Genomic DNA, 111,245 nt, shown 5'->3' with positions numbered 1-111,245 from the left:
TCCTGACCGAGCACTGCGCGCCCGGGCAGTGGGACTACGCCCGGCGCCCCAACTCCAAGGAACTGGCGGCCACTTCACTGCTCGCGCTCTCCCTCGACGAGGCGTCCGTGAAGACGGCTTCGGGCCCGCCCGAGGACGCGGACGGGCCCGACGGCGAACTCGGCCTGTGGGCCGGGGTGGTGCCGCTGCACACCTGCTTCGGCGCGCCCGAAGCCGACCCGGCGCTGCCGGCCGGCATCCCGGTGCCCGGTCACGTGGCGGCGATGCGGCGGCCCTGCGGAACCACCGGTCCCGGCGCTTCGTCGTAGCTCCCGGCAATCGATCACACGGGGGTACGCGGACATGCGGGTCGGTCAAAGGCGGTGGCGGCGGGCGCTGCTCGTGGCGCTCGCACTGGTGGCGCTGCAACTGGGCTCGCTGGTGGCCCCGGCGTACGCGTGCGGCTGCGGGGCGATGGTGCCGCAGAGCGGGCGGCAGTTGAGCGTGCGCCAGGAGACGTCCGTGGTGCGCTGGGACGGCCACGGCGAGCAGATCGTGATGCGGCTCACCGTCGACGGGAACGCGCCACGGGCCGCGTGGATCATGCCGGTGCCGAGCCGGGCCACCGTGAAGCTCGGCGACCGCGCCCTGTTCGACCAGGTGGCCGAGCTCTCCGAGCCGGTGCACCGCACCCGCTCGTACTTCTGGCCCCGGGACGGCGACTGGCCGTTCGCCAAGAACCGCGCCGTGGGTGACGGCGCACCCAGGGCCGGGGCGAAGCCTCCGGTGGAGGTGGTCGGCCGCGAGCGGCTCGGCCCCTTCGACGTGGCCCGCCTCACCGCCTCCGACCCGACGGCGCTGCGCGACTGGCTGGCCCGCAACGGCTTCCAGCTCCCTCCCGCGCTCGCCACCGAACTGCGGCCCTACGTCGAGCGGAAGTGGGAGTACGTGGCGATCCGGCTGGCCCCCGACCGGGCGGGCCAGACGTTGGGCGGCCCGCTCGACCCGCTGAGCCTGAGCTTCGCGAGCGACCGCCCGGTCTACCCGATGCGCCTGTCCCGCCTGGCGAAGACGCCCCAGACCCTGAACCTGTACGTCCTGTCGGGCCACCGCATGGAGACGGCGTCCACGATCGGGGGCGCCCCGCCCCAGACCCTGTTCGCGGGCCGGATCGACCACCCCTCGGGCGCGCTCGCCGACCTGACGGGCCGGGCCGCGCCGGTGTATCTGACCGCCCTGACCCAGACCTTCCCGCAGCCCTCCCGCATCACCGGCGACCACGAACTGAAGGCGTCCGCCGATGACGCGCCCTTCCAACGGGCCTGGTACACCGACGAGTTGATGACGCTGGGCGGGGTCCCGGCGTGGCTGCTCACGGCGTCCCTGACGGCGGTACTGGCGACCGCCGCCGCCTTCGCGATCCGCCGTGGCCGCACCCCGCCGCAGGGTTCAGGTGCCGCCCCTCCTGGGGCTCCGCCCCACCCGAGCCGGGCCGAATAATTGGGTGGCCAAGACCGCACCCAGCGGGATAGGCAGGCCCCATGAGTTGGATCATGGCGACCGAGCGGCCCGACACCCCCGACGCGGCCCTGCTGCGGCGCGACTACTACGACGAGGTGGCGAGCCGCTGGCACGGCAGACCCGCCACCGAGACGGAGATCGAGCGGGGGCTGACGGACGACGGCGCGGATCAACTGCGGCCCCCCACGGGGGACTTCGTGGTCGGCCGGCACGAGGGGCGGCCGGCCGCGTGCGGCGGGGTGCTGCTGTGCGCCGAGGCACCGGTGATCGACGGCACGGCTCCCGCGACGGCCGAGCTCACCCGCGTCTACGTCCGCCCCTTCGCGCGCGGGACCGGCGGCGGCGGGGCGCTGCTCATGGCCCTTGAGGACGCGGCCCGGCGCCTGGGCGCCCGGCGGCTCGCCCTGGACACCCGGCACGATCTGGTCGAGGCGCGCGGCCTCTACACGAAGCACGGCTATCGCGAAGTGGCGCCGTACAGCCAAGGCCCTTACAGCGAACGCTGGTTCGCCAAGGAGCTGTGAGCGGGGCCGCCCGCCCGGGGCCGGGATTCAGGCCGCCCGGGGACGCCCGCCCGGGGACGGGGCTCAGTCCGCCCGGGTCCGGGGTTCAGGCCGCGTGGTCGCGGCGGGTCGCCGGGCCCGAGGGCCGTTCCGGGTCGGAGCCGGACAGCTCCGAGGTCAGTTCCGCGATCAGCTTCACCAGGTCGCGGGGCCGGTCGGGCCCCCACCAGTCGCCGAGCAGCTCGGCCAGGGACTCCTCGCGGGCCGCGTACAGGCGCACCGCGACCTCGCCGCCCCGCTCGGTCAGCACCATCGGCAGGCCGTCGCGCCGGGCGAGCCCGCGCTCCTCGATCTGGCGGGCCGCCTCGGTGATGACGTGCAGCGGCACGGGAGCGCGTTCGGAGAGCATCGCGGGGTCGGTGGACCCGTACTTCTTGATGCGCAGGAGCAGCCAGCTCGCCGCTGGGAGCAGGTCCAGGTCCGCCTTCTCGGTGATCGTCCGGTAGATCTCCCGGCGCCCCTCGCGCGTCCCCAGCACCGAAAGGGCCCGTGCGCACTCGTCGTACGAGGAGCGCTCGACGGGGTTGGAGGCGAGGGTCTGGCTGGTGTCGGGCGCGGTGACCGCGCCGCGCAGCTTGTCCTCCTTGAGGAACCACGCCGTCACGAAGGCGAGGAACACGACCGGGGCCGCGTACAGGAAGACGTCGGTGATGGACGAGGCGTAGGCGTGCAGCACCGGTGGGCGCGCCGCGGGCGGGAGTTGGGCGATGGCGTGCGGGTCGGCGGAGATGGTGGAGGGGCCGACGCCGGGCGGAAGCGGCTGTCCGGCCAGGGCGTCGGAGAGCTTTCCGGTGAGCCGGTTGGTGAAGATCGTGCCGAAGATGGCGACGCCGAACGAGGCGCCGATGGAGCGGAAGAAGGTGGCTCCCGAGGTCGCCACGCCCAGGTCGGCGTAGTCGACCGCGTTCTGCACGACCAGGACGAGGACCTGCATGACCAGGCCGAGACCGGCGCCGAAGACGAAGAAGCAGAGGCTCATGTCCCAGGTGGAGCTCGTCTCGGTGAGCCGGTGCAGGAACAGCAGGCCGAGCGTGGTGACCGCCGTGCCGGCGATGGGGAAGACCTTCCAGCGCCCGGTGCGGGACACGATCTGGCCGGACGCCGTCGAGGTCAGCAGCATGCCGAGGACCATCGGCAGCATGTGCACGCCGGACATCGTCGGCGAGATGCCCTGGACGACCTGGAGGAACGTGGGCAGGTACGTCATCGCGCCGAACATCGCGAAGCCCACGATGAAGCTGATGACGGCGACGAGGGTGAACGTGCGGATGCGGAACAGCTTCAGCGGAAGCACCGGCTCGACGGCCCTGCGCTCCACCGCGACGAACACCACGAGCAGCACCAGGCCGAGCACCGCGAGCCCGATGATCTGCGCCGAGGCCCAGGGCCACGTCGTACCGCCGAGGGACGCGACCAGGACCAGGCAGGTCGCCACGGAGGCGATGAGGAAGGTGCCCAGGTAGTCGATGGTGTGCCGGGTGCCGCGCACCGGGATGTGCAGTACGGCGGCGATGACGAGGAGCGCGATCACGCCGATGGGCAGGTTGATGTAGAACACCCAGCGCCAGCTGAGCTGTTCGGTGAAGAACCCGCCGAGCAGCGGCCCGAGCACGCTGGTGGCGCCGAAGACCGCACCGAACAGGCCCTGGTACTTGCCGCGTTCGCGGGGCGAGACGAGGTCGCCGACGATCGCCATGGACAGCACCATCAGGCCGCCGCCGCCCAGGCCCTGGAGCGCGCGGAAGCCGATCAGCTGGCCCATGTTCTGCGCGATGCCGCACAGCGCCGAGCCGATGAGGAAGATGACGATCGCGACCTGGAACAGCTTCTTGCGTCCGTACTGGTCGCCGAGCTTGCCCCACAGCGGCGTCGCGGCGGTCGAGGCCAGCATGTACGCCGTCACGACCCACGACAGGTGTTCCATCCCGCCGAGGTCGCTGACGATGGTCGGCAGGGCGGTCGAGACGATGGTCTGGTCGAGCGCGGCGATCAGCATGCCGAGCAGCAGCGCGCCGATGGCGACCATTACGGTCCGCCGTTCCTGCCCCGCACCGGGGGCGACGGTGGCGGGAGCGGTTCCCTGAGCCATGGCCACGTCCCATCCGTGTGTGTGCTCCGACTCGCTCCCCCCATCTTGATCGGAATGTACGGATATGGCCTGCCGGGACCGCCCGTACGGCCCGGCCGCCCACCGACCGCGCGGCATAATCGCACGCAGTTTCTTGGGGAGGGGACCGGACGATGACCGGACAGGGCTGTCCCGCATGCGGTGCGGGACGCGGGGTGGACGGAAGACCCGGCTGCGCCTGCGCCGAGCGCGCCGCCGAGACGCTGCACGCCGAGCGCTCGGCCGAGGCCGCCGCCGCGGAGGACTTCGACCCGCTGCGGATCCGGCCGTACGTGATGCTGCCGAACGCCTCCGCGAGGCCGGAAGCGATGCTGCCGAACGCCTCCGTAGGGCCGGACGGGCCGGACGAGGGGGCTCCGGCCGCCCCGGAGGCCCCTGCCGAGCGGACGATGCGGCTCGGGGCGGTGGTCCCGGCGGCGGAGCCCGCGCCCGCCGAGGCGGAGCATCCGTCGCCCCCGAACGCCGGGCGGGCTCCGCGCAGGCGGCGCATCGCCGCGCTGACCGTCGGCGCGGTCGCGGCGGTGGTGGTCGCCACGGCCGCGTTCGCGAGCACCCTGTTCGCCGACGACGCCACCCCGAAGCAGGCGCTGCCCGACGTGGCCGGGACCGGCGTTCCGTACAGCGGCGGCGGCCCGGCGTCCGCCGTGGCGCCCTCGGCCGCCGCGTCCCGTACGAAGAAGGCGGCCCCGGGCCGTTCCGCCTCCGCACGGCCCTCGCCGTCGCCGTCCGCGTCACGGCCGGCCTCGCCGACCCCGTCGAAGCCGGCCCCTTCGCCCTCCGCGTCCACCTCGGCCCGGCCCTCGCACTCCCCCGCCGGCAAGCCGCTCGCACCGGCGCCGAGCAGCACGCTGCGGCGCGGCGACAGCGGGCCCGGGGTGCTCGAACTCCAGCAGCGGCTGGCCCAGTTGGGGCTCTACAACGGCAGCGCCGACGGCGGCTTCGGTTCCCGGACCGAGCGCGCGGTGCGGGACTTCCAGTCGTACCTGGGCGTCGAGGGCGACCCGGCGGGGGTCTACGGGCCGCCGACCCGGCAAGCCCTGGAGTCGGTCACCCAGCGACCGTGAGGCGGGGCGTTCCGGCCCGCCACGGCGCACCCTGCCGCCCGGCACGAGGGGGCCGGGTGGCACAACCCCCCTCGCGTTTTGTATCGTGGAGGAACAAAGTGATCCCTGCCTGTACTCCCTGACCGGCGGGCGGGGGTCACCTTTGTGTTTCTGTGCCACCCACTCCCGTGCCCTGGAGTCCGCCGATGCCGGCCAGCCCCACGACCACCACCGTCCTGACCGCCCGCGCCCTCCTCCTGGACATGGACGGGACGATCGTGAACTCCGACGCCGTCGTGGAGCGCTGCTGGCGCCGCTGGGCCGAGCGCAACGGCCTCGACCCGGAGGCCGCCCTCAAGGTCGTGCACGGCCGCCAGGGCTACGCCACCATGGCCGTGCTGCTCCCGGAGCGGCCGATGGAGCAGAACTACGCGGACAACAAGGTGATGCTCGCCGAGGAGACCGCCGACACCGACGGCGTCGTCCCGGTCGCGGGCGCCCCCGCCTTCATGGCCGCCATCGCCGAGCTGCCGCACGCCCTGGTCACCTCGGCCGACGCGGCGCTCGCCCGGGCCCGTATGACGGCCGCCGGGCTGCCGATGCCCGAGGTGCGGGTCACCGCCGAGAGCGTCGGCGCGAGCAAGCCGGACCCGGAGGGCTTCCTCAAGGGCGCCGCCGAGCTCGGCTTCGACCCGGCGGACTGTGTCGTCTTCGAGGACTCCGAGGCCGGTATCGCGGCCGGCCGGGCCGCCGGGATGCGGGTCATCGGCGTGGGCCCCCGGGCGAACGCCCACGAGCCCACCGCGTACGTCCCCGACCTCACGCACCTCACCGTCACCGCCGAGGCGGACGGGACCCTGCGCCTGGAGATCACCGGCTGAGCGGGCCGCCCCGAAGGCGCCCACCCCGAAAACGAACGGCCCCCGTCCTACCACGGGGGCCGTTTTCGTCGTGCGCGGGCGGCTCGCCGCGCGTACGGGCTGGGCGCGGCCCGTTTGCCGTGCGCGTACGGGCCGGGCGCGTGCGAGCCCGTACGCGTACGCCGCCGGGGCTCAGCCCGCGATCGCCTCGAAGAGGCTGAAGCCGGCCAGGGCCAGCATCAGGCAGGCCGCGACCTTGGTGATCAGGCGCAGCGGCACGCGCTTCATCAGGGTGCGCCCGCCCAGGATGCCGAGGCCCGCGACGGCCCACAGGCCGAGCACCGCGCCGATGCCGACGGACAGCGGGTTGTCGTAACGGGCGGCCAGGTTGGCCGTCATGATCTGCGTGAGGTCACCGAACTCGGCGACCAGGATCAGCATGAACCCGGCCCCCGACACCTTCCAGAACGACTGGTCGGCGGGCGGCTTCACGTCCTCGTCGTCGTCGCCCTTCTTGAAGAGCAGCATCGCCGCGCCCGCCAGGAACAGGACGCCGACGATCGCCTGGAGCAGCCGTTGCGGCAGCAGGGTCAGCACGCTGCCCGCCGCGATGGCGAGGACGACATGGACGGCGAAGGCGGCGGCGACGCCGACGAACACGTAGGAGGCCTTGTAACGGGTGCCGAGCATCAGTCCCGCGAGCGCGGTCTTGTCGGGGAGTTCGGCGAGGAAGATCACACCGAAGGTGATCGCCATGATCGTAAGGCTGAGCACGGAAGGGGTTCCTCAATCGGTCGGGCGGGCCGCACCGAGAGCAGTTCCGAGCTGGATTCGGGGTCGCTTCGGCACGACAGCGCCATGAATGGTCATGTCACTGCGGCCGAAGGTCTCGCTGGCGGGTCCCTCGCGGGCACTCGCCTCCGGGCGCCGGCCAAGAACCCGTGAGGGACTCGGCAGTATGTCGACGTTCCGGCGAAGAGCTACTCCCCTTCTGCGCCCTCAAGGGTACGGCATGCCGCGAGCGCCCCATCAGGGACCAAGGTCCCGGACCTCGCGGTGCACCTTGCCGCGCGCCACGAGTTCGAGCACCACCGACACCGCGACCGCCTGGACGCACATGAGTGCGACCAGCACGAAGAGCTGGACCGCGCCCGCCTGCACCGGGGACGCCCCGCCGAGCAGCATGCCGACGAACGCGCCGGGCAGGGTGACCAGGCCCACCGTCCTGGTCTGGTCGAGGCCGGGGAGCAGCGCGTCGGACGCGGCGGGCCGGGCGATCTCCAGGCGGGCGTCCCGGTCGAGCAGCCCGAGCGCCATCCCGGCCTCCACCTCGCCGCGCCGCGCGGTCAGCTCGTCCAGCGCGCGGCGCCCGCCCAGCACCGTCGCGGTGAGCGCACCGCCGATGAGGATGCCGGTGACCGGGATCAGCGCGATGCCCTTGACCGGGACGAGCCCGGTGAGGAGCAGCGTCGCGACCACGGGGGCGACCCCGGCCGCGATGGGGGCGGCCGCCCACCACCAGGTGGCGTTGGCGGTCATCCGGCGGCCCGCGGTGCGGACCGCGACGGCGAACATCAGCGCCAGGAACCCGAGCAGCAGCGGCACCGAGCCGACCACCCAGTGGATCGCGAGGGCGACCACGGCGAGCTGAAGCGCCGCCCGCACCCCGGCGATGAGGATCTCGCGGTGCCGCCCCAGGTGCGCGGCGGCGGCGACGCCCGCGGCGGCCAGGAGCAGGGCGACCAGGACGGCCCCGAGCGTGATGTTCACGGGCAGCAGCACGCGCCCACCGTACGACGTGCGACTCCCGGCGAGGGGAGGCCGCTCCCTTCGCGGGCCGGTGTCGGACGGCCCCCTCACTCCCGTGGGGAGCCGGTGCCGGACGGCCCCCTCGCTCCCGTCGTGAGCCGGTGCCGTCGGACCGGCGCGCGCTCCGCCTTGTACGGGGTGCGCCCGACGGTGCGTCAATTCCCTTGCCGTTCGGTGGCGTCCGGACTCTTGATCTGACGTGCCCATGTCGCCAGGCTGTTACCTGGCGCCCATCCCCAGGCAACCCGGCGCCGTCACGCTGGCCGGGCCGCCCATCCCGTGGCCGGTCAAGTTCCCCCCACGTCAAGGGAGTTCAGATGTCAGCCGCCATAGGAACGCGCACGCCCCGCATCTACGCGCGTCGCTCAGCCGTCCTCGCCGCCGCTGCCGCACTCGCCGCGGGCGCCGCGCTGATCACCGCCCCGGCCGCCGAGGCCTCGCCGCCCACCCCGGTGAGCGCCGCCACCGCCCGCACCTACCTGGGCCAGCTCACCGTGCAGGCCGAGGGCTCGCTCACGGGCTACAGCCGCGACAAGTTCCCGCACTGGATCACCCAGTCCGGCACCTGCAACACCCGCGAAGTGGTGCTCAAGCGCGACGGCACCAACGTCTCGACCGACTCCAGCTGTGCGCCCACCAGCGGCAGTTGGTACTCCGAGTACGACGGCGCCACCTGGTCCGCCGCCTCCGACGTGGACATCGACCACATCGTGCCGCTCGCCGAGGCCTGGCGCTCCGGGGCGAACACCTGGACCACCCCCCAGCGCCAGGGCTTCGCCAACGACCTGACCCGCCCCCAGCTGATCGCGGTCACCGACAACGTCAACCAGGCCAAGGGCGACAAGGACCCCGCCAAGTGGCTGCCGTCGCTGACCTCCTACCGCTGCACGTACGCCCGGATGTGGGTCGACGTGAAGCACTACTACGGCCTCACCGTCGACACCGCCGAGAAGTCGGCCCTCCAGGGCATCCTCAACGGCTGCTGACACCGAGTCAGGTGAACAACAAGCTTTGCCCACAAGGCTGTTGAAACCTGTCGCGCCCCTCCGTCGTTCCGTACCGTACGAACGGACCGGCGACGGAGGGGGCATCACATGGCCGGGCTTCGCCTGGGGCCGCTGCTGCGTTATCTGGATCCGCACGGGGCCGCCACGGTGTGGGTCGAGGCCGACCGGCCCTGCACGGCCCGGGTGCGCTGCGCCGACGGCACGGCGGGCGAGGCCCGCACGTTCCAGATCGCGGGGCACCACTACGCCCTGGTCGCGCTCGACGGCCTGACGCCGGGCACCGCCACGGCGTACGAGGTGCTCCTGGACGGGCGGCCCGTCTGGCCGCCGCCCGACTCCCGCTTCCCGCCGAGCACCATCGCCGTCCCCGCGGCCGACGCCCCGCTCCGCGTCACCTTCGGCTCCTGCCGGCGCGCGCCCGACCCGACGGCCACGGACGCGCTCGACGCGCTCGCCACGCGCATCGCCGCCGATCCCCGGGCCGAGCGGCCCGATCTCCTGCTGCTCCTCGGCGACCAGGTGTACGCGGACAACGTCTCGCCGGACACCCGGCGCTGGCTGGCCGCGCGCCGGGGCCTGCGCGACGCCCCGGGCGCCCAGGTGGCGGACTACGAGGAGTACACCCGGCTGTACTACGAGACCTGGCTCGACCCCGAGGTGCGCTGGTTCCTCTCGACCGTGCCGAGCTGCCACATCTTCGACGACCACGACGTGATCGACGACTGGAACACCAGCGCCGCCTGGCTCGCCGAGATGCGCGCCACCCCCTGGTGGCAGGAGCGGGTGCTCAGCGGCCTGATGTCGTACTGGGTCCACCAGCACCTCGGCAACCTCTCCCCCGCCGAGCTCGCAGGTGATCCGCTGTACGCGGCGGTGCGGGAGGCGCCGGACGGCACCGAGGCGCTGCGCGCGTTCGCGGCCCGCGCCGACCGGGATCCGGCGACGGTGCGCTGGAGCTATCGGCGTGACTTCGGCCGCACCCGGCTCGTGATGGTGGACAGCCGCGCCGCCCGCGTCCTGGAGGAGGGGCGGCGGGCGATGCTCGACGAGGGCGAGGCGCGGTGGCTCGCGGCCCAGATGCCGGGCCCCGGGGACTGCGACCACCTCTTGATCGGCACGTCCCTGCCGTGGCTGCTGCCGCCGCTCGTCCATGACGCGGAGCAGTGGGACGCGGCCCTGTGCGCGGGCTCGCGCGGCCCGCGCTGGGCGCGGATCGGCGAGCGGCTGAGGCGCCGGGCCGACCTGGAGCACTGGGCCGCGTTCCCGGCCTCGTTCGAGCGCCTCACCGACCTGATCGCCCGCACGGGCTCCGGGCGGGGCGCTCCCGCCACCATCAGCGTCCTGTCGGGTGATGTACACCACGCATACGTGGCGGAGCCCTTCTGGCCAAATTCCGCGCCCCAACCCACCGCCCGTGTCTGCCAGTTCACGTGTTCGCCGGTTCACAACTCGGTTCCGGCCCCGGTACAGGCCGGATTCCGCTTCGGCTGGAGCCGGATCGCGCGCGGTCTCGGCCACGCGCTGGCGCGGCACGCGCGGGTGGTTCGGCCGGTGTTCGACTGGCGCAGGACCGGCGGGCCGTGGTTCGGCAACCAGCTCATGACCCTTACGCTGCACGGCCGTTCCGCCCGGCTGCGGCTCGATCGGGCCCGCCGCACCCGCTGGTTGGGCAGTGGTCCAGTCCAACTCAAGACCGTCATGGACCGGCCGATCGCGCCCGACGGCACACCTGGCTCAATTCACCCAGCCGAAACAAGACATTAAGAATGTTGAACTTGCAAGCAATAGTGAGGGCTGCCTAACCTGTGGACCCCATCGGTCCCGTCCCCAACCGAAGGAGCCCTCAATGGCCTCCCCCTCGCTCGACGCCGAGCGCGCGCGCCCCTATGCGCTCGCTCTCTTCCGCATAGTCATCGGCCTCCTCTTCGCCTGCCACGGCGCGGCCTCCCTGTTCGGCGTCTTCGGCGGCGCGATGGGCGGCGGCTCGATCCCCGCGGGCACCTGGCCCGGCTGGTACGCGGCCGTGATACAGCTCGTCGGCGGCATCCTGGTCCTGACCGGCCTCTTCACCCGCGTCGCCGCCCTGGTCTCCTCCGGCTCGATGGCGTACGCCTACTTCAGCGTCCACCAGTCGAACGCGCTGCTGCCCCTGCAGAACGGCGGCGAGGCCTCCGCGATCTACTGCTGGGCGTTCCTGCTCCTGGTCTTCACCGGCCCCGGCGCGCTCGCCCTCGACCAGCTCATCGGCGCCCGCCGCACCGCCCGGCCGGCCTCCGACACCCAGCGCGAGACCGTCGCCGCCTGACCGGACGCATGAGGCTCATGCCTCCAACGACCCTTCCGCTGCCCGGAGTTCAGTCCCCGAACTCCGGGCAGCGGCATGCCGTGACGCGCCGGACGACCCGGCCCGGCGGCGCCCCGGGCGGCCCCCGCGATCGTCCGGGCCGCCGCGCCCCACGCCCCCGACCTGCGCCGGGGCCCTCCTCCCACGGCCCGCTCGACTTCCCCTTTACCGGGACACCACCCACCCCTGGCAGAAATCTTCTCCAGGCCCGGGCGTACGCTGTACGGCTGTACCGCCGCCCCTGCCGCTTCCCCGCGACACCGCGGTATTCAGTCCCGGGGAACCGACAAGCCGCAGAGGAGCGAACGTGCTGGAGAGTGTGGGGGCGCTGACGTCCAGCCCCTGGATCTACGCCGTCGTGACCCTCTCCGTCCTCCTCGACGTCTTCCTTCCCGTGCTGCCCAGCGGGGTCCTCGTGATCACCGCCGCGACCACCGCCGCCGGCTCCGCCACCGCGGCCGGTGCCGGGGCCGCGACCCAGGCCGGCCACGCCGACCTGCTGGCGCTGGCCGCCTGCGCCGCCACCGCCTCCGTCCTCGGCGATCTGGTCGCCTACCGCCTCGCCCTGCGCGGCGGCGCCCGCCTGGAGCGCGCGATCGCCCGCTCCCGCCGGCTGACCCGGGCGCAGGAACGACTCGGCATGGCGCTCAGCCGGGGCGGCGGCAGCCTCGTCGTCATCGCGCGCTTCGCGCCCGCCGGGCGTTCCGTCGTGTCCCTCGGCGCGGGCGCGGCGCACCGCAAGGTCCGCGAGTTCCTGCCCTGGTCGGCGCTCGCGGGCGTGGCCTGGGCGACGTACAGCGTGGGGCTCGGCTACTTCGGCGGGCAGTGGCTGGGCGCGACCTGGCTCGGCACCGGGGTGTCCCTGCTCGCCCTGTTCGCGGCGGGCGGCCTCGCGGCGTACGTCGTGAAGCGCCCCGGCCCCGCTGCGGCCCCGGCCGCCTGACCGGCCAACCCTGCCCGTCCCGGCCCACCCGGCACCCGGCACTCCCGGCCGGTCTGCCCGGCCCTTCGTGCCGGCCCCCGGCCCGTCCGGCTACGCGGGCTTCCGCGCGGCGGCCCCGCGCACCTCCAGGCCGTCGAGCAGCTCGCGGGTGGCCTCCGCTATCTCGTCCACCGCGCGCTCGAACACCTCTCGGTTGTGCTCGGCGGGCGCCCGGAAACCGGACACCTTGCGCACGTACTGCAGGGCCGCGGCCCTGATGTCGTCCTCGGTGGCCTCCTCCGGCATGGCCGGGGGCCTCAGCGTCTTGATGCTTCTGCACATGCCCCCAGTGTGACCGACACCACTGACAACGGCCCCGGGCCGCCGTCTCCGCCCGTCCCCGGCCCTCCTCCGCGTCCGAAAAACGCGAGGCCCATCGGCGCCCGCCGATTAAAGTCGAGGGCATGGCGGAAGCAGCGAACGGCACCAGCACCGGCCCCGTACGCGTCGACAGCTGGATCTGGTCGGTCCGGCTCACCAAGACGCGCTCCCAGGCGGGCACGGCCTGCCGGGCCGGACACGTCCAGGTCAACGGCGAGCGGGTCAAGGCCGCCCACCAGGTGAAGGTCGGCGACGAGGTGCGGCTGCGCGCGGACGGCCGGGAGCGGATCGTCAAGGTCGTCACGCTGCTGCGCAAGCGGGTCGGCGCCCCGGTCGCCGTCGAGGCGTACATCGACAAGAGCCCGCCGCCGCCCGCCCGCGCCGACGCCCTCGCGGCGGGCGTACGGGACCGCGGCCTCGGCCGCCCCACCAAGCGCGACCGGCGCGAGATGGAGCGTCTGCGCGGCCTCGCGGAGAGCCGGCGCAGCGCGGGCTGAGGGCGGCGCGGGCTGAGGGCGGTGCGGCCGGCCGGCCGCCGCCGGGTCCTGGCCGGGCCCGGTTACAGCCAGCCGTTGCGCCGGAAGCCCCGGTGGATGACGAAACAGGCGGCCGCCATCAGGCCGAGGGCCATGAAGTAGCCGTAGCGCCAGTGCAGTTCGGGCATGTTCTCGAAGTTCATGCCGTAGATGCCGCAGACCATGGTCGGCACGGCGACGATCGCCGCCCATGCCGTGATCTTCCGCATGTCCTCGTTCTGGGCCACCGTGACCTGGGCGAGGTGGGCCTGGAGGATGGAGTCGAGCAGCCCGTCGAAGGCGGCGATCTGTTCGGTGGTGCGCAGCAGGTGGTCGGCCACGTCCCGGAAGTACGGCCGGACCTCCGGGTCGATGGAGGGCGCCCCCTCACCGGCGAGCCGCTGCAACGGCCGGTCCAGGGGCGCCACCGCCCGCTTCAGTTCGAGGAGTTCGCGCTTGAGCTGGTAGATCCGGCCCGCGTCGCCGCGCCCCGCGTTCTCCGCGAAGACCGCGGTCTCGACCGCGTCCATGTCGCTCTGCATGGCGTCGACGACCGCCAGGTATTCGTCGACGACGTGGTCGGCGATGGCGTGCAGCACCGCCGAAGGCCCCTTGGCGAGCTGTTCCGGCGCCTCCTCCAGCTCTTCGCGCAGCGGCCCGAGCGAGCCGTGCATGCCGTGCCGCACGGTGATGACGAAGTCGGCTCCGGTGAACACCATCAGCTCACCGGTGTCCACCACCTCGCTGCTGGCGGTGAGTTCCTCGTGCTCGACGTACCGGCACGTCTTGAAGACGGAGAACAGGATGTCGTCGTACGGCACGACCTTGGGCCGCTGATGCGCGGTGACGGCGTCCTCCACGGCCAGCCGGTGCAGCCCGAACAGCTGGGCCAGGCCCGCGAATTCCTCCTCAGTCGGCTCGTGGAGCCCGATCCAGACGAAGGCGCCGTCGCCAAGACCGCGCACCCGGCGCAGCGCCTCCTCGACCGGGCAGTCGCCCTTCTGCCGCACCCCGTCGACGTATACCGCGCAGTTGACGACGGCGCTCCCCAGGGGCGAGCGCGCCGGATGGCTGAGGTCGACGGTCCGCCGATAGGCACGGCGCACCGCCCTCCGCAGGTTCCGCATCATCGCCACGACCAGCTTCCCTTCACCGAATGAGCGGCCAGTGTGCCACCGCCCCCTGTACGTCCACGCACCCCCTGGGAGACGCGCCTCACCCCCCGGGCGTTCCCCGGCGGGCGGCGTCGGACACGGCCCGGAGGTAGCGCCGGGTGGCCAGGTCCTGGAGCAGCCGCGTGAGGGGCCCGCCGAGCCGGGCGTACCAGCTCGCGGGCCGGGAGAACGCGGCGACCTCGAACCACACGAGCCCGTCGGCCTCGCGCCCCACGACGAACGACTCCTCGCCGCACTCGGGGTGGCCGGGCAGGGTGCCGTAGGCGAATCCGACGCGTTCGGCGGCGCGTACGGTCCACACCACGCGGCACGGGATGACCAGGCGCGGGAACGGCAGCCGGGGCAGCCGCAGGACGATCAGCGCGGTCGCCCCGGGCACGGCGGCCACCTCGGGGTGCACCCCGAACCCGGCGCCGCGCTGAACGCCCCACCCCATCACGTAGTCCCCGGCCCGCTCGAAGACGTCCTGCCCGTACCCGATGCGGACCCGGCGCCGGAACACGCGGTATCCGGCCTCGCCGCCGGGCAGCACGGGCTCACCGGTGGCGCCGACCTCCGGGTAACCGGGCTCCGCCGCACAGGCCCGGGCGTAGGCCGCTCGCAGGCCCCTGACGACCGTCATCACAACCGCCCCCCATCCCCCGGTCTCCGGGTGGAAACCCCACGCGAACGCACCGGAACCACCAAGCCCCCGGCACCCCGTGGATCCGTCGGGGCCTCATCATGCACAGGGGTTACGTTTCAGCCAAGTACGGGCGTAATCTCAGCCATCCGGCGGCGTCCTCCCCGCTCCTGACCCGCCGGGTTCCGGCGCCGGGCGTTGAACCCCGAGCGCGCTGCGGTGCCGGCCGAGAAGCCCCGTCCGCACCCTGACGGGGCTTCCCGCTGAGTGCGCCGGGACCGGCCCGCGGCCTTACAGGCCGAGCTGCGAGTACGTCACGTCGCGCGGCGTCCGGGGCGGGGTGTCGGCCGTGTAGTGCAGGTGCATGACGGTGAAGTGCGGCTGGTCCCGCTCACCCGGGCGGACGGTGTCGAGGCGGACCGTCACGGGGTAGGAGTGGAAGCGGCCCGCGGCACAGTAGGGGACGCAGTCGTTGACCATGTTGGAGCCCTGGGCCTGGGCCGATGACGCTCCCCACTGCGTCCAGTGCAGCGAGACGAGCCCGTTGTTCCCGTCGCCGCAGGCGATCAGATAGCTGCCCGGCCGGACCTGGGGGTGCCCGGAACAGTCGACCACGACGGGATGGGACTGCACCTGTCCGCCCGTCGCGACGGCCGGCCCGGCCGGCCCGACGGCCACGGCCAAGGCCGCCACCGCACCGATGAGGACTGCTGACTTGACCTTCTGCCGACGCATGTCTGCTCCTAGGACACTCCAGCTCGAAGCGGGTGCGCCGCGAGGGTGTCGAGTCGGCGCAGTACCCATTGTCCGCCTCCCTCCCGACCCCGCGACCGCGGACCCGCCGCTCCCACGGCCCTCGCGACCCGGCGCCACGCGAACGGCACGAAAAAGGCCCTCCGGACCGGGTCCGGAGGGCCTTTCGACTGATGCGTGCCTGGTCGGGCACGGTGGGCGTGGACGGTTTCGAACCGCCGACATCTGCTTTGTAAGTTCGCCCGGCGCCCCGCCCCGGCCGCGCTCGCCTCGACCGTGGCCCCCGCAGCAAACCGCCGGGAGCCGCTCAGGGCCGCCAGCGTTGATGTCACTCGTGGATGTCAGCCAAGCGGGTCGGCGCCCCCGCCCACCGGGCCCTGTGCCCCCTCTGCCGATCAATCGTGTGAACCGCCGGACAGGGTGTGAACTTGCGTGGCATATTATGCGCATGGCAACGTACGCAGAGTCGGTGCGGCAGCTCCAGCCTGCCATTCCGCTAATCTTCAGCGCGCTTGACGCTGGCTTGACGGTGGCCAATGACCACCACACATCGAACCGGCTCAAGCGCTCGGATGACCCGTGGCACTATGCCCACGTGGTCCGTCGCATCACCATTGACCGGCTCAGGGACGAGGGGCTCCAGGCGGAAACTGACGAGGGCCGCCCCCTGTATGCGATGTCGGGATTGCTCCTCTTCTACCGCGACATGGCGGTTCGGATCCTGCGGCCGAGCGATACCGGCCGTGGTACGGGCAGCTCGATCCCTCTGCCTGGTCGCTCCAGGGCGCGGAAGGCGTTTTGGAGCCAGCAGGCGGGGTCCGCTATCCCAGGCCTCAACACAGATAACCTGCTGCTCCTGTGGCAGGACGATGCTGGCAGCCTCGCTGAACCGATGACGTTGGTCCGGCCGCTCGGCGGTGGCCACCGGCGCAACAGCCTGAGGGTGGACTGGGTTGGCAAGCTCTCGCGGAGCATGGCTAGTCTGCGAGCAGCCGACCTTGACGAACTCGAACCAGACCAGCAGTACAAGCAGCTAGGGGAATAGGCGAGATGATCCACGGCGAGCGCGTCAAGCAGGTGCGCGAGATGCACCAGATGACGCAGAGTGAACTCGCCGATGGATTCCCAGGGCTTTCCCAGCATCAGCTGTCGCGTATCGAGAAGACTGGTGCGCAGCCAGATGATGAGACTGTAGCTCTTCTGGCTGCAACCTTCGGGGTTTCCGTCGACTTCTTTCATCGGCCCATCGACGTAGCCTTGAACGCCCTTTCTCCGCAATTGAGGGCGCGAAATAGGCTAACTCAGCGCTCAAAGAACGCTGCCATGCAATGGGCTAACGTGGTCTATGAAGAATATCACCGGCTAGGTCAGAGTGCTCGCTCAATCCCCTGTCGTCTTCCGGCGATGAAGGGGGTGGACCCCAGGGAAGCTGCACAGAAGACACGCGAAGTTCTGGGATTTACTCCGCAAGAACCCCTTCCATATCTCGTCCTTGCTGTTGAGCGACTAGGGGTAACCGTCCTGGGGGTTCCCTTCAAGGCAGAAAATCTGGATGGTTTCTCAGCCTGGCAAGGTGATGAGCCCGTCATTGCGCTTCTCTCTGAGGTTCCGGGCGACAGGCTTCGGTTTACGGTAGCTCATGAGCTAGGCCACCTAGTACTCCACACTCCGGGGCAGGTAGGGGCGGTTGTCGAGGCCGAGGCCGACATTTTTGCGGCAGAACTACTGACTCCCATTTCAGCCATGGAAATGGTTTTTCCGCGCAACCCAACACTCAGCTCTTTGGCTATGCTCAAGACGCAGTGGGGTGTTTCCATTAAAAGCCTGGTTCGGCGCGCCCGCGATCTGGATATTGTCAGCCAAGATCGCGCAATCAGTCTTTACAAGCAGATCAGCGCTCGCGGATGGAATAAGAAAGAGCCTGGTCACGTACCGCAAGAAAAGCCTCGGGCTTTTAGGAAAATGATGGAGATTCACTACGGCGAGGGTTTGAGTGTGATGGCTGCCGCGCGCTCGGCTGGTTGGTCTGAAGAGCTGGTGATGAACGTGATCGAGCAGCATGCTGGTGTAGAAGATCTCCCGCATGCGCCTGTTCGGTCAATTTCTGAGAGTGGTAGTAATGTGATTCAGCTGCGTAGGCGTGCAGCTTTCTAGGTGGCGCCTCTCCTAGCAGGTGCGAGTGAGGTCGGCGGAGCGGCTTTGGGCGGGAGCTGCCATGGGGCGAGTGATCATGGCCCCGTAAGCTGATCGCGAGTCGGGCAGTCAGTGGACCTGCCCGTAAAGCACGACGTTGGGGCCATGATCTTCGAGGCTCGCCCCATGGTGGCTGCCTAAAGCCGTGGAGCCGACCGCCCCAGCCACCGGGCAACGTCCACGGAAGCGGGTGAGGCGACACCGCACCGCCGCCGCGATCCGGCCTCTTTCGGTAACACAAAGCGTCTGTGACCCGTACCTGCGGCAATCCCTCAAGCCCACCGTGCCCAGTGCTGTATTTGGCCGCTGCGTGCGGCGACGGGCGGACGGTGACGCGCAGCCGGTGGCGCAGACATGGAGGCAGCGGGGCGCCGGCCGACCGGCGCCGCCGCGCTGTGCGCGGCCCTCGATCCCCGAGATCGACCTGACCCCGTCAGGCAGTGCGGGTGTAGTGAGGCTGTTGGGGTCGGCCTCTTGGTGGTCAAGGACAACAAGGTCCGCTGTCCCTGTTCCCCTTCCAGAGGTCGGATCGCGGCGGCGGTGCGGTGTCAGATCACCAGCGTCCCCGCGGGCAGATGTCCCGTACGCCGGGGCCCTGTTGGCTCGCGGCTGGAGCAGGCAGCCGCGAGCGCAGCGAGCCTTGATGAAGTAGGGAAAGTTCTACCGCGCCATGATCCAGAGTGCGGGACGGAAGGCTGTCGGCCAGGTGCCTCGTTCAGCTACGGTGCAATTCATGCCTTCTGCACTGGACACGCCCCAGGAAGCTGCCGAGCTCGCCGAGTCCCTGCTGCCGCCGCTCGGTAACCGCTGGTTGCACACCCAGGCCGTGGCCGCACGGGCCCGCGAGGTATCAGCCGCGGTACCCGAAGACGAACGGGATCTCCTCGTCGCCGCTGCCTGGCTGCATGATCTCGGCTATGCGCCGGAGTTGCGGGAAACGGGCTTCCACCCCCTCGACGGTGCTCGCTACCTGGAGACCCTCGGGGCACCCTCCCGGCTCGTCCGCCTGGTCGCCCATCACTCCGGCGCCGTGTACGAGGCTGAACAGCGTGGACTATCAGAGGAGTTGGCGGCGTACGAGCGTGAGGACTCTCCCGTCCTGGACGCGCTGATCTGCGCCGACATGACGACCGGCCCCGCCGGCCAGCCCTTCGACTTCGATCGGCGCATCGAGGAGATCCTGGTCCGGTACGAGCCCGGCAGTGAGGTGCACACCGCGATCAGTAAGGCGCGTCCGTACCTCGGCGCCGCCGTCGCGCGGACCCTCTCCCGCCTCGACGATCAACCGATGTAAGGCTCCGATCGGTTGGCCAGGCCATGCTCGATCCGCATCCGCATGGACGGGTGAATGTTCAGTTCGCTCAGCCTGGCGGGAGCGACGAACGCGACTTCCTTGCTCTCGCTGCTGGTTCGCAGCTCGCCGCCGACGATCCGGGCCGTGAAGCAGATCGAGAACTGCTGGCGCACCTCTCCGTCGTCGTACGCCATGACGTGGCCCGGGTCCGTGTACAGCCCGACCAGCCCGGTCACCTCGACATCGAAGCCGGTCTCTTCCTTCGTCTCGCGGACCGCCGCATGGGCCACCGATTCGCCGACATCGACGCCGCCGCCTGGTAGCGCCCACAGGCGGTTGTCCGTCTTGTGGATGAGCAGGACATCCCCGGCGTCGTTGACCGCAACCGCTGTCACGGAAGGGACGATGCTGTTCGCCTTCGGGGCGTTCGGATCGTTCACGTAGTCGATGCGGGCCATGCCTCCAGCGTCGCACGACTCGGAGTTCAGCGGACTATGAGGGCGTGCCTCGGTCCCAGGCATAGTCGAAGCTGCGCATGTAGTGCCGGAAGGTCCGGGCGCCGGGGATGTAGCGGAAGTGCAGCACCGGATTCTGTCCGGCCGGCGCCCCCAGGACGTGCGGGTTCACCAAGACGTCATCGTCGAACCGGTAGATCGAGTTGTAGAGGATCGTGTCGTGGAGGCGGATCTCCACGCCCGGCGTCACGGCTGCCGGTTCGAGGTAGCGCCTGGTGATCCGTGCTCGTGCCGCCAGGTCGTCCCCGATGCCTTCTTCCTCGCCCCGCTGGTGAATCATCGCGGAGTCGGGGTCACCGAGCAGGATGCGGACCTGGGCTCCCGCCTTGGCCTTGTCGGCCAACTGGTCGGGCAGGTCCGGATTGCTGTCGAACAGGAACAGGCCGGCGTAGACCAGGATCTCCACCTGACTCGTGGCCTGCTCGATCAAGGACGTCCACAAGGACGCGGGGACGGCACCCCGGTGCGGGTAGTACGTGATCAGCTCTGACGTGCTTGCCGTCTCGGCCTGCTTCGCGACGGCAGGCCATAGGTAGACCTCGTCTACGCCGAGGAAACTTGCGGCCTTCCAGCGGTGACTGCGGTGCGGCGTACGGTCTTTGGAGATCCAGCGCTCAACGCTCTTGGGGTCGATGCCGACGTGATCGGCCAGCGTCTGGAGTGTCTGTCCCTTTGCGGAGATCGTCGCGCGTAAGCGTTCGTTCGCCATGTCATCGCTCCTGCGGATGGCGGGACTTGGGGACCTTTCGAACGTAGCGGAGACGTCCCCAAACGTCCATAGGGCCCGTGATAGGTCCACCCCTTCCGGCAGTTTCCTGGTCTCACCGACGAAACGTCGGATGCAACTCCCCTCGAAACCAGGAGACAAGACGATGCGTCAGATTCCCATCGACACCTCCGCCGCCATCGTGATGGTGGCCAAGCCCCCGCAGCCCAAGGTCAAGGACCGCCGCTCCGGCGAGATCGCCACGGACACCGAGACCGGTGCGACGCTGATGACCGTGGACGTGATGTTCGCGGTGAACGATGAGGTCGAGATCCTCTCGATCACCGTTCCGCAGCCGAGCATCTCCGGTGAGCTGACGATGGGCACCCCGGTTGGGCTGACCGGTCTGGTCGGGCGCCCGTGGGAGAACGAGTTCAACGGCCAGAAGCGCCACGGCATCGCCTTCCGCGCCGTCGCGGTGACGTCTCTGGTGGCCGGTGCGGTGAAGCCGAAGGCGGCTTGACGGTGACCGGGCTCGCGGTCGCCCTGGTCCTGCTTGTCGGTATCGCGCTGGTACTGCGGTGGCGGCGTCCGGCCTGGTACTGGCTGACGTTCGGTGTCGTCCTCGCCCTGGTACGGGTGCTGGCTCGGTTCGGGTCCGTGATGGAGGCGTGTCAGCTCACCACCGCCCCGTCCCGGTTCCGGATCGCCCTGGCGCGCTGGTGCAAGCAACCCATGCCGCGTCAGCGCGTCCCCCGGATCGTGCGGATCAAGCCGACCCGGACCGGGCTGGCCCTGCGGATCAGGATGCTTCCGGGGCAGGACGCCTTCGAGTACTCCGCCGCCGCCGACCGGCTGCGACACTCCTTCACCGCCCACCAGGTCACCACTCGCGAGATCAAAGCGGGAATCGTCGAAGTGGTCCTGACCGGCTATGACGTCCTGCGGCACGTCCAACTCCCGATCAAGGCAGAACGCGGATTGCTGCGCGTGCCGGTGGCCATCCGGGAAGACGGCACCGTGTACCACCGCAACTACCGAGAGGTGCCGCACTCGGTCAACGTCGGTGCCACGAAGTCCGGGAAGTCCGTCTACCAAAGGCAGTTGGTCAAGGAACTCGCCCCGCAACGCGTCGCGCTGGTCGGCATCGACTGTAAGCAGGGTGTCGAGCTTGCTCCGATGGCCCGCCGTTTCACGGCTCTCGCCACCGACCCGGACATGGCGGCCGATCTGCTGTGCGCGCTGATCGACTACATGGAGGACGTCTACCAGGTCATCCGTGCCGAACAGCGGATCAGTGCGGACGTGCCGGATGCGGAGATCACCGCCGACATCTGGGGCCTTCCCGAGCACCTGCGGCCCGTACCGGTCGTCGTCACCGTGGATGAGGTCGCCGAACTGGCCTTGTTCGCAAGCAAGTTGGAGGAGAAGCGGCGCGATCGGATCGTGACCGCTCTGGTCCGTCTGGCACAGCTCGGCCGGGCCGCCGGGATCTACCTCGACATCTACGGACAGCGCTTCGGGTCCGAACTCGGCTCCGGGATCACCATGCTCCGAGCCCAGCTCACCGGCCGCACCGCGCACCGGGTCAATGACGAGTCGTCCGCGAAGATGGTCTTCGGCGACATCTCAGCCCACGCCGTGTTCGCCACCACGCAGATCTCCAACGCCCGACCCGGCACGGTCATCGTCGGCGACTCGACCGGCGGATGGGTACGCGCCCGCACCCCGCACACCACGCTGCGCCAGGCCGTGAACGCCTGCAACCGGCACGCGCACCTCACCCCGGACATCCCCGCCCTGGCCGCCTTCCGGCCCGTGCTTCCCGTCCCGGCTCTGTCCGGCGTCGTGCTCCGCAAGCCGGTTCCTGCGGGCACCTAACTCCCCCGCACCACGGTCGGCGTTACTGCCTCGCGCCAGGTCCCTACCCGCTCCATGCCCGAAACCCGAAGGAGAGATCCCTATGTGCGAGGGCTGCAAGGACCTCAACCGCACGGTCTTGATGCTCGGCGACATGGCTCTGTACGCCCACACGCCCGGCGCCGACCCGATGTTCATCGAGGTGGTCGGCGGATCGCTCGCCGCCTCCCTGCCCGATGTGCCTCCGGCCGGCTTCGAGGACGGACCCGACTACCCCGGCCAGGCGTGACCGTGCCCGCCGCGAAGAAGCCCGCCACCCGTCGTACCGCGAAGAAGCCGACCCCGTGCCCGGACTGTCAGACCGGACAGGTGCAGGAGTCCTTCCAGGTCGGCGGACGCAAGAAGCACATCAGCGCCGACCGGCAGGAAGCGCTGTGCCTCACCTGCCTCGGCACTGGTGAAGCCCCGACCGACTGAAGCCCGCCGGGACCGGGCGGCAGGAGCACCCATCCCCGCCCGGCCCTGGCCACCACCCGAAGGAGGTGAATGACCGTGACCCGACCGATCCGCCCCGACGCCGTACTGATCCAGGCCGTGATCGCCGGTGCGCTGTCCTTCGCCCACCTGCACGACATCGCCGAAGCCGCCGGGCAACACGGCTGGAAGGCCTGGGCCTACCCGGTCAGCGTTGACCTGCTCCTGGTCGCGTCCTGGCACCGACTCCGTTCGCTGCGCACCACCCAGGGACCGACCCGCGCGGCCTGGACCTGGTTCGCCGTCGCCCTGGCTGCCTCGCTCGGTGCCAACGTCGCCACCGCCGGACTCCTGGATCTGTCGGCCGTTCCCGCCTGGCTGCGCATTCTGGTCGCCGGATGGCCCGCCCTCGCCTTCCTCGGCGGCACGCTCCTGGTCCACACCCCGGGCGCTCGACCTGAGGCCGCGCCCCGGGCAGAAGATCCCCCTGCCCCGGTCTCGACGGCACCCACGCCGGCCGAACCGCTTCCGGCTCCCGCCCCCGCTCTGCCTCCCGCCGCGCTTCCGGACGTGCCGTCCGCCTTGGTCGACCACGCCCGCAAGGTCGCCGCCGACCATCACGCCCGCACGGGGACCGCGATCGACAACGACACCCTGCGGACCCGCCTCGGTGTTCCGGCCCCACTGGCCGACGCCATCGCCGCCCAACTCGCCTGACCGACAAGGAGAACCGTCATGCCCCTGCACCTGATCTTCCGCAAGCTCCGCCAGTGCGGCCCGATCACCATCGGCACCGGCCAGAACCGCAACGGCCAGATGTCCTACGTCGCGGCCTGTGGCGCTGACGACTGCGGCTGGTCCGGCACGTTCGACAGCTACGCCGCCGCCTCGATCGCCGCCGAAGGACACCGCTGCCGCGTCCGCTGACCCACCTGGAAGGGAGACCCGCCATGGACATGAACGTCCCGCTCTGGTTCGCCCTGCTCGTCGTCGGCTGGCTCGGTCTCAAGCTCGCCCGCCCGCCCCTGTGGCTGGTCGTCGTGCTGCTGCTGGGCGGCTACCTCCTCGCCGACAGCTTCCTGTCGCCCACGATCAACACCGCCCTCAACCGCTGATCTCCGGAAGGGAGAACACCGTGTTCCGTCCTCGCATCCCGGTCAACCCGTCGCCCGCCCACCTGGTCCCGCGCCTGGTGGAGCCGACCGCCATCACCCCGGCCCATGACCAGCTCTCGTCGTCGTGCACCTGCACGCACGTCGGCCCCGTGGCCCCGCTTCCGAGCCGCGCACCCAGTTCCTCGATCCGGCTGACCGGCACGGGCCTCGCCTGCGCTGTCGCCGGTGGAACGGCGGTCGTCCTGGTCGTCGGCGCGGTTCTGGTCTCCATGCTTCTCGCGGTCGCCATCACCGGAGTCTCCGTCACGGTGTGCGCCGTCGTTCTGCGTTCCCTGCTCAACAGCTCGCGCAACCAGCGCTGACCGGCCCCGGAGCGGCCTCAACCGCCAAGTCTCGTCCGCTCCGGAGCCGTGCCTCCTGCCCGAACCAACGATCCGGAAGGAAGCTCCATCATGACCGACCACGCCCCTGCCCCGGGACAGGTATGCCCGAACTGCGACGGCTTCGCCGCAGCCGCCGTCACCCTGGGCGGACGCGACCGGCACGGCCACCGCCGCACCATCACCGCCCACTGCCCGTCCTGCCACGGCACCGGACGCGCTCCGCGCCGCCTCGTCCCCTCCGGCTCCGTCGGGGGTGGTCGGTGATGGGCCGCTCAACGCTCCCTCGGCACACTCGTGGTGCTCTGCGCCGGGCAGCGACCTCCCGGGCCACCTCCATCCACCTGTTCTGCGGTGCCGGGGGCGACTCCGACGGATTCCGCCGCGCCGGCTTCGACGTCGTACTCGGCGCCAACCACTGGACCCGCGCGGTCGAGACCCACGCCGCGAACTTCCCCGACGCCGAACACCTCTGCGTCGACCTCGACCACTACGACATGCGGCGCCTGCCCAAGGCCCGCGTCCTGGTCGGCTCCCCGATCTGCACCGAGGGCAGTCCCGCCGACGGGGTCAGCCGCCCCAAGGCTCCACCCACCCCGGGCCAACTGGACCTCCTGGAACAGGGCCCCATGCACGACGCCGCTTGGGAGCGCACCCGTCTGACCGCGTACGACATCCTGCGTGCCGCCGAAGTCGGCAACTTCGACGCCGTCGTGTGCGAGAACGTGCCCCGCTTCGCCACCGCCTGGCCGCTGTTCACCTGGTGGCTGCACGCATGGGAGATCCTCAACTACCGGTACCAGATCGTCTCGGTGACAGCCGCCCACGTCGGCGGCGACGACAACGAGCACGCCCCGCAATGGCGTGACCGCATCTTCATCGTCTTCACGCGCATCGACATGCCCGCGCCGAACCTCGACGTCCGCCCACCCGCCTGGTGCTCGGGCTGCGAGCAGGACGTACTGGCCGTGCAGTCGTGGCGCAACAACCGGAAGGTCGGCAAGTACCGGCAGCAGTACGACTTCCGGTGCCCCAGCGCCCGCTGCCGCTTCCAGATCGTGGAGCCATACGTACGGCCCGCCGCCAGTGCCATCAACTGGTCCGACCTCGGTATCCGCATCGGCGATCGCGCCCAGCACGGCCGGGGACCCTTGGCCGCCGCCACCCTCCGAAAGATCCGACTCGGGCTGACCAAGCACCGGGTGCCGTCCGTCGTCACGGTCAACCACGCCGACCAGGGCGACGGCCGAGCCTTCCCCGCGACCGCAGCACCACTGCCGACCCGCACAGTCCGGATCGGCGACGGCATCGCCGTACCGCCCCTGCTCGTTCCGGCAGGCGGCACCTGGAACACCGACGCGTCCGCCGTCACCGTCCCCATGCGAACCCGCACCACCCGCGACGCCGAAGCACTGCTGCTGCCCGCCCCGTTCATCACCGAGCACCGCGGGGGCGGCTCCACCACCCGTTCCATCGGCGATCCCCTCGGCTCGATCACCGCCGGGGGCAACCATCACGGTCTCGTCATCCCGTACCGCAAGGGCGGCCCGACCACGACCGGCAACCCGCTCCACACCGTGGCCACGAAGGAATCGGCGGGCGTGGTCCTGGGCGCCGACACCGACGTGCCGGACATCGCCGTGGAGGACTGCTACTTCCGGATGCTGTCCCCGCGCGAGCACCTGCGTGCCCAGCGCTTCACCGACGACTACACCGTGCTTGGCCACGGCGGCGAGCAGACCAAGCAGGCCGGGAACGCGGTGCCCGGCAACGTCGCCCAGTGGATCGCCTCCCGCCTCCTGGAGGTGCTGTGACTGCCACTGCGCCCCCGGCGTTCCTGACCGACCCGACCACCCTGGGCGACCTGCTCAGGGTGGCATCGGCCGACGACTACGACCGCTGGCAGGATCAGATCCGCCGCACCGGCGGCTGCGCCGACCCGATCCACCTCACCGGCTGGACCCTCACCAAGGACAAGACCACCGGCGAGACCCTCCACCACTACTCGACGGAGAGCGAGCCCGGCGGACGCCTGCGCCTCGCCTGCGGCAACCGGCGCGCCTCCCGCTGCCCCTCCTGCGCCTGGACGTACGCGGGCGACACCTACCAACTCATCCGCGCCGGACTGGCCGGCGACGACCGCCGCGACATCTCCACCACGGTCCGCGACCACCCCCGCGTCTTCGCGACCTTCACCGCCCCCTCCTTCGGCCCGGTCCACAACCGGCCCGACCGCGGCGCCTGCCGCTGCGGCACCCGCCACGCCGATGGTGACGCAGCCCTTGGCACCGCACTGGACCCGACGACGTACGACTACGCGGGCACGGTCCTCTTCAACAACCATGCCGGTGACCTGTGGATGCGTTTCACCAACCGGCTCCGTCGCGAGATCGCCAGGCGGGCTGGGCTCACCCAACGCGAACTCGCCGAAGCCGCCCGAATCTCCTACGGCAAGGTCGCCGAATTCCAGCACCGCGGCGCCATCCACTTCCACGCCGTGATCCGCCTCGACGGACCCAAAGGCCCGAACACCGCGCCGCCATCCTGGACCTCGGTATCGCTGCTCACGGACGCGATCAACGCCGCCGCTCACCACGCGTACACGACCGTGAGCGTCCCGGCCTCGGGCGACCATCCGGCCCGCACCTTCCGCTGGGGCCGACAGCTCGACGTGCGCCCGGTCACGTCCTTCGGAGACGGCTCGGACCTCACCGAACTGGCGGTCGCCGCCTACGTCGCCAAGTACGCCACCAAGGCAGCCGAGAACACCGGCACGCTCGACCGCCGCGTCGGCGAACTCGCCGAACTCGACCGCCACGGAGTCCCCGACCACGCCCGCCGCCTGATCACCGCATGCCGTGACCTCGACGACGCGTACCCGGACCGGCGGCTGTGGGCCTGGGCGCACATGCTCGGCTTCCGGGGCCACTTCTCCTCGAAGTCCCGCCGCTACTCCACCACCCTGGGCGAACTCCGCCAGGCCCGCGCCGACTTCCGCGCCGCCCAAGAACGCGAAGCCCTCGGCCTCGACCGCGAGCCGGACACGGTCCTCGTCCTGGCCGACTGGCAGTACGCCGGCCACGGCCACACCCCAGGCGAATCCGCCCTCGCCGCCACCATCGCCCGCAACCTTCAGACCAACCGAGAGACCTCCCGCGAAGCCCTGCAAGACCAACTGGCCCTGGAAGGAGCCGCAGCATGACCACCGCCACCACGGAACTGCTGACCGTGCCCGAAGTCATGGCTCGGCTCAAGCTCGGCCGCTCCACCGTCTACGACCTGATCCGTTCACGGCGCCTGACCTCGATCGCAATCGGTCGGTCCCGACGCATCCCCGCGGACGCCGTTCGGGACTTCATCGTGAAGCAGATCGAGGAAGCTGCCTGATGACAACCCAGCGCAAGCGAAACCCCAACGGTGCAGGCACCATCACCCAGCGGAAGGACGGCCGATTCCAGGCTGCCGTCTACGTCCTCCAGCCCGACGGCACACGTGCCCGCAAGTTCGCCTACGGCAAGACCTGGGCCGAGTGCGACATCAAGCGTCGCGCACTACTCGACAAGGTCGACAACGGCGTCCCCGTACCGACCCGATCGATGAAGCTGTCCGAGTGGCTGCTGTACTGGCTGGACAACATCATCAAGCCTCGCCGCAAGAGGACCACCGCCGCCAAATACGAAGTGCACGTGCGGCTCTACCTCGTTCCGATGGTGGGCTCCAAGCGGCTGGAATCGCTCAGCGTGGCCGACGTCCGCCGCTTCCTCGTCCAGTTGGAGAAGAAGACGACCGCGGCCACCGCCAGGGAGGCGCATCGGGTCCTTCGTACCGCTCTCACTGCGGCCTGCCGCGAAGAGCTGGTGACTAGGAACGTCGCAACACTCGTCGAGCCCCCGACGGTCAATGCCCGAGATCTCTCGCCCTGGTCGTTGAACGAGACGCTCGACTTCCTCGCCGCCGCCCGGAAAGACCCCCTCTACGCCGCATTCGTACTCGCCATCGCACTTGGCCTTCGCCGGGGTGAGATCGTCGGTCTTCGCTGGGAACACGTCGACCTCGACAAGCGGGAGATCAGGGTCAGGACACAGCGGCAGAGGGTGGCTGGGGAGGCGTACGACGACGATCCCAAAGGCCGTAGGCGGAAGCAGACTCTTCCCCTGCCCGACATCTGCGTGGCTCCTCTGCGGTGGCAGCGAATGCGGCAGGCCGCTGCCCGTGATCGTTTAGGAGATATTTGGGAGACGACCGGCTACGTCTTCACCACCCGTACAGGTCAGCCCATCGAGCCGCGCAATCTGTACCGCTCGTTCACCCGTGTCGCGAAGAACGCCGGTCTCCGGGTGATTCGGCTTCACGACGCCCGGCACGGTACGGCGACCCTGCTCACCGCAGCCGGCGTCCCGCCCCGCGTCGTCATGGAGATCCTCGGTCACAGTCAGATCGCCGTGACGATGAACGTCTACGCCCACGTCGTCCAGGACACACAGCGCGAGGCTGTGGGTCACTTGGACCGCCTGCTCAGGCAGCGACCAGCCGTGAGCGACCGTCCGCGTTGATGTCAAAAATAGATGTCGAAGGCCCCCCGCCATGATCGGCGAGGGGCCTTCGTGCTGGTGGGCGTGGACGGTTTCGAACCGCCGACATCTGCTTTGTAAGAGCAGCGCTCTACCCCTGAGCTACACACCCGTGGATGAGGGAACAGCGTACATGGCCCCAGGGGTGCCGCCGCAAACCCGATATCGGGGGAACAGCGGGCGGGAGAACCGGGGAAGAAGCGTGAACTGACCGGGCCGTGTGTTCGTCCTTACCTGGTGGGAGAATGGACCGGGCAGGGCGACACAGCACGGGAGAGGGATGTGACGGCGACACACGCGCGGCCGTACAGCAGAGCGGGTGCCACCGTCCGGGACGTGCTGGCGCTCATCGCGTTTCCCCTGGTGCTCGGCGCCGCCGTGCTGCCGGGCGCCTTCGCCGGCGGCGGTACGCGCCGCTGGTTCGGCGGGCGCGGCGAGAGCGTGCGCGCGGACGCGCAGGCCGCCAAGGACGCGGCGGCCGCGGCCTTCTACGAACTGGACACCGCCCAGCGCGATCTGCGGATCTCCATCGAGACGATCACGGCCGTGGACAGTTCGCCCGGCGCCCAGCGGGCCGTCGACGACTTCGCCGCGCTCGGCCGCCGCATCGACGAGGTCTCCAACCAGTACATCAACGCGGTCGACGCCCACGACCTGGACCGGGACGATCTGGACGCCGCCGTCGCCGCCCGCGCCCGGACCGAACTGACCGCCGCCAAGGACGAACTCGTCCGCGTCAAGGGCGAGCTGGACCGCTACGAGCAGAACCTGCGGCCGCTGCTCGACACCGCCGAGACCCAGCTCGCCCGGCTCGCCCCCGCCGTCGAGCGGGCCCGGCAGGCGCTGCTCGGCGCCAGCACCGCCCTGGACGAGGTGCGCGCCTCGGGGCTGCGCGCCGACGACCTCGCGGCCCGGCTCGCCGCGCTCGGGCCGGAGCTGACCAAGCTGAACCAGGGCGCCGGCCGGCACGGCGTGCCCGAGACGCTCCAGCGCGCCGACCGGGTGCTGCGCGACGCCGAGGCGCTGCGGTCCGAGGCCGAGCAGCTGCCCGCCAAGGCCGCCGAGATCGACCGCAGGCTGGTCTCGCTGCGCACCCGCGCGCAGGCGCTCACCACCCGGGCCGGCGGGGTCGACCCGGTGCTCAGCGAGCTGCGCCGCCGCTTCGCGGCCGCCTGCTGGCAGGACCTCCAGCAGGTGCCCGAGCAGGCCGCCGTCTCCGTGCGGCAGGCGGAGGACAAGCTCAAGGAGGCGGCCAAGGCGCGCGACGAGCAGCGCTGGCCGGACGCCACCTCGCTGCTCAGCACGGTGCGGGCGCTGCTCAACACCACGGACGAGGCGGTCTCCGCCGCGGGCGACCGGCTCCAGCGGCTCAACGCCGTCGCGAAGGACCCGCAGCAGGAGATCCAGCGCACCCGGTTCGCGATCCGCGACGCGCAGCGCCTCGCGATGTCGGGCCGCAACACCCCCGATCCCCGGCACGCCCGTCCCCTGGACGAGTCGGTGGCCCGCCTGGAGCGGGCGATCGCCACGCTCGAAGGACGCCACCCCGACTACTGGCACTTCCTCACCGAGACCGAGGCGGTCCGCCAGGCCGTGGCCCACGTCGTGGCCGGCATCCGCGAGGAACTCGGCCACGGCGCCTGACCTGTGGCACGGCGGGAGCCGCCGCTGAGTTGTTGCGGACCCCGCCCGGGCGGATCCTTGAGTACGTACGCCCCGCGTGCCTAGGGACGAGGAGGGCCCCCACTATGGCCACCCACACGATCTCGCAGCGCTTCAACCACAGCCGGGTCTCGCTCAACGAGCACCTGCCGGTCGACCACCGCCTCAACCGCGTCTACCGTTACGGCGCCGGAGCCATGGGGGTCATCCTGCTGGTCTTCGGCATCCTCGGTCTGGTCCACCAGATCGGCTTCTTCTCCACCGGCGGGGACACCGTCGCCGGGCTCAACACCAACGGCGCACTGAGCGTCATCTCCATCGTCGTCGGCCTGCTGCTCCTGTACGGGGCGTTCCGCGGCGGCAACTTCGCCTCCACGCTCAACATCGTGCTCGGCGTGCTGTTCCTGATCAGCGGGTTCGTGAACCTCGCGCTGCTCGACACCTCGCACAACATCCTGGCGTTCCGGATGCAGAACGTGCTGTTCAGCTTCGTGGTCGGGCTGCTCCTGATGGTGTTCGGGATGTACGGCCGCGTCACCGGCTTCCTGCCGCACGACAACCCGTACTGGAGGGCCCGCCACGAGCCGGCCGACGAGGAACGGCTCTGATCGACCCCACTCGCCGCGTGGGCGGCCCGGCCCGGGATGCCTGAGGCTCCCGGGCACAGGCTCCCGGGCACAGCCGCGTACCCAGATGTCCGGTTAATTGCTAATTAACTAGTACTTGTGCAACTCTTTACCTCACCCAGGGCAAACGTTGACCCTTTCGTCCGGGGCGAGCGAAGAGGAGTGACCACGTGAGCGAGGCCGCCTACATCGGGCGCGGGGTCCACCGGACCGCCGTCGAGGGCCTCGCCCTGCGGATCTTCGACGGTACCTACGACGAGGGTGACACCCTCGAACTGCCCGCACTGATGGCCGAGTTGGGCGTGAGCCAGACCGTGCTGCGCGAGGCCGTCAAGGTGCTCACCGCGAAGGGACTGCTCGACGCCCGCCAGAAGCGGGGCACCTTCGTCCGGCCGCGTGCCGACTGGAACCTGCTGGACAGCGACGTACTGCGCTGGAAACTCGCGGCCGGTGCGCCGCCGGACTTCTTCGCCGACGCCCTGGAGCTGCGCCGCGCCATCGAGCCGGCCGCCGCCTCGCTCGCCGCCGCACACCGCACGGAGGAGGACCTGTCCGCCCTGGACGGCTCGCTCGCCGCCCTGCGCGGCACGGGCGGCGACCCCGTGCTCGCGGTGCGGGCGGACATCTCGTTCCACAGCGCCCTGCTCACCGCCTCCCACAACCGCTTCTTCGTCCAGCTGCGCCGGGTGATCGTGCCCGCGCTCGTGGCGCGGGGCGGACACGACCGCTCCGGTGGCCGCGCGGGCCCGGTACCGGCCCACGCCGAAGTCGTCCGGTCCGTGCGGGAGGGCGACGGGGACGGCGCCCGCATGGCCGTCCTCGAACTGCTCGGCCTCCCCGCGCGCGAGCAGGGAGCCGGCGCATGAGCGTGTTCACCTTCGGCGAGACGGTGCTCGCGCTGCGCGGCAGCGGGCCGCTCGGGCTCGGCGGCGCCATGGACGTCACGGTCACGGGCGCCGAGTCCAACGTGGCCACGGGTCTCGCCCGGCTCGGGCACGAGGTGCGCTGGGCGGGCGCGGTCGGCGCGGACGAGGCCGGCGAGCTCGTGCTGCGCACGCTGAGGGCCGAGGGCGTCGACGTGTCGGGGGCCTCCCGTGACGAGGGGGCGCCGACCGGTCTGGTCCTGTTCGAGCCCCGGCCGCCGGGCCCGACCCGGGCCCACCCCTACCGGTCCGGGTCGGCCGCGTCCCGCATCCGGGCCTGCGCGGTGGCCGAGGCCTTCGCGGCCGCCCCGCCCACCCTGCTGCACCTGACCGGAGTCACCCCGGCGCTCGGCCGCGCTCCCCAGTCGGCGGCCTGCCTGGCGCTCCAACTCGCCTCGGAACACTCGGCTTTGGTCTGCCTGGACATCAACTACCGCCCCGAGCTGTGGAGTTCGGCGGAGGCGGCAGAGGTGCTGCGGGAGTGGGCGCCGAAGGCCGACGTGCTCGTCGCCACCGACGACGAGCTGGCGCTCTGCCTGCCCGAGGACGCCCCCGCCGACACCGAGCGGCGGGCCAAGGAGCTGCTCGCCCTTGGCGTCGGCGAGATCGTGGTGAAGCGGGGCGCCGCCGGGGCGACCGTGTACGCGGCGTCCGGCAGGCTCCACCGCCCCGCCCGCGCCGTACGGACCCTCGACGCGGCCCGCACGGGCGACGCCTTCGTGGCGGGCTACCTCTCGGGGCTGCTCGACGGCGTCCCCACCGCCGCCCGCCTGGAACGCGCGACGGCCGCCGATGCCTTCGCCTCCGCCGGGCCCGGCGACTGGGAGGGCGCCCCGACCCGCGCCGAGCTGGCCCGGACGACGGGCTGAGACACACCCCTCGAACCCCTCCGGGCCGGGCCGCGGCGGTGACCCGGCCCGGAGGCCCGCCCCTGGGGCCGGAGGTGGACGGACCCCCGGCCCCAGGTACCCCCTAGTCTGGGCCCATGCCTCGCTACGAATACCGCTGCCGCTCCTGCGGAGACACGTTCGAACTCAGCCGCCCGATGGCCGAGTCCGCCGCCCCCGCGATGTGCCCGGTGGGCCACGACGACACGGTGAAGCTCCTGTCCACGGTGGCCGTGGGCGGCTCCGCCAAGCAGGGCCCGGCGGCTCCCTCCGGGGGTGGCGGCGGCTGCTGCGGGGGCGGCTGCTGCGGCTAGCCCGTTCCGCCGCGCGGGTGCGGGGCCGTGGAACTACCGGCGCCGGGACAGCGTCAGGCCGTCCGCGACGGTCAGCAGGACGCTGTCCATCCGCTCGTCCGCCACGACATGCTCGTTGAACGCGCGAATCGCCGCCGGCGCCCCCGTGGCCCCGGGGTCGAGGACCCGGCCGTGGAAGAGCACGTTGTCCGTGGCGATGAGCCCACCGGGCCGCAGCCGGGGCACCAACTCCTCCCAGTACGCGATGTAGTTGTCCTTGTCGGCGTCGAGGTAGGCGAAGTCGATGTGCGGCTCGGCCGGCATCGCCCGCAGTGTGTCGAGCGCGGGCGCGATCCGCAGCTCGATGCGGTCCGCGACCCCCGCCTTAGCCCACGCCTCCCTGCCGTACGCCGTCCACTCCTCGGAGACGTCGCAGGCGATCAGCTTCCCGTCCGTGGGCAGCGCCTGCGCCATGGCCAGGGCCGAGAACCCGGTGAAGGTGCCGACCTCGACGACGTGACGGGCATTCACCAGGCGGACCAGGAAGGCGAGGATCGGGGCCTGCTCCTCCGCCGACTGCATGCCCGCGTGGTCCGGTAGCTGTGCGTACGTGGTCTCCACCAGACCCCGCTGCACCGCGTCCAGCGGCGGGTTGTGGGCCAGCATGTAGGCGTACAGCTCATCGGTGATTTTGGTGCTGTTTCCCTTGGTCATGCGGCGACCGTACCCGCTGCCGACCCGCTCCGAGACCCTTCCTCAGGATGCCGCGCGGGCCAGGAAGCGGCGCAGGATCTCCTCCCCCGCGAGCACCCCGCACTCGGCCAGCGCCTCGGTGCCCGGCGCCTGCCAGCCCGCCTCGGCGAGCTCGCCGTGGCCGGGGCGCCAGCCCTGGTCGGCGGCGAGCAGCAGGTCGGCGTCGAGGAGCGAATCCCCTGCGGCGAGGGTGAGTTCGGCGCCGGTGCGGCGGGCGACCTCGCGTACCGCCGCGCTCTTGGTGAGCGGCTTGGGCACGGCGTAGATCTTGCGGCCCTGGAGCGAGACGGTCCAGCCGCGCGGCTCGGCCCAGAGCGCGAGCTCCTTGACCCACCCCTCGGGCAGCAGCTCCCGCTCGACCACGAGGTAGGCGAAGAGGTCCTCGGCGATCCGCTCCTTGCGCAGCCAGGACGGGTCGGCGGTGGCCCGCAGATGGGCCCGCACCTCGTCGAGGGGGGCGCACTCGGCGGCGATGCGGTCGGTCACCGCGCGCGCCCAGTCCTGGTCGGCCACACCGTTCACGAGCAGGTGCCCGCCGTTGGCGCAGATCGCGAACCGCGATGCGGGGCCCGGGAGTTGGATGCGCTGGTACTGCTTGCGGGTGCGCGTCGTGGTGGGCACGAACACGGTGGCCGACTTCAGCTCGGCGAGCAGCCGGGCCGCTTCCTCGGTCACGTACGAGAGCGGCTTGTGCTCGTGGACCTCGACACACAGGAGCCGCGGCGCCCGGTGGTCGGGCATGGTGAGGGCGAGGGCGGCGGCCGAGTAGATCAGGGTGCGGTCGAGGTCGCTGGCGACCAGGACGGGCGGGGTGCTCACTTGGCGCCCACCGCCTTGCCGTCGGCGCCGGTGGCGCCCCGGGTGAACTGGGGGTGAATCAGGCCGACGCAGCTGTAGGGCAGCCCGTCCACCTCCTCGACCGGCACCCCGCGCTGCGCGGCGAGCAGCCTGACGTGGTCGAGGTCGGCCCCGGCGCCGCGCCCGGCGAGGATCTTCCAGGGGACCCGGCGCAGCAGCACCCGGGTGGTCTCGCCGACGCCGGGCTTGACCAGGTTGACGTCGTGGATGCCGTACTCCTCGCTGATCCGCTCGACGGCGGCCCAGCCCTCCCAGCTCGGGGTGCGGTCCGTGTCCCGCAGCGCCTTGGCTTCGCGGTCGACGTCCGCCGCGACCGCGTCGAAGCGGGCGGCGACGGCGTCGAGGAAGTCGCCCGACACATCGGCGTCGGCCAGCTCGCGGTAGAACTTGCCGCCGTGGAAGTCGCCGGGGCCGATGAGGTCCTGACGCAGCACGGTACGTGAAATCAGCCCGGACACCGTCGAGTTGAGGCAGGCCGACGGGATCAGGAAGTCCTCACGGGTGCCGTACGTCCGCACACAGGAGCCGGGGTCCGCGAGCACGGCGATCTCCGGGTCGAACCCCGCGAACTCGGGGAACTCCCCTATCGCCGCCGCCAGTTCGCGGGTGATGGCGCCCTTGCCGGTCCAGCCGTCGACGAAGACGACGTCGGCGGGGTCGTGGTGGGCGGCGAGCCAGCGCAGCGCGTTGGGGTCGATGCCCCGGCCGCGCACGATGGACACCGCGTAGTGCGGCAGGTCCAGGCCGTGCCGGTACTGGGCCCAGCGGCGCATCAGCACACCGACGGGCGTGCCCGCGCGGGCCAGCGAGACGAGGACCGGGCGGGGCGACCGCTCGGCCAGGACCGTCTCGGTGACCACGCCGACGGCCCGCGCGATCCGGTCGGCCGAGGCGTCGAGCGCGGCGCGGAACAGCTCCTGGTACTCGGGGCTCGGCTGGTACTCGACCGGCAGCGACTCCGCGTAGTGGGCGCCGCCGCTCTGGATGGCCTCCTCGCGCTCCTCGGTGGGGGCTTCGAGCTCGACCCCCGACAGGTCCTTGAGCAGCCAGCCCACCTCGTCGGGGGCGTAGGAGGAGAAGGCGGGACCGCGAAGCGGCTCGGGCATGGGGGCACCTTCGGGTACGTACGAGGGCAGCACGGCGAGCACGACGTGCGGGATGTGGGCGGCGAGCTGGGCCAACAGGCCCTCGGGGGCGTGCAGTTGGGGGGTGTCGGCGGCCGAGTCGACGACGGCGACGACCGCGTCGAAGCCGCCGCCCACGACGTTGTACGCGTACCGTTCGCCGGGCCCGTCGGCCGGGTCGTCGTGGGCGGGGAAGGCGAGCCTGGTGCGGATGGCGTACCCGGGGTCGTCGAGGGCGAGCACGGGCGAGCGGGTGGTGGTGGAGTAGCGCACCTCGGCGCCGCCCAGCTCTCCGAGGGCGACGGCCAGGCGCAGCGGCGCGTACATCAGCTCCTCGAAGCCGAGGACGAGGACCCGGCGCGGGGTCCCGGCGGCGGCACCGAGCGCCTCGGCGAGCCTGCCCGCCATACCGGGCAGCGCCGCCTCAAGGGCGGCCCGGTGGGCCGGGGTGAACCCGTGCCGGCCGCCGTCGGGCAGGCCGGCCGGCCAGCCGAGGTCCACGCGGTGCGCGCAGCTCAGGAGTTGAGCGCCGCTCTTACGAAGCAGTTGTCCCCGGTTGGCCGTCTCGTGCTCCTCCACCAGCTTGCGCCCCTTCTCAAGGACCCCCTCAGGCAGCCGGACCGTGCCCGACGCCGAGGCGATCAGGTCGACGCGGGCGCCGGTCTCGGCGGCGAAGGCGGTGAGGCGGTCGCGGTCCCGCGGGGAGCGCATGTCGACGAGGGCGACGATCACGTAGTGGTCGCGGGGGTAGCGGGCGTGCAGGTCGCGAATGGTGTTGAGGACCGTGTTGCCGGTGGAGAACTCGTCGTCGACCAGGACCAACGGGCCCTGCCCCGCGAGGAGTCGGGGGTCTTGTGGCAGCAGGAGGTGGGAGGTGGCGTGGGAGTGGGACTCCTCGAAGCCGCCCGCCGTGGCCACACCGGGCACCGGGCGGCGGGTGGAGTGCAGGTACGGGGCGAGGGCCAGGCCGTCGGCCACCGAGTGGCCGAGCCCCGTCGCGGTCTCGGCGTACCCGAGCACCACGGCCCGCGCGGCCGCCTCGTCGCCGAGCAACTCCCGTACCCGTACGCCCAGTTCGTATCCGGCGCCCCACACCACCGAGGGGCGCTGCGGCACGTGCTTGCCCAGGACGTTGGAGACGAGCAGATGGGCGCGCTTCGGGTTGCGGCGCAGGGCGAGGCCGAGCAGCGCGCTCAGGCGCTCGTCCCCGACGAGCTCGACTCCGAGCCGCTCGGCCACCCACGTTCCCGACCACTCAACCACGTTGCTGTGTCCCTCTGTTCGTTCGTACTCGTCCGTGCTCGTCGCCCGCGCCACTCGTCCGGGCCGGCCGTTCAGGCGTTTCCGACGGCCAGGCCGGCCGTCAGCAGGTCCACGAAGCCGACGTCCTCGGCGGCGACGCCGAACACCTCGGCCCGCAGCAGGGTGCGCTCGGCCCAGGCCCGGTGCGGCTTCACCTCGTTCATCTTGTTCGTGTACGCCGAGCGCAGCACACCGCCGCCGCCCCGTTCGGGCCGCAGGATGTCCTGGGCGTCGCTGAACTCCTCGTGGCTGACCACCGACAGGGCGTGCACGGGCACCACGTGCGAGGGGTGGATGCAGGTCTTGCCGAGCAGCCCGTTGGCGCGGTCGAGCTCGATCTCGCGGAGCAGTCCGTCGAGGTCGTGCTCGATCAGAGCGGTGCGCAGTTCCTCGGCGCGGCCTTCGAGGAAGGGGCTGCGGCGCAGCTGGGGCTTGAACATCCGCTCCTGGAGCCGGAAGTACTCCCACACCGGGCCCGTGATGGTGAAGCCGCTGCCGTCGGCCCGGCCCAGCACGTTCACCACGTCCGCGATGACTCCGGCCACGATCTGGACGTCGTAGGCGGTCATGTCGGGCGAGCGGCGCAGCCCGTAGCCGGAGCAGAAGTCGGTGACGCCGAGGCGCAGGGCGAGGACGCGCTCGCGGTACTTCTCCACCGCGCGAGCGATTCCGGCCAGGGTCTCGGCCCGGGTCTCCAGATGGAGCAGCTCGGGCGATTCCAGGACGGGCATCGCGAAGAGCCGGCGTCCGCTCGCGGACTCGGCGGCGGTCAGCGCCTCCAGGAAGCCGATGCCCCGGTCCTCGGTGAACTTCGGCAGGACGAAGCCGCACAGGAGCCGTGCCGAGGCGCCGAGGCGGTGGACCAGGTCGGGTATCTGGAGGGGCTCGCGGACCCGCACGAACAGCAGCGGGACCTCCTCGCCACGGGCGTCGAGGTCGGCGAACTGGCGCACCAGGTTGGCCTCGGCGGCCACCACCTCGGCGTCGTCTATCGAGTCCTCCAGGCAGAGCACCATGGACACGACGCCGCGGCGGGCCTGCTTCAGGACGTCGTCGGCGAGGGCGGGGCGGGTCGCCGGACTGTAGAGCGTGGCGCCGAGGGCAGCCGCGAGGACGCGTGCCGGGGAGCCCGCGGTGAACTCGCAGGGCTCCTGATGGAAGAGGCTCTTCCGCGCGGCCGGCGGGAGGTGCCCGAAATGTCGCATATACATCCCCCGTACTGCCAGGACGGCCGAGAATTTGGGTGGCCGGTAATAGTACGTAGGAACACGTGTCAAGAGTTCCCCAAGTGCGTGAAATTCAGGTAACTCGTCTGCATCATCCGTCCCGTACGTGGTCGGCGAGTACGCCGCGAGGCGTACCCGGCCGGGCCCCGCGTTGTCCGCGGGGGTCGCGGGAAGGCAGGATGACGGGCATGACGCACGCGATGCTGAAGGGATCGAACGTCCCGCTGGAGGCCCCGGCCGTACGGGCCGTGCTCCGCTGGTCGCCCGGCGCCGACGTCCCGGACGTGGACGCCTCGGCGCTGCTGCTCGCCGCCGACGGCCGGGTGCGTTCGGACGAGGACTTCGTCTTCTACAACCAGCCCCGCCACCCCTCGGGCCTGGTGCGCAGGCTGCCCAAGAAGCGCGTCGCGGAGGGGCTCACCGACACCGTCGAGGCCGACCTGGCCGCGCTCGACCGTTCCGTCGACCGGGTGCTGATCACCGCCTCGTCCGACGGCGCGACCTTCCGTGCCGTCCGCGACCTGCGGATCCTGCTCTTCGACGCGGCGGGGTCGGGGGGCGAGCCGGTCGCCCTCTTCGATGTGAAGCCGGAGACCGGCGAGGAGACGGCGATCATCTGCGGCGAGCTGTACCGCCGCGGCGACGGCTGGAAGTTCCGCGCGGTGGGCCAGGGCTATCCGACCGGCCTGGTGGGCCTCGCCACCGAGTACGGCATCTCGGTGGACGACGGCGAAGGTCCCGACCGCGCCGACAGCGCGCCGAGCGCGCCCTCCGTGCCCCAGCCGCTGCCGCAGCACATGGCCCAGCCCGCGTACGGCTATCCGCATCCCGCTCCCCCGGCGCGGCCGCCGGCCGCGCAGCCGTCGTACGGCTATCCGCAGCCCACCTCGCCGCAGCCCGCCTACGGCTACCCGCAGCCCGACCCGGCGTTCGTGCTGCCGCCGATGGGGCCGCAGTTCATCCGCCAGTAGGACGCCCGGCGCGGGGCTGCGGGCCGCCCCGGCTCAGGCCTTGGTCTTGTAGCCCCGGCCCCACTGGAGCCCCCAGCCGTACAGGCGGTCCAGCTCGGCCTGGAAGCCGTAGACGAACTTCACCTCGCGCCGCACCACCATGTCGCCCTTGACGTTCTCGATGGAGACCACGGCGCAGGAGCGGGCCTCGGGGGCGCGCTCGTCGAGCTCGATCTCGATGCGCGGGCCGTTGCTCGGGTAGAGCGTCACCTTGGCGTGGGTGCGGTCGAAGGCCGGGGTCTGGTCGTAGATGTAGACGAAGACGAGCAGCCGCTTTATCTCGTCGCGGTGATCGAGGTTGACGAAGACCGTCTCGCCCGAGGCCGAGCCGAACCGGTCGTCGCCGCTGCACTCCACATAGGGCGGCTTGTTGGTCGCGCCGAAGAAGTTGCCGAGCGGCTGGACCACGCCCTTGGTGCCGTCCTGGAGCTCGTAGAGACAGCCGAGGTCCAGGTCGACGTTGACCATGGACTGGGTGTGGCCCTGGACCATCTCCGGCTTGAAGAACTGGAGCGGGTGGCGCAGCAGCCGTCCGCTCTGGTCGGGCTTGCCCCCGAAGTCCGAGGTCCGCATCCGCCAGGACAGGTTGACGCGCAGGCTGCCCGTGTTGGCGCCCTGCTTGCCGAGGGAAACCGTGTTGTGCCGTCGGGTCAGCTCGATCGTGTTGGTCGCCGCGCTGCCCGAGTCGAACTGTGAGGCCCTGCCTCGCCACAGGCCGTCCCAGAACGCCATTGCCCCCACCCCATAGGTCCGTGAACCGTCCCCGCACACAATGCCCTGCGGGGCGGCCGGCGAGGCCGGAGCCTCGTGACCGCCCCGCAGAGAGCGTTCCTCAATCGAAGCCGGATCACACGCGCCAGGGCGTGCGCTCCGGAAGCACGGGGGTCACACCCCGGAGCCGACTTCCGCCGGTTCGCCCGCGCCGTCGCCGCCGGCCGCCGCCAGGCGCCGGTTGCGGCGCACGGAGGAGAAGAAGGACCAGGCGATGAGGACGACGCCGACCAGGCCGGTGATGACCTCGTTGATCTCGTACTGGATGGTGACGAGCAGAATCACGGCCAGCGCACCGATCGCGTAGTGCGCCCCGTGCTCCAGGTAGACGTAGTCGTCCAGGGTGCCCTGGCGGACCAGGTAGACCGTGAGCGACCGTACGTACATCGCGCCGATGCCGAGGCCGAGCGCCATCAGGACGATGTCGTTGGTGATGGCGAAGGCGCCGATGACGCCGTCGAAGGAGAACGACGCGTCCAGGACCTCCAGGTAGAGGAACATGAAGAACGCGGCCTTGCCGGCCATGGCCACGGCAGAAACCTTGCTGCCGGTGCGCCTGGCCTCTTCCTCGGCCTCGTGCTCGCGCTCCTCGTCCTCTTCCAGACGGTTCTCGAAGAAGCCGGAGAGGCCGCCGACGACCAGGTACGTGATGAGGCCGGCGATGCCGGAGATCAGCACCGTCTGTGCCTTGTCGACGTGTGCTCCGCCGTGCTGGTGGGCGTGGGTCGCGAACGTCATGGCGGCGACGAGCAGGACGATCATCGCGATGCAGACCGACAGCATGTCGATCTTGCCGAGCTTGGCCAGCGGGCGCTCCAGCCAGGCCAGCCACTTGATGTCCCGGTCCTCGAAGATGAAGTCGAGGAAGATCATCAGCAGGAACATGCCACCGAAGGCGGCGATCGACGGGTGCGCGTCGGTCACCAGCTGCTGGTAGCGGTCGGCGTCGTTCAGCGCCAGGTCGACCGCGTCGATCGGGCCGACCTTGGCACTGATCGCGACGATGACGACGGGGAAGAGCAGTCGCATGCCGAAGACGGCGATGAGGACGCCCACGGTGAGGAAGATCTTCTGCCAGAAGGCATTCATCTTCTTCAGGATTCCGGCGTTGACCACCGCGTTGTCGAAGGACAGCGAAATTTCGAGCACGGCCAGGATGGCGACGACCCCGAGGGCCGTCCACCCGTCGTAGAGGACGGCCAGGGCCAGGCCGATCGCGGTGATCACGAATGACCAGCCGAAGGTTTTCAGAAGCACTGACTTCCCCATCGTGTAGAGCATCGTGTTGAGCGGGCCGACCCCACGTAGAGCGGGTGTCCCCCCGCACCGCGCACGGCTTCACGCTGCTGTCTCCCGGGGGATGACCCCCAGGCCCCCGGAAGGGACCGCCCCGACGGCACTCGACTTGAACGCAACCGGGCGATCTCTTTAGGAGACGTTGACCCCGAAGTCTAGAGCGATGCCCCGCAGACCCGATGCGTACCCCTGGCCAACCGCACGGAACTTCCACTCGCCGCCGTACCGATACAGCTCGCCGAAGATCATCGCGGTCTCCGTCGAGGCGTCCTCGCTCAGGTCGTAGCGGGCCAGCTCCTGGCCGTCGGCCTGGTTGACGACGCGGATGAAGGCGTTGGCCACCTGTCCGAAGGTCTGGCCCCGGTTGTCCGCGTCGTGGATGGAGACCGGGAAGACGATCTTGTCGCAGGCGGCGGGCACCTTCGTCAGGTCGACGATGAGCGACTCGTCGTCGCCCTCACCCTCGCCGGTCAGGTTGTCACCGGTGTGCTCGACCGAGCCCTCGGGGCTCTTGAGGTTGTTGTAGAAGACGAAGTACTCGTCGCCGAGCACCCGCCCGTTCGCGCACAGCAGGGCGCTGGCGTCGAGGTCGAAGTCGGCTCCGGTGGTGGAGCGCGCGTCCCAGCCGAGACCGACGAGCACCTGGGTGAGGTTCGGTGCGGCCTTGGAGAGGGAGACATTGCCTCCCTTGGCGAGCGTGACGCCCATGATCGTGTCCTCCCCGAGAAGTGGAACAGGTGGTGAGCGCGTCCGGCGCCGCACCACAGGGGTGCGGCGCCGGACGGAGGAGCGGGTCGGCTCAGACGTTGACGCCGAAGTCCTGCGCGATGCCGCGCAGACCCGAGGCGTAGCCCTGGCCGATGGCGCGGAACTTCCACTCCGCGCCGTTGCGGTACAGCTCGCCGAAGACCATCGCGGTCTCCGTCGAGGCGTCCTCGCTCAGGTCGTAGCGGGCCAGCTCGCTGTTGTCCGCCTGGTTCACCACGCGGATGTACGCGTTGCGGACCTGGCCGAAGGACTGCTGGCGGCTCTCGGCCTCGTAGATCGAGACCGGGAAGACGACCTTGGCGACGTCGGCCGGGACGCCGGCCAGGTTCACCTTGATGACCTCGTCGTCGCCCTCGCCCTCACCGGTGAGGTTGTCCCCCTGGTGCTCGACGGAGCCGTCGGGGCTCTTGAGGTTGTTGAAGAACACGAAGTTCGAGTCGTTGGTGACCTTGCCCTGGTCGTTGGTCAGCAGGGCGCTGGCGTCCAGGTCGAAGTCACCCCCGGTGGTGGTGCGTGCGTCCCAGCCCAGACCGACGATGACCGCGGTCAGGTTGGGGGCGGCCTTGGTCAGCGAGACGTTGCCGCCCTTGCTGAGGCTGACTCCCACGAGTCCTCCCAATGGTGTGAGGGGGCCGGCTTGGTCAGCGTCCCCGTCGTGCGTTGGCATCGGATCAACGAATGGATCCTAGTAACCGGTTCCCGGGTCAAACAGACGATTCGGCCGAATGATCACACGGTGTCGGCCGGTCACCGGGGCCGGTCGGTGCGGTTCGCTCAGATGGCGTCGAGCGCCTTGACGTACTCGCTCAGGTCGCGGGCGTCGGGCAGGGCGTTCACGACGGTCCAGCGGACCACGCCCTCCTTGTCGATGATGAAGGTGCCGCGCACCGCGCACCCCTTGTCCTCGTCGAAGACACCGTAGGCACGGCTGACCTCGCCGTGCGGCCAGAAGTCGGAGACCAGCGGGTACTCCAGGCCCTCCTGCTCGGCGAAGACGCGCAGGGTGTGGATGGAGTCGTTGGAGACGGCGAGCAGCTGGGTGTCGTCGTTGACGAACTTCGGCAGGTTGTCGCGCAGTTCGCACAGCTCGCCCGTGCACACACCGGTGAAGGCGAACGGGTAGAAGAGCAGCACCACGTTCTTCTCGCCGCGGAAGTCGCTGAGCTTCACGGTCCGGCCGTGGTTGTCCTTGAGCTCGAACTCCGGGGCCTTGGTGCCGACCTCGATAGCCATGGAAACGCCTTCCCTTCAATGGGCCGATCTGGTGACGCCCACCCTACGCACCCCCCTATGCACAGGGCCCCCTCAGGCTGGTGCCTGAGGGGGCCCTGTGGGGCGTGAGGGGCGGATCAGCGCTTGCCGGACTTCAGGCGGGTGCCCGACCAGTCCTTGGCGACGCTGACGCTCTTGGCCGGCGACAGGCCGGCGGTCTGCGCGGCGTCTTGGATGTCGCTGGGCTCGATGTATCCGTCCCGGCCGGTCTTGGGGCTCAGCAGCCAGATCGTGCCGGCGTCCTCCAAGAGGCCGATGGCGTCCACCAGGGCGTCCGTAAGGTCGCCGTCCTCGTCGCGGAACCACAGCAGCACGACGTCGGCGACGTCGTCGTAGTCCTCATCGACGAGATCCTGGCCAATCAGGGACTCGATGCCCTCGCGGAGATCCTGGTCGACGTCTTCGTCGTAACCGATCTCCTGGACCACCTGTCCGGGCTCGAACCCCAGCCTTCCGGCCGGGTTGGTCCGCTCCTCCGCGTGGTCCGCGGTCGCGCTCACGGCTTGCCTCCTGATCTTGATTCGGTAAGTTCTGCAGCCGCGCGCATACGCGTGGCATTGGGCGTAGTCCACACGGGCGGGACGAATCTCGCAAGTACCCGGCCCCCGAACCCGCCCTTTGGGGGCCAGTGTGGCCGTGTTCAGGGACATCCGCATCCCCGTCGGTGATTCATCCCACACCATTGGTGACTGTTTGCACCGTTGTGTTCCTTTGGGTACTCCAATCGGGGCCGAACACCCTTCGGGAACTGGTGGCCGGGTTGAGCGTAAGGTTGCGATTTGGCCCGACCCGTCCAGGCCCTGAGCCTACTTCCTGCTCCGGTGACGGTTACCTCTCGGTTACCTCTCAGTAGAGATGACGTTTGCGCCCCAGCGGTACACGATGGGATGCGGCGCAGAATTGGCTGTCTTCCGCATCCCCCGACAGTGAAGGAACAGCGTGGCTTCCGGATCCGATCGCAACCCGATCATCATTGGCGGCCTGCCGAGCCAGGTCCCGGACTTCGATCCCGAAGAGACCCAGGAGTGGCTCGACTCCCTGGACGCCGCCGTCGACGAGCGCGGCCGGGAACGAGCCCGTTATCTGATGCTCCGGCTGATCGAGCGGGCCCGCGAGAAGCGCGTGGCCGTGCCCGAGATGCGCAGCTCGGACTACGTCAACACGATCGCCACCAAGGACGAGCCGTTCTTCCCCGGCAACGAGGAGATCGAGCGCAAGGTCCTCAACGCGACCCGCTGGAACGCGGCCGTGATGGTGTCGAGGGCCCAGCGCCCGGGCATCGGAGTCGGCGGCCACATCGCCACGTTCGCCTCCTCCGCCTCGCTGTACGACGTGGGCTTCAACCACTTCTTCCGCGGCAAGGACGAGGGCGACGGCGGCGACCAGATCTTCTTCCAGGGCCACGCCTCGCCCGGCATCTACGCCCGCGCCTTCCTCCTCGACCGGCTCAGCGAGCAGCAGCTCGACGCGTTCCGCCAGGAGAAGTCGAAGGCCCCGTACGGCCTTTCGTCCTACCCGCACCCGCGCCTGATGCCGGACTTCTGGGAGTTCCCCACCGTCTCGATGGGCCTCGGCCCGCTCGGTGCGATCTACCAGGCGCGGATGAACCGCTACATGCAGGCGCGCGACATCGCCGACACCTCAAAGTCGCACGTGTGGGCGTTCCTCGGCGACGGCGAGATGGACGAGCCCGAGTCGCTCGGCCAGCTGTCCATCGCCGCGCGCGAGAACCTGGACAACCTGACCTTCGTCGTCAACTGCAACCTCCAGCGCCTCGACGGCCCGGTGCGCGGCAACGGCAAGATCATCCAGGAGCTGGAGTCGCAGTTCCGCGGCGCCGGATGGAACGTCATCAAGCTGATCTGGGACCGCAGTTGGGACCCGCTGCTCGCCCAGGACCGGGACGGCATCCTGGTCAACAAGATGAACACCACGCCGGACGGCCAGTTCCAGACGTACGCCACCGAGACCGGCTCGTACATCCGGGACCACTTCTTCGGCGACGACCAGCGGCTGCGCGCCATGGTCGAGGGCATGACCGACCAGCAGATCCTGCACCTGGGGCGCGGCGGCCACGACCACAAGAAGATCTTCGCGGCGTTCGCGGCGGCCAAGGCGCACAAGGGCCAGCCGACCGTCATCCTGGCGCACACCGTCAAGGGCTGGACGCTCGGCCCGAACTTCGAGGGCCGCAACGCGACCCACCAGATGAAGAAGCTGACGGTCGACGACCTCAAGGGCTTCCGGGACCGGCTGCACATCCCGATCACGGACCAGGAGCTGGAGTCCGGCGCACCGCCGTACTACCACCCCGGACGCAAGTCCGAGGAGATCCAGTACATGCACGACCGCAGGCTCGGACTCGGCGGCTACGTGCCGACCCGTGTGGTGCGCTCGAAGCCGCTGGCCCTGCCCGAGGACAAGACGTACGCGGTGGCCAAGAAGGGCTCGGGCCACCAGTCGATCGCCACGACGATGGCGTTCGTGCGCATCCTGAAGGACCTGATGCGGGACAAGGAGATCGGCAAGCGGTTCGTGCTGATCGCCCCCGACGAGTACCGCACCTTCGGCATGGACGCGTTCTTCCCGAGCGCCAAGATCTACAACCCGCTGGGCCAGCAGTACGAGGCGGTCGACCGCGAACTGCTGCTCGCCTACAAGGAGTCGCCGACCGGGCAGATGCTGCACGACGGCATCTCCGAGGCCGGCTGCACCGCGTCGCTGATCGCCGCGGGTTCGGCGTACGCCACGCACGGCGAGCCGCTCATCCCGGTGTACGTCTTCTACTCGATGTTCGGTTTCCAGCGCACCGGCGACCAGTTCTGGCAGATGGCCGACCAGCTGGCGCGCGGATTCGTCCTCGGCGCGACCGCCGGACGCACGACGCTGACCGGTGAAGGTCTCCAACACGCGGACGGGCACTCGCAGTTGCTCGCCTCGACCAACCCGGCCTGTGTCGCCTACGACCCGGCGTTCGGCTACGAGATCGCGCACATCGTCAAGGACGGTCTGCGCCGGATGTACGGCCCGGACAGCGAGGACGTCTTCTACTACCTCACCGTCTACAACGAGCCGATCCAGCACCCGGCCGAGCCGGCGGACGTCGACGTGGATGGCATCCTCAAGGGCATCCACCGCTACAGCGCGGGCACTTCGGGCTCCATCCCGGCGCAGATCATGGCGTCCGGCGTGGCCGTGCCGTGGGCGGTCGAGGCCCAGCGGATCCTCGCCGAGGAGTGGAACGTACGGGCCGACGTCTGGTCCGCGACCTCCTGGAACGAGCTGCGTCGCGAGGCCGTCGAGGTGGAGGAGCACAACCTCCTGCACCCGGAGGAGGAGCAGCGCGTCCCCTACGTCACGCGGAAGCTCCAGGGCGCGGAGGGCCCGTTCGTGGCCGTCTCCGACTGGATGCGGGCGGTTCCGGACCAGATCGCGCGCTGGGTGCCGGGCACGTACCAGTCGCTCGGCGCGGACGGGTTCGGCTTCGCGGACACGCGGGGTGCCGCGCGGCGCTTCTTCCACATCGACGCGCAGTCCATCGTGCTGGGTGTCCTCACGGAGCTGGCCCGGGAGGGGAAGGTCGACCGGTCGGCGCTGAAGCAGGCGGTCGACCGGTACCGGCTGCTCGATGTGACCGCGGCCGACCCCGGTGCGGCGGGTGGGGATGCGTAGTGCGGGGTGTGGTGGGTGCTGCGGGTTTTTGCCCGGGGCCCATCGCTTCCGCGTGTTGTCGGGTCCGTGCGGGTGAGTTGTGGCTGGTCGCGCAGTTCCCCGCGCCCCTGTAGGTGGGCCGGCATCGTGTCGTTGCCCGCGACCCTGTAAGTGACCCGGCATCGGTATGGGAAGGGTGGCAGGTCCCTTGGGGGCCTGCCACCCTTCGCCGGTTTACGGCACGGTCAGGAGATGCCGTTGCCCGGAGTTGGCGCTCCCGCCGGGCAGATGACGGCCGACAGGGTGTCGATGCCGGGCGTCGCGCGGTCCGGCCCGGTCCGGGGCCACATGCGGTTCCGTGACCGGGGGGTCCTGCGCGTATGGGTGCTGTGTCCGAAGCCCGCCATCACCACTCCCTGAGGTTGGTCGGCTCGGCCTCACTGCCTCGGGTACCACGTCTCAGCTCTCCCACACCTTGAACGCCCGCACCCGGTAGGGAACTTGGGGCACCCAGGTGCCTCCGCCCGGGTACGTGTCGAACTCGGCCGTCTCCTGGCACTCGTCGGACTGGTAGGCGGTGACGGGCCTGCCCGTGCGGTTGGCGAGGGACTGGACGTCGGTGCCCGGCGGCAGCGGGGTGCAGCTCTCGATGTCGATCCGCGTCAGGTCGTACACCTGGCGCGGGCCCTTGAAGGCGGCCTTCGCCCACAGGCAGAGCTCGCCCGGCGCGCAGTCGCCCATGCGCGGGGTCGCGGCGGCCGGGGCGGCGGCGGGCAGCAGGAAGGCGGTCGCGGCGAGCAGGGCCAGTGTGGTCGTCGTTGTGCGCATGAGCGGTCAACCCCCGTGGTGTTGCGATCAGTTGGACTTCGATCGACTGGACTCCGATCGCGGAATTCGATCGGTCGGAATCGGAAAACGGCCGGCACACGCGGGCGGTTCCGTGTCTCGGGGCGTGTCGCGGACAACCATCCGAATAGGTGAAAGCCCCGCCGGATCACATCCGACGGGGCTTTCGGGTACGGGAGTTGACGGGATCAGATGTGACCCACGCCCGCGCCCGCCTCGGCGTTCACACCGCGCTTGGTGAACATGGCGACCGCGGCGGCCAGGACCGCGACGATCCCGGCGACGGTGAACGCGGTGCTCATGCCCGACACGAACGTGTCGTGCGCGACGCCCGCGATCTTGGCCGCGATCTCCGGCGGAGTGTTCGGCGGGACCGGGCCCATACCGACCTCGACCGCCTTGGACAGGCCAGAGGTCTGCTCGGGCGTCATGGGCGGCAGCTTGGCGGCGGCCCAGTTGTCCGGGAGCTTGGAGGTGACCTCGGAGGACATCACGGCGCCGAGCACCGCGGTGCCGAGCGAGCCGCCGACCTGCATGCCCGCCTGCTGGAGACCGCCGGCCACACCGGACAACTCCAGGGGCGCGTTGCCGACGATGACCTCGGTGGCGCCGACCATGACCGGGGCCAGACCCATGCCGAGCAGCGCGAACCAGATCGACATGGTGACGGTGCCCGTGTCGATGGTGAGGCGGGACATGCCGAACATGGCGACGGCGGTGCAGACCATGCCGCCGACCAGCGGGATGCGCGGGCCGAGCTTGGTGATCAGCACACCCGCGATCGGCGAGGCGACGATCATCATGCCGGTGAGCGGCAGCAGGTGGAGTCCACTGTCGACGGCCGACATGCCGTGCACGTTCTGCAGATAGAAGGTGACGAAGAAGAGCCCGCCCATGAAGGCGAACGCCATCAGGATCATCAGGATCGTGCCCGCGGACAGCGGCACGGACCGGAACAGGCCGAGCGGGATCAGCGGCTCCTTGACCTTGGTCTCCCACAGGGCGAAGAGCACGAAGCTGACCACGGCGGCCGCGATGAACGCGAGCGTCTTGTCACTGCCCCAGCCGTACTCCGAGCCCTTGATGAGCGCCCAGATCATGCAGAACATCGCGACCGACAGCAGCACGATGCCGAGGATGTCGAAGGACTTCGGGGCGTTCTTCGCCCGGTGGTCGAGCAGGATCAGCAGGCCGAGGACCAGGGCGATCAGACCCACCGGCACGTTGATGAAGAAGACCGACTGCCAGTTGACGTGCTCGACGAGCACACCGCCGAGGATCGGGCCGCCCGCGGTGGAGGCGCCGATGACCATGCCCCAGATGCCGATCGCCATGTTCAGCTTCTCGGCCGGGAAGGTGGCGCGCAGCAGGCCGAGCGCGGCCGGCATCAGGAGCGCGCCGAACAGGCCCTGCAGGACGCGGAAGGCGATCACGTAGGTGACGCTGTGGGAGAGGCCGATGGCCCCTGAGGCGGCGCCGAAGCCGACGACGCCGATGAGGAAGGTCTGGCGGTGCCCGAACCGGTCACCGAGCTTGCCCGCGGTGATCAGGGAGACGGCCAGGGCCAGCATGTAGCCGTTGGTGATCCATTGGACGTCCTGGAGCGAGGCTCCGAGGTTCTTCTGGATGGCCGGGTTCGCGATCGCCACGATGGTGCCGTCGAGCGCGACCATCATCACGCCGATGGCCACGGCGAAGAGCGTCAGCCAGGGGTGGCCGCGCAGCCCCTTGGCCGGCACCGGTATCTCGTCCTGTGGCGCCTTTTCGACGGTGGTCTGACTAGTCATGCGATCGAGGCTAGTGTCAGCTACTGACAGTTGACAAACCATTTCACAAGTCGGTAACTGTCACGTAGCTCACAGCTAAACTGAACACGCCAAAATGACTGAAAGAGGACCACGAAGTGACGGTGGAGCAGCGGCCGATTGCATCCGCGGGCGGCCTGCGCGAGCTGAAGAAGCAGCGCACCCGCGACGCCCTGCTGCGGGTGGCCCTGGAGCTCTTCACCACCAAGGGGTACGAGCAGACGACGGTCGACGAGATCGCGGACGCCGTCGACGTCTCGCAGCGCACCTTCTTCCGCTACTTCGCCAACAAGGAGGCCGTGGTCTTCGCGGCCCAGGACACGGTGGAGTGGCACTTCGTCGACGCGCTGCGCGAACGGCCGCCCGCCGAGGGCCCGTTCACCGCGATGCGCCGGGCGGTGCTCTCGGCCTGGGACACCATCGAGGAGCGGCTCTCGCCCGTGGTGCCGGTCACGCTCTACATGCGGACGTACCAGGTGATCGAGTCGACCCCGGCGCTGCTCGCCGTCCATCTGCGCCGCTCGGCGGAGCTGGAGGAGCACATCGCGCGGCTCATCGCCGAGCGCGAGGGCCTCGACATCGACGCCGACCCGCGGCCCCGGGTGGCGGTGGCCGCCTTCACCGGCGTGATGCGGGTCGCGGGCGGCCTGTGGGGCCAGGGCGGGGACCCCAGCGTGGCGGCCATCCGGGAGCTCACCGCCGGCTACCTGGACCACCTCGGCCCGGCCCTCGCCGACGACTGGCGGGCGTGAGCCGAACGAAGATCGCGGCGGGCCTCCCGGCGGAAGGAACACGTCCGGTTCGCTCCCCGAGCGGGCCGGGATCGATCGCCGAACGGGCCCGAACCGGCTTCCCGCCGTACGGAGCGTGCGCCCGCGCGCGCTCTTGGTGAGACCACTCCCCGCTCAAACGTGATCTGAGTCACTGTCAGCCCAGTGGACCTTCAGGGTCTCCTACTGTGGTCAGCAGTGACTTCCTTCGACTCCTCCCCCACGCTGAACGCCTGGCGCGCGCTGCTCGCGCTCGCCGTCGTGTTCGTCATGCTCGCGACCTCCGGCTGGACGGCGATCCGCGGCCACTCCGGCGACTCCGAGCCCCGCGCCAAGGCCCTCGCCGCCTGGGCCCGCGACACGATAGACGGCCACAAGCTGCCGAAGGCGGACGCCAAGGCCACCGAGCTGACACGGTTCTTCGCCTCGCTCACCGCCGCCGAGCGCAACCGGCTCGCCGACCGCTATCCGCTGGTCGTGGGCAACCTCAACGGTGCTCCGGTACCCCTGCGCTACCGGGCCAACCGGGTCGCGCTCACCGAGGCGCGCGCGGTCGAGAAGAAACGCATGGTCGACTCCCGGCTCACCGCCGACGGCCGCCAGGACGCGGGCCGCCGGATGCACCGGTTCGACTCGCTGCTCGACGACGGCCGCCAGATCCTCGCCTTCGACCCCGCCGACACCGGCCGGGTCGCGGAGGTCTTCGGCGACCTGGACCACGCCCAGCGGGTCTCGGTGATCGTTCCCGGCGTCGACACCAACATCCTGACCTTCGAGAAGAGCAGCCGCAGCAACACCGCCCCGGTCGGCATGGCCGAGTCGCTGTACGCGGCCGAGCACGCCGCCGCGCCGAACACCCGGACCGCGGTGATCGCCTGGGCCGACTACACCGCGCCGGCCGGCCTCGGCGTGGACGCGGCCATCGGCCGGCTGGCCGAGGACGGCGCCGTGCGGCTCTCCGCGATGGTGGGCGCGCTGCCCGGAAAGTCCTCGGTCGAGCTGTTCTGCCACAGTTACGGCTCGGTGGTGTGCGGGGTCTCCTCGCGTCAACTGCCGCCCCGCGTGAGCGACATCGCGGTGGCCGGCAGCCCCGGCATGCGGGTGCGCAACGCCGCCCAGCTGGGCACCAAGGCCCAGGTGTGGGCGATGCGGGACAAGGACGACTGGATCCAGGACGTGCCCTACCTGGACGTCGCGGGCCTCGGCCACGGCGCCGACCCGGTCTCGTCGGCCTTCGGCGCCCGGATCCTGTCGGCCTCCGGAGCCATCGGCCACACCGGGTACTTCGAGCCCGGCACGCAGAGCCTCGCCAACTTCGCCGCCATCGGAGTTGGCGCGTACCAGACGGTCGGCTGTGCCGCCTACGACACCGACTGCGGCAGCGGAATCTCCTCCCGTTCGGCGGCCTGACGGGCACACCGACGGGCGGACACGCGTAGACACCGCCCGATCGCCCGGCCACCCCCGCGACAGCGGGGTTTCCTCCGAGGGGGGACGCGCGGGCGCGCGCCGCCTACGATGAGGCGCATGGGTGATGTGCTGGCCGGAATTCATGCCACCTGGGAGTTCGAGTCCGACTCCGTGCTCATCCGCTTCGAACGGGGGATCCGCGCGCCGAAGCTGTTCCAGGCGCTGCGCGAACGACGCATCCCCCACGAGGCGTTGGAGTCGGTGTCACTGTCCCAGGGCAAACGCGGCACTGTGGTGCTGCACGCGGTGCCGAGACCGGGCGCCGACCCGCTGATGGACGCCGCGGCGGGCCAGTTGAAGGAGTCCTGCGACCCCTACCGTCTGGTCCTGCCCGCCGAACGCGAGACGCTCGCCGAGTACTACGCGGACGAGCTGCGCACCGCTCTGGTGCCGTACGCCTCGAAACCCGCCGACCGCCACCTGGTGGACGCGCCCGGGACGCCGCTGAACTTCAAGGCGTACGACGGGCGGGCCGCCTTCGACGGGCGGCAGGTCACCTTCCGCTGGTTCTGGACGGGCGCCTCCTCCGAGAAGTGGAAGGCGGGCGACCAGACCTTCCCGGTCGCCGCCCTGAGCGGCGTCGAGTGGCGCTCCCCCGAAGTCTTCGACGGCCATCTGCGGCTGCTGCGCCGGGACGCCGACGACGGCTCCGCGCAGGCCGACCGGGACCCGGCGTCCGTCGTCTTCGGCCTCGGCTACGGCCCGGTGCACGAGTCGCTGCCGTTCGCGGCCGCCGTCCTCGCCGCCGTACGGGGTGGCGGCGGGGCCTCGATCCCGCTGCAGGCGGTGCCGGTCGCGGCGGGGCGGCGCGACCCCGCCGACATCGCGGAAAGGATCCGTCACCTCGGTGACCTGCACCGGGCGGGCCTGGTCACCGACGACGAGTTCACCGCGAAGAAGGCGGAGCTGCTTGCCGAGCTGTAGGGGCGACCGGCGGAGATCCACGGGGACCGATACCCGGGTCCGGGGTGCGGGTGGCACCCCGGTATGACGCGCGGCGGGCCCGGCCCTGCCTAGGCTGGCCGGGCCATGAAGATCACACCCGTCGTCTCCCGCCGCGCACTCGGTCTGCTGCGCCCCCCGGCCGAAGCCACCCGCCCCCTGTTCTCGCGGGCGCCCAAGCGCTGGCAGCGGTGGAGCCCGTACGTCGTCGCCGGCGCGTTCGTGGCGGCGCTGCTCCCGGTCACCATCACCGTGCTCGCCAACGACTACCGGCTGGGCGGCGGCTGGGCCGGGGCGCTCGGGGTGGCCCAGACGGTCCCGCTGCTGCTCGCGGTGACCCGGCCGCTCCAGGCCTGGATGATCGTCCTCGCCTTCGACGTGCTCGGCGCGCTCCTGCTGTACGGCGCAGACACGACCTCGCGCGCCTGGCCGTGGACGCCGACGGTGATCGTCGGCTACCTCGTGCTCATGGCCTGCCTCGGCCTTCGCGAGCGGACCCGCACGCTCGTCACGGTGTGGCTGGTGACGGGCGCGGCCAGTCTGGGGCTGGGCGTCTTCCCGCCCGGGGGCTCCACCAGTACGTACGTCCTGCTGATCGTCCTGGCGGGCGTGATGCTGGCCTTCACCGGCGCCGTGCACCGGCGCGAGGAGGCCGAGCGGGCGCTCGCGGAGCAGGAGACCATCAGCGGGGCCGAGCGGGCCCAGCGCACCCTCCTGGAGGAGCGCGCCCGGATCGCCCGCGAGCTGCACGACGTGGTGGCCCACCACATGTCGGTGATCACCGTGCAGGCCGACTCGGCGCCGTACCGGCTGGCCGGACTCGACGAGGCGGCCCGCGGGGAGTTCGCGTCCATCGCCTCCAGCGCCCGGGAGTCGCTGAGCGAGATGCGGCGGCTGCTCACGGTGCTGCGCAGCGACGGGAGCGGCGAGGACGGGGGCGAGCGGGCGCCCCAGCCCGGCGTGGACCGCATCCAGCAGCTCGTGGAGGCGACCGTACGGGCCGGCCAGCCCGCCACGCTCTCGCTCGCGTCGGACCTGCCCGCGCTGCCGCCCGCGGTCGACCTGTCGGCGTACCGGATCGTGCAGGAGGCGCTCGCCAATGTCGTACGGCACGCGCCGGGCGCCACCACCCGCGTCTCCGTCACCGGCGACGGGCGGCATCTGACCGTGCTCGTCGTCAACGGCCCGACGGCGGGCCGCACTTCGCCCCTGGAGACCACCGGAACGGGGCACGGGCTCGTCGGCATGCGGGAACGCGTACGGTTGACCGGTGGTTCGCTGGACACCGGGCCGCTGCCGGACGGCGGCTTCCGGGTCGCGGCGCGCCTGCCGCTTGACGCCGCGCCGGCCTCCGGCACCCTGACCGTGAACTCCCTCCCGAAGGAAGCCAGTTGAGCCCCATCCGCGTGATCATCGTCGACGACCAGGCCATGGTGCGCGCGGGGTTCGCCGCGCTGCTCTCGGCGCAGGCCGACATCGACGTGGTGGGCGAGGCGCCGGACGGCCGCCAGGGGGTGGCCGTGGCGCGCTCCACCCACCCCGACGTGGTCCTCATGGACGTCCGCATGCCCGAGATGGACGGGCTCGCCGCGGCCCGCGAGATCCTGAACCCGCCGCCGGGGGTCGTGCACCGCCCGAAGGTGCTCATGCTGACCACCTTCGACGTCGACGACTACGTGTACGAGGCGCTGCGCGCGGGGGCGTCGGGCTTCCTGCTCAAGGACGCGCCGCCGGCGGATCTCATCGGGGCGGTACGGGTCGTGGCGGCGGGCGAGGCGCTGCTCGCGCCGTCCGTGACGCGGCGCCTCATCGCGGACTTCGCGGCGCGGCCGGCGCCGCGGCGGTCGGCGGTGGGGCTGCGTCTCAACGGGCTGACGCCACGGGAGACGGAGGTGCTCGAACTGATCGCCCGGGGGCTGTCGAACCAGGAGATCGCGGGGCGGCTGGTGCTGGCGGAGCAGACGGTGAAGACGCATGTCGGGCGGGTGCTGGCGAAGCTCGACCTCCGGGACCGGGCCCAGGCGGTGATCTTCGCCTACGAGGCGGGAGTGGTACGCCCCGGCGACCCGGGCTAGCCCCTGGGGCTGCGCCCCGACCCCGGGGGGTTTGCCCACCCGCCCGCCCGTTACCCGGGGTGGGATGGTTCGGCCACTGGGGCTGCGCCCCAGACCCCCTGCGGGGGCTCCGCCCCCTGCACCCCCTTCGGGGCTCCGCCCCGGACCCCGTTCGCGCCTGAACGGCGCTCGTCCTCAAACGCCGGACGGGCTGAAATGCCCCGATGCGGGCCCGCACCGATCCTGCTAGGGGCGCGGGGAACTGCGCGACCAGCCACCCACGGCCCGCAGACGGAAAGGGGTTAGGGGCCGCAGCCCCCGGAAGCCCACCCACCCCACTTCCACCCCCGGAGGGTCTAGGGAAGGGGCGGGGAGGGGCGAAACCCGGGGTCTGGGGCAGAGCCCCAGCGCACCCCACCCACCCCCTACCCCGGTAGCACACCGCACACGGCACCCCGGTGTGACGCCCAGCCGCCCACCCCCTCCTTACCTTCCCCCTCGTCAAGGAACGGACGAGGAGAGGGAGTCGGGGCATGGGGCGGATTCGCAGGGCGCTGGTCGCGGGGGCGGTCGTCGTCGCGGGGGTCGTGGGGACGACGGGGTGGGCCACGGCCGACGCGCAGGTGGCCGTCACCGGGCCGCCGCCCGGCACCGCCGCCTGGCGGGCGGACAGCGCGGGCGGACGGCCGCTGCCGGACCCCGTGACGTCGACGCCCCGTCAAATAGCGGACTTCTTCGCCGAGTTGAGTCCCGCCGAGCGAGCCGCCCTCACTCACCGCCACCCCCAGGTCGTGGGGAACCTCGACGGCGCCCCCGTACCCCTCCGGTACGAGGCCAACCGGCTCGCCGTCACCGCCACGCACGACCCCCGTTACGCCCGCCTCGCCGCCCCCGACCGGCAGATCCTCGCCTTCGATCCGCGCGGCCGGGGTCAAGTGGCCGAGGTCTACGGGGAGTTGGCGCACGCCGCCCACGTGGCCGTCGTCGTGCCCGGCTCGGACATCGACGCCCGTACCTTCGACCGTGCGAACGACCCCTACGGCACCCCCGCCGGCATGGCGGCATCGCTGCGGGGCGCCACCCACCAGAGAGTCGCCGTGATCGCGTGGGCCGGGTACACCACGCCCGTCGGGGTCGGGGTCGACGCCGCTTCGGGGCGGCTCGCCGAGGCGGGGGCCGGGCGGCTCGAACGGTTCACCGAGGGGCTCGACGCCGTCGGCGCGCCCGACCCCGCGCTGTTCTGCCACAGCTACGGATCCGTGGTGTGCGGGCTCGCCGCGAAGCACACCGACGCCTCGGACATCGTGGCGCTCGGCTCCCCCGGCATGCGCGCCGACAGCGTCGCGGGCCTGGGCACCCACGCCCGGGTGTGGGCCGCGAAGGACCCGTCGGACTGGATCGACGACGTACCGCACATCGAGTTCGCGGGGCTCGGCCACGGCACCGACCCCACCGACCCGGCCTTCGGCGCCCGCCGCGTACCGGCCGCCGACGCCCAGGGCCACACCGGCTACTTCGCCCCCGGCACCGAGTCCCTCGCCGCCTTCGCCGCCATCGCCACGGGAGACGTCCGATGACCAACTCCGCGCTTGCCAGGGCCATTTCGGACATCGAGCGGAAGACCCCGGCCCACCGCGACCGCGCCATCGACGGGCTGCGGGCCCTCGCGCTGCTCGCCGTACCGACCGGGCACTGGCTGCTCGGCGGGTTCACCCGCGACGGCGAGGGCGCGCTGCACAACGCCAGTCCGCTCTCCAGCTTCGCCGGGTTCGCGCCGGCCAGCTGGGTGCTTCAGATGCTGGGCATCTTCTTCCTGGTCGGCGGCTACGCCTCCGTCCTGTCCTTCCATCGGCGCAAGGGGTCCACCGCCGAGTGGCTCCGGGGGCGGGTCGCCCGACTCGGCCGGCCCGTGCTCGGGGTAACCGCCGTCTGGGCCGCGCTGATCCCCGCGCTCTACGCCCTCGGCGTCCCCCATGACACCCTGCGCACCGGGTCGACGCTCGTCATCCAGCCCCTGTGGTTCGTCGGCGTGTACGTCGTCGTCACCGCGCTCACGCCGTACTGCGTGGGGGCCGCGCGCAGGATGGGAGGCTGGGCGGCGGCGCCGCTGCTCGGGGTCGTCGCGCTCGTGGACTTCCTGCGCTACGGGCCCTTCGCCGACTCCATGCCGTCCTGGCTGTCCCTCGTCAACGTCCTGCCGGGCTGGATGTTCGCCTACCAACTCGGCGTCTGCTGGGGGGAGAAGAGGATCGGGCGCCGGGGTGCGTGGCTCCTGTTCGGCGGCGGGGCGCTGCTCTTCGCCGCGCTGCTCGTCCTCTTCCACTACCCGGCGTCGATGGTCGGCGTGCCCGGTGCGGCGCGCACCAACTCGCATCCGCCGTCGCTGCTGGTGCTCGCGCTGGCCGCGGCCCAGTCGGGCGCCGCGATCCTGTCGCGCGACCGGATCGCCAACTGGCTCGAGCGGCCCGCCCTTTGGGCGCCCGTGGTGGTCGTCAACCTGTCCGCCATGACCGTTCTGTGCTGGCACCAGACGGCGCTGCTGGCCGCCGCCGTTCCGGCTTCCTTCGCCGGGCGGGTGCCGGGCCTGACCACCGCGCCGGACACCCTGGCCTGGATCGGTGAACGGCTCGCCTGGATGCCGGTGTTCGCGGTGCTGCTCGTGCTGATCGCCCGTTACGCCCGCGGCTTCGAGGCACCCTGGACGAAGACGACGAAGGCCCGCCGGGCAGCGGCCGGGCTGCTCGCGGCGGGCTTCGCGGTGTTCGCGCTCGGGCTCGCGTGAGCCCCGGGCCCTCGCACGACCTCTCGTACGACGTCTCGTACGACCCTTCGCGCGGCCCCTCGTACGCCCCCTCGTGCGGCCTACTTCTCGCGGGCCGCCGACGTGGAGGACATGTCGGGGTAGCGGTCGCCCGCGACCTGCCCGGCGATGGGCTCGAGGAGGGCCAGCTCGTCCGCGCTCAGGGTGATGCGGGTCGCCCCGGTGTTCTCCAGGAGGCGGGAGCGCTTGCGGGTGCCCGGGATCGGGACGACGGTCAGGCCGTGCACCCGGGCCCGCTGCTGCACCCAGGCGAGCGCGATCTGCGCGGTCGTCGCGCCGTGCGCCGCCGCGATCTTGTGGAGGGGTTCGAGCAGGGCCGCGTTGGTCACGGCGTTCTCGCCGGTGAAGCGCGGCTGGAACTTGCGGAAGTCGCTCGCGCTCAGGTCCTTGCCCGCGTCGGCGAAAGCCCCGGTGAGGAAGCCCCGGCCGAGCGGCGAGTACGGCACGAAGGTGACGCCGAGTTCGGCGGCGGCCGGCACCGCGCTGCGCTCGACGTCGCGGCTGAAGACCGACCACTCCGACTGGAGGGCGGTGATCGGGTGCACGGCGTGCGCCTCGCGCAGCTCGGCGCCGGTGACCTCGCTCAGACCGACGTACTTGATCTTGCCCTCGGCGACCAGCTCGGCCAGCGCGCCGACGGACTCGGCGAGCGGCACCTCGGGGTCGCGGCGGTGCATGTAGTACAGGTCGATGACGTCGACGTCCAGGCGGCGCAGGCTCGCCTCGACGGCCTTCTTGATGTAGGCGGGGCTGTTGTTGATGCCCCGGTAGGCGGGGTCGTCGGCGCGGCGCTCGATGGCGAACTTGGTGGCCAGGGTCACCTCGTCGCGGTGGGCGGCGAGGAACGGGGCGAGGAACTCCTCGTTGGCGCCGGATCCGTAGATGTCGGCGGTGTCGATGAGGGTGACGCCCGCCTCGACGGTCGCCTCCAGGGTGTCGCGGGCGGCGGCCTCGTCGGTGTCGCCGTAGAACTCGCTGATGCCCATGGCACCGAAGCCCTGGACGCCGATCCGCGGGCCTTCGGCACCGAGACGGACGGTGCTGATCTTCTCGATGGGGCTGTTGCTCATGAGTGTTCAGGCCCTTTCCGATTCCGACGCCTTGCGGGCACCGGCGTAAAAGTCGATCTTGTAGTCGAGTACGGCGAGCGTGTCGTGGAGCTCCGCCACGCGCGCCATGACGTCGCGCCGGGTCTGCTCCAGGAGCTCCTGGCGCGCCTCGAAGGTGTGCTCGCCCTCCCGGACGAGTTCGGCGTAGCGGACCATGTCGGCGACTGGCATCCCGGTGAGCCGGAGCTTGCCGACGAAGGCCAGCCAGTCCAGGTCCCTGTTGGTGAACCGGCGCTGGCCGGTGTGCGAGCGGTCCACGTGCGGCATGAGGCCGATCCGCTCGTACCAGCGGAGGGTGTGCGCGGTGAGGCCGGTGCTCGCCACGACCTCGCTGATCGTGTAGCGGTCCTGGCCGTCGGGACGCGGATGGCGCGGATCGGTCGCACAGAGGTCCTGCCGAGCCCGCTCCACCGTCACCGTTGTGCTGTCGATCACCGTCATGTCCTCCACGCTAGAACCTTGGAGTGCACTCGAAGCAAGCGAATTGCGTGACGTTCTCGTGTCGTGTCGCCCGCCGCCTCCCGGGGCGCCCCGGGAGGCCCCGCGCACGGCCCCCGTCCCGCCCTGCGACGCCCGCGCCGCGCCTACTAGGCTCGTGCGCATGGAGAGCCTGCGGATCATCGAGACCTGGCCCGTACCGACCGCCGCGGCGGCCGTGGTGCGCGCCGACGGAACGCTTGCCGGCACGCACGGGCCGCTGTCCCACCGGTTCCCACTGGCCTCCGTCACCAAGCCGCTCGCCGCGTACGCGGCCCTCGTCGCGTACGAGGAGGGGGCGGTCGAGCTCGACGAGCCGGCCGGGCCGGCCGGGTCCACCGTCCGGCACCTGCTCGCGCACACCTCGGGGCTCGCCTTCGACGAGCACCGGGTGATGGCGCCGCCCGGCGACCGGCGGCTGTACTCCAACGCCGGGTTCGAAGTCCTCGGCGACCACATCGCCAAGCAGTCCGGCATCCCCTTCGCCGAGTACGTGCGCCAGGCCGTCTTCGAGCCGCTCGGCATGAGCGCCAGCACCCTGGACGGCTCGCCCGCCAAGGACGGCGTCTCGACCGTCGGGGACCTCGCGAAGTTCGCCGCCGAAGTGCAGGCGCCGCAGCTGCTCCACCCGGCCACGGTCGCCGAGGCGATGCACGTGCAGTACCCGGGCCTCAAGGGCGTGCTGCCCGGCTACGGCCACCAGAACCCCAACGACTGGGGCCTCGGCTTCGAGATCCGGGGCGCCAAGTCCCCGCACTGGACCGGGAGTTCGTCCTCGCCGCGCACCTTCGGCCACTTCGGCCAGTCCGGCACGTTCCTGTGGGTCGACCCGGACGCGGGCCTGGCCTGTGTGGCCCTGACGGACCGCGCGTTCGGGCCCTGGGCGGTCGAGGTGTGGCCCGTCCTCACCGACTCGGTACTGGCCGAGTTCACCCGGAGCTGAGCCGCCCCGGACCGGCAGCCGGCCGAATGCACGCGGAGCCGGGCTCCCGGAAGCAGCGCCCCCGCTTCACACCTAGCCGGGCTCCCGGAAGCAGCGCCCCCGCTTCACACCGCGGCGAACTCCCAGAACAGCACCTCGGCGTCCTCGTCCGCCGTCAGCTCCAGGCCCAGCGCTCCGGTGATCCTTGCCGAGTCGCCGGGCCCGAGCGCCTCCTGGGCGAGGCCCACCCGGCCGCGTACGACGTGGACGTACACCCCCGGCGCGTCCGGCACTGCGGTGCGCTCGCCGGGGGCGAGGCGGCGCACGTACAGCATCGCGCCCGCCGGGAGCACCGCGTAGGGCGTGGAGTCGGCGATGCCGTGCACGATGTCGTACGAGGGCTCGCCGCCGGGCTTCCTCGGGGCGAGCCACATCTGGAGGAAGACCAGCGGGTCCGTGCCCTCGTTGCGCTCCTCGTGCCGGACGCCGCCGGCGGAGCTCAGGCACTGCACGTCGCCGGGGCGCACCACGGTGGTGCGGCCCGCCGAGTCGCGGTGGGTGAGCTCGCCCTCGATCACCCACGTGAGGATCTCGGTGTGGCTGTGCGGATGCTCGTCGAAGCCCGCGCCGGGCGCGAGCCGCTCCTCGTTGCAGGCCAGGACCGGCCCGAACCGGAGGTTGTCCGGATCGTAGAACCGGCCGAAGGAGAAGGCGTGCAGGGATTCGATACCGGCGTCCGGTTCCCCGCCCCGATAGCGCTCGTCAGCGCGCCTGACTGAAATCACGTCCACCACGGTAGACCCGGACGCGGACGCGGGTCGCTCCTTCCGCACGCCCCGATCGGCCGCCGGTCTCACCCCGGCCCGGCAGGGAGGGTTCCCGATAAGGCAGTCTTGTCCCCGTGCCAGCACCCGATCCCGTACACCCCGCGAAGAATGCCCATCCGCATGCCGCGACCCTGAAGCGTCTTGAGCAGTCCTCGGGGCGGCTCGCCGCGAACGCGATCGCCCGCATGGACGCGACACTGCCGTGGTACCGGGCGATGCCGCCGGAGAACCGGTCGTGGATCGGTCTGGTCGCCCAGGCCGGCATCGCCGCCTTCACCGAGTGGTTCCGGCATCCCGAGACGCCCCAGGCGATCTCGACCGACGTCTTCGGCACGGCCCCGCGCGAACTGACCCGCGCGATCACGCTGCGCCAGACCGTCGAGATGGTGCGCACCACCATCGAGGTCATGGAGACCGCGATCGAGGAGGTCGCGGCCCCGGGTGACGAGTCCATCCTGCGCGAGGCACTGCTCGTGTACGCCCGCGAGATCGCCTTCGCGACGGCCCAGGTGTACGCGCAGGCCGCCGAGGCCCGCGGCGCCTGGGACGCCCGCCTCGAATCCCTGGTGGTCAACGCGGTGCTGTCCGGCGAGGCCGACGAGGGCGCGGTGTCGCGGGCCGCGGCGCTCGGCTGGAACTCCCCCGAGCACGTGTGCGTGGTGCTCGGTACGGCCCCGGACGGCGACAGCGAGCTCACCGTGGAGGCGATCCGGCGGGCCGCCCGGCACGCCAAGCTCCAGGTCCTGACCGGGGTGCTCGGCAACCGCCTGGTCGTCATCGCGGGCGGCAGCGACAACCCGCTCCAGGTCGCCAAGGGCCTGATCGGGCCGTATGCGGCGGGGCCCGTGGTGGCCGGGCCCATCGTGCCGGACCTGCTGGCCGCGACCCGGTCCGCGCAGGCGGCGGCGGCCGGCCTCAAGGCGTGCTCGGCCTGGCAGGACGCTCCCCGGCCGGTTCTCGCGGACGATCTGCTGCCGGAGCGGGCGATCGCGTCGGATCCTGCCGCGCGCGAGCAGCTGGTGGAGGAGATCTACAGACCGCTGGAGGAGGCGGGCTCGGCGCTCCTGGAAACCTTGAGCGTTTATCTGGAGCAGGCGAGCAGCCTGGAGGGCGCCGCCCGGATGCTGTTCGTCCACCCCAATACCGTTCGCTACCGGCTCCGACGTGTGACGGACGTCACCGGGTGGTCGCCGTCCGACGTGCGCTCCGCGTTCACGCTGAGGATCGCGCTGATCCTGGGGCGTCTGGCCGACGGAGATTCACAGTCCTAGACTTTTGTCGGACACCCACAATTCCCCCGACGGTTCTTCGTCCCTGTCCCCACGGGCGTGCGGAGCCGTCCACAAGAGAGAGTGTGAGAGTGCTCGTACTCGTCGCTCCCGGCCAAGGCGCTCAGACGCCCGGCTTCCTGACCCCCTGGCTCGACCTCCCCGGCGCTGCCGACCGGCTCGCCGCATGGTCGGACGCCATCGGTCTTGACCTCGTCCACTACGGCACGCAGGCGGACGCCGACGCGATCCGCGACACCGCCGTGGCCCAGCCCCTGCTGGTCGCCGCCGGTCTGCTGTCCGCCTCGGCCCTGGGTGACATCGCCCCGGGGGCCGTCGCCGGGCACAGCGTCGGCGAGATCACCGCCACCGCGTTCGCGGGCGTCCTGTCGGAGGAGGCCGCGCTCGGCTTCGTCCGCAAGCGGGGCCTGGGCATGGCCGAGGCCGCGGCCGTGACGCCGACCGGCATGGCCGCCCTGCTCGGCGGCGAGCCCGAGCACGTGCTGCCGCACCTGGAGAAGCTCGGCCTGACGCCGGCGAACGTGAACGGCGCGGGCCAGATCGTGGCCGCCGGCACCGCCGAGCAGCTGGCCGCGCTGGAGGCCGACAAGCCCGAGGGCGTACGCCGCGTGGTGGCCCTCAAGGTGGCCGGCGCCTTCCACACGCACCACATGGCCCCGGCCGTCGCGGCGCTCGAAGAGGCGGCGACCTCCCTGGAGATCGCCGACCCGCGCTTCACCTACGTCTCGAACGCGGACGGCAAGGCCGTGGCGAGCGGCCAGGAGATCGTGGCCCGCCTGGTCAACCAGGTCTCCAATCCGGTCCGTTGGGACCTGTGCATGGAGACCTTCAACGAGCTGGGCGCGACGGCGCTGGTCGAGCTGTGCCCGGGCGGCACCCTGACCGGCCTCGCCAAGCGCGCCATGCCGGGTGTCAAGACCGTCGCCCTGAAGACCCCCGCCGACCTCGACGCGGCTCGTGCGCTCATCGCCGAGCATGCATCCGCCTAAGGAGCCGAGAGCCATGTCGAAGATCCGCCCCAGCAAGGGCGCCCCGTACGCCCGCATCATGGGCGTGGGCGGCTACCGGCCCGTGCGGGTGGTGCCCAACGAGGTGATCCTGGAGACGATCGACTCCTCCGACGAGTGGATCCGCTCGCGCTCCGGCATCGCCACCCGCCACTGGGCCTCCGCCGAGGAGACCGTGGCCGCGATGTCGATCGAGGCCTCCGGCAAGGCGATCGCCGACGCCGGGATCGCCGCCGACCAGATCGGTGGCGTGATCGTCTCCACGGTCTCGCACTTCAAGCAGACCCCGGCGGTGGCGACCGAGATCGCCGACAAGCTGGGCACCGGCAAGGCGGCCGCCTTCGACATCTCGGCCGGCTGTGCGGGCTTCGGCTACGGTCTGACCCTGGCCAAGGGCATGATCGTCGAGGGTTCGGCCGAGTACGTCCTGGTCATCGGCGTGGAGCGGCTCAGCGATCTGACCGACCTCGAGGACCGTGCGACGGCGTTCCTGTTCGGCGACGGCGCGGGCGCTGTCGTCGTGGGTCCCTCGGACGAGCCGGCCATCGGTCCCACGATCTGGGGTTCCGAGGGCGACAAGTCGGAGACCATCAAGCAGACCGTGCCGTGGAACGAGTACGACAGCTCGGGCAAGTTCCCCGCGATCACGCAGGAGGGCCAGGCGGTGTTCCGCTGGGCCGTGTTCGAGATGGCGAAGGTCGCCCAGCAGGCGCTGGACGCGGCCGGAATCAGCCCGGACGACCTGGACGTCTTCATTCCGCACCAGGCCAACATGCGGATCATCGACTCGATGGTGAAGACTCTCAAGCTGCCGGACCACGTCACGGTCGCCCGTGACGTGGAGACCACCGGCAACACCTCGGCCGCCTCGATCCCGCTCGCAATGGAGCGGCTCCTGGCGACCGGACAGGCGAAGAGCGGCGACACCGCGCTCGTCATCGGCTTCGGGGCGGGTCTCGTGTACGCCGCGACGGTCGTTACCCTCCCCTAGGCACTCCGGATAATTCCGGAAGCCCGTAATTCGAAGCATTAACACCGAAGGAGCGCCAACATGGCCGCCACGCAGGAAGAGATCGTCGAGGGTCTCGCCGAGATCGTCAACGAGATCGCTGGTATCCCGGTCGAGGACGTCCAGCTGGACAAGTCCTTCACCGACGACCTGGACGTCGACTCGCTGTCCATGGTCGAGGTCGTCGTCGCCGCCGAAGAGCGCTTCGACGTCAAGATCCCGGACGAGGACGTCAAGAACCTCAAGACCGTTGGCGACGCCGCCAGCTACATCCTGAACCACCAGGCCTGATTCAGGACCTGAATTCGGGCTGCCACCCAGCGGTGGCGCCGCTGATTCACGTCCCTTACACACGTGGAGAAACTTCCTGTGAGCTCGACCAATCGCACCGTGGTCGTCACCGGTATCGGCGCAACCACACCGCTGGGTGGCGACTCCGCCTCGACCTGGGAAGGTCTGCTGGCGGGACGCTCCGGTGTCCGCCCCCTCGAGGGTGAGCGCTTCGCCGAACTGCCGGTCAGGATCGCGGCCCCGGCCGCGGTCGACCCCGGTGAGGTGCTGCCCCGGCCGCTGGCCCGCAAGCTGGACCGCTCGGCCCAGTTCGCGCTGATCGCGGCCAAGGAGGCCTGGGCCGACGCGGGCTTCACCGCCCCGGCGGGCGACGAGGCCGGCATCGCGCCGGAGCGCCTCGGCACGGTCATCGCGTCGGGCATCGGCGGCGTCACCACCCTGCTCGACCAGTACGACGTGCTGAAGGAGAAGGGCGTACGCCGCGTCTCCCCGCACACCGTGCCCATGCTCATGCCGAACGGCCCCTCGGCCAACGTCGGCCTCGAGGTCAACGCCCGTGCGGGCGTCCACACCCCCGTCTCCGCGTGCGCCTCGGGTGCCGAGGCCATCGGGTACGCCGTCGAGATGATCCGCACCGGCCGCGCCGATGTCGTGGTCGCCGGCGGCACCGAGGCGGCCATCCACCCGCTGCCCATCGCGGCGTTCGCCAACATGATGGCGATGTCCAAGAACAACGACCACCCCGAGCAGGCCTCGCGCCCCTACGACAAGGCCCGTGACGGCTTCGTCCTGGGCGAGGGCGCCGGCGTGGTGGTCCTGGAGTCCGCCGAGCACGCCGCCAAGCGCGGGGCCCGGGTCTACTGCGAGGTGCTGGGCCAGGGCCTCTCCGCCGACAGCCACCACATCGCGCAGCCCGAGCCGACCGGCCGGGGCGTCGCCGCCGCGGTGCAGAACCTGCTCGACGCCACCGACCTGAAGCCGTCCGAGGTGGTCCACCTCAATGCGCACGCCACCTCGACGCCGCAGGGCGACATCGCCGAGATCAAGGCGCTGCGCAAGGTCCTCGGCGACGATCTGGACCACGTGGCGATCTCCGCGACGAAGTCGATGACCGGCCACCTCCTGGGCGGCGCCGGCGGCATCGAGACCGTCGCCACGGTCCTCGCCCTGTACCACCGCACGGCCCCGCCGACGATCAACATCGACGAGCTCGACGACGAGGTCGACCCGGCCCTGGTGAGCAGCGAGCCCCGCGAGCTGCCCGAGGGTTCGATCTCCGCGATCAACAACTCGTTCGGCTTCGGCGGCCACAACGTGGTGCTCGCCTTCCGCTCGGTCTGAGCGGTCCCGCTCCGAGCGGCCTCCGTACGCCGCTGAAAGGGCCCCACCGCCTCGGTGGGGCCCTTTCGCGTACGCGGGGTGTGTCGGTGTGGGTCAGACGACCTGGTGCAGCCAGCGCACCGGGGCGCCCTCTCCCGCGTAGCGGAAGGGCTCCAGTTCGTCGTCCCAGGGCTTGCCGAGCAGCTTGGCGATCTCGGCCTCCAGGTCGGTCTCGCCCTGTACGGAACGGGCGAGGGCGGCCCGCAGCCGGTCCTCCGGGATCAGGATGTCGCCGTGGATGCCGGTCACGGCGTGGAAGATGCCGAGGTCGGGCGTGGCGCTGTAGCGCTCGCCCTCCGCGGTGGCACAGGGCTCTGCCGTGACCTCGAAGCGCATGAGGTGCCAGCCGCGCAGTGCGGAGGCGAGCTTGGAGGCGGTGCCGGGTTCGCCCCGCCAGGAGAACTCCGCTCTCCAGGTGCCGGGCGAGGCGGGCTGGCGGATCCAGTCGAGCTGGACGCGCACCCCCAGGACCGCGCCCACCGCCCATTCGACGTGCGGGCACAGCGCGCGTGGGGCGGAGTGGACGTAGAGAACTCCACGTGTCGTCACCGGGACCTCCAGTGCGGTTCGAGGTTCGCCTTCCCCAGCGGCCTCGCGCCCCTGCCGTTCCCGGTCAGGACAGCACCTGACATTCTGCCCCTGGGTTCAACAGTAAACAGCATCGGGAGCTAATCTCCTGAAATGGGACAGTATGTGACGTGATGTAATTTACCGGAGCCGTCTGGCGTGGTTCCTCTGGCTGGACGGGCCAAAGCTATCGCGCGGAGCTGTGCCCAGGGTGTCGTAATGTCGGTCGGAGCGCCTTCGAACGCCAAGGTTTCACCCGCGAGGACGCCGCGAATGGCCGACGACCGCCGCACGGAGGGGGACCCGGGATGCAGCAGCGCCACCGGAGCCGTCGCGTCCGCACCGCGGCCGCCGTTCTCGCGGCGGCGGCGCTCGCCCTGACGGCGGGCTGCGAGTCCGGTGACGGCCGCTCCAAGGCGAGCCCGTCCACGTCGAAGAAGCCCTCACCGAGCCCCTCGCCCGCCTGGAACCGCAGCCCGAAGTCCATAGCCGCGGTCGGTGACTCGATCACCCGCGGCTTCGACGCCTGTACGGTCCTGGCCGACTGCCCCGAGGTCTCCTGGGCGACCGGCAGCGACGCCCAGGTCGACTCGCTCGCGGTACGCCTCCTGGGCGCGGCGGCCCCCGCCAACAGCTGGAACTACGCGAAGACCGGCGCGCGGATGGCCGACCTGCCGGCTCAGATGGACCGTGCCGCGGCCCAGCACCCGGGCCTGGTCACGGTGATGGCCGGCGCGAACGACGCGTGCCGCGACGATGTGGCGGCCATGACGCCGGTGACGGCCTTCCGCGCGGAGTTCCGGACGGCACTCAAGAACCTGCGCGCGGTCTCCCCCAAGTCCCAGGTGTACGTGTCGAGCGTGCCGGACCTGAAGCGGCTCTGGTCGACCGGCCGGGGCAGCCCGCTGGGCAAGCAGATCTGGAAGCTGGGCATCTGCCAGTCGATGCTGGCCGACGCCGACGACCTGGGTGCGGCCGCGAGTGCGCGGCGCGGCGAGGTGTACGCGCGGGTCGTGGCGTACAACGAGGTCCTGCGGGACGTGTGCGCGGCGGACCGCGCCTGCCGTTACGACGGCGGCGCGGTCTTCGACTACGACTTCAATGGCACCCAGCTCAGCCCCTGGGACTGGTTCCACCCCAGCAAGGACGGCCAGACGCATCTGGCGGAGATCGCGTACCGCAAGGTGACGGCGGAGCGCTGAACACCCCCTGGGGGCGCGGGGAACTGCGCGAGAAGCGGCCACGGTCCGCAGACGAGAACGGGGTTTAGGGGCGCGGGGAACTGCGCGATCGCCCCCGACGGCCCGCAGTCGAAACCCCTCGCGCCCCCAGCCCCCTCCGCTCGCTCCAGAACCCCGCACCAGAACCCCGCCCCAGAACCCCGCTAGACCTCCAGCGTCGCCGAGAGCCGGACGTCCGTCAGGGACGCGCACGCCCGCACCTCGTACTGGCCCGGCACGAACGTCCAGCCCGCCGACTCGTCCCAGATCTCGAACGCCCGCCCGCGCAGCGGGATTTCGACCTCCGTCGAGTCCCCGGCCGCGGCCTCGACGGAGGCGAACCCGGCGAGCCAGCGGCCCGGGCGCTCGACCGTGTCGGCGACCGGGGCCAGATAGATCTGGACGGTCTCGCGCCCCTGGCGCGTACCCGTGTTGCGGACGCGGACCTTCGCGAGGGCGGGGGTCACCTCCAGAGACTCGTACTCCCAGGTGGTATAGCCGAGCCCGTGCCCGAAGGGGTAGGCGGGGGCGACCCCGGCCCGGTCGTAGGCACGGTATCCGATGAACAGGCCCTCCTCGTAAGGGAGTTGACCGTCCGAGGGCCGCACCTCGGTGACCGGCGCGTCGGCGAGGACGGCCGGCCACGTGGTGGGCAGGCGGCCGCCGGGCTCCGCGTGGCCGAGCAGCACGTCGGCGAGGGCGGCCCCGCCCTCCTGGCCGGGGAACCAGCTCAGGAGCACCGAGGCGACGTCCTCGCGCCACGGAAGCTCCACCGGGGAACCGGAGTTGACGATCACCACGGTGCGCGGGTTCACGGCGGCGACCGCGCGCACCAGGTCGTCCTGGCGCCCGGGCAGCCGCAGATCGCGGCGGTCGAAGCCCTCGGACTCGACGCGGTCGGTGGTGGCGACCACCACCACGGCGAGCTCGGCGTCCCGCGCGGCCTCGACCGCCTCGGCGATCAGTTCGTCCGCGTCGCGCTGCGGGCCGAGGTGGGTGAGCGAGAACATCAGCGCGGTGAGCGGGGCGTCGGGCATCTTGTGCACGGTGTGCAGCAGGGACACCTCGACCGGCTCGCCCTCGGTGAGGTGGGCGCGGCCGCGCTCGGTGGGGGCGCCGAAGAAGGCCTCGAACGGGTCGGCGGCGTCGCTCATCGACTGGGTGCCCTCCCACAGGGCGCGTCCCCCGACGGACAGCGCGAAGGCGCCGATGCCCCGGGTGCCGAAGGTGTGCTCGCCGCTCTCGCGCGGGGTGAAGGTGCCGGTGACCTCGATGGAGTGCAGCGCCTCGTGGGTGACCCCGGCGGGCAGGTCGTCGCCGATCCACTGGACCTGGCCGCTGGGCAGCGAGCCGGTGCCGAGCACGGTGCCGTCGGCGTCGCGGCAGACGGCCCGGAGCTCGAACCCCTGGTCGGCGGGGGCGAGTTCATCGCTCGGGTCGGCGCCGACCGTATAGGTCACGGCGCCCTCGGGCAGCGCGGCGGTCAGGCCGTCGAGCGGGGAGACCACGCGCTCGGGGAAGACGGTCGCCGAGCCGCCGCCCAGGACCCGGGCGTCGCGGGCCGCGGCGCCGCTGAGCGCGACCTTGCGGACGCGGGCCGGGTCGGCGGGGAGGGTGCCGCCTTCGTTGCGCACGAGGACGAAGGCGCGGCGGGCGACCTCGCGGGCGAGCGCCTGGCCGTCGAGGGCGGCGGGCGGCTCGGTGACGGCGCCCGGGACGCCGTCGAGGAGGCCGACGCGGGCGGCGAGGCGCAGCACGTTGCGCACGGCGTCGTCGACGACCGACTCGTCCACGTCGCCCTTGCGGACGGCGGCGGCGAGCGCGTCCCCGTACACGGTCCTGGGCCCGGGCATCGCGACGTCGAGTCCGCCGAGGATGTCGCCGACGGTCGAGCGGGCGGCCATCCAGTCGGAGACGATGAACCCGTCGAAGCCCCACTCGCCGCGCAGCACCTCGTTCTGGAGGTAGCGGTGCTCGGTCATCGTGGTGCCGTTGACCCGGTTGTAGGCCGACATGATGCCCCAGGGGTGGGCGTTCTCGACGATGGCCTCGAAGGGGGCGAGGTAGAGCTCGCGCAGCGGGCGCGGGGCCACCACGTTGTCGACGGTGAAGCGGTCGGTCTCGGCGTCGTTGGCGACGAAGTGCTTGACGGTGGTGCCGACGCCACCGCCCTGGACGCCGTCGACATAGCCGGAGGCGATCTCACCGGTGAGGTAGGGGTCCTCGGAGTAGCACTCGAAGTGCCGCCCGCCGAGCGGGGAGCGGTGCAGGTTGACGGTCGGCGCGAGCAGGACGTGGACGCCCTTGCGCCGGGCCTCCTGGGCGAGCAGGGTGCCGGCCCGGCGGGCGAGCTCCGGGTCCCAGGTGGCGGCGAGCGCGGTCGGCGAGGGCAGTGCGACCGAGGGGTCATCGGCGGTCCAGCGGACCCCGCGCACTCCGATCGGGCCGTCGGACATCACCAGGGAGGCGAGCCCGATCTCGGGCAGCGCCGGCAGTGACCACATGTCCTGCCCGGCGAGCAGCCGGGCCTTGGCCTCCAGGTCGAGCTTGCCGAGGGCCGCCTCGACGGCCTCGCTGTAGTCGGGGGTGGAAACGGATGCGCCAGCCACGGCCGTACCTCCTCGTAGAAGTCCGCTGAGGGGACCATGGTGACCGGTTTACCTGTAGAACGGTAGGGTTAGTTATGCTTCCGTGACAATCGAATGCCGTACGGTCCTCTCGGAACAGCGAAGGAACACCGACGGAACACGACCGGACAACGGCGACACACCGCCGGAACACCGGCGGAACGGCACGAAACGGGGGCGGACATGGCGAGGACCAGGAGCGCCAGAAGCGAGGAGCGGCGCGCGGAGATCCTGCGGGCCGCCCTCGAAGTGATCGCGGAACGCGGCTACCGGGGCGCCTCCCTCGGCGCGGTCGCCGAACGGGTCGGCCTCACCCAGCAGGGCCTGCTGCACTACTTCCCCACCAAAGAGGCCCTGCTCGTGGCCGTCCTGGAGGAGCGGGACCAGTGGGACACCGGCGGGCGGCGGGCCTCCCCCGACGGCTGGCGCCTGGAACTGCTCGCGGCCCTCGTCGAGTACAACGCGATGCGGCCCGGCATCGTCCAGACCTTCTCGGCGCTGCTCGGCGAGTCCGTGACCGACGGGCATCCGGCCCGCCCCTTCTTCACCCGCCGCTACACCCAGGTGCGCGAGGAGATGACGGGGGTGCTGCGCGCCGAGTTCGGCGACCGGCTGCCCGGCGGGCTCACCCCGGAGCGGGCGGCCCCGCTGCTCACGGCGGTGATGGACGGCCTCCAGTTCCAGTGGCTGCTCGACCCGGACTCGGTGGACATGGCGGCCTCCTTCCAGGACTTCGTGACGCTGCTGCACGGCTCGGACGGCTCATAAGTCCCCCTGTTCACACGGGACTTCCTTGCGAATACTGGGCGCCACCGGACTTCGACGGAAGGATCTGTGGTGCGACGACGTGTACGGGTGGCACGGCTGGGCTGTGCGGTGGCGGCGATGACGTTCTGCGCGCTGCTCGGCCCGGCCCCCGCCGGGGCCGCGACCGGGCCCCGGCAGGCCACGATCGAGGAGCAGCGCCTCGACCAGGCGGCGCCCAGGGAGATCCTGGCGCGCAGCGGATTCGCCGATGTGGCACCGGAGTTCACCCGCGCGCTCGGGGCCACCCGTTCCTACGGCGCGGCCGAGCGGCTCGTCGAGCGCGAGGGGACGCGGCTGTGGCGGCGGGCGGTGGACCGGGTGCAGGGCCGGGGCCCGGCGGGCGGCGACCTGAGCCGCGACGACGACCGCCCGCTGTACTGGGCCCGGCTCGGCCTGACCCGTGAACTCCGGCTCTGGCAGCCCGGGTTCGGGCTCTCCGAGAAGCGGCGGACGGCCCTGCTCGACCGCCTTGAGCAGACCTCGCGCGGACAGAGCGGCGTCGACTACCCCGCAGGCAAGGGCTACAAGCGGATCCTGCTGACCGGCTTCGACCCGTTCACGCTGGACAGGGACATCCGGATCAGCAATCCGTCGGGGGCGACCGCGCTCGCCCTGGACGGGACCTGGATCCGTACCGCCGACGGGCAGCGCGCCCGCATCGAGACCGTGACGTTCCCGGTGCGCTGGCAGGACTTCGCGGACGGCGTGGTCGAGCGGGCGCTCACACCGGTGCTGCCGAAGGTGGACCTCTTCACGACGGTGAGCCAGGGCCGGGCCGGGCGGATCGACGTCGAGCGGTTCAACGGGGCCTGGCGGGGCGGCTTCCCGGACAACATCGACGCGTCGAGCACCGGTCAGGTCCCGGTGGACGACCCGGCGACACAGCCCCAGTGGACCCGTACAACGCTGCCGTACCAGGACATCGTGGCCGCGGAGACCGGGCGCTTCCCGGTGTACGACCACACCGACGTCACCGAGATCCCGGCCGGCGCGACGGCCCCGGTGGACCGGCCCGACGGGCCGACGCCCGGCTCGGCCGCGCGGGCCGGGGGCGGCGGCGACTACCTCTCCAACGAGATCGCCTACCGGGCCACCCTGCTCCGCGACCGCCTGGGTCTGAGCATCCCCGGTGGCCATGTGCACACCCCGGTCCTGGAGTTCGGTCCCGGCAACACCGATCCGGCGACGGGTTCGGTGACGGACCCTCAGTTCGTGCGCAACCGGCTCGACATCGTGGCGCAGCTGCGGGCGATCGTACGGGTCGCGGCCGAGTAGTCCATGCGGCCCCGCCGGTCCCGCGCGCCTCAACAGCGCGCGGGACCAAAAGGGTTCAGGCCCCGGACGCGACCTTCCTCCGGGCGCGCAGACCCAGCAGCACGTCGACGGCGAGGAAGGCCACCAGGCTGATCCCGAGCAGCGGGACGAACCAGCCGACCACCAGCGTGACCGCCACCAGCGCGCACAGGGCCGGCAGCGGCACTCTGCGCCAGGCACCCCTGGGCTGCGGGCGGCCCGGGGCGCGCCCCTTGACCGGGCCGCGCTGCCACCACATCCGGTAGCCCCAGACGATGAGCGCCATCAGCGCCAACGCGAGTGCGGCCAGCGCGAGTTGGTTGGGCAGGCCGAGGAAGACGCCCATGTGCGCGTCGATGCCGAACCGGGTCAGCTGGGCCAGCAAGGGATGGTCGGCGAAGCGCAGCACGTCCATGATCCGGCCGTCGGCGGGGTCGACGGCCACCGCGTCGAGGTGCACGGGGAACTCGGTGTCGCGCTCGCGCACCACGAATCCCTTGCCCGCACTGGGCAGGCTGATCTGGATGCTCGCCCGCACGCCCTCGGCGCGGGCGGCCCCGGCGACCTGGTCGAGGGTGAGCGCGGAGGGCGCGGCGGCCGGCATCGCCATGCCTTCGTGGTGTTCGTGGCCGCCCCCGCCCATGCCGCCGGCGGTCGCCGCGGCGACCGTGGGAGTGGCGCCGCCGAGCCGGTCCTTCAGCTCGGCGATGTTCTCGCCCGCGTACCGCGACCAGGTGAGGCCGGTGGCCGAGAGCAGCACCAGACCGGTCACCGCCCACAGGCCGACCGAGCCGTGCCAGGACAGGGTGCGGCGGCGGCCGGTGACGCCGCGTTCGGGCAGCGACAGCCGGATCCGGCGGCGCCGCCCGATCCACAGCAGAAGGCCGCCGAGCGCCACGACCCAGAGCCAACTGGCTGCCATCTCACTGTAGTAGCGGCCCGGTTCGCCGAGCTGGAGATCGGCGTGGAAGGAGGAGAGCCAGCTGCGCAGGGGCAGCGCGCCGGAGCTGCCGGTGCTGGTGAGGGCGCCGCGTACGTCGCTGGTGTACGGGTTCACGAAGACCGCGAGCGACTCGTCGTCGGCGAGGCCCGGGGCCTTCATCAGGACCCGGGTGGTGGCGCCCGGCTCGGGCGACGGCCACACGGCGGTCACCTCGCCCTCGGGGTGTGCGGCCCGCGCGGCGGCGACCTGCGCGGTGAGCGGCTGGACGGACTCGCCTGCGGGGACCCGCAGTTCGTGCCGGTACAGGACGTTCTCGGCCTGGAAGGACAGCGCGTACAGCAGCCCGGTGAAGGCGGCCAGGAACAGCAGCGGGGCGACGAGGACGCCGGCGTAGAAGTGCAGCCGCAGGGCGAGGGGGCGAAGTGCCGCCCACGGGGAGGGCCGTGGGGTGGTGGGTGGTGCGGATTCCCGCGAAGGGGAGTCGACGGACATGAGGATCCTGACGTTCGGCGTGGGCATGGGTGAAGGACCCCTGGCCACGCCTCGCGCGGGATCAGGCGAGGGCGAAGCGGCCGGGGGCCGTGGCTCGGGTGGCTCCCCGGGCCGGTGGCCCCCGCCGGATGACGGCATGGCCGTGCACCGCGCCGCGCAGCCCCGGGCGCGGGCGGTGGTGCGGGCGCGGCGCGCGTACGGGCGGCGGCGGCGCGGGCACGTGGACGCGTACGAGATGCAGGGCCCGGCGCAGCGGACGGGCGGCGAGCGCCCCGAGGGCGCCGACGGTCCGCGCGAGCCGGAAGGCCGCGGCCTCGCCGCGCCACAGCCAGATCCCGCAGATCAGCGCGGCCACCAGGTGTGCGGCGAGCATCCCGCCGGACATGGAGTGTGCGGCGGCGTCCATGGCCAGGGCGTGCGCCTGGCCCGTGGCCGCCGTCATGGGCTCCGCCGCCATGCCCGGCATGTCCCGCATGGCCTGGCCGTCGGGGGCGTCCGGCATGAGGTGGGCGTACCGCGCCCCGCACGTCATCGTCGGCATGGGCATGGGCATGGGCATCGACATCGGCTCCGGCGCCCGCGCCGGGCCCGGCATCCCGGCCATCGACATCGGCTGGGTCCGGGCGAAGAGGAGGTGCAGGGCGCCCTGGGCCCCGACCTGGCCGCCCGCGATGGCGGCGAGGCCCCGCCGCCGTCCGGCCGCGCACCAAGCGACGGTTCCCGTCACCGCGAACGCGGCGAGCAGGACGGGAAGGGGGATGTCGTGGCCGGACATGGCCGCGTGGCCCACCGCGGCCAATGCCACGCACAGCGCCGCGAACATCGCGGCCCGCAGGGTGCGCAGCGGCGACCGGGCATTCGTCATGACGGCCAGATCATGCCATTGGCCCGCCCGGGCCCGGCCGTCGGGGTGACGCGCTCCGCCGGGCGGCGGCCTCACACGGGTTCGCTTCCGCTCCGGCGCCGGGCCGCATCGCTGGCCCAACTGCCTTGAGAAAAGTCGGAGTTGACGGGATCTACTGCCGGATGACGGGGTGACCCGGGGCGTCATCGTCGGCGTCGTTCGCCTCGTCCTCATCGGTGGCCGCCGATTCGCCGAGCAGGTCCCGCACCATCAGGGTCGCGCCCGCTACCGCCCCCGGCATCAGGAACACGGCGACCAGCGGGACGACGAAGGCGAGTGCGAGGGGCACGCCGAAGCCGAGGACCAGCAGCCGGCGCGAGCGCAGCAGGGTGAGGCGGGGGCGCAGTTCCATGCCCCGGCGCTGGAGGGCGACCGCGGTCAGCTCCTCGGCGAGGAAGAAGCCGGTGACGCAGAACCCGATCGCCGGGATCACGCTCTGGCCGATCACCGGGACGAAGCCGAGGCCGAAGAGCAGCAGGCCGTAGAACGCGACCCGGACCAGGATGCGCAGGGAGTCGCGGGCCGATATCCACAGCTCACGGGCGAGCGAGAGGCCCGACTCGGGTGCCTCGCCGCCGCTTTCGGCCCGGTCCACGTCGGCGGAGAGCTTCTCGTAGAAGGGCTGGCCGACGAGCAGGGTCACCGCGGTGAAGGAGATCACCGCGAGGAACAGGCCGAGCGCGAAGACCAGAGCGGTCAGGAAGCCGCGGAAGAGGCCGAGCCAGGGCGAGCCCCAGCCGTCGGCGAAGGGCGTGGCCCAGCCGACGAAGTCGTCGGCGCCGTAGGCGAGTCCGATCAGGGCGCCCGCGTACATCACGAGGGTGATGAGGCCGGGCAGCAGGCCGACGCCGAGCGACCTGCCGTGCCCGGCGGCCCAGCGCTGCCCCTTGACCAGATATCCGAAGCCTGCCCCTAGATCACGCATGGCACCGACCCTATCCGGCCCCCCGGAAGCGGAATCCAGCCGTCCCGAAAAGTGCCCAGGACTGCGGGAATGACAGCGCTAACCCCGGGGTTGTGTGCTTCACCAGCAACGATCCCGGGGGTATGTGAGATGTCGACGGAAACCAGCGTCACCGCGACCAGCACCGACGCGACCGGCACGGACGCCACGACAGGTACGACGGGCACGACGGGCACGGCAGGCACGGCAGGCACCACGAGCGGCACCGGCGTCCACGGCACCGTCGCCGAGGGCTACGAGGCCGTGCGCGAGGAGTTCGCCGCGTTCGTGGCCGGCGAGGAGCACGACCCGGCGGCCCAGCTCGCCGCGTACAAGGACGGCCGTCTCGTGGTCGACCTGTGGGCGGGTGACGTCACCGGGGACTCGCTGACCGGCGTCTTCTCGACCACCAAGGGCGCGGCCCACCTCGTGGTGGCCCTGCTCGTCCAGGACGGCGTACTCGATCTGGACCGCGAAGTCGCCCATTACTGGCCGGAGTTCGCGGCCGAGGGCAAGGGCTCGGTGACGCTGCGCCAGCTCCTGTCGCACCGCGCGGGCGTCATCGGCGCGGACGACGGCTTCACCTCCGACGAGCTGGCCGACGACCGCGTCATCGCCGAACGGCTCGCGGGCCAGCGGCCGTTCTGGCAGCCGGGCGTGGGGCACGGCTACCACGCGCTGGCGATCGGGGCGCTCACCGGCGAGGTGGTGCGACGGGCGACCGGCCGCCTGCTCCAGGAGATCTTCGAGGAACGCGTGCGCGCCCCGTACGGCCTGGACTTCTTCCTCGGCCTGCCCGAGGCCGAGCGGGCCCGCTATCGCGATGTGCTGCCGATGCTGCCGACGCCCGAGCAGGCGACCGAACTGACGGCGAACCCGAGCGGCCGCTACAACCGCCTGGCGATCGCGTTCAACACCAGCGCCGACCCGTCCTTCGACCTGGTGGCCTTCGCCAACTCGGCCGCTTCGCTCGCCAAGGGCCCCGCCTCGGTGGGCGGCGCGGGCAACGCGCGCGGCATCGCCGGGATGTACGCGGCCACGCTGGGCGACTTCCACGGCCAGGGCCCGCTCCTGAAGCGGGAGACGGTCGCCGAGTTCGCCCGGCTCCACTCCACCGGGCCCGACCTCGTCCTCGGCAACCCGAGCGACTTCGGCCTCGGCTTCCAGGCGCTCGGCATGAGCTACCCGTCGCTGGGCGCGGACACCTTCGGACACAGCGGCGCGGCGGGCTCCCTCGCCTTCGGCGACCCGCGCACCGGGCTCGCCTACGGCTACACGCGGCGGCGGTTCGCCTTCCCGGGCGGCGCGGCGCCGGAGAACGAGCGGCTGTCACGCACGGTCTACGAGGCGGCCCTCGCTCAGTAGCGGGCGAACCGGTCGAGCGCGGCCTGGGCCGCCTCCCCCATGCCGGGGTGGCCCAGGCCGTGCCCGGCGTCGTCGATCACCACGAGTTCGCACCCCGGCCACCCGGCGGCCAGCGCCCGCGCCGGGTCGGGTGGCGAGCTGAGATCCTGGCCGCCGGTGATGAGCGCCCCGGGGATTCCGGTCAACTCACCCACGCCGTGGACGAGTTGGCCGTCCTCCAGCCAGGCCGCGTGCCGCCAGTAGTGCGTGACCAGGCGGGCGAAGGTCATCCGGAAGGCGGGGTCGGCGTACCGCTCGTCGCCGAAGTCCTCGACCAGCGGCGTACCGGGCGCCCGGACATGGGTGTCCTCCCAGCGGCACCAGGTGCGGGCGGCCTCCTCGCGCACCGCCGGATCGGGGTCGGCGAGCAGCCTGGCGTAGGCGTCGACGACCCGCTCGCCCGCGCGGGGCCGTGCCGCGTCACGGAAGGCGGCCCACGCCTCGGGGAAGTGCGTCCGCACGCCCTCGGTGATCCAGTCCACTTCGGCGCGGCTGGTCGTGGTGACCGAGAACAGCACGAGCCCGGTGACCCGCCGCGGGTGCGCCTGCGCGTACGCCATGCCGAGCGTGGCGCCCCAAGAGCCGCCGAACACAAGCCAGTTGGCGATGCCGAGGCGCTCGCGCAGCCGCTCCATGTCCGCGATCAGATGGTGGGTGGTGTTGGCCGCGAGGCCGGTCGCCGCATCGCTGACGGGCGGCGTGGAGCGGCCGCAGCCGCGCTGGTCGAAGAGGACCACGCGATAGCGCGCCGGGTCGAAGTAGCGGCGCCAGGCGGGCCCCGCGCCGGAGCCGGGCCCGCCGTGCACCACGACCGCGGGCTTCCCCTCGGGGTTTCCGCAGACCTCCCAGTACACGAAGTCGCCGTCGCCGGTGTCGAGCATGCCGTGTTCGTACGGGGCCGTCTCCGGAAAGGTCATGCGGGCCAGCATGCCAGCCGCCCCGGGAACAGCACCCGGAACGTCGGTGTGCGGGCCGGGACGGCGAAGGGCCGCGCCGGACGGCAAAGGGCCGCGCCTGTCGGGGCGCGGCCCTTCGATGTCGCTGTCCGGCGGTTACGCGACGGCGAGGTTCACCGTGATGTTGCCGCGGGTCGCCTTGGAGTACGGGCAGACCTGGTGGGCCTTCTCGATGAGGTCCTGCGCGGTGGCGCGGTCCACGTTCGGGATGGTCGCGGTGATCTCGACGTAGATGCCGAAGCCGTCGTCGTTCTTGCCGATGCCGACGTGCGCGGTGACGGTCGAGCCGGAGATGTCGGCCTTCTCGTTGCGCGCCACGACGCCGAGGGCGCCCTGGAAGCAGGCGCTGTAGCCGGCGGCGAAGAGCTGCTCGGGGTTGGTGCCCGCGCCGTTGCCGCCCATCTCCTTCGGCGGGTTGACGACGACGTCCAGCTGGCCGTCGTCGGTGGAGACACGGCCGTCACGGCCGTTCTCGGCGGTGGCGACGGCGGTGTAGAGGACCTCGGACTTCTGAATGGACATGCTGGGGTGCTCCTCCTGGGTACGCGGCCGCTCGCGCCTCACGGCCGCCGGGATGTGGAAAAACCTTATCGGATCGCGGAAACCGTGAGGCGGAGTGTGCGATGGGTCACTCGGCGCCCGTGGCATCCACGGGGCCACCGACTGCCGCGTACCCGAGGAAACCCGGCCCAAGGGGGGCCGCTTTCGGCTACTTGCCGAGCGAGACGACCATCTTTCCGGTGTTCTGGCCGCGCAGCATGCCGATGAAGGCGTCGACACCGTTCTCGATGCCGTCGACGACGGTCTCGTTGTACTTGAGCTCGCCGGAGGCCAGCCAGCCGGCGACCTCGCCGGTGAACTGCTGCTGCATGCCGTAGTGGTCGCCGACCAGAACGCCCTTGAGCTGCAGGCGCTTGCCGATGATCATGGCCATGTTGCGCGGGCCGGGGGTCGGCTCGGTGTCGTTGTAGGCCGCGATCATGCCGCAGATGGTGGCGCGGCCGTGCACGTTGAGCGTGGAGATCGCGGCTTCCAGGTGCTCGCCGCCGACGTTGTCGAAGTAGACGTCGATGCCGTCCGGGGCGGCCGCGCGCAGCTGCTCGAGGACCGGGCCGTTCTTGTAGTTGAACGCGGCGTCGAAGCCGAGCTCCTCCACGAGCCACTTGACCTTCTCGTCGGAGCCGGCCGAGCCGATGACCCGCGAGGCGCCCTTGAGCCGGGCGATCTGGCCGACCTGGCTGCCCACGGCACCGGCCGCGCCGGAGACGAACACGGCGTCGCCCTCCTTGAAGGAGGCGACGTCCAGGAGGCCCGCGTACGCGGTGAGGCCCGGCATGCCGAGCACGCCGAGGTAGGCGGAGAGCGGCGCGAGCTCGCCGTCCACCTTGGTGGCGTGCTGGGCGTCGACGTCGGCGTACTCGCGCCAGCCGAGCGGGTGCAGGACGTGGTCGCCGACCGCGAACCGCTCGTCGTTGGAGGCGATGACCTCGCCGACCGCGCCGCCCTGCATGGGCCGGTCCAGCTGGAACGGCGGGACGTAGGACTTCGTGTCGTTCATGCGGCCGCGCATGTACGGGTCGACCGACATGAAGAGGTTGCGGACCAGGATGTGGCCGGCCGCCGGCTCGGCGACCGGAGCCTCCCGCAACGCGAAGTCGGACGGCACGGGCCAGCCGTTCGGGCGGGCGACGAGGTGCCATTCACGGCTGGTGGCGGGGAGTGCGGACGAGGTGGCCATGGGGTGCGTCCTCCTGCGAACAAGTGCTGATCGATACATCGGGGTGTTTCGGTACATCGGGTACGTCGGTACGGGTACCCGATACGGCGCGGGTCTCGTCACCGCGTCGGGCGTCCCAAATACTTCAGGTACTGAAAGAACAATGCGCCGAGATATTTGAGATTGTCAAGTAACTGGGTAGGCTGAACGGTATGGCCTCTCGCATGGATCCCCTGAGCCTCGAAGTAGTCGAGCTGATCGGCACGGTCGTCGGCCGCTACTACGAGGAGTACGAACGGGCCGCCGCCGAGCACTCCCTCACCGGCGCGCAGGCCCGCGTCCTCGGGCTGCTCTCCCTGGAGCCGATGCCGATGCGCCGGATCGCCCAGAAGCTGAAGTGCGAGCCGTCCAACATCACCGGCATCGTCGACCGCCTGGAGGCGCGCGGCCTGGTGGAACGCCGCCTGGACCCCGCCGACCGCCGCGTGAAACTGGCCGCCCCCACCCCCGAGGGCCTCACCACCGCGACCGACCTGCGCGACTCCCTGAACTTCGCGCGAGAGCCGCTGGCCGAGCTTTCGGCCGAGGAGCGGACCGTGCTGCGGGACCTGCTGCGGCGGATGCTGGGGGCTTAGGCGCCCGGCGAGTTCGGCACCGGCCTGGCGCGCCGCGAGGGGGCTTACGCCCCGGGCCGGCCCGGCGAGGTGGCCAGCGCCCCAAAGGGGCGCGGGGAACTGCGCGACCGGCCCACGACGGCCCGCAGCCGAAAGCGAAGTCCCGGCGGCCCGCACGCACCCCGGCCCACGATCGGCTGCCCACTCCGACCCTCCGGCGTTTGAGGAGCGGGGGTCCGGGGGCGGGGCCCCTGGCAACGGCGGGTCAGGCGCACCACCACAGGATGTGCCTGCACGTCGGCGAGGGGCTCGGGCTGGGAGGCGGTGGCGGCGGCGGCTGTTCCGAGGACGGGGACCCACCCGGCGTGGGCGAGCCGGAGGACACGGGCGAGCCGGAAGGCACCGGCGCGGACGCCGACGAGGACGGTCCGGGGTGCGGCGCGGCCGAGCGGGACGGCCTGGGCGAGGCGCCCGCCGTGTGCGCCTCGGCCACATCCACGCCGCGCCCGGGCGAGCCCGCACCGGAATCCCGCCCCCGCGAGGAGACCGGCTTCGCCGTGGGCGCGGCCGGCACCGCCGCCGCGCTGCCCGAGGGCAGCGGCTGGGGGTCGGAGATCTCCTGGTCCTCCCGCACCGCGGCGGCCCGGTCGGCCACCGGCGGCTCCATCGCCATCTGCACGAAGCCGACCGCCCCGGTCACCAGCACGAGCCCGGCCGCGCCGAAGAGGATCACCTTGCCCCGCTTGCGCCGGGCCCGCCGACCCCGGCCCCGGGCGCGGCGAGGCCCGGACGGCGCGAGCACCTCCGGGTCCCCGGACACGGCACCGGCGTACACCAGGAGCTCGTCGTCGGGCGCGGGCGCCAGCGCCTCCACGGGTGTTCCGCAACCGGCGCAGGCCAGTGCGCCGTTGAGGTGCCGACGGCAGGAGTGGCAGTAATCCATGGCCCAGGGAGGCTATGCGGCGGCCGGGCGACAAAGGGGGCCGGAGATGTGTGGATCTTGTGCGGAAGAGCTGTCTTCCTGGCGTGGCCGCGTGACGAATCGCCATGGACCGGGGCGTTGTCAGCGGGGCCGGGCAGGATGGACGTCATGACGGAAACCGTGACGCGGCCGTTCGGTCCGCTGGACTTCCAACTCGTGCTGCTGCGGCGGATGGCCGACCACCAGCCGGGCCTCGTCGAGGACGCCCGGCACGAGCTCGGCGCCTCCATCGCGGACATGCGCGAGGCCAACAGACGCTGGCAGGCGATGCTCCGATCGGCCCGCTCCCGTGGCGCCCTGTCCCGCTACCGCTCGGTGCTCGGGCCGCCGGAGGCGGTCGTGAAGCGCAGGATCGGGGACCTGGACTGCGAGGCCCAGCTGTGGCCGGTGCCGCTCTGGCCGGACCTGCGGTTCGAGGTGCTGGCCGGGCCCGGCGGTGCGGTGTGGAACGAATGGCTGGTCAGAGCCCCCGGCACACCGGGTCCCGAGCTGCGCCGGGAGGAGGATCTGCGGCCCTGGTCCTGCACGGTGGACGAGGTGGCGCGGGCCTTCCCCCCGGCCCGCCCGATGGAGGGCTCGGCGCCGACGCGCTGGCAGCTGTCGGTCACCCTGCCCGGCGGCGGCACCCGCGTCGCGGAGTTCACCTGGGGCCTGCTCCAGCGCCTGCTGCCCTGACGCCCGTCCTCTTTCTGGCTGATCGTCAGCTGGGCCCTCCCCGACCGGCGCATCCCAGCGCGCGCCGGTCCCCCGGCGGTCGCAAGATGCGAACTAAGTACCGCTCTCGGGAGGATCTGCCGTGACCGTCAGTCTTGAGCAGTTGCGCCGTTGCCATGTAGCCGTCGACCTCGGAGCCGCGAGAACCCGGGTCTACGTCAAGGGAGCCGGACTCGTCGTGGACGAGCCGAGCGTGGCCGCCGTCAACACCCGTACCGGCGCGCTCATCGCCGTCGGCGCCTTCGCCGAACAGATGACGGGCCGCACGCCCGACTACATCCGGGTGGCCCGACCGGTGTCCGGCGGCACCGTCGTGGACATCGAGATGGCCCAGCGCATGCTGCGTCACCTCCTCGGCGAGAAGCTGCGCCGCCAGTTGCGCCGCAAGCCCCGGCTGCGCGCCGCCGCCTGCACCCCCCACGACAGCGACCCGCTGGCCCAGCGCGCCGCGATGGAGACCCTGGTGGGCCTCGGCGCCCGCCGGGTCGAGCTCGTCGACACCCTGATCGCGGCCGCCGTGGGCTGCGGGCTCCCGGTGGAGCAGCCCACCGCCACCATGATCATGGTGTGCGGGGCCGCCACGACCCAGATCGCGGTGCTCTCGCTCGGCGCCATCGTGACGGCCGTCCGCATCCCCGTCGGCGGCGAGGCCATCGACCACGCGGTCATCCAGCACCTGCGCCACCAGCACGAACTGATGCTGCCGAGCCAGTCCGTGCGCCCCCTGCAACTGGCCCTGCGCGGCAACGGCCTCACCCCCCAGGGCCCCGCGTCCACCGAGATCCACGGCCGTGACGTCGCCACCGGCCTCGCCCGGTCGGTCCTGGTCGACACGGCCGCCGTGCGCAACGCCATCCACACCCCGCTCACCGCGGTGCTCGACGGCATCGGCAAGGTGCTCCGCGAGTGCCCGCCCGACCTGGTCGCCGACCTCGCCGAGCGGGGCATCATGATGGTCGGCGGCAGCGCCCTGCTCCCCGGCCTGGACCAGATGCTGCGCGACTCGACGGGCATGCCGGTGCACATCGCGGAGCGGCCCGACGTCTGCGCGATCCAGGGCCTCGGCTCGATGCTCGAAGGCCGCATCCAGCCGATGGTCCTCGACCCGCTGGCCGAGTGAGCGGCACGACAGTCCCCGCTGCCGGGGCGGCCCGCTACGCCGAGGGATCCTCGAAGGATGAGTGAAGCGGAGAGTCCGGACAACACGGCGCCCCGACTGCCGATGCTCCTGCAGGCGGTGCTCGGCGTCGGAACCGACCTCGAACTGCGCACCACCCTCCAGCACATCGTGGAGTCGGCGACCGAACTGACCGATGCCCGGTACGGGGCGCTCGGGGTGATCGACCCCGAGCGCGGCCGGCTCACCGATCTGTTCACGTCCGGCCTCACCGACGCCGAGCGCGCGGAGATCGGCCAGCTGCCCGACGGCCGCACCGGACTGCTCGGCGCCCTCGTCCAGGACCCGCAGCCGATGCGCCTCGACGACCTCGAGAGCGACCCCCGCTCGGCCGGCCTGCCGCCCGGCCACCCCCCGATGCGCTCGTTCCTCGGCGTACCGATCCGGGTGCACACCCAGGTCTTCGGCAACCTGTACCTCACCGAGAAGCGCGGCGGCACGTTCACCGAGGACGACCTCGCCCTGCTGCGGGTACTCGCCGCGCAGGCCGGCATCGCCATCGGCAACGCCCGCCTGTACGAGACCGTACGGCTGCGGGAGCGATGGATCGAGGGCGCGGCCGCCGTCACCACCTCCCTGCTCACCGGCGAGCCCGCGGCGGACGCCCTGATGAAGGTCGCCGAGCGGGCCCGGCTGCTCGCGGACGCGGCCGCCGGGGTGGTGCTCCAGCCCACCCCGGCCGGCGGCATGGAGATCGTCGCGGCCTCCGCACCGGACGACCCCGACGACATCGTGGGCACCACGATCGAGCCCGGCTCGCCGGTCCTGGTCCAACTCCTGGGCGGGGAGCCGGTGTTCCTGGAGGACTCGGCGACCGATCCCCGGATGACCACGCACGTGCGCAGCCGGTTCGGGCCGAGCATGATGCTGCCGCTGCAGAGCGGCGGGAAGCTGATCGGCACGCTCGCGCTGCCCCGAAGGCGCGGCGCCCGTCCGTACACGGCGGTCGACCGGCTGCTCGCGGGCCAGTTCGCCTCGCAGGCCGCCCTCGCCCTCGTCCTGGCCGACGCCCAGCACAACCGCGAGCAGCTCGCCGTGTACGAGGACCGGGACCGGATCGCCCGTGACCTCCACGACCTGGTCGTGCAGCGTCTTTTCGCCACCGAGATGATGCTGGAGTCCACCCGGCGCCGGGCCGAGAAGGCCGCGGCCGACGACACGGACGAGATGCTCACCCGGGCCGTCGACGAGCTCGACTCCACGATCCAGGAGGTCCGCACCGCGATCTTCGCCCTCCAGCAGCCGCCCGCCGACGCCCCGACGACGCTGCGCGGCCGGGTCCTGCGCGAGACGGCGGGCGCGGGCGCCCTGCTCGGCTTCCGGCCCTCGGTGCGTTTCGAGGGCGCGGTCGACACCCTGGTGGGCGAGCCGGCGGACACCCAGCTCGTCGCCGCCCTGCGCGGCGCCCTGGCCGCGGCCCACCGCCGGGCCGGGGTGTCCTCGGTACGCGTCGTGGTGGACGCGGGCGCCGAACTCCCCGACGGGCGGCCCGGGGTGCGGCTCACCGTGGTCGACAACGGCATGCGCGACGACGGCATCCGCGGCACGACCCTGACCTGGCAGTCCCCCCTCCACTGACCCCGCCCCACCCCGGCGAGCCCGCCGCCGGACACAGGGGGTCAGGGGCGCGGGGAGCTGCGCGACCAGCCACGCACGATGCGAGGCCGAAAGGAGGTCAGGGGCGCGGGGAACTGCGCGAACGGCCCCCACGACCCGCACGGCCCGCACGGCCACGGCCCGCCGTGACGGCGCTCACGCCCGGGCCGACTCCAGTGGAACGCGGGGCCGGGTACGGCAGGATGCTGATCATGCGTCCGGACGGCGCCGCGTAGGGTCGAAGACCCGGGACCCGGCACGGTTCGGGCCCCGCCCGCGCCGTCGACGTCCGAGGAGTCCCTTACGTGTCCCCTCTCTTCCCCTCCCTCTACGCCGCCGACCCACGGGAGGCGATCCGCTTCGGCGAACACACGCTGACCCACGCCGAACTCGCGGCCGCCGCGGCCCCGCCGGCCCGCCGGATCGCGGATGCCGGGCGGGTCGCGGTCTGGGCGACGCCGACCCCGCAGACGGTGATCGGCGTGGTGGCGGCACTCGTCGCGGGTGTACCGGTGGTGCCGCTGAACCCGAAGACGGGCGAACGGGAGCTGACCCACATCGTCCGCGACAGCGGGCCGACGGCGGTACTGGCCGGAGCGGGTGACCAACTCCCCCCGGCGCTGGCTGAGTTGACCCGTATCGACGTGAGCACCGACGCCGGCACCTACGCGGCACCGGGCCCGGGCCTGCCGCCGGAACCCGATGACGAGTCGGCGGCCTTCGTCATCTACACCTCCGGGACGACCGGGCCGCCGAAGGGGGCGGTGCTGCCGAGGCGGGCGGTCGCGGCGACGCTCGACGCGCTCCGGGACGCCTGGGACTGGACGGCCGACGACGTCCTGGTGCACGGGCTCCCGCTGTTCCACGTCCACGGCCTGATCCTGGGCGTCCTCGGCCCGCTGCGCCGCGGCGGCTCGGTGCGCCACCTCGGCCGCTTCTCGGTGGAGGGCGTGACGCGCGAACTGTCGACGGGCGCGACGATGCTGTTCGGCGTGCCGACGATGTACCACCGGATCGCCGAAGTCGTGGACGGCGACCGGGAGTTGGCGAAGGCCCTGACAGGAGCGCGCCTGCTGGTGTCCGGCTCGGCGGCCCTCCCGGCCCCCGACCACCGCCGCATCGCGCAGGCGACGGGCCGCGCGGTCATCGAGCGGTACGGCATGACGGAGACGCTGATGCTGTGCGGCGAGCGGGCGGACGGCGAGCCACGCCCCGGCACGGTCGGCGGCCCGCTCCCCGGCGTCGAACTCCGCCTGGCCGACGAGGCCGACGGCATCGGCGAGATCCAGGTGCGCGGCCCGAGCCTGTTCAGCGGCTACCTGAACCGCCCGGACGCGACGGCCGCGGCCTTCACCGAGGACGGCTGGTTCCGCACCGGCGACATGGCGAGCCTGGACGCGGACGGCCAGGTGCGGATCGTGGGCCGCAAGGCCACCGACCTCATCAAGAGCGGCGGCTACAAGATCGGCGCCGGCGAGATCGAGAACGCGCTCCTGGACCACCCCGGTGTCCGCGAGGCCGCGGTGACGGGCGAGCCGGACGACGACCTGGGCGAGCGCATCGTCGCCTGGGTGGTGCCGGCCGACCCCCAACTGCCGCCGGATCCGGACGAGTTGACGAACCACGTGGCCGACCAGCTCGCACCCCACAAACGCCCGCGCGTGGTGCACTACCTGCCCGAACTGCCCCGCAACGACATGGGCAAGATCATGAAGCGAGCACTGCATGTCTGAGCGTGCGACGGAACGCATGTCCGCGAGGGCGGCGATCGCGACGGTGACGGACCACTTCGCCGAACTCCCGGTGCCGGAACGGGACTTCCCGCAGGACGGCCCCCTCGACTGGGCGGGCTACGGGGCGTCACGCGCCCGCGCGACGGAACGGACGGGCGAGGACGAGTCGGTGGTCCCCGGCCTCGCGGAGGTGGCGGGCCGGCCCTGCGTCCTGATCTCCTTCGAGTTCGGCTTCCTCGGAGGCTCCCTGGGCCGCCGGACGGGCGACCGCCTGGAAGCGGCGTACGAGGCCTCGCGCGAGCGGCGCCTTCCGCTGGTCTCGCTGATCGCGACGGGCGGCAGCCGGATGCAGGAGGGCATGCTCGCGCTGACCCAACTCCAGCGCGTGGCACGGCAGTCGGCGCTGCTGAGGGAGGCGGGCCTGCCGCAGATCGCGGTGCTGCGCGACCCGACGACGGGCGGCGGCTGGGCCACGCTCGGCGCGGGCGCCGATGTGGTCCTCGCCCTGCCGGGCGTCCAGATCGGCTTCGCCGGCTCGCGGGTGCGCCCGGCGGACGCGGACCCGGCGGCCTACCGGGCGGAGGGCCAGCTCGCGGCGGGCCAGATCGACGCGATCGTCCGCCGCCAGGACCTGCGGGGCGTCCTGGCGGGCTGGCTCACCCTGCTCGGCGGCTCCCACCCCCGCGAACCGGCCCCGGTTCCGGCCCCCTTCGGCGATTCGGGGCTTCCGGCGGATGGCTGGGAGGCGGTGTCCCGGGCCCGCGCCGCGGGCCGTCCGCGCGCCGAGGCGTACCTGGACGCGTACTTCCCGCACCGCCAGGCTCTGGTGGGCGACCGGTGCGGGGGCGTGGACCCGGGGATGCTGTGCGGCTTCGGCCTGCACGCGGGGGTGAGTTACGCGTACGCCGCCCAGACCGGCACCGCGACCCGCCCGGCGGGCTACCGCACCGCGGCCCGGCTGATCCGCCTGGCCGACCGCCTGGGCATTCCGGTCCTGACCCTGGTCGACACCCCCGGCGCGGCGAACGACGCGGCGGCGGAACGGGAGGGGCAGGGCGCGGCGATCGCGGACGCCTTCGCGGCGGTGGCGTCCGCGCGGGTGCCGGTGACCACGCTGGTCATCGGCGAGGGCGGCTCGGGCGGGGCGCTCGCCCTGACGTCCCCGGACCGGATGTGGGTGACGGCGGACAGCTACTTCTCGGTGATCGCCCCGGAGCAGGCGGCGGCGATCCTGAAGCGCGACGCGTCGGAGGTGCGGCGGACGGCGTCGCAACTCCGTTTGCGCCCACAGGATTTGGTGGAGCTGGGGGTGGCGCGGGGGGTGCTGGGCGGCTAGCCGCCCCCAACCCCCTTCTCGTCCTCACACCGTGCGTGGCCGGTCGCGCAGTTCCCCGCGCCCCTTGGCGGTACCGGGTGCTGGGGCATCTTCAGCCCGTCCGGCGTTTGAGGACGAGCGCCCTTAAGGCGCGAACGGGGTCTGGGGCGGAGCCCCAGGGGCCCGGAACCAACCAACCCCGAGTCACGGGATGGGGGTCCCCCCTGCTCATTGAGAGCTTGGGGGAGGGTGGGCAAACCCCCAGGGCCCGGACAAACGCCGGCCGTGCTTGGACTTTCGTGCCGGGGGCGATTGGGGGGCCACCCCCCGAGGGGAGCCTCACCCGCATGAGATACGCCGCCCTCCTCACCCTCGCCCTGCTGACCCCCGCCCTCGCCCCCGCACAGGCCACCACCACCCCCACCACGTACTACGTGGACTGCCGCGCCGGCAACGACACCAACCCCGGCACCTCCCCCGCCCACCCCCTGCGCACCCTCGCGAAGGCCGGCGCGAGAACGTACCGGCCCGGTGAGCAGATCCTCTTCAAACGCGGCACCACCTGCACCGGCACCTTCGCCCCGAAGGGCTCGGGCACCCCCGGCGCCCCGATATCGGCCGGAGCGTACGGCACCGGCACGGGCAAGCCGCACCTGGAAGGGGGCGGCGCCCGGGCGACCGTACTGCTCGACGGCGTCCAGCAGTGGGAGCTGCACGACCTGGACGTGTCCAACACCGGCCCGGCGACCACGACCGCCCGCCGCGCAGGCGTCCTCGTCCGCCTCAGCGACTTCGGCACCGGCCACCACTACGCCGTGCGCGACGTCGACGTACACGACGTGAACGGCGCCGACTTCAAGGACCCGGACCCCTCCGGCGGCATCCTCTTCGCGGCCCAGGGCGCCACCACCCCCACCGGCTTCGACGACGTCACGGTGAGCGGATCGACCGTGGCCCACGTGGACCGCACCGGCATCGGAACGTCCTCGACCTGGGGCCGGCGCCCCGAGTACCCCGACGGCCCCGGCACCCGGTTCGTACCGATCACCGCCCTGCGCATCGAGAACAACCGCGTCTCGGACACCGGCGGCGACGGCATCGTCATCCAGAACGCGGACGGCGCGCTCGCCGAGCACAACACCGTCGACGGGTTCAACGCCCGCTCGGCCGGCTACAACGCCGGTCTGTGGGCGTGGAATTCGGACCACGTCCGCTACGAGTACAACGAGGTGTCGCATGGCCACGGCACCCGCGACTCGATGGCGTTCGACATCGACGGCGGCAACAACGGGAACGTCTACCAGTACAACTACAGCCACGACAACGAGGGCGGTTTCCTGCTCGTCTGCAACGGCGGCGGCATGACGTCGGACGGCAACGTCGTGCGGCACAACATCAGCGTCAACGACCGCAACCGCAGCGCCCCTTACGGCATCGTGTCCGTGGTGTGCGGCCCCTCGACCCGCACCCAGGTGTACGACAACACCGTCGTGACGAACCAGTCCGGGACGGCAATGGTGAGTGACAACGGGCCCGGAAACGTCACCTTCCGCGACAACGTGTTCGTCTCGACCGCGTCCGGCGGCGCCCCCTTCGCGGACCCCCGCAACACCTACGACCACAACCTGTACCGGGGCGTGGGCTCCGCGCCCGCCTCCGACCGCTCCCCGGTGACCGCCGACCCCGCTTTCACCGCCCCGGCCCCGACGGGCCCCTATGACGTCCAACTGCGTCCGGGTTCACCGGCGTTGAGGGCCGGCGTCCCGGTCGCCGACGGCGTCACCCAGGACTGGTTCGGCAACGCCATCGCATCCCCGCCGAACATCGGCGCCTACCAGGGCCCGGGCGCGACACCCCGTTACGGGACGGGGTTGCGCGCGTCGTAGCGCGAGAAGCTGCGGCGGCTGAGCCCGAGCACCGTCACCGCGAGGACACAGGCGAGGCCGCCGCCCACCACCATCACGGTGGGCGAGGTGAGGTCGGCGACCGTGCCGGCGAGGAAGTCGCCGAGCCTCGGCCCGCCCGCGACGACCACGATGAACACGCCCTGGAGCCGGCCGCGCATGTCGTCGGGGGCGGCCACCTGCATCATCGTGTTGCGGAACACCATGGACACCGTGTCCGAGAACCCGGCGACGGCGAGCATCAGCAGGCCGAGCCACAGGTGCCGGGTCAGGCCGAACGCCGCGATGGCCGCGCCCCAACCGCCCACCGAGACCAGCACGGCGAGCCCGTGCCGGTGGATGCGCCCCTGCCAGCCGGAGAACACCCCGCCGAGCAGCGCGCCGACGGCCGGCGCCGCGACGAGCAGCCCGGTGGTGCGGGCGTCGCCGCCGTACCAGAGGACGGCGACGGCCGGGAACAGGGCGCGGGGGTGGGCCAGGATCATGGCGCAGAAGTCGCTGAAGAAGGTCATCCGCAGATTGGGCCGGGTGGCCAGGAACCGCAGGCCTTCCAGGACCGAGGGCCGCTTGGTGCCGCCGGTCCGCTCGGGCAGCATCGCGGGCAGCCGCCACATCGCGTACAGGGAGGCGGCGAAGGTGACCGCGTCGATGAGGTACGCCGTCTTGTACCCGGCGAAGCCGACGACGAGGCCGCCCAGCATCGGCCCGACGAGCGTGCCGGTCGTCATGATCATGGAGTTGAGGGCATTGGCGGCGGGCAGGTGCTCGGGCGGCAGCAGCTTCGGGATCATCGCCGCACGGGCGGGCGCGTTGAGCGCCTGGCAGATCGACTGGAGCGCGATGACCGCGTACAGGAACCACACGTTCGCGACCCCGGCGAAGGTCCCGGCCGACAGCGCCGCCGAGAGCGCGGCCGAGCCGAGCGCGCTGTACAGGCCGAGCTTGCGGCGGTCGACGGTGTCGGCGATGGCGCCACCGTACAGACCGAACGCGACCAGCGGTACGAGGGTGAAGATGCCGACCAGGCCGACGTAGAAGCTGGAGCCGGTGAGGTCGTACACCTGGAGGGAGATCGCCAGGGCCGTCATGCCGCTGCCGACCCACGAGACCATGTTGCCGAACCAGAGCCTGCGGTAGTCCGCCGATACCCGGAACGGCGTGAGGTCGGCGAATATGCGGCGCCGCGCGGGTATCTCCCCGCCGCCTCCGGATCCGGATCCGATGGTGGGGGCGGGCCCCGGCGGGGTCCCGGTGGGCTGTTCGGCTTGTTCGGTCACGCGGGATGCTAACTCCCCCCGCGCGCACCCCGGTAGGAGCGGCCTCACAGCGCGGGCCGCCCGCCAAGTGCGCGAATGATCTCCGCGCCCTTCGCGGGCCCTTCGGCGGGTGCGGAACCCGCGCCGACGGGTCCGTACCCCGGGCGGGTCAACGCGCCGAACTCCACTTTCCCGGCGATCCCGACGCGTTCGAAGGGCCCGAACACGTCCCCGCGAGCACATCGCCTCAGGTGGGGGGCACGGCGGCCCGAACCGGTCACCCAGGCAACCTTTACGCCACGCCTACATGCGCGCGCCGAAGCCCCCTGGCGCCGCTACGCTTCCCCCGATCAGTAAGCGTCGTCGCCGCCCCCGCCTTCATCAGGCGGGGGCGGCGACGCATCTCGCCGAAAGGCCCACCATGAACACCCTGATCTCCGCCGCCGCCCGCAGCACCGCCACCCCGGCAACCACCCGGCACGTGCCGCTCGCCGCACGCGCCGCCGCCCAGCACGCCGGCCGCGTCCCCGCCGCCCTCGACCGCGTCACCGCGGCCGCCGCCAACGTGCCGAGCGCCTCGGCCTTCCAGTCGGCCCTGTGAAAGATTCGTAGTCCCCGGTCCCAGCACAGAGGCCCCCGGCAGCCGCACGTTCCGTGCACACCACCGGGGGCCTTCGTCCGCGTCGGCGGCCACGCGGTCACCCGCCCCGCCCGCCGCGGCTTCGCGCGCCCGTCAGCCGTCTTCCGGCAGCGGGGCGTCCGCGAGTTCGGTGGCGGTGAAGTCCCGCAGCCAGGACCGGAAGTCCGGCCCCAGGTCCTCGCGCTCGCAGGCGAGCCGGACGATCGCGCGCAGGTAGTCGCCCCGGTCGCCGGTGTCGTAGCGACGGCCGCCGAAGACGACGCCGTGGACCGGACCGCCGTCGTTCCCGCGGGCCGCCATCTCCCGCAGGGCGTCGGTGAGTTGGATCTCGCCGCCACGGCCCGGCGGGGTCTTCCGGATGGCGTCAAAGACCGCGGGGTCGAGCACGTACCGGCCGATGATCGCGTACGCGGAAGGGGCCTCGCCCGGCTCGGGCTTCTCGACCAGATCCGTGACGCGCACGACGTCGTCATCGTCGGTGGCCTCGATCGCGGCGCAGCCGTAGAGGTGGATCTGGGCCGGGTCGACCTCCATGAGCGCGATGACGCTGCCGCCGAACCGCTCCTGGACCTCGATCATGCGGGAAAGCAGCGGGTCGCGCGGGTCGATGAGGTCGTCGCCGAGCAGCACCGCGAACGGCTGGTCGCCGACGTGCGGCTCGGCGCAGAGCACCGCGTGCCCGAGCCCCTTGGGGTCACCCTGACGGACGTAGTGCAGGGTGGCGAGTTCGCTGGACTCCCGCACCCGGGCCAGGCGGGATTCGTCGCCCTTGCGGATGAGGGCCTCTTCGAGCTCGTAGTTGCGGTCGAAGTGGTCTTCCAGGGCGCGCTTGTTGCGCCCGGTGATCATCAGGACGTCGGAGAGGTCCGCCGCCCGGGCTTCCTCGACGACGTACTGGATGGCCGGCTTGTCGACGACCGGCAGCATCTCCTTGGGCGTGGCCTTCGTCGCGGGCAGGAACCGGGTTCCGAGCCCGGCCGCGGGGATGACGGCCTTGGTGACCGTGCGGGGCCGGGGGTTCAGTGACGGCATGGCGGTGCGGTTTTCCTTCTGTGGGATACGGGTGCGGGACCTTCGGGTCACCGCGCGGCGGCGACGCCCTCGTGCGGGTCCGCGGCCGGGGCCTCGGGGGACGCGGTCCTCGCCACGGGCGACACCTCGGGGACGGATTCCGTCTCCTGCGCGGCTTCGGCGGCCTTCGCACGGCGCCGCGCCACGTACCCGGCCGCGATGAGGACCAGGGCGACGGTGCCGGACAGCGCGGGCCAGTACACGTACCGGAAGTTGGACTGGGGCGCCGTGGGCACGTAGGCGAGGATGTACAGCACGGTGCTGGCTCCCAGAAGCCTCAGCTCCCGCGTGTAGGGCCCGGTCCAACGGCGGCGCAGCACGAGCACCAGCGAGACGGCCAGCCAGAACCAGCCCTGGAACAGCATCGGCAGGTCGCGGTCGAAGCCGGTCACATAGCTCTGCAGCGTGTACTTCAGGGGCGTGTTGACCGGCGCGTCCTTGAGGACGTCGAGCTTGGTCACGGAGCCGTCGTAGAAGGCCAGGTTGCCCTGGAAGAGGAGCTTCGCGAACACCTGCCCCCGGTACGCGGCGTAGCCCTGCAGGTGCTTGGGCATCTGCTGCGTCCACATGCGCACGAGCACGTCGGCGTGCTGGCCCAGCTCGGTGGCACCCTGCGACAGGTCCCTCGGGTAGCAGTTGAAGTACACGTCGGCCTGGATGTGCCGCTTCTTGCACTGGACGGTGGTGGTGACCAGGCGGTCACGGAAGTCCGGGCTCGCTCCGGCCTGCTCGGCGGCCGCACGGATTTCCTTCGGGGTGAGCACGTGGGTGAGGTCGTCCAGGGGAATCTGCGCGTACTGCCGGGTGGCCACGGGGCTGGTGGCCGCCGAGACGGTGACGCTGCCGACCGCGGTGATCGCGACGAGCGCGCCGGTGGCGATCAGCCAGCGGCGGCGGCCCGGGGCGGGCCACACGGCCATGACGAGCAGCATGAAGACCGGGATCACGGCCGGGAAGCCGTTCTTGCGCACCAGGACGGCGTAGGCGAGGAACAGCACGCCGAGGACCAGCAGGGCCCAGCGCGTCTTGGTCCGGCCCGCGGGCAGTTCGCGCGCGGTGAGCGCCACCGCGAGGACGGCGAGCAGGGCGTACGCCATGTGCACGTCCTTCCACACCACCCCGGTGAAGGTCAGGATGTGCGGGGCGAGGCCGACGGCGAGCATGGCGAGGGACAGCGCACGGCTGCCGGTCTTCTTCCACAGCAGCCGGGCGAGGACCCACAGCGTCGCCCACAGGACGGCGGTCTGCAGCGCGGCCATGGCCGAGATGGCGCCGGTGGTGTCGATGAGGACGCGCCACAGCAGGGCCATCACCGGCGGGTGCCAGTCGGTCACCGGCCGGTTCCCCAGCGCCTGCATGAGCTGGTCCACGCTGTCCGCGCTCAGGTAACCGGGGTGGAAGACGGCGTTCACCACGACACCGCAGATGATCGCGATGACGGCCAGGCACCAGGGCCAGAGCTCGCCGCGCCGCCAGGCGCCGCGCAGTGTCGTGGTCCACCGGTCGGCGGTAGCGGGCACGGGAGTGGAGTCCTTTCCAGGCTGGCTGAAGACGAGGGTCCGGTAGGCGACGAAGCGCAGCAGCGTCGCCGCCGCCCAGCCGATCAGCCGGGCCACGTTGTCGCTCAGGGGCGACCCGAGGCCGAACAGTTCGTGGGAGACGAAGACGGGGACGGCCGTCACGGCCATGCCCGCCAGATTGATGACCAGGAACCAGACGATCTCACTGCGCTGGGCGCCGCCGCGTCGGTCCCGGTAGGTCCAGTAGCGGTTGCCGAACCAGCTCACAGCCATCGCGAGCAGGGTGGCGACCACGGAGGCGAGCACCGGCGTGCTGCCCAGGATTCCGCCGCCCGAGGAGGAACCGAAGATCAGGAGGTTGAAACTGGCGGTCTCCACCACGAACGCGAGAGCGCCGACGATGCCGAAGGCCGCGACCTCCCGCCAGATCTTGCGCACCCACGCGGGCATGCGTCGGCTCCACGCCGTCGATTGCAGCATGCGCTGAACGTAAGCGTATGGGGGCCATGTGAACAAATAGAGATAGGATCCGGACGCTCAGCATCATCAGCATGTCACTCCCCGAACCCCTAACCGTAACGAGGGCCACCCGATGAATCCGGCGATTGCGTGTGTCGTTCCCTGCTACAACGAGGAGGCGGCCATCGGCAAGGTCGTTCGCGACCTGCGCGCGTCCCTCCCCGAGGCCGTCATCTACGTGTATGACAACGCCTCCACGGACGACACCGTCGCCGAAGCCCTCAAGGCGGGTGCCGTCGTGCGCCACGAGCCCCGCAAGGGCAAGGGCAACGTGATCCGCCGCGCCTTCGCCGACATCGAGGCGGACGCGCTCCTCATCATCGACGGCGACGACACGTACGACGCGTCGCGCGCCCGCGAGATGGTCGAGCTGCTCTTCGAGGGCCCGTACGACCAGATCGTCGGCGCCCGGCGGGAGATAGTCGAGACGGCGTACCGGGCGGGCCACGCGGTGGGCAACAAGATGCTGACGGGGACCGTCCGCTCCCTGTTCGGCAACGACGTCACCGACATGCTCAGCGGCTACCGCGTCTTCTCGCGCCGCTACATCAAGTCCTTCCCGGCGCTCTCGCACGAGTTCGAGACCGAGACCGAGATGACGGTGCACTCGCTCAGCCTGCGTCTGCCCACGGCCGAGATCGAGGTCGACTTCAAGGACCGCCCGGCGGGCAGCGTCAGCAAGCTGCGCACCTACCGCGACGGCTGGCGCATCCTGAAGCTCATCCTGGGCCTCGCCCGCCGCCAGCGCCCCTCGCTGTTCCACTCCGTCATCGCCGGCCTGCTCGCGCTCGTCTCGATCATCCTGGGCGCCCCCCTGATCAGCGAGTTCGTCCAGACCGGCACGGTCCCGCGCCTCCCCACCGCCGTACTGTCCGCCGCGATCATGATCATCGCGGTGCTCGTGCTGCTGGTCGGGTACATCCTGGAATCCTTCATGCACATGCGCCAGGAGCAGGCCCGCCTCGCCCACCTGCGGTACCCGGCCCCGACCCGCGACACGGACTTCGTCCCGGACATGCTCCACCAGAACGCCCCCAACCAGTCCTGACACCCCCCGCCTCACCACCGATCCGCCCGACGCGCCGACGCGCCGGGCGGATCGCTGTTTGGGGGGGCGGAGGACGGGCGACGCGGGGCGCGGGGTGCTGCTGGGCGGGGCGCCCGGGGGGGCTGGGCGGGGCACGGGGGGCTGCTGGGCAGGGCACGGGGGGCTGCTGGGCAGGGCGCGGGGTGCTGCCGGGCGGGGCACGGGGGGCTGCCCGGCGGGCGACCGGGCTTGCCGCGAGTTGTCGCTGGGCGGGCCGCCGGGATCGCCGGGCGGACTGTCCCCGGGCGGCCGGCCCGGGGTGCCTCCGGGCGGCCCGCCCGGCCCTCCTGGCGGCTCCGGGCCCTCCGCAAGCGCACGCGGACGCACTTGCCGTCCCACGCGTGTCCTGGCGCCGTCGGCGACTCGGAGCGATCACCTCGACCTGAACCATGAGCCCACAGAGTCGCCGCCCGACAGGTCCGCACCCCGGAAGTCGTGCTCGATACCGAAGAGGCTGTAGCCCTCGTCAGCGTGCCAATCCCGCAACTGGCCGTCGTCTCAAAGTCGTTCGGGAACGCCTTCGGCTGCCATTTCCTATGAGTACGGGATGAGACGGTCTCCCCCGACCGTGGAGTTCGACCATGCGCTTGACGCTGTCGACCGCTTGGGACGCTCGCCGCCATGAGGGCATCGCCCCACACGCGAACTGCCGAGGGCCCCTTCCGGCTACGAAAGGGGCCCAGCGAATTCAGCGTGGTCAGATGGCGATGCCGTCGATGGGCTTGACGACGGAGGCGGTCATGCCGGCTCCGGAACTGGTGACGGTGAACAGGCGCCGACGCCCGGCCTTGACGACCCCTGGATCGGCATCATCCATCCCGTCGGCACCGACGCCGTATCCGGCTCAGCCGTATCGCTGCCCGAGCAACCACCGTGCGAGGCAAGCGGGTTGAGCGCGGCCCTTGGGGCACACATCCGCAGGCTGCCACAGCGGCACTGGGAAAACCCGCACATTCGGCGCGGCCGCGGCTGCCGCCCGCAGAGCCGCTCCGGATGAAGAGGGAGCTCTGCGGGCGACCCGGGGCCAAATCAAGGGTTGGCGGGCCAGGCGTTCTTGCCGACGGCGATGGAGCCCTTGCCGTTGCCCTGGTAGAAGTTGAAGCGCTGCTGGTTGTTCCAGAGGCCGCCCATGTCGGTGTTGCCGTCGCCGTCGAAGTCACCGGCCAGGACGACGGGCATGCCCTTCCAGCCGTTGTCCGGCCACATGGGGACACCGTTTTCGAGGCCGCCTTGTGCGTTGCCGTAGCGGACGAGGGCGCCGGTGTCGGTGAGGGCGACGACGTCGTCGAGGCCGTCGTTGTTGAAGTCGCCGGCCACGACCTTCTGGGAGTACTGCCAGGTGTTGTCGCGCCACATGTTGCGCTTCTGGCCGGTGAGCTTGCCGTCGGCGCCGGTGGTGTAGGCGTACAGGGCGCCCTTGGGGCCGGCGTTCCAGACGGCGAGGAGGCCGTCGCGGCCGGAGGCGTCCGCCTTGAAACGCGTGAGCTGCAGCATCGGGTTCCAGTTGGTCGTCTCATCGAGCCACATGGGCTTGCTGAAGTTGAGAGGGCCGTCGGCCGTGCCGAGGTACAGGTGCAGGGGGCCGTTGGCCCACACGGCGGCGATGTCGGTGATGCCATCGCCGTTGAAGTCGCCGCCGACCATCTTGGTGATGGACTTGCCCCAGGTGCCGTCGGTGTTCCACAGGGGACGGCCGTACTCGAAGGTCCCGTCCTTGCGGCCATAGAAGGCGTGCAGGTTGCCGTCCTTGAGGGTGGCGGCGACGTCGGTGATGCCGTCGCCGTTGAAGTCGCCGCTCGTCATCAGGGAGGTGACGTCAGGGACGATCGTGGCGAGGCGGATCTGCTGCACCCAACCGTTGACGTTGTCGAGACGGGCATTGACGGCGCTGGTGCGAGTCTCGGTGGGATCGGTGCCCAGGCAACCGCCCTGCCAGGACTGGGAGTTGACGGCGAAGAGTTCGGGGGTGCCGTTGTTGTCGCGCAGCGCGGGGCCACCGGCGTCGCCCTGGCAGATGGTGGCGTCGGCCGAGCCGTTGAGGTCGAGCGTCTTGTCGCCGACGGTGGCGACGGTGAAGGCGGCGGAGTGCAGCTTGCTGGGCACCCACTCGGTTTTCGTCCGCCCGAACCCGGCAGCTGTCAGCTTGTTCGAGGCGGCGGGCGCGGTGGTGGCGACCTTGACCGGGGTGATGCCGGTAACGGGCTTGGCGAGCTTGACCATGGCGAGGTCACGGTCGGCGTGCGGCATGACGTAGGCGGCATCGACGACGGTGCCGGCGCTCGTGCTGAGGTCGGTGCGGCCGATGGTGACCGTGGTCACCACGGCGGGCTTGCCGGTCTGGGCGGGCTTGCCGTCAACAGCGAAGCAGCTGGCGGCGGTCAGCACCCACTGCGGGTCGACCAGCGCGCCCGAACAGGCCTGCTTGTCACCGATGTTGAGCTTCGCGGTGAACGCATAGTGACCGACCTTCACCTCACCACCCGCCATAGCGACTGCGGGAGTGGGAGCGGCAAGGCCTGCTGCCGCGGCGAGGGCAAGCACCCCAGTGGTCCACACGGCGCGTGAACGCGTTCCGGACATGACTATTTCGTTCCTTACAAATCTTGAGAACAGCCGCAGCAGGTATCGGCGGCGGCTGCGGTTCCTATACATCTCGACCGCCGCCCTCCGACAGCACGGCGCAGCGCGCAGCAGTTGGAGGAGACGTGCCAGGGACGCTGCAGTAGGGGATCAGCCGCTCACGCGAAGCTCGACCAGCGTCGCTTCCTTGCCACCGCCAGGGATGTCGCCGGCACCCACCGGGGTCGTGACGTTCTTGGGAGCATTGACGACCTTGGTCTTGCCTTCCGCCGTCAAGGTCGCGCGGACAGGGCGGTCAAGGGGCTGGACACTGAAAGTCCCGGGTATCTCCAGGGTCAAGTATCCATTTTTCGCAAGGGACTTGAAGCAGGTCGTGGAGGATTCCCAGTCCTTAATAGCATCGACCTTGATGTCCCAGGACCCGGCCGTGCAGTCGGCCAGAACAATGCCGCCATCACCCTTGTTCAGCTTGAGACCGCGCTCCTTGAGGATGGCTTGTGCATTCGGATACCCGAACGTTTCCACTGCCGATGGCGGCTCAGCACCGGCCGGAGCCTTCTGCGGCGCGGACGTGGCGGCTTGCGCCACTGAAATGGCGGCAATGGCCACAGCGGTGGACACGAGGGCCAGGGTCGGGGCGACGAGCAACTTGTGGGACCAGGATATCGCCATGAGTCTCTTCCGGGAGTACGTGAATGAGGGTGGGACAGAGCTTCTTCCGTGAAGCTGGCGAAACTTATCACCCCCACGCCTGATGCCGTATCACCAGGACGTTCGCGGAAGGACCGAGGCCGATATCAACTCGTTACTTTTGGATACCATTGCCTTCACTATTTGATTCCCATACGAGGATTTTACGCGGATCCATTGGATCAACTACGCAGATCCACAGGACAGTTGCCCATGCCACCGGCTCGTGGCCCTTCGTCTCGTCCGGCCCGACCACCCTCTCGATTTACCTTCTCCATAGCACGTACTTTGCCTTGCCCAGGCCTGCGTCCCGGTGCGCGAAGTGACATCGGATGGTCTATCAGCTGGCTATGCTCGCCGCGCCGGAACTTCGGCAACACTGAACGAGCAAGAGAGAACTACCTAGTGAGAACCAAGGGGAAACGCCTGCCACGGCGCATACGTGCCGTATGGGCGGCAGTCCTGCCGATGGCGCTGGTCGTCGGTCTGGCCGGGGCGGGGCCGGCCGGTGCAGCCGAGCCAGCGGAGGGTGACGATTCCTTCAGTACTGAGTACAACCCCATACCGGCGACCGATCGTGGTCGGGTGGTGGAGGCCTGGAGGCAGGGCGGGACGGGGGTTCGGCTTGCCGCCGAGGCCGCGTTGCTGGGCAGTGATGCCGATGTAAAGCGTTTCCTGGACACCACCAGGGCAGTTGCCGAACACACGGACGCCAAACTCGAGACCATTCAATTGATCTCGCTCAGCGGCCCGAATGTGCGCGGAGCGGCTTCGGAGGCCTATAACGGAACGCCTGCGCAGCTGGAGGCCTTCCTCAAGGACGGTTGGGAGAAGCCTCTTGAGGCGGACCAGCGCCTTCAGGTCACCCAGATCCTCAGCACCGGCGGCCCCATGGTCAAGGGTGCCGCCCAGAAGGCCCTGAACGGGACGAGCGAGAACGTCCGCGAATTTCTGCGCACCACGCAACAGCGCGCGCAGGAGGCCGACGACCGGCTCCTGACCACCCAGATCCTCAGCACCGGTGGCCCGGCCGTCAAGCAGGCAGCACAACTCGCCATTAATGGCACGGCTGCGGACCGCCGAGAGTTCATCGCGGTGGGCCAGCACGTTGCCCGCGCCCGGGACCAGGAACGGGCCACGGTCCAGCAACTGGCCCAGCAGGCAAAAGAGGCCGGCGCCCAGGCGAAGAAGGCAACCGACGAAGCCAAAGAGGCCTCCGATCGAGCGGTAACCGCCTCGAAGTTCGCCAAGGATGCCGCAGAGGACGCCTCCAAGGAGGCCAAGGAAGCCGGCACGAGCGCCTACAAGGCGGCAGCGGCGGCTTCCAAGGCTGCAGAGGCAGCCAACGGCGCCGCTCAGGCAGCGCAGCAGGCGATCACAGCCGCCCGCAAGGCCAGCCAGTCCGCCCAGGTCGCGGCGAGCGCGGCATCAGCTGCGGCATCGGCGGCCACGGGTGCGGCTCAAGCCGCCGCCCAGGCCCGAAGCGCGGCCGCAGCCGCAGCCGGGGACGCCGGCCAGGCGGCGACCGCTCGCAAGGCGGCCCAGCAGGCACGCGATGCGGCCAAGGCGGCCGACGACTCCGATGCGGCGGCAGGACAGGCTTCGACCGCAGCCACCGAAGCGGCCAAGGCGGCGGAGGCGGCGGCGGACGCCGGCGTCAACGCGGGAGTCGCGGCCGGCGCTGCGGGCCAGGCCAGCCAGCTGGCCACTGCCGCGGGCGCACACGCGGAGGACGCCAAGGTCGCCGCAGCCCGCGCGAAGCGCTACGCCAGCGAGGCGACCCAGGCCGCCCGTGCGGCATCCGCACTTGCACGACAGTCCGCCGAAGCGGCCAACGACGCCCGGATATGGGCTCGTTCAGCTGCAAAACATGCCCGGAACGCCGCAGCTGCGGCGGACAAGGCGGCCGACTATGCCGGTCAGTCCAGCAGCGCGGCCAGTGACGCCAAGGCTCACTCCGCGGCCGCACAGGAGGCGGCGGCTGTCGCGGCCGACGCTGTGAATACGGCACGCAAGACGCACGAACTTGCTGTCAAGAGTGAGGAGGTGGATCTCAAGGCCCGGACGGCTCTGGCCATTGACCAGGCCAGGAGCCTCAAGGCCGAGGAAGACGACCGCAAGAAGGACGAAGCGCGCGCGGCGGAAGAAGACCGTGCGCTGGACGCCCGAGCCGTCGACATCGCCCAAGAGGCAAAGCGCCCAGGAACATCCGCCGACCAGATAGCGGCCCAAGGGCGCCAGCTGGCCGTGCTTGCCCTCAAGGGACGTGGGCCGTGGGGCCAGATCACCGCTGCTGTGGCACTGGCCGGCCCGGACAAGGACGTTCGCGACTACATCCTGTCGGGCTGGAAGACCGCGGTTGAGCAGGACAACCGGGCCCGAGCGGAGCGGCTGGCGGAAGAGGGTCTGACTCCGCCCGTCAAGGAAGCCGCCGAAAAGGCACTCGCCGGTGACGCCGCGGCTGTTGAGACCTTCCTGCGCATGGGGCAACACCAAGCCGCGCTGGCAAGTTATCGGCTGAAGGTCACGCAGATCCTCAGCTCGGGAGGCGTCAATGTCAAGGGTGCGGCGCAGGCGGCACTGAATGACGGGTCTCCGGAAGTGCTGGCAGAATTTCTGGCCAGAGGGCAGTACGCCTCCCGCGCCACGGACGAACGGGTGCTCTCGACCCAGTTGCTCAGCAGCGCTGGCCCTGAGGTCAAGGCCGCGGCGAGCATCGCCCTGGAAGGAACGCCTCAACTTCTGCACGATTTCGTCCAAAGCGGCCGATTCATGGCAGAGCGCAAGGACGGACTCGCGGCCACGCATGCCGCTCAGGTCCAGGCACTGATCGCCGAAGGCGCCGGCATCGCGGCCACGGCTCAGCGGGACGCCTACCAGGCGGCCGAGTCCGCGGCGACGGCCGACCGGGCCGCCACCGATGCTGAGAGGTACAAGCGGCAGGCTCAGGAGTCGGAGAAGCGGGCTAAGGACTATGCCGACAGCGCCGCGCGATCGGCAGAGGCAGCTACTGCGTCGGCCGCCCGGGCAGCCGAATCGGCGAAGCGGGCCAGCTCGGCAGAGGCGGCTGCACACAAGGCCAGCCGGGAGGCTCAGGTCTCGGCGGCGCTCGCGGAAAACTCGGCCGCTAGCGCACGCAGTTCGGCCAACGCTGCCTGGACGGCGGTCAACGAGGCACGAGCCTCCGCCGAAGCTGCGGGCAAGGACAGCGAGGCAGCAGGCAAGGCCGCGACGGAAGCCCTCAACGCCTACCTCGGCAAGAAGGCCGAGGAAGAGGCGGCCCAGCGGCAGAACCAGGAAGACCAGCAGACGCTGGAGGAGATCAACCGCCTCCGCGAGGAACTCATCTCGGAAGAGAACGAGATCGACTGGGGCCAGTTCGCCAAGGACGGCGGCCACCTGCTCCTTGACGCGGCGGGCAGCACCAACATCCCGATCGTCAGCAACGCCGCCAACGCCGGAAACTGCGGCTGGTACGCATCAGAGAAGCAATACGTGGACGCCGCAGCTTCGTGCATCGGCATCGCACCGGGAGCCGGCGTCGCCAACGCCGGCAAGGCTGCCAAGGGCAGCAAGAAGCTCTGGGGCTTCCTCAAGAAGGCCTTCGGCAGCAGCCGGAAGTGGGCCGAGCCTTGCCGGGTCCCCAACAGCTTCGCCCCCGGAACCCTGGTCCGTATGGCCGATGGGTCCACCAAGGCGATCGAGAACATTGAGACCGGTGAAAGGGTCCTGGCCACCGACCCCGCCAGCGGCCGTACCGAAGCACGGTCCGTCGACGACATTATCGTGGGTGACGGGCAGAAGAACCTGGTCAAACTGACCGTCGACGCCGACGGCGATCCGGGCGGAGCCACCGGAACCGTCACAGCGACTGCGGGCCACCCCTTCTGGCTCCAGGACCAACAGCGCTGGGTGAACGCCGGAGAGATCCAGCCGGGAGCGCTGCTGCGCACCTCGGCAGGAACCTGGGTGAAGGTCACAGCCACCGAAGCATGGACCGCCACCCAGCGGGTCTACAACCTCAACGTCAACGGCATCCACACCTACTATGTCCTGGCCGGCGGGGCTGCCGTCCTCACTCACAACGCCGACCCCTGCAACTGGACGTCGGAGTGGTCGGCGCTGCCCAAGGGGAAGCAGAAGACCGTCCGGGAGATCGAGACACCGGAGCAGATGCGGGCCACGTTCGAGCGATGGGTCGACGGCGCGGAACGACTTCCCGCGACCTCCGACGGCAGGATTCAGGAGCAGTACATGACCAAGGACGGGTCCGTCATAAAATGGCGTCCGACTTCAGGGTCCGGTGGGGTAACCATCGAAATCGCCCCGGCCAGCAATAAGAAGAAGCTGCTCAAGGTGCACCTTCCCAAGAAGTAGGCCGAGGAGCTGACGGACATTCACATCGAGGGCGTATCGCCGTGATTCACGGCGATACGCCCTCCCCGTACCGGGCCGAGCACCTTCTTCTCGGCTCTTCTCGGCCCAACCATCAAATTGCTTGGAGTAGTTGCATGAATGAGCTCTTGACCTATCAGGGTAAATCGTTCATCAATTTTCGGGACTATGCATTCGCCGACGCCAGGGACCACGCCTACCGGTGGGTCGACGTGAAGCACTTCCTCATCGTCCCGGAGTCCGCCCGGGACGAGGACCTGCTGACCGCCCTGATCGCCCACCCCCAGTTCCGGGACAACTATGCCAGCGACGAGGAGGGACGCCTCGATCCGACCGGCGAACGCCACGGTGACTACTGGGCTCGCCACATCACGGCGACCAGCTACAGCCACGTCACAGCCTCGGCCGCGGCCGACACCGTTCGCGAGTGGGCCCATCAGTTCGGCCCCCTCCCCGAGGCACTGGCGAACGAATTGCAGACCGTGGCGCTCACGCCCTTGATCGACGCCGACTGCTACCAGCTCGGAGAGCTCGACGACGAATTCCTCCACGACTGGGGAGGGTCGCACATCGACTTCCACGAATTTGTCCTGATCAACCGCTCCACAGGCAGTCTCTCTCTTCTCGTGGCGACCGATGACTGACGACTGACCGCTCACCCACAAAGCCCGAGAGAGAAGAGGATCAGCCTCGGAGCCGTGCAGGAGCGAGAAGGAATCCGACTGGGTCTCTGCGTCCTCTTTCTCGTCATGCGATCCGGCGGACTCCGGCCTCTCGGCCCCTTGGCCGATGTCCCGCATGCAGGTGTGCACGGTCGCGCGACGCTCACAGACCTCGACACTCACCGCGTGATCGTCCGGCCGACCGTGCCGCCCGGAGCACCCGATGCGGATCAGGGACGTCCGCGCGTCTCGAAGCACGCCGACCGCCCCGCGACGCGGTCCTGAATCCGGTCTAGCCGCACTCGCCGGCCACACGACGCACGCGCCGGGAACGGACACGTCCTCACCGCCCGAGCGCCGACGACGACTGCGTAGAGGTCGCTCGGGACCGACTTGAAGGGCGGCCTCGGCTGATGACCGTCGTGGCGGCAGGGTGAATGGGCCGTGCGGGTGATCACTCGATGGGGATCGCCGCGCGCAGCGCCATGGCCCGGGGCAGCTCACCGGGCTAGCTCGGCGATACACCCCAGACAACGCCAAAGGCGCAGGCCAGATCGTTTCTGCACCTGCGCCTCGTAGTGGGGCGGGTGGGACTCGAACCCACGGCCGACGGATTATGAGTCCTTTGAGGATCTTGGCGGCCGTTGCCTGTCTACGCTCGGACATGACGTTTTCGCAGCTCAGAAGGGGTGGGCCATGTCGACGCCCCTCTGTCTATGTCAGTCCGTTCCAGTCCTTGTGTCCCGACTGCGTCCCGACACCGCCCTGATTGGACGACTCCACGAGCCTGACGGGCAAGTAGCGCCAGCTTGGGGAGGTACTTGAACCCCACCGCAGCGGATTTCCCTTCCAACGCACAGAGGCTCCGCCCCCCGAGTTGGGGCGGAGCCTCTGTGGCCGTTCAGAACGGCCTGACGTCGTGCCGCCACCGTACAGGGACTGCGGGAGCCTATTCCAGGACGAGTTGTACTGCGCTAGGCGGCTGGGGCTTGCGACGCGCCTCGAGGAGGACTCACCCACCACTGAGAGCGGCCCCAGCCTCGTGCCGGCCGAAGGGCGGCTCGATGTATAGCCGGGCACTGTCGGGCTATGGCTCCCGTGTCGTTGCTCATGGCGCTCCCAGAGGGGCGCGGCCGCGCCCCTCCCTTCGAGTTGTACGGGTCAGTTGGTGGCAGCCTTCGCGCGCTGCCTGGGTGCGCGCTTTCGAGGGCGTCGGTTCGTGGTCGCTTCGGGCTGCCCTGCCTCCCGGTCGCCGGGATTTTCGGCGGGGCTCGCTTCGTGCTCGGTGTCGGCTCCAGGTTGGCTGCCCTCGCCTGGGGGCTCGGCGACGGGAATGGACACGCCGTCGATCTCGCTCTCGCGTGCGACGTCTTGTGGTTGTGGTTCCTCTGCCAGCACGGAGGTGACCGCTGGCTCGCGTTCGGTGAGCGAGGCCTCGTTGGTAAGGGGTCCAGCTGCTGCGTCGATCAAGGGGGCAACACCGACGTCGTGTGGCGTCGTATGTGCTTCCGGACCGCAGTCGCGCAGCGAGGTGCCCGTGACTGACGGGCCTTCGTTCATCACTTGCGAGAGGGCCTTGTCGAAGAGGTCTACCCACGGCCGGTGGCCGACATACAAGGGCCTGTAGTCGAAGGCCGGAAGGAGGTCGTCGAGGGTGCGCAGGATGATGACAGCGGGGTCTTCCTCCTCCTCGGTCACCAGGGTGGTCGCCTTGTTGTAGCGGTGGCCGTTGGGAAGGCGTGCATCGTAGGCGGCTTGATCAGCGAGGGTGGCGTCGTCCGGAAGTGGGGGCGCAGCGTTGCCGGTGATCCAGAGCTGGACGGAGGCACCGCCGAAGGTGGGGCGGAAGCTGATGGCGCGTCCGTCGCCGTCGATCAAGTGAGCTGCACCGTCGGCTGGCGCCTCAGGGTCGAGGGTCCAGTCTCCTGCGAGGCTCTGAGTGAGGATGGCCGCCGTTTCTCGGACTGCGGCGTCGGTGATGAGCATGGGCATGTCCTTCCAAGAGGTCTGCGGGCGCGTCGTCGGCCCGCCCCGGCGCGGGGCGGGCCGGCGGGTTTATGCCGGGCGCACTTCGTCGCCGTCGTCCAGGAGCAGCGAGAGCGTGGAGCCGCTGTCCCAGTTGACGGATAGCTGGGCGAGGTTGGCGTCGTATCGCCGGACGGTGCCCTCGTCCCCTTCGGTGAGGCAGGTGTGCGGGTCGGTGGTGTGGACGAGTACGACGCGGTCGCCGCGCTGATAGGTCATCGGAGCCCCTTTCGTTAGTTCTATTCTATAGGCATTCGAGACAGGGTCAAGATCTCATACAGAAGATCGGAGGAGCGTTCGCGCTGATCAGGCGGCTACCCTCCGGACCAGCGCCTCAACTTTCTGGATAGCCGCGAGGAAGACGGCCTGCGCATGCAGCTGATCGCGGCGCTCGATAACGGCGCGCGCCTGGTCGGCGGCCTTCGTGTAGCAGTCGCCCTCGTGCAGGGTGTCGCCGCAGGCGATCAGAACGTGTGGGCCGAGGTCCCAGATGACCGCGTTGACGGCGGCTCCGGCCGCCGCGAGTTCATCGATGTCGGTCAGGGCCCACCCAAACTCGTGGGGGTCGATGTCCTTCTCCCGCATGACCTGGACGGCCGCGCGGTACATCTGACCGGTTCCGCCGGTCGGCTCATCGAACCGCATGCCCGGCTTGAGGTGCATGTCATCGATCACCATCCGGGCCATCAGTTCGGCGACCTCCGGCGGCGTGTGAACCTCTGCGAGAGCGTCGTGAGCCCCCTGTGAGCGCATGACGGCCAGCACCGCCCCCATCACGTCGGCGGTCGAGCGACAAGAGGCGTCGTCGCTGCTGGTCAGGTGGAGCAGTCCGCGGGTGAGGGCGGCCTCGACCACCGCCCTGACGGCGCGGGCCCGAGTCGGTCCGGGCTCCTCGTCCTCGATCCACTTGTGCAGTGGCGTGGCGCGGTCGATCAGGTCCGGCCGCATGATCCACCAGCGTGCCCAACACTCGCGGAACGCCGTGAGCAGTTGGGTGTCGTCAAGGCTGAGCCACCAGTCGGCGGCGAGGTAGGCGTCCGGGCCGCGCAGGGGCCAGAGAGCGAGCGTGGCCACCACGCCCATCGGTATCTCGATCGCGGCCCCGCCCTGGGCATTGTGCCAGGCACGGCTGACGGCTTCGGCTATGTCGAAGGCCGTCTGGTGCGGGTTGCTCAGCGAGGGGCGGTAGTGCGCCAGCTTGGGCGTGGCCGCGATCAGTGTGGGGCGGGCCTTGGCCGACACGGTGACTGGGGTGGGCGCTGGCGGAAGGTCGGTGAGGTACTTGCGGGGCGGCGCCGTGGGGGCGGGCGTGGCCGGGGGTTCGGCGGGGGTGTCGTCGGCGAACAGGCTGAGCTGGCTCATGCCGTCTCTCTTGGGTCGGCGGGTTTGTGGGACGTCGAACCGTGGCGGCCCGCGCGGTTGCGGGCCGCCACGGCAGAGGGTCAGCGCGTTTCGCGCTTGATACGACGGAGCCTCGCGGTGGCTTCCTCGGTGTGCCCGACGGCCGACAGGATGGTCTGCTCCAGCAGCTCGGTCAGGTCCTTGGTGGTCACCTGCGCGAGGATGTCGGTCAGGCTCATGGCTCGCTGGTGGACGCAGCGGTACGGGTATCCGGTGGCGAGCGTGAGCACGATGCCCGACACGAGCTGATCCGTCTGCTCGTCGCTGAGGCCCAGTCGGCGGCCTATGCGGTGGATCGCGGCGGGGTCGCCGAGGAGGGCGGTCGGGGGGACGGCCTGGCGAGCGCGCTCTGCCTCCGCTATCTCCCGCTGTACGTAGGCCTCCCAGTTCAGCTGGGCGTCGGCGTCTCTGCTGGCCGCCATGAGTGCGGCGGAGGAGAGGGTGGCTGCGAAGCGGGTCGTCTGCATTGCCGTGTCCATGTACTCGGCGGGCGAGAGTCCCGCGCGGGCGACCGCGGGGTTGTGAGACTCGATGTGGAATTGCTCAAGGGTGGCGAGCAGCGCGCTCTCAGCGGCAGCGTGCTCGATGCCTAGTTCGTTGGCGAGGCTGGCGCAAAGAATGTGTGAAGCAAGGTTGAGCATGTTCTTCTCCAAGAGGTCTAGTGGGTGTAGTTGTTGGCGGCGATGAAGGCGTTTGCCATGGCCGGGCACGTCAAGCTCGTGACGAGTTCCTGCGACTGGCGCGCAAGGCGATGTCGCTGGCGGTGTGCGCGTTGGGCGCGGTGCTGCGTTGTCGTGGTCAGTACTGGGCCGGCGGCGCGGGGTAGTGGGTGAGCAGTTCGGTGATCTCCCGGCCGATGTGGTCCATGAGGGTGCGAATTTGCTTTCGGTCACCCCCGAGGTAGAGGGCTAGATCGAGGACCTGCGGGGCGGCGGCGTAGTCGAGGAGCTGGCGGTACTGCTGCTGCGTGAGCGGCGCGAGGTCGTCCGGTCGGAGGGCCCAGGACGCGGTCGCGGCACTGTCGATGAGGCTGACGGCGGCGTGCAGCTCGCCGTCGTCGGGCATGCGGGTGGCGATCACGAGGACCATGGCGCCGATGTGGTGTTCCGGCGTATTGATGACGGGCGGGTTAGGTCGGGCGGACATGAGGTCTCCAATTCGTGGGCACGCCCCGCCCTCGCGCTTCTTTTCTATAGGCATTCAGGGCGTGGCGTGCCGGTGGTCAAGACGGAAAGCAGGTCGGCCTCAGGAGAGGAGTGGTCCGACCGTGCGCGGGGCGGGGCCCCGGGGATTGGAGGGCAGCGGGATGGCGATGTCGCGGTGGTCCGGAAGCGGGTGGACGTAGAAGTAGCCGGGCGGATGGGTGCGGAGGTCGGCCAGAAGAGCGATGAAGCGCACGTCACGCATGAGGCGCTTCCACTCGTCGCCCGGCTCCTTGATCAGGTCGAGCTCGAGGAGGAGTCGGCCGTCTTCGCCATGCAGTCGCCACAGGCGGTACTCCGCCTGCCCATCGTTCGTAGCAACGAGAGTCCTGATGCGCGGCTCGATCACGAAGGCCTCCGCCCGCAGGCGCAGCAGCACCGCCCGGGCAAGGCGTCGCGTAGCCCAGCAAACGTGTGCACTACCAGGCGGGCAGGGGTCGATGAGCTTGGGATTCACGAGGTCGCCCCTTCACCGAGGGTGGGACCCGGCTCACCCAACTGACCATCGAGGGCGGCCTGGATGGCCTTGATCAGCTTCGGGGTGTCCTCTTCGATGGACGTGCTGTCGCTGCTGTATATGACGGTGAACTCCCCAGCGCCCTCGCCCGCCAGGTCGGGGTAGTAGCAGGCGAGCCAGCCGTTGTGCTTGTCGAGCTCGAAGGCGACTGTCGAGTCGTGATCCGTGATCCAGATCTGCGCTCCGGGTCCGGCGTCGATGCTGACGAGTTCGGTTACGTAGGGGCCGTCAAAGTGGCCCACAATGTCGGCAGCGTTGAGCGCGGCGACGAGGTACTGGGCGGCATTGACCATTCGAAATCCTTTGGTTGGCCTGTCGGCGGGCGGGGCGCCCGCCGACAGGGTTGCGGCGTCTGGGTGCGGATGGGCTTTACGTGAACCTCTCCTCTTGTTTCTATTCTATATGCATTTGGCTCGGGGGCAAGATTTCCCGTGGAATTTCTCTGCGATTTAGCGGACTATTTTCGCTGCTCGGCAGCCCCTTGAAAGGGGATTTCACGAATGTGGAGGACGAGGCGCGCGCCGGATACTGCGCATCCGATCCGCATATCCGGGCCTATTACGCGGGTGTGGTCGTCGTCCTCCAGTACGCCCTGGTCCACGAGTCCGTCCACGCAGGCCTTGAACGACGGGTACCAGTTGGCCGGATCGCGCCGCCGTCGGTCGGCCGGATGCAGCACGCCGATGATGTGGACCCGTTCCAGATGCGGGACACCTTGGGAGGCAGCCCAGGCCGCGCGTCGCAGCACCTTGGTGAGCTCGGCGCGACGGTGGTGATGGAGCCGCTGATTGGAGGTCAAGAGCAACAGTCGCGGCGGCAGAGCGACCCGGAAGCGACGACCTGGCATCCCCTCGAACCAGTCCCCCGGCTCGACCGCGGGCTGCGCGCACCGATGCGGAGCCGGCGCAGCGGCTTCGGAGGAACCTTCTGGGGCGTATCCGTGCTTGCGCCTGCCGCCGGTCCGGGTGATAGCCGTGGGGTGCAGGCTGGATACGAGGATCATCCGCTGGCGGGACTCGCTGTCCACGTCGGCAACCAAGACCCGCGCGTCGCCGTCGGTGTAGCGGACGATGCGTATACGAGTGGTGTCCCTCGGATGGCAGGCCTCGAAGATACGGCCGGCTTGTATGTAGTTCACCTGCGTTCCCTCTTCATCAGCGCGCTGAGCGTCCTGGCGATGACGGCTGCGGGCCAGAAGACGATGACGTCAGCGAGGTACAGAGCCACCGCGACGGGCATCATGCGGGCGACAAGGCGCAGCATCGGTTCGTCGGCTATCAGGGCCGGGATGATGACGGCCAGGAGAACGATTCCGGCGAGCCAGCCGAGGAGGATGAGCGCCGGAAGTGCTCCGCTCATGGCTTTGCCGCTCGGTCCGGCTGCACGAGCACGGCCTTCAGGACGCCGGCTCGGACAAGTCGCAGTGCGAGGGAGGCCGTTCGCCCACGGGGGTTCGTTGCGTACCCCGCACAGATGGCGGGTGCGTCCGTGTCGAGGGTCTGGTGGCAGACGACGTGCCCTTCGGAGTCAGCAGCCTTCTTGACCATGCTTGCGACGCGTCCGGGTTCCAGGTTCATGAGGTTGCCGGGCCGGAAGATGCA

At 71.1% G+C, this 111,245-nt stretch carries 108 protein-coding genes and 2 tRNA genes (1 of these 110 running past the window's edge); 61 read left to right on the top strand and 49 right to left on the bottom strand.

Translation table 11 applies throughout. The features are described 5' to 3' along the window. The 3 genes in view from ACFYZA_RS10080 to ACFYZA_RS10070 are tightly spaced (at most 41 nt apart) and all read left to right on the top strand, a layout consistent with a single transcriptional unit that may run on beyond the window. Nucleotides 1–308, top strand: the end of a protein-coding gene (locus ACFYZA_RS10080) for a pyridoxamine 5'-phosphate oxidase family protein (RefSeq protein ID WP_388489021.1). It extends 421 nt beyond the left edge of the window; 308 of the gene's 729 nt are visible here — the last part of the coding sequence; the start codon falls outside the window, past its left edge; the stop codon is at nucleotides 306–308. Between the two features lie 34 nt (nucleotides 309–342). Next, nucleotides 343–1,479: a DUF2330 domain-containing protein gene (locus ACFYZA_RS10075; RefSeq protein ID WP_388489019.1), complete on the top strand. Its 1,137-nt coding sequence runs from the start codon at nucleotides 343–345 to the stop codon at nucleotides 1,477–1,479. Between the two features lie 41 nt (nucleotides 1,480–1,520). Continuing rightward, entirely contained in the window at nucleotides 1,521–2,024 is a 504-nt protein-coding gene (locus ACFYZA_RS10070; protein WP_388489017.1) for a GNAT family N-acetyltransferase, read from the top strand. An 85-nt stretch (nucleotides 2,025–2,109) separates the two neighbouring features. On the opposite strand, the gene ACFYZA_RS10065 is transcribed toward ACFYZA_RS10070, so the two are convergent. Further along, nucleotides 2,110–4,152 carry a DHA2 family efflux MFS transporter permease subunit gene (locus tag ACFYZA_RS10065; RefSeq protein WP_382591499.1) on the bottom strand — a complete coding sequence of 681 codons (2,043 nt, stop codon included), beginning with the start codon at nucleotides 4,150–4,152 and terminating at the stop codon, nucleotides 2,110–2,112. A 194-nt stretch (nucleotides 4,153–4,346) separates the two neighbouring features. On the opposite strand from ACFYZA_RS10065, the gene ACFYZA_RS10060 reads away from it, so the two are divergent. Beyond that, nucleotides 4,347–5,255, top strand: coding sequence for a peptidoglycan-binding protein (locus ACFYZA_RS10060; RefSeq protein ID WP_388489014.1), 909 nt, complete (start codon nucleotides 4,347–4,349; stop codon nucleotides 5,253–5,255). 185 nt (nucleotides 5,256–5,440) lie between these two features. After that, complete coding sequence (locus tag ACFYZA_RS10055; RefSeq protein WP_388489012.1) at nucleotides 5,441–6,115, top strand: HAD-IA family hydrolase; 675 nt, start codon at nucleotides 5,441–5,443, stop codon at nucleotides 6,113–6,115. Between the two features lie 171 nt (nucleotides 6,116–6,286). On the opposite strand, the gene ACFYZA_RS10050 is transcribed toward ACFYZA_RS10055, so the two are convergent. Both ACFYZA_RS10050 and ACFYZA_RS10045 read right to left on the bottom strand, forming a co-directional pair. Next, nucleotides 6,287–6,868: a TMEM165/GDT1 family protein gene (locus tag ACFYZA_RS10050; RefSeq protein WP_382591509.1), complete on the bottom strand. Its 582-nt coding sequence runs from the start codon at nucleotides 6,866–6,868 to the stop codon at nucleotides 6,287–6,289. A 255-nt stretch (nucleotides 6,869–7,123) separates the two neighbouring features. Beyond that, the gene (locus ACFYZA_RS10045; RefSeq protein ID WP_388489009.1) at nucleotides 7,124–7,876 is read right to left on the bottom strand and encodes an ABC transporter permease; all 753 of its coding nucleotides are present in this window, start codon (nucleotides 7,874–7,876) and stop codon (nucleotides 7,124–7,126) included. Nucleotides 7,877–8,220: 344 nt separating this feature from the next. Here ACFYZA_RS10045 and ACFYZA_RS10040 point away from each other — a divergent pair, with 344 nt between their 5' ends. The 4 genes from ACFYZA_RS10040 (at nucleotide 8,221) to ACFYZA_RS10025 (ending at nucleotide 12,197) form a co-directional block, all read left to right on the top strand. Beyond that, nucleotides 8,221–8,889 (top strand): HNH endonuclease family protein, encoded by a 669-nt coding sequence (locus tag ACFYZA_RS10040; RefSeq protein WP_382591515.1) that lies wholly within the window; start codon nucleotides 8,221–8,223, stop codon nucleotides 8,887–8,889. Nucleotides 8,890–8,997: 108 nt separating this feature from the next. Further along, nucleotides 8,998–10,674, top strand: coding sequence for an alkaline phosphatase D family protein (locus ACFYZA_RS10035; RefSeq protein ID WP_388489005.1), 1,677 nt, complete (start codon nucleotides 8,998–9,000; stop codon nucleotides 10,672–10,674). Nucleotides 10,675–10,756: 82 nt separating this feature from the next. Further along, entirely contained in the window at nucleotides 10,757–11,215 is a 459-nt protein-coding gene (locus tag ACFYZA_RS10030; protein ID WP_382591521.1) for a DoxX family protein, read from the top strand. A 346-nt stretch (nucleotides 11,216–11,561) separates the two neighbouring features. After that, complete coding sequence (locus ACFYZA_RS10025; RefSeq protein WP_382591524.1) at nucleotides 11,562–12,197, top strand: DedA family protein; 636 nt, start codon at nucleotides 11,562–11,564, stop codon at nucleotides 12,195–12,197. Between the two features lie 90 nt (nucleotides 12,198–12,287). Here the strand turns inward: ACFYZA_RS10025 and ACFYZA_RS10020 are convergent, their stop codons facing one another. Next, nucleotides 12,288–12,518, bottom strand: coding sequence for a DUF2277 domain-containing protein (locus ACFYZA_RS10020; protein WP_382591527.1), 231 nt, complete (start codon nucleotides 12,516–12,518; stop codon nucleotides 12,288–12,290). Between the two features lie 122 nt (nucleotides 12,519–12,640). Here ACFYZA_RS10020 and ACFYZA_RS10015 point away from each other — a divergent pair, with 122 nt between their 5' ends. After that, the gene (locus tag ACFYZA_RS10015; RefSeq protein ID WP_382591530.1) at nucleotides 12,641–13,054 is read left to right on the top strand and encodes an RNA-binding S4 domain-containing protein; all 414 of its coding nucleotides are present in this window, start codon (nucleotides 12,641–12,643) and stop codon (nucleotides 13,052–13,054) included. A gap of 62 nt (nucleotides 13,055–13,116) precedes the next feature. Here the strand turns inward: ACFYZA_RS10015 and corA are convergent, their stop codons facing one another. From corA to ACFYZA_RS10000, 3 genes are all read right to left on the bottom strand, one after another. Next, nucleotides 13,117–14,202, bottom strand: coding sequence for a magnesium/cobalt transporter CorA (gene corA / locus ACFYZA_RS10010; protein ID WP_382591695.1), 1,086 nt, complete (start codon nucleotides 14,200–14,202; stop codon nucleotides 13,117–13,119). An 85-nt stretch (nucleotides 14,203–14,287) separates the two neighbouring features. After that, nucleotides 14,288–14,869: a DUF1990 family protein gene (locus ACFYZA_RS10005; protein ID WP_382591533.1), complete on the bottom strand. Its 582-nt coding sequence runs from the start codon at nucleotides 14,867–14,869 to the stop codon at nucleotides 14,288–14,290. 291 nt (nucleotides 14,870–15,160) lie between these two features. Continuing rightward, on the bottom strand, nucleotides 15,161–15,604 hold the full coding sequence (locus ACFYZA_RS10000) for a hypothetical protein (protein ID WP_382591536.1): 444 nt from the start codon (nucleotides 15,602–15,604) through the stop codon (nucleotides 15,161–15,163). Nucleotides 15,605–16,070: 466 nt separating this feature from the next. On the opposite strand from ACFYZA_RS10000, the gene ACFYZA_RS09995 reads away from it, so the two are divergent. The 3 genes from ACFYZA_RS09995 to ACFYZA_RS09985 all read left to right on the top strand — a co-directional run bounded on the left by ACFYZA_RS09995 (nucleotide 16,071) and on the right by ACFYZA_RS09985 (nucleotide 19,109). After that, nucleotides 16,071–16,667, top strand: coding sequence for a hypothetical protein (locus tag ACFYZA_RS09995; protein WP_388488999.1), 597 nt, complete (start codon nucleotides 16,071–16,073; stop codon nucleotides 16,665–16,667). A gap of 5 nt (nucleotides 16,668–16,672) precedes the next feature. Continuing rightward, nucleotides 16,673–17,776, top strand: coding sequence for a helix-turn-helix domain-containing protein (locus ACFYZA_RS09990; RefSeq protein ID WP_388488997.1), 1,104 nt, complete (start codon nucleotides 16,673–16,675; stop codon nucleotides 17,774–17,776). 772 nt (nucleotides 17,777–18,548) lie between these two features. Continuing rightward, nucleotides 18,549–19,109 (top strand): HD domain-containing protein, encoded by a 561-nt coding sequence (locus ACFYZA_RS09985; RefSeq protein ID WP_388488994.1) that lies wholly within the window; start codon nucleotides 18,549–18,551, stop codon nucleotides 19,107–19,109. Here ACFYZA_RS09985 and ACFYZA_RS09980 read toward each other — a convergent pair. After that, nucleotides 19,097–19,567: an NUDIX hydrolase gene (locus ACFYZA_RS09980; RefSeq protein ID WP_388488990.1), complete on the bottom strand. Its 471-nt coding sequence runs from the start codon at nucleotides 19,565–19,567 to the stop codon at nucleotides 19,097–19,099. The two genes, ACFYZA_RS09985 and ACFYZA_RS09980, sit on opposite strands and share 13 nt — an antisense overlap. A 34-nt stretch (nucleotides 19,568–19,601) precedes the next feature. Then, nucleotides 19,602–20,333 (bottom strand): XRE family transcriptional regulator, encoded by a 732-nt coding sequence (locus tag ACFYZA_RS09975; RefSeq protein ID WP_388488988.1) that lies wholly within the window; start codon nucleotides 20,331–20,333, stop codon nucleotides 19,602–19,604. 163 nt (nucleotides 20,334–20,496) lie between these two features. Here ACFYZA_RS09975 and ACFYZA_RS09970 point away from each other — a divergent pair, with 163 nt between their 5' ends. The 13 genes from ACFYZA_RS09970 to ACFYZA_RS09910 all read left to right on the top strand — a co-directional run bounded on the left by ACFYZA_RS09970 (nucleotide 20,497) and on the right by ACFYZA_RS09910 (nucleotide 28,712). Beyond that, a complete protein-coding gene (locus tag ACFYZA_RS09970) occupies nucleotides 20,497–20,853 on the top strand; it encodes a hypothetical protein (RefSeq protein ID WP_388488986.1) in 357 nt (118 codons plus the stop codon). A 2-nt stretch (nucleotides 20,854–20,855) separates the two neighbouring features. Beyond that, entirely contained in the window at nucleotides 20,856–22,211 is a 1,356-nt protein-coding gene (locus ACFYZA_RS09965) for an FtsK/SpoIIIE domain-containing protein (protein ID WP_388488983.1), read from the top strand. Nucleotides 22,212–22,293: 82 nt separating this feature from the next. Further along, on the top strand, nucleotides 22,294–22,479 hold the full coding sequence (locus ACFYZA_RS09960) for a hypothetical protein (RefSeq protein ID WP_331445668.1): 186 nt from the start codon (nucleotides 22,294–22,296) through the stop codon (nucleotides 22,477–22,479). After that, nucleotides 22,476–22,667, top strand: a complete 192-nt coding sequence (locus tag ACFYZA_RS09955) for a hypothetical protein (protein WP_388488980.1) — start codon at nucleotides 22,476–22,478, stop codon at nucleotides 22,665–22,667. Before ACFYZA_RS09960 ends, ACFYZA_RS09955 begins: the two co-directional genes overlap by 4 nt. A gap of 75 nt (nucleotides 22,668–22,742) precedes the next feature. Next, on the top strand, nucleotides 22,743–23,381 hold the full coding sequence (locus ACFYZA_RS09950) for a DUF2637 domain-containing protein (protein WP_388488977.1): 639 nt from the start codon (nucleotides 22,743–22,745) through the stop codon (nucleotides 23,379–23,381). Between the two features lie 18 nt (nucleotides 23,382–23,399). After that, complete coding sequence (locus tag ACFYZA_RS09945) at nucleotides 23,400–23,591, top strand: mobile element transfer protein (RefSeq protein ID WP_331445673.1); 192 nt, start codon at nucleotides 23,400–23,402, stop codon at nucleotides 23,589–23,591. A gap of 23 nt (nucleotides 23,592–23,614) precedes the next feature. Continuing rightward, nucleotides 23,615–23,779 carry a hypothetical protein gene (locus ACFYZA_RS09940; protein ID WP_331448235.1) on the top strand — a complete coding sequence of 55 codons (165 nt, stop codon included), beginning with the start codon at nucleotides 23,615–23,617 and terminating at the stop codon, nucleotides 23,777–23,779. Nucleotides 23,780–23,799: 20 nt separating this feature from the next. After that, nucleotides 23,800–24,141: a SpdD-like protein gene (locus ACFYZA_RS09935; protein WP_388488974.1), complete on the top strand. Its 342-nt coding sequence runs from the start codon at nucleotides 23,800–23,802 to the stop codon at nucleotides 24,139–24,141. Nucleotides 24,142–24,231: 90 nt separating this feature from the next. Beyond that, nucleotides 24,232–24,426: a hypothetical protein gene (locus ACFYZA_RS09930; RefSeq protein ID WP_388488972.1), complete on the top strand. Its 195-nt coding sequence runs from the start codon at nucleotides 24,232–24,234 to the stop codon at nucleotides 24,424–24,426. After that, nucleotides 24,426–25,973: a DNA cytosine methyltransferase gene (locus ACFYZA_RS09925; RefSeq protein ID WP_388488970.1), complete on the top strand. Its 1,548-nt coding sequence runs from the start codon at nucleotides 24,426–24,428 to the stop codon at nucleotides 25,971–25,973. The genes ACFYZA_RS09930 and ACFYZA_RS09925 overlap by 1 nt, the downstream gene beginning before the upstream one ends. After that, the gene (repSA, locus tag ACFYZA_RS09920; RefSeq protein ID WP_388488967.1) at nucleotides 25,970–27,361 is read left to right on the top strand and encodes a replication initiator protein RepSA; all 1,392 of its coding nucleotides are present in this window, start codon (nucleotides 25,970–25,972) and stop codon (nucleotides 27,359–27,361) included. Before ACFYZA_RS09925 ends, repSA begins: the two co-directional genes overlap by 4 nt. Then, complete coding sequence (locus tag ACFYZA_RS09915) at nucleotides 27,358–27,546, top strand: helix-turn-helix domain-containing protein (RefSeq protein WP_388488965.1); 189 nt, start codon at nucleotides 27,358–27,360, stop codon at nucleotides 27,544–27,546. The genes repSA and ACFYZA_RS09915 overlap by 4 nt, the downstream gene beginning before the upstream one ends. After that, the gene (locus ACFYZA_RS09910) at nucleotides 27,546–28,712 is read left to right on the top strand and encodes a tyrosine-type recombinase/integrase (protein WP_388488962.1); all 1,167 of its coding nucleotides are present in this window, start codon (nucleotides 27,546–27,548) and stop codon (nucleotides 28,710–28,712) included. The genes ACFYZA_RS09915 and ACFYZA_RS09910 overlap by 1 nt, the downstream gene beginning before the upstream one ends. A 55-nt stretch (nucleotides 28,713–28,767) precedes the next feature. Here ACFYZA_RS09910 and ACFYZA_RS09905 read toward each other — a convergent pair. Next, nucleotides 28,768–28,842, bottom strand: a tRNA-Val gene (locus ACFYZA_RS09905). Between the two features lie 170 nt (nucleotides 28,843–29,012). Between ACFYZA_RS09905 and ACFYZA_RS09900 the strand changes: the two genes are divergently transcribed. The 5 genes from ACFYZA_RS09900 to ACFYZA_RS09880 all read left to right on the top strand — a co-directional run bounded on the left by ACFYZA_RS09900 (nucleotide 29,013) and on the right by ACFYZA_RS09880 (nucleotide 33,142). After that, nucleotides 29,013–30,374, top strand: a complete 1,362-nt coding sequence (locus ACFYZA_RS09900) for a hypothetical protein (RefSeq protein ID WP_382591538.1) — start codon at nucleotides 29,013–29,015, stop codon at nucleotides 30,372–30,374. 104 nt (nucleotides 30,375–30,478) lie between these two features. Then, nucleotides 30,479–31,000, top strand: coding sequence for a DUF4383 domain-containing protein (locus tag ACFYZA_RS09895; protein ID WP_382591541.1), 522 nt, complete (start codon nucleotides 30,479–30,481; stop codon nucleotides 30,998–31,000). 188 nt (nucleotides 31,001–31,188) lie between these two features. Beyond that, a complete protein-coding gene (locus ACFYZA_RS09890; RefSeq protein WP_388488958.1) occupies nucleotides 31,189–31,884 on the top strand; it encodes a FadR/GntR family transcriptional regulator in 696 nt (231 codons plus the stop codon). Further along, nucleotides 31,881–32,810, top strand: a complete 930-nt coding sequence (locus ACFYZA_RS09885; RefSeq protein WP_388488956.1) for a sugar kinase — start codon at nucleotides 31,881–31,883, stop codon at nucleotides 32,808–32,810. The genes ACFYZA_RS09890 and ACFYZA_RS09885 overlap by 4 nt, the downstream gene beginning before the upstream one ends. Before the next feature lie 116 nt (nucleotides 32,811–32,926). After that, nucleotides 32,927–33,142 carry a zinc ribbon domain-containing protein gene (locus ACFYZA_RS09880; RefSeq protein ID WP_382591550.1) on the top strand — a complete coding sequence of 72 codons (216 nt, stop codon included), beginning with the start codon at nucleotides 32,927–32,929 and terminating at the stop codon, nucleotides 33,140–33,142. A 33-nt stretch (nucleotides 33,143–33,175) separates the two neighbouring features. On the opposite strand, the gene ACFYZA_RS09875 is transcribed toward ACFYZA_RS09880, so the two are convergent. From ACFYZA_RS09875 to ACFYZA_RS09860, 4 genes are all read right to left on the bottom strand, one after another. Then, a complete protein-coding gene (locus ACFYZA_RS09875) occupies nucleotides 33,176–33,835 on the bottom strand; it encodes an O-methyltransferase (protein ID WP_388488952.1) in 660 nt (219 codons plus the stop codon). 42 nt (nucleotides 33,836–33,877) lie between these two features. Further along, on the bottom strand, nucleotides 33,878–34,693 hold the full coding sequence (locus ACFYZA_RS09870) for an HAD family hydrolase (RefSeq protein WP_382591556.1): 816 nt from the start codon (nucleotides 34,691–34,693) through the stop codon (nucleotides 33,878–33,880). Further along, the gene (locus tag ACFYZA_RS09865; protein WP_388488949.1) at nucleotides 34,690–37,119 is read right to left on the bottom strand and encodes a phosphoribosyltransferase; all 2,430 of its coding nucleotides are present in this window, start codon (nucleotides 37,117–37,119) and stop codon (nucleotides 34,690–34,692) included. Before ACFYZA_RS09865 ends, ACFYZA_RS09870 begins: the two co-directional genes overlap by 4 nt. A 71-nt stretch (nucleotides 37,120–37,190) precedes the next feature. Then, nucleotides 37,191–38,363: an HpcH/HpaI aldolase/citrate lyase family protein gene (locus ACFYZA_RS09860; protein WP_388488946.1), complete on the bottom strand. Its 1,173-nt coding sequence runs from the start codon at nucleotides 38,361–38,363 to the stop codon at nucleotides 37,191–37,193. 200 nt (nucleotides 38,364–38,563) lie between these two features. Between ACFYZA_RS09860 and ACFYZA_RS09855 the strand changes: the two genes are divergently transcribed. Then, entirely contained in the window at nucleotides 38,564–39,355 is a 792-nt protein-coding gene (locus tag ACFYZA_RS09855; RefSeq protein WP_388488944.1) for a TerD family protein, read from the top strand. A 33-nt stretch (nucleotides 39,356–39,388) separates the two neighbouring features. Here ACFYZA_RS09855 and ACFYZA_RS09850 read toward each other — a convergent pair whose 3' ends face one another. From ACFYZA_RS09850 to ACFYZA_RS09825, 6 genes are all read right to left on the bottom strand, one after another. Beyond that, nucleotides 39,389–40,126: a Tellurium resistance gene (locus ACFYZA_RS09850; protein WP_382591569.1), complete on the bottom strand. Its 738-nt coding sequence runs from the start codon at nucleotides 40,124–40,126 to the stop codon at nucleotides 39,389–39,391. 153 nt (nucleotides 40,127–40,279) lie between these two features. Beyond that, nucleotides 40,280–41,422, bottom strand: a complete 1,143-nt coding sequence (locus tag ACFYZA_RS09845; protein ID WP_382591698.1) for a DUF475 domain-containing protein — start codon at nucleotides 41,420–41,422, stop codon at nucleotides 40,280–40,282. A gap of 171 nt (nucleotides 41,423–41,593) precedes the next feature. Then, complete coding sequence (locus ACFYZA_RS09840) at nucleotides 41,594–42,169, bottom strand: TerD family protein (protein ID WP_053727176.1); 576 nt, start codon at nucleotides 42,167–42,169, stop codon at nucleotides 41,594–41,596. Between the two features lie 91 nt (nucleotides 42,170–42,260). Beyond that, on the bottom strand, nucleotides 42,261–42,836 hold the full coding sequence (locus tag ACFYZA_RS09835) for a TerD family protein (protein WP_382591572.1): 576 nt from the start codon (nucleotides 42,834–42,836) through the stop codon (nucleotides 42,261–42,263). A gap of 167 nt (nucleotides 42,837–43,003) precedes the next feature. Continuing rightward, the gene (locus ACFYZA_RS09830) at nucleotides 43,004–43,462 is read right to left on the bottom strand and encodes a peroxiredoxin (protein ID WP_388488940.1); all 459 of its coding nucleotides are present in this window, start codon (nucleotides 43,460–43,462) and stop codon (nucleotides 43,004–43,006) included. Between the two features lie 116 nt (nucleotides 43,463–43,578). Continuing rightward, entirely contained in the window at nucleotides 43,579–44,001 is a 423-nt protein-coding gene (locus tag ACFYZA_RS09825; RefSeq protein ID WP_382591579.1) for a DUF3052 domain-containing protein, read from the bottom strand. Between the two features lie 439 nt (nucleotides 44,002–44,440). On the opposite strand from ACFYZA_RS09825, the gene aceE reads away from it, so the two are divergent. Further along, nucleotides 44,441–47,173 carry a pyruvate dehydrogenase (acetyl-transferring), homodimeric type gene (gene aceE, locus ACFYZA_RS09820; protein WP_382591582.1) on the top strand — a complete coding sequence of 911 codons (2,733 nt, stop codon included), beginning with the start codon at nucleotides 44,441–44,443 and terminating at the stop codon, nucleotides 47,171–47,173. Nucleotides 47,174–47,611: 438 nt separating this feature from the next. On the opposite strand, the gene ACFYZA_RS09815 is transcribed toward aceE, so the two are convergent. Next, entirely contained in the window at nucleotides 47,612–47,980 is a 369-nt protein-coding gene (locus ACFYZA_RS09815) for a peptidase inhibitor family I36 protein (RefSeq protein ID WP_382591585.1), read from the bottom strand. A 206-nt stretch (nucleotides 47,981–48,186) separates the two neighbouring features. Next, nucleotides 48,187–49,785 carry an MFS transporter gene (locus ACFYZA_RS09810; RefSeq protein ID WP_382591588.1) on the bottom strand — a complete coding sequence of 533 codons (1,599 nt, stop codon included), beginning with the start codon at nucleotides 49,783–49,785 and terminating at the stop codon, nucleotides 48,187–48,189. 116 nt (nucleotides 49,786–49,901) lie between these two features. On the opposite strand from ACFYZA_RS09810, the gene ACFYZA_RS09805 reads away from it, so the two are divergent. The 7 genes from ACFYZA_RS09805 (at nucleotide 49,902) to ACFYZA_RS09775 (ending at nucleotide 57,821) form a co-directional block, all read left to right on the top strand. Next, on the top strand, nucleotides 49,902–50,555 hold the full coding sequence (locus tag ACFYZA_RS09805) for a TetR family transcriptional regulator (RefSeq protein ID WP_382591591.1): 654 nt from the start codon (nucleotides 49,902–49,904) through the stop codon (nucleotides 50,553–50,555). Between the two features lie 216 nt (nucleotides 50,556–50,771). Beyond that, nucleotides 50,772–51,983, top strand: coding sequence for an alpha/beta hydrolase (locus tag ACFYZA_RS09800; RefSeq protein WP_388488935.1), 1,212 nt, complete (start codon nucleotides 50,772–50,774; stop codon nucleotides 51,981–51,983). Nucleotides 51,984–52,100: 117 nt separating this feature from the next. Then, a complete protein-coding gene (locus ACFYZA_RS09795; protein WP_388488933.1) occupies nucleotides 52,101–52,967 on the top strand; it encodes a DUF4429 domain-containing protein in 867 nt (288 codons plus the stop codon). 105 nt (nucleotides 52,968–53,072) lie between these two features. After that, entirely contained in the window at nucleotides 53,073–54,380 is a 1,308-nt protein-coding gene (locus tag ACFYZA_RS09790) for a sensor histidine kinase (RefSeq protein ID WP_382591600.1), read from the top strand. Next, on the top strand, nucleotides 54,377–55,060 hold the full coding sequence (locus ACFYZA_RS09785) for a response regulator (RefSeq protein ID WP_382591603.1): 684 nt from the start codon (nucleotides 54,377–54,379) through the stop codon (nucleotides 55,058–55,060). The genes ACFYZA_RS09790 and ACFYZA_RS09785 overlap by 4 nt, the downstream gene beginning before the upstream one ends. 512 nt (nucleotides 55,061–55,572) lie before the next feature. Continuing rightward, nucleotides 55,573–56,616 carry an alpha/beta hydrolase gene (locus ACFYZA_RS09780; protein WP_388488930.1) on the top strand — a complete coding sequence of 348 codons (1,044 nt, stop codon included), beginning with the start codon at nucleotides 55,573–55,575 and terminating at the stop codon, nucleotides 56,614–56,616. Continuing rightward, a complete protein-coding gene (locus ACFYZA_RS09775; RefSeq protein ID WP_388488928.1) occupies nucleotides 56,613–57,821 on the top strand; it encodes an acyltransferase in 1,209 nt (402 codons plus the stop codon). Before ACFYZA_RS09780 ends, ACFYZA_RS09775 begins: the two co-directional genes overlap by 4 nt. Nucleotides 57,822–57,901: 80 nt before the next feature. Here the strand turns inward: ACFYZA_RS09775 and ACFYZA_RS09770 are convergent, their stop codons facing one another. Further along, nucleotides 57,902–58,930 (bottom strand): aldo/keto reductase, encoded by a 1,029-nt coding sequence (locus ACFYZA_RS09770; protein ID WP_388488926.1) that lies wholly within the window; start codon nucleotides 58,928–58,930, stop codon nucleotides 57,902–57,904. A gap of 6 nt (nucleotides 58,931–58,936) precedes the next feature. Further along, nucleotides 58,937–59,410: a MerR family transcriptional regulator gene (locus tag ACFYZA_RS09765; RefSeq protein WP_388488923.1), complete on the bottom strand. Its 474-nt coding sequence runs from the start codon at nucleotides 59,408–59,410 to the stop codon at nucleotides 58,937–58,939. A 160-nt stretch (nucleotides 59,411–59,570) separates the two neighbouring features. Here ACFYZA_RS09765 and ACFYZA_RS09760 point away from each other — a divergent pair, with 160 nt between their 5' ends. Beyond that, on the top strand, nucleotides 59,571–60,389 hold the full coding sequence (locus tag ACFYZA_RS09760) for a serine hydrolase domain-containing protein (protein ID WP_388488920.1): 819 nt from the start codon (nucleotides 59,571–59,573) through the stop codon (nucleotides 60,387–60,389). 104 nt (nucleotides 60,390–60,493) lie between these two features. Here ACFYZA_RS09760 and ACFYZA_RS09755 read toward each other — a convergent pair whose 3' ends face one another. Beyond that, a complete protein-coding gene (locus tag ACFYZA_RS09755) occupies nucleotides 60,494–61,153 on the bottom strand; it encodes a pirin family protein (protein WP_388488917.1) in 660 nt (219 codons plus the stop codon). A gap of 116 nt (nucleotides 61,154–61,269) precedes the next feature. Here ACFYZA_RS09755 and ACFYZA_RS09750 point away from each other — a divergent pair, with 116 nt between their 5' ends. The 5 genes from ACFYZA_RS09750 to fabF all read left to right on the top strand — a co-directional run bounded on the left by ACFYZA_RS09750 (nucleotide 61,270) and on the right by fabF (nucleotide 66,132). Further along, nucleotides 61,270–62,466 (top strand): PucR family transcriptional regulator, encoded by a 1,197-nt coding sequence (locus ACFYZA_RS09750; protein WP_382591624.1) that lies wholly within the window; start codon nucleotides 61,270–61,272, stop codon nucleotides 62,464–62,466. Between the two features lie 89 nt (nucleotides 62,467–62,555). Then, nucleotides 62,556–63,473 carry an ACP S-malonyltransferase gene (locus ACFYZA_RS09745; RefSeq protein ID WP_382591627.1) on the top strand — a complete coding sequence of 306 codons (918 nt, stop codon included), beginning with the start codon at nucleotides 62,556–62,558 and terminating at the stop codon, nucleotides 63,471–63,473. A 13-nt stretch (nucleotides 63,474–63,486) separates the two neighbouring features. Beyond that, nucleotides 63,487–64,482 carry a ketoacyl-ACP synthase III gene (locus ACFYZA_RS09740; protein WP_382591630.1) on the top strand — a complete coding sequence of 332 codons (996 nt, stop codon included), beginning with the start codon at nucleotides 63,487–63,489 and terminating at the stop codon, nucleotides 64,480–64,482. 60 nt (nucleotides 64,483–64,542) lie between these two features. Continuing rightward, complete coding sequence (locus tag ACFYZA_RS09735; protein WP_267053408.1) at nucleotides 64,543–64,791, top strand: acyl carrier protein; 249 nt, start codon at nucleotides 64,543–64,545, stop codon at nucleotides 64,789–64,791. A gap of 78 nt (nucleotides 64,792–64,869) precedes the next feature. Further along, nucleotides 64,870–66,132 (top strand): beta-ketoacyl-ACP synthase II, encoded by a 1,263-nt coding sequence (gene fabF / locus ACFYZA_RS09730; protein ID WP_382591635.1) that lies wholly within the window; start codon nucleotides 64,870–64,872, stop codon nucleotides 66,130–66,132. Nucleotides 66,133–66,225: 93 nt separating this feature from the next. On the opposite strand, the gene ACFYZA_RS09725 is transcribed toward fabF, so the two are convergent. Further along, nucleotides 66,226–66,720 (bottom strand): DUF3145 domain-containing protein, encoded by a 495-nt coding sequence (locus ACFYZA_RS09725; RefSeq protein ID WP_100576706.1) that lies wholly within the window; start codon nucleotides 66,718–66,720, stop codon nucleotides 66,226–66,228. A gap of 326 nt (nucleotides 66,721–67,046) precedes the next feature. On the opposite strand from ACFYZA_RS09725, the gene ACFYZA_RS09720 reads away from it, so the two are divergent. After that, complete coding sequence (locus tag ACFYZA_RS09720) at nucleotides 67,047–67,940, top strand: SGNH/GDSL hydrolase family protein (RefSeq protein WP_388488911.1); 894 nt, start codon at nucleotides 67,047–67,049, stop codon at nucleotides 67,938–67,940. A 182-nt stretch (nucleotides 67,941–68,122) separates the two neighbouring features. On the opposite strand, the gene ACFYZA_RS09715 is transcribed toward ACFYZA_RS09720, so the two are convergent. Beyond that, nucleotides 68,123–70,567: a beta-glucosidase gene (locus ACFYZA_RS09715; RefSeq protein ID WP_388488908.1), complete on the bottom strand. Its 2,445-nt coding sequence runs from the start codon at nucleotides 70,565–70,567 to the stop codon at nucleotides 68,123–68,125. 201 nt (nucleotides 70,568–70,768) lie between these two features. Between ACFYZA_RS09715 and ACFYZA_RS09710 the strand changes: the two genes are divergently transcribed. Then, nucleotides 70,769–71,353, top strand: a complete 585-nt coding sequence (locus ACFYZA_RS09710) for a TetR/AcrR family transcriptional regulator (RefSeq protein ID WP_388488905.1) — start codon at nucleotides 70,769–70,771, stop codon at nucleotides 71,351–71,353. A gap of 117 nt (nucleotides 71,354–71,470) precedes the next feature. Further along, nucleotides 71,471–72,667: a pyroglutamyl peptidase gene (locus tag ACFYZA_RS09705; RefSeq protein WP_388489420.1), complete on the top strand. Its 1,197-nt coding sequence runs from the start codon at nucleotides 71,471–71,473 to the stop codon at nucleotides 72,665–72,667. Nucleotides 72,668–72,722: 55 nt separating this feature from the next. Here the strand turns inward: ACFYZA_RS09705 and ACFYZA_RS09700 are convergent, their stop codons facing one another. The 3 genes from ACFYZA_RS09700 to ACFYZA_RS09690 form a co-directional block, all read right to left on the bottom strand. Then, complete coding sequence (locus tag ACFYZA_RS09700; protein WP_388489417.1) at nucleotides 72,723–74,120, bottom strand: PepSY-associated TM helix domain-containing protein; 1,398 nt, start codon at nucleotides 74,118–74,120, stop codon at nucleotides 72,723–72,725. A 61-nt stretch (nucleotides 74,121–74,181) separates the two neighbouring features. After that, a complete protein-coding gene (locus ACFYZA_RS09695) occupies nucleotides 74,182–74,985 on the bottom strand; it encodes a hypothetical protein (RefSeq protein ID WP_388488902.1) in 804 nt (267 codons plus the stop codon). A gap of 151 nt (nucleotides 74,986–75,136) precedes the next feature. Next, on the bottom strand, nucleotides 75,137–75,949 hold the full coding sequence (locus ACFYZA_RS09690; RefSeq protein WP_388488900.1) for an EI24 domain-containing protein: 813 nt from the start codon (nucleotides 75,947–75,949) through the stop codon (nucleotides 75,137–75,139). A 129-nt stretch (nucleotides 75,950–76,078) separates the two neighbouring features. Between ACFYZA_RS09690 and ACFYZA_RS09685 the strand changes: the two genes are divergently transcribed. After that, a complete protein-coding gene (locus ACFYZA_RS09685) occupies nucleotides 76,079–77,332 on the top strand; it encodes a serine hydrolase domain-containing protein (RefSeq protein ID WP_388488897.1) in 1,254 nt (417 codons plus the stop codon). Here the strand turns inward: ACFYZA_RS09685 and pip are convergent. The 3 genes from pip to ACFYZA_RS09670 form a co-directional block, all read right to left on the bottom strand. Beyond that, nucleotides 77,326–78,288 carry a prolyl aminopeptidase gene (gene pip / locus ACFYZA_RS09680; RefSeq protein ID WP_388488895.1) on the bottom strand — a complete coding sequence of 321 codons (963 nt, stop codon included), beginning with the start codon at nucleotides 78,286–78,288 and terminating at the stop codon, nucleotides 77,326–77,328. The genes ACFYZA_RS09685 and pip overlap by 7 nt on opposite strands. Before the next feature lie 135 nt (nucleotides 78,289–78,423). Next, complete coding sequence (locus tag ACFYZA_RS09675; protein WP_100576701.1) at nucleotides 78,424–78,849, bottom strand: organic hydroperoxide resistance protein; 426 nt, start codon at nucleotides 78,847–78,849, stop codon at nucleotides 78,424–78,426. 187 nt (nucleotides 78,850–79,036) lie between these two features. Next, on the bottom strand, nucleotides 79,037–80,065 hold the full coding sequence (locus ACFYZA_RS09670; protein ID WP_382591661.1) for an NADP-dependent oxidoreductase: 1,029 nt from the start codon (nucleotides 80,063–80,065) through the stop codon (nucleotides 79,037–79,039). A 191-nt stretch (nucleotides 80,066–80,256) separates the two neighbouring features. Here ACFYZA_RS09670 and ACFYZA_RS09665 point away from each other — a divergent pair, with 191 nt between their 5' ends. After that, on the top strand, nucleotides 80,257–80,679 hold the full coding sequence (locus ACFYZA_RS09665) for a MarR family winged helix-turn-helix transcriptional regulator (RefSeq protein WP_382591664.1): 423 nt from the start codon (nucleotides 80,257–80,259) through the stop codon (nucleotides 80,677–80,679). Nucleotides 80,680–80,923: 244 nt separating this feature from the next. Here the strand turns inward: ACFYZA_RS09665 and ACFYZA_RS09660 are convergent, their stop codons facing one another. Then, complete coding sequence (locus tag ACFYZA_RS09660; RefSeq protein WP_388488890.1) at nucleotides 80,924–81,601, bottom strand: hypothetical protein; 678 nt, start codon at nucleotides 81,599–81,601, stop codon at nucleotides 80,924–80,926. A 147-nt stretch (nucleotides 81,602–81,748) separates the two neighbouring features. Here ACFYZA_RS09660 and ACFYZA_RS09655 point away from each other — a divergent pair, with 147 nt between their 5' ends. From ACFYZA_RS09655 to ACFYZA_RS09630, 6 genes are all read left to right on the top strand, one after another. Continuing rightward, nucleotides 81,749–82,315: a hypothetical protein gene (locus ACFYZA_RS09655; RefSeq protein WP_388488887.1), complete on the top strand. Its 567-nt coding sequence runs from the start codon at nucleotides 81,749–81,751 to the stop codon at nucleotides 82,313–82,315. A 121-nt stretch (nucleotides 82,316–82,436) separates the two neighbouring features. Then, nucleotides 82,437–83,474 carry a rod shape-determining protein gene (locus ACFYZA_RS09650; RefSeq protein ID WP_161258290.1) on the top strand — a complete coding sequence of 346 codons (1,038 nt, stop codon included), beginning with the start codon at nucleotides 82,437–82,439 and terminating at the stop codon, nucleotides 83,472–83,474. A 57-nt stretch (nucleotides 83,475–83,531) separates the two neighbouring features. After that, the gene (locus ACFYZA_RS09645; protein ID WP_388488884.1) at nucleotides 83,532–85,109 is read left to right on the top strand and encodes a GAF domain-containing protein; all 1,578 of its coding nucleotides are present in this window, start codon (nucleotides 83,532–83,534) and stop codon (nucleotides 85,107–85,109) included. 323 nt (nucleotides 85,110–85,432) lie between these two features. Next, nucleotides 85,433–86,860 (top strand): acyl-CoA synthetase, encoded by a 1,428-nt coding sequence (locus ACFYZA_RS09640; RefSeq protein ID WP_388488881.1) that lies wholly within the window; start codon nucleotides 85,433–85,435, stop codon nucleotides 86,858–86,860. After that, nucleotides 86,853–88,196 (top strand): carboxyl transferase domain-containing protein, encoded by a 1,344-nt coding sequence (locus tag ACFYZA_RS09635; RefSeq protein ID WP_388488879.1) that lies wholly within the window; start codon nucleotides 86,853–86,855, stop codon nucleotides 88,194–88,196. Before ACFYZA_RS09640 ends, ACFYZA_RS09635 begins: the two co-directional genes overlap by 8 nt. 326 nt (nucleotides 88,197–88,522) lie before the next feature. Beyond that, complete coding sequence (locus ACFYZA_RS09630) at nucleotides 88,523–90,061, top strand: right-handed parallel beta-helix repeat-containing protein (RefSeq protein ID WP_388488876.1); 1,539 nt, start codon at nucleotides 88,523–88,525, stop codon at nucleotides 90,059–90,061. Here ACFYZA_RS09630 and ACFYZA_RS09625 read toward each other — a convergent pair. Then, the gene (locus tag ACFYZA_RS09625; RefSeq protein ID WP_382591707.1) at nucleotides 90,034–91,302 is read right to left on the bottom strand and encodes an MFS transporter; all 1,269 of its coding nucleotides are present in this window, start codon (nucleotides 91,300–91,302) and stop codon (nucleotides 90,034–90,036) included. The two genes, ACFYZA_RS09630 and ACFYZA_RS09625, sit on opposite strands and share 28 nt — an antisense overlap. Before the next feature lie 454 nt (nucleotides 91,303–91,756). Between ACFYZA_RS09625 and ACFYZA_RS09620 the strand changes: the two genes are divergently transcribed. After that, the gene (locus tag ACFYZA_RS09620; protein ID WP_388488874.1) at nucleotides 91,757–91,936 is read left to right on the top strand and encodes a hypothetical protein; all 180 of its coding nucleotides are present in this window, start codon (nucleotides 91,757–91,759) and stop codon (nucleotides 91,934–91,936) included. A gap of 132 nt (nucleotides 91,937–92,068) precedes the next feature. On the opposite strand, the gene galU is transcribed toward ACFYZA_RS09620, so the two are convergent. Further along, nucleotides 92,069–93,007, bottom strand: coding sequence for a UTP--glucose-1-phosphate uridylyltransferase GalU (gene galU / locus ACFYZA_RS09615; RefSeq protein WP_382597774.1), 939 nt, complete (start codon nucleotides 93,005–93,007; stop codon nucleotides 92,069–92,071). A gap of 47 nt (nucleotides 93,008–93,054) precedes the next feature. After that, a complete protein-coding gene (locus ACFYZA_RS09610) occupies nucleotides 93,055–95,046 on the bottom strand; it encodes a GtrA family protein (RefSeq protein ID WP_388488872.1) in 1,992 nt (663 codons plus the stop codon). A 112-nt stretch (nucleotides 95,047–95,158) separates the two neighbouring features. On the opposite strand from ACFYZA_RS09610, the gene ACFYZA_RS09605 reads away from it, so the two are divergent. Beyond that, nucleotides 95,159–96,133 (top strand): glycosyltransferase family 2 protein, encoded by a 975-nt coding sequence (locus tag ACFYZA_RS09605; protein WP_382597770.1) that lies wholly within the window; start codon nucleotides 95,159–95,161, stop codon nucleotides 96,131–96,133. A gap of 1,068 nt (nucleotides 96,134–97,201) precedes the next feature. Here ACFYZA_RS09605 and ACFYZA_RS09600 read toward each other — a convergent pair. Together ACFYZA_RS09600 and ACFYZA_RS09595 are read right to left on the bottom strand one after the other, a co-directional pair. After that, nucleotides 97,202–98,752, bottom strand: coding sequence for a trypsin-like serine protease (locus tag ACFYZA_RS09600; protein ID WP_388488870.1), 1,551 nt, complete (start codon nucleotides 98,750–98,752; stop codon nucleotides 97,202–97,204). A gap of 150 nt (nucleotides 98,753–98,902) precedes the next feature. Beyond that, entirely contained in the window at nucleotides 98,903–99,373 is a 471-nt protein-coding gene (locus tag ACFYZA_RS09595; RefSeq protein ID WP_388488868.1) for a hypothetical protein, read from the bottom strand. A gap of 537 nt (nucleotides 99,374–99,910) precedes the next feature. On the opposite strand from ACFYZA_RS09595, the gene ACFYZA_RS09590 reads away from it, so the two are divergent. Further along, entirely contained in the window at nucleotides 99,911–103,819 is a 3,909-nt protein-coding gene (locus ACFYZA_RS09590; protein ID WP_388488867.1) for a polymorphic toxin-type HINT domain-containing protein, read from the top strand. A gap of 134 nt (nucleotides 103,820–103,953) precedes the next feature. After that, nucleotides 103,954–104,481: a hypothetical protein gene (locus ACFYZA_RS09585; protein WP_388488864.1), complete on the top strand. Its 528-nt coding sequence runs from the start codon at nucleotides 103,954–103,956 to the stop codon at nucleotides 104,479–104,481. A 597-nt stretch (nucleotides 104,482–105,078) separates the two neighbouring features. Here ACFYZA_RS09585 and ACFYZA_RS09580 read toward each other — a convergent pair. The 10 genes from ACFYZA_RS09580 to ACFYZA_RS09535 all read right to left on the bottom strand — a co-directional run bounded on the left by ACFYZA_RS09580 (nucleotide 105,079) and on the right by ACFYZA_RS09535 (nucleotide 111,003). Beyond that, nucleotides 105,079–105,155, bottom strand: a tRNA-Met gene (locus ACFYZA_RS09580). Nucleotides 105,156–105,660: 505 nt separating this feature from the next. Further along, the gene (locus ACFYZA_RS09575) at nucleotides 105,661–106,485 is read right to left on the bottom strand and encodes a hypothetical protein (protein WP_388488863.1); all 825 of its coding nucleotides are present in this window, start codon (nucleotides 106,483–106,485) and stop codon (nucleotides 105,661–105,663) included. Nucleotides 106,486–106,554: 69 nt separating this feature from the next. Next, nucleotides 106,555–106,743 carry a DUF4314 domain-containing protein gene (locus ACFYZA_RS09570; protein WP_388488861.1) on the bottom strand — a complete coding sequence of 63 codons (189 nt, stop codon included), beginning with the start codon at nucleotides 106,741–106,743 and terminating at the stop codon, nucleotides 106,555–106,557. A gap of 87 nt (nucleotides 106,744–106,830) precedes the next feature. Then, complete coding sequence (locus ACFYZA_RS09565; protein ID WP_388488859.1) at nucleotides 106,831–107,886, bottom strand: hypothetical protein; 1,056 nt, start codon at nucleotides 107,884–107,886, stop codon at nucleotides 106,831–106,833. Between the two features lie 80 nt (nucleotides 107,887–107,966). Further along, on the bottom strand, nucleotides 107,967–108,566 hold the full coding sequence (locus tag ACFYZA_RS09560) for a hypothetical protein (RefSeq protein WP_388488857.1): 600 nt from the start codon (nucleotides 108,564–108,566) through the stop codon (nucleotides 107,967–107,969). Between the two features lie 157 nt (nucleotides 108,567–108,723). Further along, nucleotides 108,724–109,071, bottom strand: a complete 348-nt coding sequence (locus ACFYZA_RS09555; RefSeq protein WP_388488855.1) for a hypothetical protein — start codon at nucleotides 109,069–109,071, stop codon at nucleotides 108,724–108,726. Between the two features lie 99 nt (nucleotides 109,072–109,170). Further along, nucleotides 109,171–109,476: a hypothetical protein gene (locus tag ACFYZA_RS09550; RefSeq protein WP_388488853.1), complete on the bottom strand. Its 306-nt coding sequence runs from the start codon at nucleotides 109,474–109,476 to the stop codon at nucleotides 109,171–109,173. 104 nt (nucleotides 109,477–109,580) lie between these two features. Next, the gene (locus ACFYZA_RS09545) at nucleotides 109,581–109,937 is read right to left on the bottom strand and encodes a hypothetical protein (protein ID WP_388488850.1); all 357 of its coding nucleotides are present in this window, start codon (nucleotides 109,935–109,937) and stop codon (nucleotides 109,581–109,583) included. A gap of 164 nt (nucleotides 109,938–110,101) precedes the next feature. Then, complete coding sequence (locus tag ACFYZA_RS09540; protein ID WP_388488847.1) at nucleotides 110,102–110,782, bottom strand: hypothetical protein; 681 nt, start codon at nucleotides 110,780–110,782, stop codon at nucleotides 110,102–110,104. Beyond that, a complete protein-coding gene (locus ACFYZA_RS09535; protein ID WP_388488846.1) occupies nucleotides 110,779–111,003 on the bottom strand; it encodes a hypothetical protein in 225 nt (74 codons plus the stop codon). The genes ACFYZA_RS09540 and ACFYZA_RS09535 overlap by 4 nt, the downstream gene beginning before the upstream one ends. Nucleotides 111,004–111,245: the final 242 nt, after the last annotated feature.

The sequence above is a fragment of the Streptomyces sp. NPDC001828 genome, assembly GCF_042892175.1.
Taxonomy (GTDB): Bacteria; Actinomycetota; Actinomycetes; order Streptomycetales; family Streptomycetaceae; genus Streptomyces.
Note: the sequence above shows the minus strand (reverse complement) of the source record. Positions and strands in the feature narration are given on the sequence as shown.

What these genes read in the sequence shown, in the direction of transcription:
- ACFYZA_RS09555 (WP_388488855.1), bottom strand. Translation starts at nt 109,071, where the DNA reads ATGTCCGCCCGACCTAACCCGCCCGTCATCAATACGCCGGAACACCAC.
- ACFYZA_RS09910 (WP_388488962.1), top strand. Translation starts at nt 27,546, where the DNA reads ATGACAACCCAGCGCAAGCGAAACCCCAACGGTGCAGGCACCATCACC.
- ACFYZA_RS09975 (WP_388488988.1), bottom strand. Translation starts at nt 20,333, where the DNA reads ATGGCGAACGAACGCTTACGCGCGACGATCTCCGCAAAGGGACAGACA.
- ACFYZA_RS10065 (WP_382591499.1), bottom strand. Translation starts at nt 4,152, where the DNA reads ATGGCTCAGGGAACCGCTCCCGCCACCGTCGCCCCCGGTGCGGGGCAG.
- ACFYZA_RS09710 (WP_388488905.1), top strand. Translation starts at nt 70,769, where the DNA reads ATGGCGAGGACCAGGAGCGCCAGAAGCGAGGAGCGGCGCGCGGAGATC.
- ACFYZA_RS09830 (WP_388488940.1), bottom strand. Translation starts at nt 43,462, where the DNA reads ATGGCTATCGAGGTCGGCACCAAGGCCCCGGAGTTCGAGCTCAAGGAC.
- ACFYZA_RS09790 (WP_382591600.1), top strand. Translation starts at nt 53,073, where the DNA reads ATGAAGATCACACCCGTCGTCTCCCGCCGCGCACTCGGTCTGCTGCGC.
- ACFYZA_RS09780 (WP_388488930.1), top strand. Translation starts at nt 55,573, where the DNA reads ATGGGGCGGATTCGCAGGGCGCTGGTCGCGGGGGCGGTCGTCGTCGCG.
- ACFYZA_RS09970 (WP_388488986.1), top strand. Translation starts at nt 20,497, where the DNA reads ATGCGTCAGATTCCCATCGACACCTCCGCCGCCATCGTGATGGTGGCC.
- ACFYZA_RS09545 (WP_388488850.1), bottom strand. Translation starts at nt 109,937, where the DNA reads ATGGTCAATGCCGCCCAGTACCTCGTCGCCGCGCTCAACGCTGCCGAC.
- ACFYZA_RS09980 (WP_388488990.1), bottom strand. Translation starts at nt 19,567, where the DNA reads ATGGCCCGCATCGACTACGTGAACGATCCGAACGCCCCGAAGGCGAAC.
- ACFYZA_RS09695 (WP_388488902.1), bottom strand. Translation starts at nt 74,985, where the DNA reads ATGACGAATGCCCGGTCGCCGCTGCGCACCCTGCGGGCCGCGATGTTC.
- ACFYZA_RS09770 (WP_388488926.1), bottom strand. Translation starts at nt 58,930, where the DNA reads ATGAGCAACAGCCCCATCGAGAAGATCAGCACCGTCCGTCTCGGTGCC.
- ACFYZA_RS09985 (WP_388488994.1), top strand. Translation starts at nt 18,549, where the DNA reads ATGCCTTCTGCACTGGACACGCCCCAGGAAGCTGCCGAGCTCGCCGAG.
- ACFYZA_RS09945 (WP_331445673.1), top strand. Translation starts at nt 23,400, where the DNA reads ATGCCCCTGCACCTGATCTTCCGCAAGCTCCGCCAGTGCGGCCCGATC.
- ACFYZA_RS09565 (WP_388488859.1), bottom strand. Translation starts at nt 107,886, where the DNA reads ATGAGCCAGCTCAGCCTGTTCGCCGACGACACCCCCGCCGAACCCCCG.
- ACFYZA_RS09720 (WP_388488911.1), top strand. Translation starts at nt 67,047, where the DNA reads ATGCAGCAGCGCCACCGGAGCCGTCGCGTCCGCACCGCGGCCGCCGTT.
- ACFYZA_RS09810 (WP_382591588.1), bottom strand. Translation starts at nt 49,785, where the DNA reads ATGACTAGTCAGACCACCGTCGAAAAGGCGCCACAGGACGAGATACCG.
- ACFYZA_RS09895 (WP_382591541.1), top strand. Translation starts at nt 30,479, where the DNA reads ATGGCCACCCACACGATCTCGCAGCGCTTCAACCACAGCCGGGTCTCG.
- ACFYZA_RS09560 (WP_388488857.1), bottom strand. Translation starts at nt 108,566, where the DNA reads ATGCTCAACCTTGCTTCACACATTCTTTGCGCCAGCCTCGCCAACGAA.
- ACFYZA_RS10070 (WP_388489017.1), top strand. Translation starts at nt 1,521, where the DNA reads ATGAGTTGGATCATGGCGACCGAGCGGCCCGACACCCCCGACGCGGCC.
- ACFYZA_RS09850 (WP_382591569.1), bottom strand. Translation starts at nt 40,126, where the DNA reads ATGGCGTTCTGGGACGGCCTGTGGCGAGGCAGGGCCTCACAGTTCGAC.
- ACFYZA_RS09740 (WP_382591630.1), top strand. Translation starts at nt 63,487, where the DNA reads ATGTCGAAGATCCGCCCCAGCAAGGGCGCCCCGTACGCCCGCATCATG.
- ACFYZA_RS09915 (WP_388488965.1), top strand. Translation starts at nt 27,358, where the DNA reads ATGACCACCGCCACCACGGAACTGCTGACCGTGCCCGAAGTCATGGCT.
- ACFYZA_RS09620 (WP_388488874.1), top strand. Translation starts at nt 91,757, where the DNA reads ATGAACACCCTGATCTCCGCCGCCGCCCGCAGCACCGCCACCCCGGCA.
- ACFYZA_RS09860 (WP_388488946.1), bottom strand. Translation starts at nt 38,363, where the DNA reads ATGCGACATTTCGGGCACCTCCCGCCGGCCGCGCGGAAGAGCCTCTTC.
- ACFYZA_RS09925 (WP_388488970.1), top strand. Translation starts at nt 24,426, where the DNA reads ATGGGCCGCTCAACGCTCCCTCGGCACACTCGTGGTGCTCTGCGCCGG.
- ACFYZA_RS09570 (WP_388488861.1), bottom strand. Translation starts at nt 106,743, where the DNA reads ATGACCTATCAGCGCGGCGACCGCGTCGTACTCGTCCACACCACCGAC.
- ACFYZA_RS09600 (WP_388488870.1), bottom strand. Translation starts at nt 98,752, where the DNA reads ATGTCCGGAACGCGTTCACGCGCCGTGTGGACCACTGGGGTGCTTGCC.
- ACFYZA_RS10055 (WP_388489012.1), top strand. Translation starts at nt 5,441, where the DNA reads ATGCCGGCCAGCCCCACGACCACCACCGTCCTGACCGCCCGCGCCCTC.
- ACFYZA_RS09875 (WP_388488952.1), bottom strand. Translation starts at nt 33,835, where the DNA reads ATGACCAAGGGAAACAGCACCAAAATCACCGATGAGCTGTACGCCTAC.
- ACFYZA_RS10005 (WP_382591533.1), bottom strand. Translation starts at nt 14,869, where the DNA reads ATGACGGTCGTCAGGGGCCTGCGAGCGGCCTACGCCCGGGCCTGTGCG.
- galU (WP_382597774.1), bottom strand. Translation starts at nt 93,007, where the DNA reads ATGCCGTCACTGAACCCCCGGCCCCGCACGGTCACCAAGGCCGTCATC.
- ACFYZA_RS09690 (WP_388488900.1), bottom strand. Translation starts at nt 75,949, where the DNA reads ATGCGTGATCTAGGGGCAGGCTTCGGATATCTGGTCAAGGGGCAGCGC.
- ACFYZA_RS09760 (WP_388488920.1), top strand. Translation starts at nt 59,571, where the DNA reads ATGGAGAGCCTGCGGATCATCGAGACCTGGCCCGTACCGACCGCCGCG.
- ACFYZA_RS09815 (WP_382591585.1), bottom strand. Translation starts at nt 47,980, where the DNA reads ATGCGCACAACGACGACCACACTGGCCCTGCTCGCCGCGACCGCCTTC.
- ACFYZA_RS09605 (WP_382597770.1), top strand. Translation starts at nt 95,159, where the DNA reads ATGAATCCGGCGATTGCGTGTGTCGTTCCCTGCTACAACGAGGAGGCG.
- ACFYZA_RS09535 (WP_388488846.1), bottom strand. Translation starts at nt 111,003, where the DNA reads ATGAGCGGAGCACTTCCGGCGCTCATCCTCCTCGGCTGGCTCGCCGGA.
- ACFYZA_RS09705 (WP_388489420.1), top strand. Translation starts at nt 71,471, where the DNA reads ATGACGTTCTGCGCGCTGCTCGGCCCGGCCCCCGCCGGGGCCGCGACC.
- ACFYZA_RS09840 (WP_053727176.1), bottom strand. Translation starts at nt 42,169, where the DNA reads ATGGGCGTCACGCTCGCCAAGGGAGGCAATGTCTCCCTCTCCAAGGCC.
- ACFYZA_RS09645 (WP_388488884.1), top strand. Translation starts at nt 83,532, where the DNA reads ATGAGTGAAGCGGAGAGTCCGGACAACACGGCGCCCCGACTGCCGATG.
- ACFYZA_RS09960 (WP_331445668.1), top strand. Translation starts at nt 22,294, where the DNA reads ATGTGCGAGGGCTGCAAGGACCTCAACCGCACGGTCTTGATGCTCGGC.
- ACFYZA_RS09665 (WP_382591664.1), top strand. Translation starts at nt 80,257, where the DNA reads ATGGCCTCTCGCATGGATCCCCTGAGCCTCGAAGTAGTCGAGCTGATC.
- ACFYZA_RS09630 (WP_388488876.1), top strand. Translation starts at nt 88,523, where the DNA reads ATGAGATACGCCGCCCTCCTCACCCTCGCCCTGCTGACCCCCGCCCTC.
- ACFYZA_RS09735 (WP_267053408.1), top strand. Translation starts at nt 64,543, where the DNA reads ATGGCCGCCACGCAGGAAGAGATCGTCGAGGGTCTCGCCGAGATCGTC.
- ACFYZA_RS10030 (WP_382591521.1), top strand. Translation starts at nt 10,757, where the DNA reads ATGGCCTCCCCCTCGCTCGACGCCGAGCGCGCGCGCCCCTATGCGCTC.
- ACFYZA_RS09775 (WP_388488928.1), top strand. Translation starts at nt 56,613, where the DNA reads ATGACCAACTCCGCGCTTGCCAGGGCCATTTCGGACATCGAGCGGAAG.
- ACFYZA_RS10075 (WP_388489019.1), top strand. Translation starts at nt 343, where the DNA reads ATGCGGGTCGGTCAAAGGCGGTGGCGGCGGGCGCTGCTCGTGGCGCTC.
- ACFYZA_RS09635 (WP_388488879.1), top strand. Translation starts at nt 86,853, where the DNA reads ATGTCTGAGCGTGCGACGGAACGCATGTCCGCGAGGGCGGCGATCGCG.
- ACFYZA_RS09795 (WP_388488933.1), top strand. Translation starts at nt 52,101, where the DNA reads ATGGGTGATGTGCTGGCCGGAATTCATGCCACCTGGGAGTTCGAGTCC.
- ACFYZA_RS09590 (WP_388488867.1), top strand. Translation starts at nt 99,911, where the DNA reads ATGGCGCTGGTCGTCGGTCTGGCCGGGGCGGGGCCGGCCGGTGCAGCC.
- ACFYZA_RS09700 (WP_388489417.1), bottom strand. Translation starts at nt 74,120, where the DNA reads ATGTCCGTCGACTCCCCTTCGCGGGAATCCGCACCACCCACCACCCCA.
- ACFYZA_RS09575 (WP_388488863.1), bottom strand. Translation starts at nt 106,485, where the DNA reads ATGCTCATCACCGACGCCGCAGTCCGAGAAACGGCGGCCATCCTCACT.
- ACFYZA_RS09765 (WP_388488923.1), bottom strand. Translation starts at nt 59,410, where the DNA reads ATGACGGTGATCGACAGCACAACGGTGACGGTGGAGCGGGCTCGGCAG.
- ACFYZA_RS09995 (WP_388488999.1), top strand. Translation starts at nt 16,071, where the DNA reads ATGGCAACGTACGCAGAGTCGGTGCGGCAGCTCCAGCCTGCCATTCCG.
- ACFYZA_RS10015 (WP_382591530.1), top strand. Translation starts at nt 12,641, where the DNA reads ATGGCGGAAGCAGCGAACGGCACCAGCACCGGCCCCGTACGCGTCGAC.
- ACFYZA_RS09655 (WP_388488887.1), top strand. Translation starts at nt 81,749, where the DNA reads ATGACGGAAACCGTGACGCGGCCGTTCGGTCCGCTGGACTTCCAACTC.
- ACFYZA_RS10035 (WP_388489005.1), top strand. Translation starts at nt 8,998, where the DNA reads ATGGCCGGGCTTCGCCTGGGGCCGCTGCTGCGTTATCTGGATCCGCAC.
- ACFYZA_RS09660 (WP_388488890.1), bottom strand. Translation starts at nt 81,601, where the DNA reads ATGGATTACTGCCACTCCTGCCGTCGGCACCTCAACGGCGCACTGGCC.
- corA (WP_382591695.1), bottom strand. Translation starts at nt 14,202, where the DNA reads ATGATGCGGAACCTGCGGAGGGCGGTGCGCCGTGCCTATCGGCGGACC.
- ACFYZA_RS09685 (WP_388488897.1), top strand. Translation starts at nt 76,079, where the DNA reads ATGTCGACGGAAACCAGCGTCACCGCGACCAGCACCGACGCGACCGGC.
- ACFYZA_RS09880 (WP_382591550.1), top strand. Translation starts at nt 32,927, where the DNA reads ATGCCTCGCTACGAATACCGCTGCCGCTCCTGCGGAGACACGTTCGAA.
- ACFYZA_RS09990 (WP_388488997.1), top strand. Translation starts at nt 16,673, where the DNA reads ATGATCCACGGCGAGCGCGTCAAGCAGGTGCGCGAGATGCACCAGATG.
- ACFYZA_RS09585 (WP_388488864.1), top strand. Translation starts at nt 103,954, where the DNA reads ATGAATGAGCTCTTGACCTATCAGGGTAAATCGTTCATCAATTTTCGG.
- ACFYZA_RS09610 (WP_388488872.1), bottom strand. Translation starts at nt 95,046, where the DNA reads ATGCTGCAATCGACGGCGTGGAGCCGACGCATGCCCGCGTGGGTGCGC.
- ACFYZA_RS09670 (WP_382591661.1), bottom strand. Translation starts at nt 80,065, where the DNA reads ATGGCCACCTCGTCCGCACTCCCCGCCACCAGCCGTGAATGGCACCTC.
- ACFYZA_RS10000 (WP_382591536.1), bottom strand. Translation starts at nt 15,604, where the DNA reads ATGCGTCGGCAGAAGGTCAAGTCAGCAGTCCTCATCGGTGCGGTGGCG.
- pip (WP_388488895.1), bottom strand. Translation starts at nt 78,288, where the DNA reads ATGACCTTTCCGGAGACGGCCCCGTACGAACACGGCATGCTCGACACC.
- ACFYZA_RS09930 (WP_388488972.1), top strand. Translation starts at nt 24,232, where the DNA reads ATGACCGACCACGCCCCTGCCCCGGGACAGGTATGCCCGAACTGCGAC.
- ACFYZA_RS09855 (WP_388488944.1), top strand. Translation starts at nt 38,564, where the DNA reads ATGACGGGCATGACGCACGCGATGCTGAAGGGATCGAACGTCCCGCTG.
- ACFYZA_RS09885 (WP_388488956.1), top strand. Translation starts at nt 31,881, where the DNA reads ATGAGCGTGTTCACCTTCGGCGAGACGGTGCTCGCGCTGCGCGGCAGC.
- ACFYZA_RS10040 (WP_382591515.1), top strand. Translation starts at nt 8,221, where the DNA reads ATGTCAGCCGCCATAGGAACGCGCACGCCCCGCATCTACGCGCGTCGC.
- ACFYZA_RS09675 (WP_100576701.1), bottom strand. Translation starts at nt 78,849, where the DNA reads ATGTCCATTCAGAAGTCCGAGGTCCTCTACACCGCCGTCGCCACCGCC.
- ACFYZA_RS10020 (WP_382591527.1), bottom strand. Translation starts at nt 12,518, where the DNA reads ATGTGCAGAAGCATCAAGACGCTGAGGCCCCCGGCCATGCCGGAGGAG.
- ACFYZA_RS09940 (WP_331448235.1), top strand. Translation starts at nt 23,615, where the DNA reads ATGGACATGAACGTCCCGCTCTGGTTCGCCCTGCTCGTCGTCGGCTGG.